The following is a 113530-nucleotide window of genomic DNA, read 5'->3' on the forward strand; positions in this document are numbered from 1 at the left end:
TCAGCAGGGCGTCCAGGTTGTTCGTCACACAACGATCTTGGACGCCCTGTCTGCGTTCCCAGACACACCGTCAGCATTCGGAATGACTCGTCTAGGGCTGTGGTGTGACGTGCTGGTCTACCGGGTTGGGGTGCTGTTGCTGGTAGACGCCTGTTTGCCTGTCGGCGGTGGGCGCCGGGTCGTGTCCGGCCATCTTGCCGGGCCCGGCGGGAAGTCCGCCGGGCCCGGGGCTCGCATGCGCGTCCGGCGCATGCTCCTCCCGGACCGGCGCGACGGAGGTGCGGGAGGCGTTCGGTTGTGCTCAGGCTCCCGTGGGCGGCTGGTTGGTGACGTCGTCGGGGCGCAGGTGTTGTTCGTCCTCGGCCGGCGGTGACTTCTTGCGGGCGTTCAACACCTTGTTGACATGCACTGTGTCCAAGGCCTTCTCCCAGCGGGCGACGACGAGCGTCGCGACACCGTTGCCGGCCAGGTTGGTCAGGGCACGGCATTCCGACATGAACTTGTCGATTCCGAAGATCAGCATGATGCCAGCGGCAGGGATGGTCCCGACGGTGGAGAGTGTGGCGGCCAGGGCGATGAATCCGGCTCCGGTGATGCCGCCCGAGCCCTTGGAGGTGAGGATCATGACGGCGAGCAAGCCGAGTTGCTGGCCGATGCTGAGGGGGGTGTCGGTGGCCTGCGCAATGTAGACGGCGGCCAGGGAGAGATAGATGGAACTGCCGTCGAGGTTGAAGGAGTACCCGGTGGGGACGGTCAGGCCGACGATGTCGCGGCGGATGCCGAGTCCTTCGAGCTTGGCCATCAGGCGCGGTAGTGCGCTCTCGGAGGACGAGGTGCCCAGCACCAGGACGAACTCTTCGCGCAGGTAGCGCAGCAGCCGGAAGATGTTGATCTTCAGGGCGGCGGTGACGGCGCCCAGGATGACGACGACGAAGAACGCTGACGTGCCGTAGAAGAGTCCGATGAGCCGGCCCAGGCTGGTGAGGGTGGAGATCCCGTACTCGCCGATGGTGTAGGCCATGGCGCCGAAGGCTCCCACGGGGGCGGCGAGCATGACGTAGTGCAGGATCTTGAAGACGACGGTGCTCAGGCGTTGGACGCCGTCGACGATCGGTTCGCCGACGGGGCCGACGGCTTTCAGGGCGATGCCGAAGAGGACCGAGAAGAAGATGACCTGGAGGATGTTGCCCTCGGCGAAGGCGCCGACCGCGCTGTTGGGAACGAGGTCGGTGAGGAAGTGCCACCACTCCTGGTTCTGCCCGTCCTTGACGTACTGGCTCGCGTCGCCTTCCAGGCGGAGGTCGCCAGGGTGGGCATGGACGCCGGCGCCGGGCTGGAAAATGTTGACGGCGAGGAGGCCGACCAGCAGGGCGGCCAGGGTGCCGGCCTGGAAGTAGACCAGGGACTTCAGGCCGACGCGGCCGACCCTGCCGAGACTGTCCACGCTGCCGATACCGGCCACGATGGTCAGGAAGACGATCGGCGTGATCAGCATCTTGATGGCGGCGACGAAGGTGGTGCCGACCGGTTCCAGGGCGGTGCCGGCCGAGGGCCACAGCCAGCCGGTGAGGACACCGGTGACGATGGCGGTCAGGACCCAGAAGTACAACTGCCGGTGCCAGGGCTTCTTCGGTTCGTCCAAGAGGGGCGGGGGTGCGAGGGTTGCGGGTGCTGCCATGTCGTTTCTCCTCATTGAGGAACGGTGCGCAGCCGGGACGCGGGTCGGCTCCCTGGGAGGGAGCAGCTGTGGGGGGACGCGCGGCTCGGAGAAGGGTGGGGGCGGGCGCCCGGTGGCCGCGGCGGCGTCGTCCGTGCCGCTGTGGCCACCGGTCCGCGGTGGCGGTCAGGCCCTGCCGTCGGGCCGACGCTCTAGAGCAGTTCGAGTAGTTTGTCGGTGAACTGCGCGGTGGTGGCGGTGCCGCCGAGGTCGCGGGTGCGTGCGTCGGTCTTGGCCAGCACGGCGGCGATGGCGTCGGTGATGTCCTTGGCCGCTTCCGGGTGGCCGAGGTGGTCGAGCATCATGGCCGCCGACCAGATGGCCCCCAGGGGGTTGGCGATGCCCTGGCCGGCGATGTCGGGTGCGGAGCCGTGCACCGGCTCGAACATGGAGGGGAACTCCCGCTCCGGGTTGAGGTTGGCGGCCGGGGCGATGCCGATGGATCCGGCGACGGCGGCGGCGAGGTCGCTGAGGATGTCGCCGAAGAGGTTGGAGCCGACGACGACGTCGAAGCGGGCGGGTTCCAGGACGAACTTGGCCGCGAGGGCGTCGATGTGCTCCTGGTCCCAGGTCACGTCGGGGTGGTGCGCGCCGCGGTCGGCGACGAGCTGGTCCCAGAACGGCATGGTGTGGACGATGCCGTTCGACTTGGTGGCGGAGGTCAGGCGGCCCCCGCGCCGGGCGGCCAGGTCGAAGGCGTAGTCCAGGACGCGGGTGACACCGGCCCGGGTGAAGACGGCCTCCTGGACGGCCATCTCGTCCTCGAAGCCCCGGTTGAGGCGGCCGCCGACCTCGCTGTACTCGCCCTCGACGTTCTCGCGGACCACGACGAAGTCGACGTCGCCGGCCGCCGCGCCGCGCACCGGGCTGTCGATGCCCTCGAATACGCGGATGGGCCGGAGGTTGACGTACTGGCGGAAGCTGCGGCGGATGGGGATGAGCAGGCCCCACAGCGAGACGTGGTCGGGCACGCCGGGGTAGCCGACCGCACCGAGCAGGATGGCGTCCTTGTCGCGGAGCTGGTCGATGCCGTCCTCGGGCATCATCGCGCCGTCGCGCAGGTACCGCTCGCAGGACCAGTCGTCGTAGTTGGTGTAGCTGAGGGTGAAGCCGTGGCGGCGGCCGAGGGCGTCGAGGATCTGTTGGGCGGGGGGCAGGACCTCGGCGCCGATGCCGTCGCCGGGGATCAGGGCGATGCGGTGGTTCGTCATGGCGTCGATTGCAGCAACGTGTGCTGTACCGCGTCCAAGACGCAGATCGGATCTCGCTTATAGGCCGCGCTTATCAGCGCCTGTCGGGGCTCCGCGTGCTGCGTGAAGGAAAGCCGCCGCGGCCGGGGACAGCGGGCCCCGTCGGCTGGCCAGGCCGACGTTGAGGGCGGTGGCCGGCTCGATGTCGAGGACATGGGTGCCCGCCTGCCGGGCCAGCCGGCGCCAGGACTCCGTGACCACAGCAAGGCCGACCCCGGCGAGCACCAGGGGCAGCAGGGCTACCCGGTGTTCGATCTCCGCCGCCACCTCGTAGGCGATGCCCTGCTCACGCAGCGAGTCCACGTAGGCGCGCATTCCCGTCCCGGGCTGGCCCACGATCAGCCGTCGTCCGGCCAGTTCCTCGCGCGCCACGCTCTGTCGACCCGCGAGCGGGTCGCCGGGCGGGACGAGGAGCACGAAGCGCTGCCGTCCGAGCGCGACGGTGGCGACCTCCTTCTCCGGCAGCCGCCCCGATGTGGCCAGCAGGCCCAGCTCCACGGCGCCGGTGCGCACCGCGTCGATGACGTCGCGCGTGGTGAAGACCGCCTTCACCGCGACGACCACACCGGGGTGACGGTCGCTGAAGGCGCTGATGAGCGTGGTGAGCGGCTCCACCGCCTGGGACGGCATGGACGCCACGTCCAAGCGGCCGGCGCGCAGTTCGTGGACGGAGGCGACGCTCGCCCGCGCGGTCTCCAGGCTGCGGACGGCCTCCCTGGCCGGTTCGATCAGCGCCCGGCCCGCCTCGGTGAGCTGGGCCCGCCGGCCGATCCGGTGGAAGAGATCGGAGCCCAGGTCGCGCTCCAGCGCCCGCACTGCCTGGGACAGGGACGGCTGCGAGACGTACAGAGCGGCAGCGGCCCGGTTGAAGCCGCCCGAGTCGACGATCGCGAGGAAGTACTCCAGCTGCCGGATGTCCATCGGCGCCTCAGCCCGAGCGGGCGCTTTCGCGATCCTCCAAGGCGCTGATGGCGGTGGAGGTGAGGCTGTGGGTGATGTGGTCGCGCATGAGCTGAGCGGCTTCGGCGGCCCGGCCGTCCTCGATGAGATCGACGAGCTGGTGGTGTTCCTGGAGATCGCGGGTGCGGGGTTCGTCCCCGGGCGGGAGTTCGAGGCCCAGGCGCCGGTAGCGGTCGGACTTGTCCCACAGGTCGTCCAGGAGACGGATGAGGACGTCGTTGTGCGAGGCGCGGTAGAGCGCCTGGTGGAAGGCGCGGTGGGCCGTGAGGGCCTCCTCGCCCCACTGGCGGGTGACGGGCAGCAGCCGCGCGACGGCGGACCGCATAACGGCGATGTCCTCATCGGTGCGGCGCCAGGCGGCGAGTTCCGCGGCCGTGGGATCCAGGGACAGGCGGACCTCGAACAGCTGCCGGGCTTCGTCCGAGCTCATGGTGGACACCCGGACGTCGCGGTGGGTCTCCACGGTGACCAGGCCCTCGCTGCTCAGGCGGCGGATCGCCTCGCGCAGCGGCGTGATGCTCATGTTCAGCGACCCCGCCAAGTCGTACTGCGCGAGCCGCGTCCCGGCGGGAAGCGCCCCCGACAGGATCTGTCCGCGCAGCTCCGCGTAGGCGTAGTCGCTCTTGCTGACGAAAAGGTTCGTGTCGGCCATCGCCCCCCGAAAATCCTTCCCGGGTGCGCGCACCCCTCTTGACAGTCGCCGTGATGTCACCTCAGCCTAACACCGCGCAACTTATAAGATATGAGAAAGGTGCCGGTCGTGAAGATCACCAACGTGTACGAGGGCGTCGTCCCGATCAGCTCCTCGATCCGCAACGCCTGGATCGACTTCAGCTCCATGGACTGCTCGATCGTGGCGATCGAGAGCGACGTCATCCGCGACGGCAAGCCGGTCGTGGGCTACGGCTTCAACTCCAACGGCCGCTACAGCGCCGGCGAGATCCTGCGCCGCCGCGTCCTGCCCCGCCTGACCGCCGCCGAGCCCGGCAGCCTCCTGGACGAACAGGGCCGCTTCGACCACGCCAAGGCGTGGGACGTGATGATGAACAACGAGAAGCCCGGCGGCCACGGCGAGCGCTCGGTCGCCGTCGGCGTCGTCGACATGGCCCTGTTCGACCTCGCCTCCAAGGTCGAGGGCAAGCCGCTGTACCGGTACCTGTCCGAGCGCTACGGCGACGGGCAGCCCGACGACTCCGTCTTCGTCTACGCCGCCGGCGGCTACTACGCCCCCGGCAAGACCCTCACCGACCTCCAGGACGAGATGCGCCGCTTCCTCGACCTGGGCTACGACGTCGTCAAGATGAAGATCGGCGGCGCCGACCTGGCCGAGGACCTGCGGCGCATCGAGGCCGTCATCGACGTCCTCGGCGGTGACGGCTCCCGCCTCGCCGTCGACGTCAACGGCCGCTTCGACCTCAACACGGCACTGGAGTACGGTCGGGCCATCGAGCCCTATGGCCTGTTCTGGTACGAGGAGATCGGCGACCCGCTCGATTACCACCTCAACGCCACCGTCGCCGAGCACTACGCCGGCTCCATCGCCACCGGCGAGAACCTCTTCTCCCTCCAGGACGCCCGCAACCTGATCCGCTACGGCGGCATGCGCCCGGACCGCGACACCCTCCAGTTCGACCCCGCCCTCTCCTACGGCCTGGTGGAGTACCTGCGCATCCAGGACATGCTGCGGCAGCACGGCTGGTCCTCGCGGCGCTGCATCCCGCACGGTGGCCACCAGTTCTCCCTGCACATCGCCGCCGCCCTCAAGCTCGGCGGCAACGAGTCCTACCCGGGCGAGTTCCAGCCCACCGGCGGCTTCGCCGACGACGCCGTCGTCGAGAAGAGCCGCGTCGGCCTCACCGACATCCCCGGCATCGGCTTCGAGGGCAAGGCCGCCTTCTACAAGGTCCTGCGCGGCCTGCACAGCTGACCGGCGGCACGGTTCGCGCCGGTAGCGAACCGCCGCCCGGGGCCGGATCCGAGCACAACGTACGACCCCGGGGGACGCGAGCCGCTTCGCGTCCCCCACGCACACCCCCCACGGGACAGGGCTAGACACGATCGTCGTGCAAGGGAGCACCATCGATGACATCCACTACTGCCACCGGCCGCCCGCAGCGGTCCCGGCTGAACCGTCTGATACGTGAGCTGTGGTTCCAGGTGGTGCTGGGCGCGGTCCTCGGCATCGCCGTCGGCATCCTCGCCCCCGACATCGGCAAGGAACTCAAGCCGCTCAACGACTGGTTCATCGACCTGGTCAAGATGATCGTCGTCCCGGTCGTCTTCTGCGTGGTCACCACCGGCATCGCCTCCATGGACAACCTGCGCAAGGCGGGCCGGATCGGCGTGAAGGCGATCGGCTACTTCCTGGTGCTGTCGCTGCTGTCCATGCTGATCGGGCTGGTCGTCGCCAACATCTTCCAGCCGGGCTCCGGCCTCCACGTCGACCCCGCCTCGCTGAACGCGGCCGACGTGCCCGAGACCGCCAACGAGCACGCCACCTTCACCGGCTTCGTCTCCTCCCTGATCCCCACCTCCCTGCTGGGAGCGATCACCGGTGACGCCATCCTGGCCGCGCTCATGGTCTCCATCGTCTTCGGCGTCGCCCTGAACATGGCCGGCGAGGACGGCGCACCCCTGACCCGCGGGATCAAAGCCCTCTCGGACGTCGTGTTCCGCATCGTGAGCTGGGTGATGTGGCTGGCACCCTGGGGCACCTTCGGCGCCCTGGCCACCGTGGTCGCCGCCTACGGCGCCGACAGCCTCAAACAGCTCGGCTACCTGATCATCCTGTTCACCGCGACCTGCATCGTGTACGTCCTGATCGTGCTCGGCGCCATCATGCGAGCCTGCCGCCTGAGCCTGTTCGGCCTGATGCGCTTCCTCAAGGCCGAACTCCTCGTCGCCCTGAGCACCTGCTCCAGCGAAGCCGTCCTACCGCAGCTCGTACGCAAGCTGGAGACCCTCGGCGTCGGCCGGCCGGTCGTCGGCATCGTCATCCCCTCCGGCTTCTCCTTCAACCTGGACGGCTCCGCGGTCTACCTCACCATGGCCTCCATGTTCCTCGCCCAGGCGATGGGTATCGACCTGTCCTGGCAGCAGCAGCTGATCATGGTCGGCGTCATGATGCTCACCAGCAAGGGCACCGCGGGCATCGCGGGCGGAGCGTTCATCGTCCTCGCCAGCACCGTCACCGCCGTCGGCCACGTTCCCCTGGCCGCCCTCTCCCTCATCGTCGGCATCGACCGCCTCCTCAACGAGGGCCGCGTCTTCATCAACGTCCTCGGCAACGCCGTCGCCACCATCGTGATCGGCAAATGGGAGAAGGACCTCGACATCGACAAGGCCCGCTCGATCCTGCAGTCCCGCACCTCCCAGACACCAACACCCGCCGACACCCAGGCCGATGACAAAGCCGGCACCGACACCAAGGTCGGCGCCGAAACCTGACCTCCCCGATCCGCCCGTATCCCCAGGCGGATCCCCCCTCCCTGCCGCTCCACAGAAGAAGAGGACAGTCCGCATGAGCGCGCCCAGCGTCTCCTACTCGATCACCATCCGGCTCGACGTACCCGCAGGCGGCAGCGCCGTCTCGCAGCTGACAGCCACCATGGAGGCGCTGGGCGGCTCGGTCACCGCCCTCGATGTCATCCACTCCGACGCCGACCGCCTGGGCATCGACGTCACCCTCTCCGCCTCCTCCACCTCGCACGCGGACGAGATCGTCGAGCAGCTGCGCGGCATCGAGGGCGTCGTGCTGGGCAAGGTCTCCGACCGTACGTTCCTCATGCACCTCGGCGGCAAGATCGAGATGGCGTCCAAGCACCCCATCCGCAACCGTGACGACCTCTCGATGATCTACACCCCCGGCGTCGCCCGCGTCTGCATGGCCATCGCCGAGAACCCCGAGGACGCGCGCCGCCTCACCATCAAGCGCAACTCCGTCGCAGTTGTGACGGACGGCTCCGCGGTGCTCGGCCTCGGCAACATCGGCCCGATGGCCTCGCTGCCCGTCATGGAGGGCAAGGCGGCCCTCTTCAAGCGCTTCGCCGGCATCGACGCCTGGCCGATCTGCCTGGACACCCAGGACACCGACGAGATCTTCGCGATCGTCAAGGCCATCGCCCCCGGCTTCGCGGGCATCAACCTGGAGGACATCTCCGCGCCGCGCTGCTTCGAGATCGAGGCCCGGCTGCGCGAGGCCCTCGACATCCCCGTCTTCCACGACGACCAGCACGGCACCGCGATCGTCGTGCTCGCCGCCCTCACCAACGCGTTGCGCGTGGTGGGCAAGGGCATCGGGGACGTACGGGTCGTCATGTCCGGTGCCGGAGCGGCCGGTACGGCCATCCTGAAGCTGCTCATCGCCGCGGGCGTCAAGCACGCCGTCGTCGCCGACATCCACGGCGTGGTGCAGGCCGGACGCGAGGACCTGGTCGCCGCCGACCCGGACTCGCCGCTGCGCTGGATCGCCGACAACACCAACCCCGAGGGCGTCACCGGCACCCTCAAGCAGGCCGTCGTCGGCGCCGACGTCTTCATCGGCGTCTCCGCCCCGAACGTCCTGAACGGCGACGACGTCGCCGCGATGGCCGACGGCGCGATCGTGTTCGCGCTCGCGAACCCGGACCCCGAGGTCGACCCCGCGATCGCCCGCCAGACGGCCGCGGTCGTCGCCACCGGCCGCTCCGACTTCCCCAACCAGATCAACAACGTGCTTGTCTTCCCGGGTGTCTTCCGCGGTCTGCTGGACGCTCAGTCCCGCACCGTCAACACGGAGATGATGCTCGCCGCGGCCGGCGCGCTGGCCGATGTGGTCGCCGAGGACGAGGTCAACGCGAACTACATCATCCCCTCGGTCTTCAACGACAAGGTCGCGGGCGCCGTCGCCGACGCCGTACGCAACGCCGCCCAGGCAGCCGGCGTCACGGCACACGCGAAAACCACCCCCCGCTCAACCCCCGCACTCTGAGCCGCGACCCACCGAGAGACCCCTCATGCACCTGATGCGCATCGGAGCGGCCGGCTCCGAGCGGCCCGTCGTCCGGATCGACCCGCACACCTACATCGACGTCTCCGACCTGGTCGAGGACTACGACGAGGCATTCTTCGCCGCTGGCGGCCCTCGTCTCCTCCACGATGCCGTCGCGGAACGCCGCGCCGCCAACACCGTGCACCGCTTCGCCGGGGAACGAATCGGCGCTCCCATCGCCCGGCCCCACCAGATTCTCGGCGTGGGCGCCAACTACCGCGCCCCCGGCACCACCGAAACGCCCGTCCCAACCGACCCGCTCGTCTTCTCCAAGGCACCCAACTCCCTCTGCGGGCCCTTCGACCCCATCCTCGTCCCGCAGGGTTCGGCACACACCGACTGGGAGGTGGAACTGGGAGTCGTCATCGGCACACGCAGCCACTACCTGGCCGACGACGACGACGCCACCGCCGCCATCGCCGGATACGTCCTCGTCAACGACCTCAGCGAGCGCGTCTTCCAGAAAGGGCGCGGCGGACAGTGGCTCATGGGAAAGTCCGCGCCCACCTTCAACCCGTGCGGCCCCTGGCTGGCCACCCCCGACACGGTCAGCGATCCCGCACGGCTGCGCCTGTGGCTGGACCACAACGGCGCACGCCGTCAGGACGGCACCACCGCCGACATGCTCTGCGACATCCCCCGCATCATCCGCCACCTCAGCCAATTCATGGTCCTGGAACCGGGTGACCTCATCAACACCGGCACCCCCTTCGGCGCCGGCAAGGACCTCGACCCGCCCCGCTACCTCTCTCCCGGAGACACGCTCACCTGCGGCGGCGACGGACTGGGCAGCCAGCACCAAAAGGTCATGGCTGCGCCCTGACTGCAACGCGCCTGCCCGCCGGGGGCAACACCCGAAGTTCCCCTGGGCCCAGCGGGGAGTGCCGGGCTCAAGGGGCCCGGTGATGGCGCAGAGTGTGTGCCGAACCTCTTGCTTGGTCTGCAGCGTGAGCGGCGCCGTGTCAGTTGAATTCTTTACGGGTGCTGCTCGCACCACTGGCGGAACGTGTGCCCCGGGGTGCCGGGGAGGTTCTGCACGTCGTCAGCGAGGAAACCGGAACGGCCGACACGCCACCATCGAGCGAACCTGACCAAGCCCTACTAGGGGCACCACGACCAGAGGGGCGTCCTGCATCGTCGGTGTCTGTTCGACACGGGTGGGAACGAACGGCCAGAACCGCGCACGGTCGGCGGCATCGGTGAGGGCGAGGAACGCCCAGCCCTGGGAGAAGCCGGCCGAAGGGGCGCGCAGAGCGGAGGCGAGGATCCGCTCGACCACCTCCGGTGTCAGCGGCCTGTCGGAGTAGTGCCGGACCATGCGCCGACGACGGACCACCTCGGAGAACTCCATGCCGACAGATCCTGCCACGGGCAGCCGTGTCCGGGGCGGGACGTCTCCCGACACGCTCGGTTCACCCGTACCGGTGAAGATCTCGGTTCGGTTCTGACGGGTGGGCATGTGGCTTGAGGGCCTTGGAAGTGGCGGGAAATCGGGGTCGAGTGGGGGGCGTGGGTGGGGTGGGGTGGCGCGCAGGTGGGTGGGCTGACGGGAACCTTATGTGGTGGGTTGACTACCGTTCGCGTTCATGACGGCAGGGTCGGGGTTCCGGGGCCGCCGCTCCCCGGTGGCTCGGCGGGCGGCGCTGCTGGCGTTGCTTCTCGTCGGCCTGATGCATCTCCTGGCCTGTGCCCACGGCGCCGCTGCCGCCGACACCAGCCGCGTCGACTGTCTGTGGACGGCCACCACGTCCTGCGCCCAGCCCGACGACGGGGCGCAGGACCCCGCTCGGCAGGACACCGCGCCGGAACCGGGCGACCCCTCGGGCTGCTGGGACGCCGACGAACCCACCGCGCAGCCCCCGCGCGGCCTCGCGCTCGCCGTGGACGCCGTGCAGTCCGGGACGGCCGTCGACCACTCCCCCGTCGCCCCGCGGCCCGCGCCGCGGGCGGGACCACCACCGACGCACGGCGGGCTCATGGCGGGTGACGCGGGGCAGGTCCGGGCGCGCCTCGGGATCTGGCGGACCTGACCGGCAGCGGCCCTTCGCGGTCGCCGGTCCTCCGCCCCCCCCTGTTCCCGTCGTACGGCCGGTGCGCTCAGCGCGCCCCGGTCGCAGGAGAAGCACGCCATGACACCACCCCCCATCGAACTTTCCCTCACCGAACCTCTCACCCCGGCCGACGCCAAGCGGCCGATCCGCACGCCCGCCGGACTCGTCGGCGACACCCCCGTCCTGTGGGTCGGGGAACCGTTCACTCCGACCGGGTCCGGGTTCTGGGCCAAGCTCGAAGGGCGCAATCCCGGCGGTATCAAGGACCGCACCGCGCTGTACATGGTCCGGGCGGCGCGTGAGCGCGGTCAGTTGCTGCCGGGTGCCCCCATCGTGGAGTCGACGTCCGGCACGCTCGGCCTCGGACTCGCCCTCGCCGGAGTCACCTTCGGGCACCCGGTCACCGTCGTCACCGACCCGGGGATGGAGCCTCTGATGACGGGGCTCCTCACTGCGTACGGAGCCGACGTGCACCTGGTCGACGCGCCGCACCCGGTCGGCGGCTGGCAGCAGGCGCGCCGCGAGCGCGTCGAGGAACTGCTGGCGCGCCACCCCGACGCATGGTGCCCGGACCAGTACCACAACCCCGACAACGTGACCGCGTACCGGCCGCTCGCGCAGGAACTCGCCGCCCAGCTCGATCACATCGACACACTGGTGGTGAGCGTCGGCACGGGCGGGCACTCCGCCGGTATCGGCACGGTCCTGCGGGACGCCTTCCCGAGGCTGCGTGTCATCGGCGTCGACACACCAGGCTCGACCATCTTCGGTCAGCCCGCGGGCGCCCGTCTGATGCGCGGGCTCGGCAGCAGCATCTACCCGGGCAATGTCGCGTACGACCTGTTCGACGAGGTGCACTGGGTCGCCGCGCCGGAGGCCGTGTGGGCGGCGCGTGCGCTGGCCCGCTGCCGGTACGCGACCGGTGGCTGGAGTGTGGGGGCGGTCGCCCTGGTCGCCCGCTGGCTGGCGGGGCGGGCTCCGGCCGACTCCCGTACCGTCGCCGTGTTCCCCGACGGACCCCAGCGGTACATCGGCACCGTCTTCGACGACGGCTACTGCCGTGCGCATGGCCTGCTCGGCCATGAACCGGCCGACGAACCCGAGGAGATCGGGCACCCCGGCGAGCGGGTCGTGGAGCGCTGGACGCGGTGTGCGACGGTCCTCGATCCGAAGGCCGGCGAGCGCGGACCCGGGAAGGTCCCCACCGCCGGGGCGGGGGTGTCCGCATGACCACCCTGTGGCATCAGACCCGCTCCTTCCCGCCCGCCGTCCAGCTCCTGATGGTCAATCAGTTCGCCATCAACCTCGCCTTCTACATGCTGATGCCCTACCTGGCCGCACACCTCTCGGGTGATCTCGCCCTCGCCGCCTGGGCCGTGGGGCTGGTGCTCGGCGTACGGAACCTGTCGCAGCAGGGCATGTTCCTGGTCGGCGGGACGCTCGCCGACCGGTTCGGGTACAAGGCGCCGATCATGGCGGGGTGTCTGCTGCGGACCGTCGGCTTCGGGCTGCTCGGCTGGGTGGACAACCTGCCCGCGCTGATCGCCGCGTCGGCCGCGACCGGGTTCGCCGGGGCACTGTTCAACCCCGCGGTCCGCGCGTATCTCGCCGCCGAGGCCGGTGAGCGGCGGGTCGACGCGTTCGCGACGTTCAATGTGTTCTACCAGGCGGGCATGCTGCTCGGTCCGCTGGTCGGACTTGCCCTGCTCGCCCTCGACTTCCGGGCGGTGTGCGGCACGGCGGCGGTGATCTTCGCGGTGCTCGGGGCCGTGCAGTGGCGGAGCCTGCCTGCGCGGCGCGGCGGCTCCGGCGGCCGGGCGCCGGGCGGGGTGCTCGCGCAGTGGCGCATTGTCGTGGCCAACCGGCCGTTCCTGCTGTTCTCGCTGGCGATGATCGGCTCGTACGTGCTGACGTTCCAGGTGTATCTCGCGCTGCCGCTGGCCGCCGGCGACGCTCTCGGGTCGCGCGGCACCCTGGTCACCAGTGGGCTGTTCGTGGTGTCGGCGGCGGTCGCGGTGGTCGGGCAACTGCGGCTCACCGCCTGGGCGAAGGGGCGGTGGAGTGCGGGGCAGGCGCTGGTCCGGGGGCTCACGGCGATGGGGCTCGCGTTCGTGCCGCTCGCCGTCGTCCCCGCACATACCCCGTGGCTGTCGGTGGTGGCGCTCGTCTCCACGGTGGCGGTGCTCGCGGCGGGGAGCGCGGTGGTCTATCCGTTCGAGATGGACACGGTGGTCGGCCTTTCGGGTGACCGTCTCGTGGCCACGCACTACGGCCTCTACCACACAGTGTCCGGGCTCGGTATCACGCTGGGCAATCTCGCGACCGGTGCGCTGTGGGACTTCGCGGCGCGGCAGCACATGCTGTGGCTGACGTGGCTCGCCCTCGCGGCGACGGGTCTGGCGTGCGCGGGTGCCGTGGCCCGGCTGTCCCGGCGGGGCCGACTCGCCGCACCGGAGGGGCAGTTGGCCCCGGCCTAGACGTGACGGGTAGCGGTGCGCTGCGAGGCCATGCGTCACGGCCTCGCAGCGCGACCTACAGAAAACCTACGGAATACCTACGGAGAAGGAAGCACCTACGGCGGTCAGGCGCGGAACGTGTGCTCCCCCGATCCGACGGCGTACACCGCGCACCCCGCCTCGGTCCTCAGCAGGCGGGCGCCGGAGTGCTGGACGGACCCGGCGTCCTTCGCGGGGATCCATACCTCGGCGGTCGTGTTGACGGGCACCGTGCAGTCCAGCTCGAACGTGCCGCGCCCGGCCTTCCACTCCACCGCGATCGGGCCGTACAGCGAGGTGAACCGGGAGCGGGCACGGCGCACTTCGCCGCCGGGGCGCGGCCGGATCACGATGTGCCGGTAGCCCGGCTCACCCGGTGCGATACCGGCGATGTGCGCGTACATCCACTCGCCGACCGACCCGTACGCGTAGTGGTTGAAGGAGTTCATCCCGGCGTCCTGGAAGGTGCCGTCGGGCCTGATGGAGTCCCAGCGCTCCCACATCGTGGTGGCGCCGCGCTCGATCGGGTAGCCCCAGCTGGGGAAGGTCTTCTGATGCAGCAGCCGGTAGGCGACGTCGTCGTGCCCGGTCTCCGTGAGCACCGGCAGCAGCCGTGGTGTGCCGAGGAACCCGGTCGACAGATGCCACTGACGTGCCTCGATGAGCGAGACGAGACGGTCGGCGGCGGGGGCGCGGAGCGCTTCGGGGAGGAGGTCCATGGAGAGGGAGAGGACATACGCGGTCTGCGTGTCGCCCTTGATCCGGCCGGTGTCGGAGACGTAGGCCGCGCGGAAGGCGTCCCGGACGACACCGAACAGGGCGGTGTAGGGGGCCGGGTCCTTGCCGAGCACCTTCGCGATACGTGCGGTGAGGTCCGCGCTGTGGGCGTAGTAGGCGGTGGCGATGACATCCTTCGGTGTCTCGTCGTCGATGTTGAGCCAGTCGCCGTAGCCGCTCGCGGGCCGCAGATGTCCGGTGCTGTTGTTCTTGAGGTAGTCCAGCCACTTCAGGATCGAGTCCCAGGAGTCCTCCAGGACACGTGTGTCGCCGTATGCCTGGTAGAGGGCCCAGGGCACGGTCACACCCGCGTCGCCCCAGCCCGCCGCGCCCTTGCCGACATAGCCGACGAAGGGCGCCACGTCGGTGATCCCGCCGTCGCTCGCCTGGGCGTCGCGCAGGTCCTGGAGCCACTTGGTGAGGAAGCGCGCGGACTCCATGGTGTACGCGGCGGTCGGTGCGAAGACGTTGATGTCGCCGGTCCAGCCGAGACGTTCGTCGCGGGCGGGTGTGTCGGTGGGGATGGAGAGGAAGTTGCCGCGCTGTCCCCAGGTGATGTTGCCGTGCAGCTGGTTGAGCATCGGCACATCGGTGCTGAAGTCGAAGGTGAAGGGCGCCGATGTGTGCATGACCCGCCCGGTGACCGCACTCGCGCGCGGTGTCCCCGGATGGCCCGTGACCTCCACGTACCGGAACCCGTGGAAGGTGAACCGCGGCTCGTACACCTCCTCGCCACCGCCCTTGAGGGTGTACGTGTCGGTGGCGCGGGCCGAGCGCAGGTTGGCGGTGTAGAGGGTGCCGTCCGGGTTGAGTACCTCGGCGTGGCGCAGCCGTATCGTGGTGCCGGCCTTGCCCGAGACCCGTAGGCGCACGGTGCCGACCATGTTCTGGCCGAGGTCGAACACATGGACGCCGGGCCGGGGTTGGGTCACCTTGCGGGTGGCCAGCTCCTGGGTGACGCGGACGGGTCCGTCGATCTCGGCGACCGGCTCGGCGGTGATCGTGCCCGCCGGTTCGACGGGCTGCCAGGCCGAAGCGTCGTAGCCCGCGCGGGTCCAGCCGGGTGTCTCACGGCGGGCGTCGTAGTCCTCGCCTGCCATCATGTCGGCGCTGGTGATCGGGCCGGCGGTGGCGTGCCAGCCCGTGTCGGACACGACCACGGTCCGGGTACCGTCCTGGTGGACCACTTCGAGCTGGGCGAGCAGGGCGGGGCGGTCGCCGTAGTGGTGCGGGCCGAAGGAGGCGATGTTGCCCGCGTACCAGCCGACGCCGAGATGGGCGCCGATGGCGTTGTCGCCGCCGCGCACCAGCTTGGTCACGTCGTAGGTCTGGTACTGGACGCGCCGGCGGTAGTCGGTCCAGCCGGGGGCCAGCTGGTCGCGGCCCACGCGCTGTCCGTTGAGGTGCGCCTCGTAGTGGCCGAGCGCGGTGACGTACAGGCGGGCCTGGGCGACCTTCTTGCCGGGCAGGCGGAAGGCGTGGCGCAGTTGGGTGGCGGGGAAGTACGACGGGGTGACCTTGCCCCAGGGGCCGGTGCCCCAGACGGGGCCCTTGCGGGCGGCCCGCCAGGCGCTGTCGTCGAAGCCCGTGCCCTGCCAACTCCCGGACGGTTCCTGGTCGGTGGTCTTCCACGTGTCGTCGGTGACGACGGTGGTGGTTCCGTCGGCGGTGGTGATCTCCAGGACCGCGAGGAGTCCGGCCGGGCTCTCCTTGCCATTGGTCGCCGTCGCCGCGAGGACGTTGGTGCCGGAGGTGAGCGCGGTGGTGACGTCGATGACGGCGGGCCTGCGCCAGTTCTCGGCGTCGCTGTCGGCGTCGGTGTGTCCGACCTGAGTGCCGTTGACGTACAGGGTGTACGCGTCGTCGGCGGTGACGGCGACGCGGGCGCGGGTGACACGGGCCGGGGCCTCCAGGGTGCGCCGGAACCACCGGGTGCCCGCGGGAAGGTTGCTCGCCGGGTCGCCCTCGGGGAACCAGATCCAGGAAGAGCCCTCCAGCGAGGGGGCGTTGGTGAGTGCGGCGGGCGCGCAGACCCACTTCGCGGACCATTCGGCGGGCCGCATGAGGCCCGTCTCCCACCACTCCGGCTCGCTCCACTCGGAGGCGGTGCCGTGGGTGTCCCAGACCCGGACGCTCCAGTGGTAGCGGGTGCGGGGCGCCAACTCGGGCCCGGCGTACGGGACGAGGACGGACTGCGCCGACGCGACCTTGCCGCTGTCCCAGACATCCGGCCGGTCCAGCCGTCCGGGACTGGTGGCGACCCGGATCTGGTACGCGCTCTGAGCGGCGTCGCCGTCCTTCTTGCCGTCGCTCTTCAGCGGCCAGCTCAGCCGGGGCCGGGGGACGTCCAGGCCCAGCGGCGAGCGCACGTACTCGGCGGTCGGCGTGACCACCCGCAGGGGCTTCGGCCTCACCCCCGCCCCCGCCCCCACTCCCCCGGCGGCGCCCGTCCGCCCCTCGGTCGCGGCGGCGGCCTCCGGAAGCGGCCCGGCCATGAGTCCGGCTCCCAACGCGACGGCCGTACCGGTCATGCGTCTTCTGCTGATCACGGGCCAACTCCTCAGCGATTCGGCGGCTCGGCTATGAATCGATTCACGAGGGGGAACGTAGGGGTGCTCGATACGTGCGTCAAGACATACGGCAGCCTCGACAGCGGTCTCGCGTGATGGGGATATTCGGCGTGAGGGTACGGGCGTTGAGCCCGATGACAGCCCCCGCCCCCGATTGAACCTTTTCAATACAGGGGGTCGGCGCGGCTCTGCCTACTCGGCGGTGATCACCGGGACGCCGCTCGTCCGGATCCGCGCGAGTTCCGCTTCGGGCGCGCTCGCGTCCGTGATCAGGTGATGGACCCGAGACAGCGGGCAGATCTTGGCGAAGGTGCTGCGGCCGATCTTCGAGTGGTCCGCGACGACGACGGTCCGGCTGCTGGCGTCGGCGAAGGCGCGGTCCGTGGCCGCTTCGAGCTGGTCGTGCGTCGTACAGCCGTGGTCCGCGCTGATGCCGTCGACGCCGAGGAAGGTGATGTCGATGTGGTGGTCGGCGAGGGTCTTCTCGGCGATGGGGCCGACGAGTTCGTAGCTGGTCGCGCGGGCGTGGCCACCGATGACGACCAGCGTGACGTCCTTGTGCAGCACCAGCTCCGCCGCGATGTTCACGGCGTTCGTCACGATGGTGACGGCTCCCCGGTCGGCGAGCAGCCGGGCCACCTCGGTCACCGTGCTGCCCCCGGTCATACCGACGACCGCACCCTCGGGCACCAGCGCGGCGGCGGCCTTGGCGATGGCGCGTTTCTCCGGGCGGCAGCGCTCGGTGCGGTGTTGCAGCGGCGCTTCCAGGCCGATGCTGCCCACCGCCGCGCCACCGTGTGTGCGGCGCAGCAGATGGCGTCGGCTCAGGTCCTGCAGATCGCGCCGGATGGTGGCTCCGGAGACGTCGAGCAGGCGCGCCAGTTCGTTGACGTCGACGCTGTTCTTCTCGGAGACCTGCTCAAGTATCCGCGCGTGACGCTCGGTTCTCAGCATGGAACGGAGCATAGCCCGCAGGTCACACCGTGCCGAGATGAGCGTATGGACACGGAGTGCGCAGGATCGGACGGTTGACACGCGGAATCGTGCGCGCTTTACTCCCGGCAGCGCCGGAGTCGAGCTGCCGGTGCCAGAGGTACGCCCAGCCGGTACGCGGCGGAAACGAAATGCCGCAAGCCCGGACAAAGTCGCCAGGATCGCTGTCAGCGTCCGAGGCGGGGACGTACCCTCCAACCTTCTGGAGCTCGCTGATGAGCCTCAACCGTGCCCGATCTCGTCGATCTCATCGATGGTCCGCCTCCCTCGCATCCGCAGCCGCGGCCACCACGGCCCTGCTGTTCGCGTCGGCACTCGCGGGAGCGACACCCGCCTCCTCCACCCCCACCCTCACCCCCACCACATCCGCCGCGGCCTCCGTGTCCCTCCCCCCGGTGCACGCCGGGTTCGACTACCAGATCGGCGGGGCCTACACCCCGCCCGCCGGAGTGAGTGTGGTCAGCCGCGACCACGAGGCGTCACCGGCGGCAGGTCTGTACAACATCTGTTACGTCAACGCCTTCCAGGCGCAGCCCGGCGCCGAGTCCTCCTGGGACGCCGACCTGCTGCTCCGGGACGCGAGCGGCAAGATCGTCTACGACGGCGACTGGGGCGAGGCCCTGCTCGACCTGCGTACCGCGGACAAGCGGCAGCGCGTCGCCGCCAAGGTGGGCGGCTGGATCGACTCCTGCGCGGCCAAGGGCTTCCAGGCAGTGGAGCCCGACAACTACGACAGCTACGACCGCTCCAAGGGGCTCCTCACCAAGGCCCAGGCCAAGTCGTACATCACGCTGCTCTCGGCGCGCGCCCACAGCAAGGGTCTGGCGATCGCCCAGAAGAATGCGGCTGAACTGACCGGTGCGCACGCGCAGACCGGGCTCGACTTCGCCGTCGCCGAGGAGTGCGGCACCTGGGACGAGTGCGACATGTACACGGCCGCGTACGGGGATCACGTCGTGGTGATCGAGTACACCAACAAGGGTCTGACCGCGGCCTGCTCCGGGTGGGGCTCCCGCCTGAGCATCGTGCAGCGGGATCTCGATGTGTCGCCGGCCGGCAGCTCCGGGTACGTGCGGCGGACCTGCTGACCGTCGCGGAATCCGTCCGGTGTGCCGGGTCGGAACGGGTCGGTACGGGGTCGGTACGGGGTCGGAACGGCTCCGACCGCCCGGCCCGGCTCGGCTCGGCTCGGCACACCGGGGGCACGCCCGCCCCCCTCTCTCTCTCAAGTCGCGCCCCTCGGGCCCTTCGTGTCCCGCCCTGTCTCGTCGTGTGTTCCCTCTGGAGGTTCCGATGGCTGTGGGTCGTCGTCGCATGTCCGGTGTTTCCTCGCGCCGTGCCGTACTGCGCCGGGGCGCGGGGCTGTTGTCCGGCGCGGCGGCGGCCTCGCTGCTGGCGGGGTGCGGCGGGGGCGCGAGTGACGGGGTCGGCGCCGACGGCCGGGTCACGGTCGAGCTGTGGCACGGCCAGACCGACACCGGGCGGGCCGCGATCCAGCGCCTGGTGACGGAGTTCAACCGCACCCATCCCGGTATCCGGGTCGATCCCGGCGGCGGTGTCCTCGCGGACGCGATGCTCCAGAAGGTGACCGCGGCGCTGGCCTCGGGCTCGTACCCGGACATCGCGTATGTCTTCGGTTCGGACCTCGCGAGTGTCGCCCGCAGCCCTCAGGTGGTCGACCTCACCGACTCCGTGCGCTCAGGTCCCACGCCGTGGAACGACTACTGGGCGCCGGCGCGGCAGGCCGTCACGATCAACGGGCGGGTGCGCGCCGCGCCCGCGCTGCTCGACTCGCTCGCCGTGGTCTGCGACAAGAAGCTGTTCCGCGCCGCCGGGGTGCCACTGCCGGAAGCGGGCTGGACCTGGCAGGACTTCACCGCGACGGCGAAACGGCTCACCGGCAGCGGCCGGGGTGTCTTCGGCACCGGGTGGCCGGGGGTCGGCGACGAGGACACCGTGTGGCGGCTGTGGCCGATGATCTGGGATCTCGGCGGCGAGGTCATCGCGGACGACGGCCGCGCCATCGGCTTCGAGGACACCGGCGTGCGTGCCTTGGAGACCGTCGCGCAGCTCGTGCGGGACAGGAGTGTGTACGTCGATCCGAAGCCCGGCAGCGAGCAGATGTACCAGGTCTTCCTGTCGGGCCGGATGGGCATGGTCGTCACCGGGCCGTGGCAGTTGCCCGACATCGCGCAGGCGAAGATCGACTACCACGTGGTGCCGCTGCCCAGCTACAGCGGCCGGCCGCTGACGATCTCCGGTCCCGACACGTGGACCGTGTTCGACAACGGCGAGGCCCGGGTCCGTGCCGCGCGCACGTTCCTGACCTGGCTGCGGCAGCCCGCGCAGGACGTCCGCTGGGACATCGAGGCGGGCAGTCTGCCGCTGAGCAGGCCGACGCAGCGGCTGCCCGAGTGGCGGGAGCAGAGCGCGCGTACGGAGGGTCTTTCGGTGTTCACCAAGGCCCTGGAGTCGGCGCGGGTACGGCCTGCGCATCCGGCCTATCCCCAGATCTCGCAGGCGCTCGGACAGGCCGTCACCGCGGTGCTGCTGGGCCGGAAGTCACCGGCCGACGCGCTGCGCGACTGCGCCGACGAGGCCAACGCCGCTCTGCTCATACCGCGTTGAGGAGCCGTCCCATGCCCCGTCTGCCCACCCCGCTCACCCTCCCCGACTCCGGTCCCCGACCACGCACCCGGCGCTCCCGCCGGCGCCGGGAATCCGCGACCGCCTGGGCGTTCCTCTCGCCCTCGGTCGTGATCATCCTCGGCCTGGGTGTGCTGCCCGTCGTCTGGTCGCTGCTCCTGTCGTTCCGCGCCGACGACCTGGTCACGCCCGGCCGCTGGGTCGGTGTCGACAACTACAGCGCGCTGGCGCAGGACCCGCATTTCAGCCAGGCGGTCCGCAACACCCTGCTGTACACGGCGTTGTACGTGCCGCTCAGCCTCGTTCTGGGTCTGGCCCTGGCGCTCGCGCTGAACCGGCGTATCCGGCTGGTCGGCCTGTACCGGACGCTGTTCTTCGTGCCGTTCGTGATCTCGGCGACCGCGCAGGGCGTGCTGTTCTCGTTCATCCTCGACCCGGAGTTCGGGGCCGCCAACTCGGTGCTGCACGCGCTCGGCCTCTCCCCGCAGGGCTTCCTCACCGATCCCGGGCAGGCGCTGTTCGTGCTGGTGGCGATCTCGCTGTGGAGCGGCACCGGGTTCTGTGTGGTGGTGTATCTCGCGGCGCTCCAGGACGTACCAGCGTCGCTGATCGAGGCGGCGCGGCTCGACGGCGCGGGGCGGTGGCATCTGCTGCGGCACGTCACGCTGCCGACGATCACGCCGGTCAGTGTGTTCCTGCTGCTGTGGCAGACCATCAACTCCCTCCAGGTCTTCGACCTCGTGTACGTCACCACCAAGGGCGGGCCGCTCGGCTCGACCACCGTGATCGTCTACTTCATCTGGGAGCAGGCGTTCAAGAACTTCACCGCGGGGTACGGCGCGGCGGCGGCGTACGCGCTCGCGGTGGCCCTCCTCGTGATCGCCGCGGTGGTACGGGGTGCGCGGCGCCTCGAACACCGCCGTCCGGAAGGAGCGGCACGATGACCGCGACATCCCCCCGGCCACGGTTGCCGTTCAGCGGGTGGCATCTGCTGCTGGCGCCGCTCGCGCTGCTGTTCGCGGTGCCGCTGCTGTGGCTCCTGGTGAGTTCGGTGATGAGCAACGCCGAGATCAACCGGTTCCCGCCCGCGCTGTGGCCCTCGCATCTCGACTTCGGTGGCTACCGGTATGTCCTGGGCAACGCGATGTTCCCGCGCTGGTTCGCCAACTCACTGATCGTGTCCCTGGTCGCCGTGGTGTCCAATCTGGTGTTCGGGGCGCTCGGTGGGTACGCGTTCGCGCGGATGCGGTTCGGCGGGTCCCGGGTGGTGCTCGGGCTGATGCTGGCGACGATGGCGATCCCGTTCCAGTTGACGATGATCCCGACGTTCCTGGTGATGAAGCGGCTCGGTCTCATCGACACGCTCGGTGCGCTGATCGTGCCGTCGCTGGTCACCCCCTTCGCGGTGTTCCTGCTGCGGCAGTTCTTCCTCTCGCTGCCACGGGAGTTGGAGGAGGCCGCCTGGATCGACGGGTGTTCGCGGCTGCGGGTGCTGTTCCTGGTCGTCCTGCCGCTGTCCCGGCCCGCGCTCGCCACCGTGGCCGTGCTGACATTCCTCACCACCTGGAACGATCTGACCTGGCCGCTCATCGCCATCAACCACGACACGCAGTACACACTCCAACTCGGGCTGACGACCTTTCAGGGGCAGCATCACACCAAGTGGTCGGCGGTGATGGCGGGCAATGTGCTCACCGTGCTTCCGGTGCTGCTCGCCTTCCTCGGCGCCCAGAAGTCGTTCATCCAGTCGATCACGTCCAGCGGACTCAAGGGCTGAAGGGCTGAAGGGCTGAAGGGCCGCCGCCCTCTCTCACCACGATCACAGGAAGCATGTCTGATGCCGTACTCCTCCTTCGACTCCTTCGACTCCTTCGACTTCGACCTGCTGGTCGTCGGCGACGCCAACCCCGATGTCGTCGTCGGCCCGCTGGACGCCCCGCTCGCCTTCGGGCAGCGCGAGCAGTTGGTCGCCACCGGGCTGCTCACGCTGGGCGGTTCGGCCGCGATCATGGCGTGCGGTGCCGCACGTCTCGGGCTGCGGGTGGCGTTCGCGGGGCGGGTCGGGGATGACGACGCGGGCCGTTTCGTCCGGGACGCCCTGTCCGCGCGCGGGGTGGACACGGGCGCCCTGCGCCTCGATCCGACGCTGCCGAGCCCGCTCACCGCGGTGGTCACGCGCGGTGCGGACCGGGCGATCCTCACCGCGCCCGGCACGCTCGCCGACACCGGGCCCGACGACGTGCCCGAGGTACTGCTGACCGGCAGCCGTCATGTGCACGCGGCCTCGTACTTCCTGATGCCGAAGCTGGCCGACGCACTGCCCGCGCTGTTCCGTACGGCCCGTGTCCATGGCGCGACCACATCGCTGGACACGAACGACGACCCGGCCGGGCGATGGCGCTCCGCCGGGCTCACCGATCTCCTCGCCGTCACCGACATCCTGCTGCCGAACGCCCGGGAAGCGCTGGCCCTGTCGGGTGTGGTCGACGCCGGGCACCGGGAGGGCGGCTCGGACGCCGATGTCGTGGCGGCGGCACGGGAGTTGGCCGCCGCCGGCCCTCTCGTCGTGGTCAAGACCGGCGCCGACGGTGCGCTCAGCCATGACGGGCGCACCCTGCGGCGGGCCGCGCCCGTTCCCGTGGAGCCACGGGACACCGTCGGCGCCGGCGACAGCTTCGACGCCGGTTTCGTCGCCGCGACCCTGTCCGGTCTCGGCGCGAGCGACGCCCTCGCCTTCGCCGCCGCGTGCGGCGCGCTGTCCACCAGGGCCCACGGCGGCACAGGCGCCCAGCCCACCTGGGACGAGGCCATGGCCGCCACCACCCGCAACGGAAAGAACCAGTGATGACCACCAAGATCGCGTTCATCGGCGCCGGAAGCGTCGTGTTCACCCAGGGCCTGCTCGCGGACCTCTTCGCCTTCGACGCACTCCGTGATGTGCACATCGCACTGCACGACATCGACGCGGACCGGCTCGCCACCGCCGAGGGCGCGGCGCGGCACATAGCGGACCATCTCGGGGCGGGTCCCCGGATCACCGCGCACGCCGAGCGGCGCGCGGCACTCGACGGCGCCGACTTCGTCGTCAACATCATCCAGGTGGGGATGCGGGACGCCACCCGGACCGACTTCGACGTGCCCGCGCGCTACGGCGTGCGGCAGACGATCGGCGACACCCTCGGCATCGGTGGCATCTTCCGCGCGCTGCGCACCTTCCCGGTGCTCAAGGCGCTCGGCGAGGACATCGGGGCGGTGTGCCCCGACGCGTGGCTGCTCAACTACACCAACCCGATGGCGATGAACGTCCAGTACCTCACGCAGGCGACCGGCCTGACCCGTGTGGTGGGTCTGTGCCACTCGGTGTACTGGACGATGCGTGACCTGTCCGCGCTGCTCAGCGTCCCGTACGAGGAGATCACCTACCGGGCCGCGGGGGTCAACCACCAGGCGTGGGTGCTGCGTTTCGAGCACGAGGGCCAGGACCTCTACCCACGCCTGGACGCCCTCATCGCCGAGGACCCGCAGCTACGGCGACGCGTCCGCGTCGACATGTACCGGCGACTCGGTTACTACCCCACCGAAACGAGCGAGCACTCCGCCGAATACGTCCCCTGGTATCTGCACCACACGGAGGAGATCGAGCGGCTGCGGCTGCCCGTCGGGGCGTACCTCGGCATCGTCGACGAGAACGTCGCCGCGTACGAGAAGACGCGCGCGGCCCTCGTCGACGGGGCGCCGCTGCCGGTCGAGGGGACCATGGAGTACGCGCCGCAGATCATCCACAGCATCACCACCGGCACACCCCGCACGGTCTACGGAAACGTCCCGAACCACGGTCTGATCACGAACCTCCCGGCGAGCGGCACCGTCGAAGTGCCGTGCCTGGTGGACGCGTCGGGGGTGCAGCCCACGCGCGCGGGTGAACTCCCCGCCCAGTTGGCGGCGCTCAACCGCACGTATCTGAGCATGAACGACCTGGTGGTCAGGGCCGCCCTGGAGGACGAGCCCCGGCACATCCGCCACGCCGCGATGACCGATCCCGCCACCGCCGCCGCCCTCCCGGTGGAACAGATCTGGAGCCTGTGCGACGACATGGTCCACGCGCACGGGGCCGCACTTCAGCCTTCGCTACGGGCGGTACTGGACACCTGACGTCGGGATCCGCCACTCTCCGGGCGCCGGGCGACGAAGACGAACTCCCGGCCGGGACGGTCGGGAGCGCCGCGCACGTCCTCGCCGGGTCTCGAAGACGAGGTGTCCGCCGGGGCGCAGGGCTTGGTAGGCGGCGCGCAGAGTGGTCTGCCATAGCTGCGGGTCGGCGATGGCCTGGGCGACGTTCGCCGTCATGGTGGCGAGGTCCACCCGCAGCGGTGGCAGGGCTGTCGCGTTCCCGTGGATCCAGCGCACCCGCTCGGCGCCCGGCTTGGCGCGGGCCACGTCGAGGGAGGCCCCGGCGGGATCGACACCGACGACTTCGATGCCGCGCCCGGCCAGCAGCAGCGCGAACACCCCTGTCCCGCACCCGATGTCCAGCACCCGCAGCGCCCCGAACTCCTTCGCCATCCCGAGATACGCGTCGAGATCGCCTCGGTCGGGGTCGAGCGGGTCGTAGACGGCGGCGAGCCGCGGGTCCTGGAAGCATTCGTCCGGCATGCGGTCAAAGGTAGGCGGCGCGGGACTGGATGGGCCGGCCGAGGAAGGTCTGGTTGCATAGGGCTGCATGAACGCCATACTCACGAGCGTCATCGCCGTTCTCGGCACGCTGTTGGGGTCGACGGTGACGCATGTGTTCCAGCAGCGGTCGGCGCGGCGCATGGAGCAGAGTGCTCGCGAGGAACGGCTGCGCCAGGAGCGGCTGGACGTCTTCGGCTCGTACGCCGGTCTTCTCGTCGACTTCCGCCAGGCCATGCTGCACCACTGGTTCTGCGTGCATGAGGGTCGCGACGCCGACGACGAAGTCACCCTGCGTGGACGGTCGTTCGAGCTGCGCTCCCGTACTCAGCACGCCTTGTTCCAACTCCAGCTGATCACCGTTCAGCCCGAACTGCTCGGTGTCGCCGTCGACGCGTTCACGGCGATCGGCACCCTCAATGACGCGGAGGACCGCGACGACATCGTCGCCCGCCGGAACGCCACCCGGGAGTTGATCGACACCTTCGTCAGGACGGCCCGCCGCCACCTCTAGGAAACCGCCCCCTGCTGGTCGTTGTGGGTGCGGACCGCGTCGAGGTAGGCGGCGACCGCGTCCCTGTTGCGGATCAGGCAGTCGATGCGGTCGGTCATGCGGTCGCGTTCCTGTTCCAGGGTGGCGAGCATGTCGGGTGTCGCGTCGGCGAAGACGATGGAGCGTGGCTTGTCGAGGCAGGGAAGGATCTGCTTGATGATGCGGGTCGGCAGCCCGGCGTCGAGCAGCCCCCTGATCTGGAGGACCCGGTCCACCAGCCGCTCGTCGTAGGCGCGGTAGCCGTTCGCGCAGCGCTGGGAGATGATCAGGCCCTGCTCCTCGTAGTACCGCAACAGTCGGCGGGACGTGGCTGTCCGCTCGGACAACTCCCCGATCCGCATGTGCTCCACCTCACATCTCACCGGTTTGACCTTCACATAGGTGTGAGGGTTTGAGCATACGTGCCATGCCAACGCAGAGCGTGAACCCCGCAGTTGACACCCCCGTACCGGCACAGAGCGACAAGCTCCCGATGGCGGCGCTCCTCGCGCTGGCCACGGCCGTCTTCGTCACCTGCCTGACCGAGACGCTTCCCGCGGGCGTCCTGCCCGCGATGAGTTCCGACCTCGGCGTCCCGGAGTCCGCGACCGGGCAGACGGTCACCGTCTACGCGATCGGGACCGCCCTGACGGCGATTCCGCTCGCCGCCGCGACAGCGGCATGGCGGCGCAAGCGGCTGCTGCTGACGGCCATGGGCGTGTTCGCCGTCGCCAATACGGTCACGGCGCTGTCGTCGCACTACCCCCTCACCCTGGCGGCCCGGTTCGTGGCCGGTGTGGCCGGGGGCCTCGCCTGGGCGCTCCTTGCCGGGTATGCCCGCCGCATGGCGCCGGTTCACCTCCAGGGCAAGGCCGTCGCCGTCGCCATGGCGGGCATCCCGGTCGCCCTGTCGCTGGGCGTGCCCGCCGGAACCTTCGTCGGCAGGACACTGGGCTGGCGGGTGGCCTTCCTGATCATGACCGGGCTCACCCTGGTCCTGCTCGCGTGGATCACCGGGGCGGTCCCGGACTTCCCGGGGCGGCGGCCCGAGGGCAGGCCCAAGGTGCTGCGGGCCCTGCGCGTGCCGGGGGTGCCGCCCGTCCTGTTCGTCACGCTGGTCTTCGTCCTGGGCCACACCGTCCTCTACTCGTACATCGCCGCCTTCCTCGACCACGTCGGCATGGCCCGGTCCACCGACCTGGTGCTGCTGGTCTTCGGCGCCGCGTCGCTGGTGGGCATCTGGTGCGTGGCCGCCCACATCGAGCGGCGGCTGCGTCTCCTCACCCTGGGCAGCACGCTCCTCGTCGGCACGGGCGCCGCGGCCCTGGCCGTACCGGCCGACAGCCCCGCGCTCGTGTACGTCGCGGTCCTGCTGTGGGGCCTCGGCTGGGGCGGTGTGCCGACCCTCCTGCAAACCGCCGTCGCCGATGCCGGAGGCGAATCGGCCGACGCCGCCCAGGCCGCGCTCGTGACGCTGTGGAACGCGGCCATGGCGGGCGGAGGAATCGCCGGCGGCATCCTCCTCGACACCCTCGGCGCCACCTCCTTCCCGTGGACCGTAGTGGCGCTCCTGGTGCCGGTACTGGCCGTCGTCATCGCTGCTCGCGCCCACGGCTTCCCCGCCGACAGGAGGTGAGGCCGGCATCGGGCGGGCGGGGCACGCGCCGTCAGGCTCTACGGTGTGTCTCCCGTCGCCCATCGGGGCCGATCCCGTCCTAGGAGAAGGAGCCGAAGCGCCCGTGAACGACCCGTCCGACACCCTTCCACCGCCGTCCGAGCCCTCGTTCCGGCTCCTGCCCGGGGATCCGCTGTCCCCTGTGATCCTTCATGTGCCGCACTCCTCGCGGGTGATCCCGGCCCCGGTGCGTGAGGGCATCGTGCTGGACGACGACACGCTCAGGCGCGAACTCGACCACATCACCGACGCGCACACCGCCGAACTGGCCGCGTCGGCGGCCCACTCGGCGCCGGTCACACCCTGGCGCTTCGTCAACACACTGTCCCGTCTGGTGGTCGACCCCGAACGCTTCCCCGACGAGCGTGAGGAGATGCTCGCCGCCGGCATGGGCGCCGTGTACACCCGCACCACGCACCGCGAGCCCCTGCGCCCGGACGGCATGGATCCGGCGCCGCTGATCGACCGGTACTTCACCCCGTACGCGCGGGCGATGACAGATGCGGTCGCCGACCGGCTGGCCACCACCGGGCGCGCCGTCGTCGTGGACGTGCACTCGTATCCGACACGGCCGCTCCCCTATGAACTGCACGGCGACGGACCGCGGCCCCCGGTCTGCCTGGGCACCGACGCCTTCCACACCCCGCCCGGTCTGCTCGCGGCGGCGCGCACCGCCTTCGAGGGCTTCGGGGGCACGGGGATCGACAGCCCGTTCGCCGGTACGTATGTCCCGCTGGAGTTCTACGGACGGGACGCCCGGGTGAGTGCGCTGATGATCGAGATCCGCCGGGACCGCTACATGACGGAGCCCGGCGGCCCGGCCGGACCCGGACTCGACCACCTGGCCGCCGCGCTGGCGGAACTGGTCGACACCGTGTCCGGCCCTGACGAGTGACCCCTCACTCATGGGGTGGGACCGGCAAGTTCGCGGTCGGCCCGCGGGGAGGCTCTACACTCGCCCGGTGCCCAAGGACATTCCCCCCGACCTCGTAGTGGCCGACTTCGACCCCGCGTGGACCGCGCAGGGTCAGGCCCTGACCGCCGACCTGTACGACCTGCTCAGTCCGCTCGCGCTGCACGTCGAACACATCGGCAGTACGGCGGTGCCCGGCATGGCGGCGAAGCCCGTCTTCGACCTCCAGGCCGGCGTCCGCGACCTCCAGGAGGCGCAGGACGCCTTCGTCCGACCGCTGGCCGACCGTGGTTTCGAGCTGACGCCGTACCGTCAGGACCATGTCCCGGCCGGCAGTGACGACGACCCGGCCCGCTGGACGAAGCGGCTGTGGGTCCGGCGCGGGCACCGGGAGCCGGACGTCAACCTCCATGTACGGGTGACCGGTTCCCCCAATGAACGGCTCGCCCTCCTCTTCCGCGACTGGCTGCGCGCCCACCCGGACGCGGTTCCGGCGTACGCCGCGTTCAAACAAGTACTGGCCGGGGCCGTGCCCGATCTCGCGACGTACGCCGATGTCAAGGACCCCGTGGTCGACCTCGTGGTCGCCGTCGCCGAACCCTGGGCGCGGGCCACGGGCTGGCGGGCGGCCGACACGATGACGCCACGGACCTCGTCACGGCCTGCCTGACACCGTAGGACACCCCTGTACGCGCTTGCCTGTACGCGCATGCCTACCGGGGCGCGTCCGTACGGGCGATCCAGGCGACCCACTGCGACACCGCATTGGTGGCGTAGCAGCCGGGAGGCAGGAAGAGCGCGATCTCGCAGGCGTACCGTCCCGGGGTGTCGCTGTCCTCGCTCGTGCGGTCCACCCGGACACGGGTCTGTACGACCGTCCGGCGCAGGCCCTGGGTGCGCCGGATCTGCCCGTCCGACCAGCGGTAGCGGTCGTAGGGCAGTGACGTCGCCTTCTGGAGGAGGGCCAGCACGTCGTCGCCGTGGGTCGTGAAGAGGTACGGAATGCCTTCCCGGAACGTCTCGTCGAGCGGGTGGCTGCTCACCTCCCCGAGGAGCGCGGCCAGTTGGCCGTTCCAGAGGTGCGAGGCGTGCGCGCACAGGTAGAAGGCGCGGACCCGGGGGTCGATCCGGTCGAAGAAGTCCTCGGCCCCTCCGGTGAAGAGACGGGCCTGTTCCGCTTCCGAGGACCGGGACTCCCGCACGAGGGCGAGGGCAGTCCCGTAGTCCTTTTCGAGAAGGGCGCCGCCGATCCGGTGGGTGGTCCTGGGGCCGCCGGCCACGCCGAATCGCTGGGTGTCGTAGTAGTTGACGAAGAACAGGTTCTCGGCGCTCTCGCCGAGCGCGTCAAGGGCGGTGGCGAAACCGCTGCTCAATCCGCGCACGGTGATCCTGAACGCGTTGCCCTCCAAGTGCCCGGCGCTCAGGCCCAGATGGCCGTACCCGTGGACGGTGAGGCTCATCGCGCGTTCGCCGGAGGCGTGACGGGCGTTGAACTCGGTGACGGCCTCGGGAGCCAGTGCGCCCCGGCACGCGATGTGCTGTTCGGTGACGGCGTCCTCGTCCTTGAGTCCCGCCGTCGACAGGTCGGAGGCGGGAACACCGCAGAGGGCGGCTATCCGTTCGACCGCCTCGAAGGTGGTGTAGCCGCGCTTGCGTAACCGTAAGTACTGGTACGGGGCCTCCTGGCCGTCCTTACCGTACTGGCCGGTCTGATGGTCCTGAGCGGGCAGGACCAGGCTTTCCTGCACGACGAAGTCGGTGTCGTGGGCCTTGAGGACAGGGTGTTCCACGGGGTGTTCCATGGCTACTCCGTTCCTTCCGTTCGGGCGGATTTCCCCGGTCCGGGCCGGTCCGGGGCCGGGGTGAGGGCCGGTGGGTGCGCGGAGCCCCGCAGGAGGGACGCCGCCATGGCCGCGAGGCACAGGCAGAGCAGGGCCACCAGCGCCGTGCGGTAGGGGCCGACGAACGTGTCCGTCACGGCGTTCACGTCGAGGTCGGGCGAGCGGGTGTCCGAGCGGGTGTCCTGGCCTTCGCCGGACAGTCCGTGTCCGGCGACCAGCGCGAGCGTCACGACCGTACTGATCAGATAGCCGATGTTCTGGAGCAGCGACCGGACGCCGTTGGCGATTCCGCGCCGGTGCTCCGGCACCAGGGACAGGAGTTCGTCGGTGTTCGGCACCCCGAACAGGCCGGCGCCCGCGCCGGTCAGGAACAGGCCGAGACCGATGAGTGCGGGTGGCGCGGGCGGGCCGAGCGCCAGGGCCAGCAGCGCGATGCCCACCGCGGAGGTCGCCGTGCCCGCGCTGGCCACCAGCCGCGCGGGGCGGCGGGTGGACAGGTACCCCGCCAGCGGCGAGGTGAGCATGGAACCGACGGCCATGAGCATCACCTGAAAACCTGCGGACAGGGCGTCCAGGTGCTCAACCGTCTGAAGGTAGAGGGACATCACCAGGACGACGGAGAAGTACGACGTCGCCGTCAGGAAGGCGGCGAGCAGCGCCATCGCGCGGCGCCGGTCCCGGAACAGCCAGGAGTCCAGGAGGGGGTAGCGGCGACGGCTCTGGACGACGGGGAAGACGACGAGGGCGCACAGGGCCACCGTCGCGCTCAGTACGACGGTGCCGCTCGTCCACCCTCGCGGGCCGCCCTCGGTCAGGGCCAGCGCTCCGCCGCCCAGGAACAGGACCGACAGCGCGGCGCCCGCCAGGTCGAACCTCTCCGACGAGCCGGAGCGGCAGCCGGGGCGCAGGATGCGGGCCGCCCAGCCGAGCGCGACAAGTCCCGTCGCTCCGCTGACCCAGAAGATCCCCGACCAGCCCCATACGTTCGTGAGGGCGCCGCCGAGCAGGGGCCCGGCCGCCTGGGTCGACGAGATGAGTGTCGCGTTGACACCGAGGGCCCTGGGCAGCCGCTCGGGCGGGAACGAGTCGGCGAGCAGCGCCGTGGTGTTGGCGACGATGGCCGACGACCCCACGCCCTGGAGGAGCCGGCCGAGGATCAGGAACCGGGCGTCCGGGGCGAGGGCGCAGACGAGGCTGGCCCCGGCGAACACGGCGACCCCGGTGAGATACAGGCGCCGCCGTCCGAACAGGTCCGCGAGCCGGCCCCAGACCAGCAACAGGACGGTGCCGGACAGCAGATAGCTGAGCACGATCCAGTTGGCCTGCCCGGCGGATGCCTCGAAGTGCCGGGTGATGCTGGGCAGCGCGACGTCGAGGCCGCTGGTGTTGAGGCCGGTGAGCAGGGCGGTGATGGATGTCGCCGAGATGACGAGGCGGCCGTAGCGGCGGCTCTGCGCCGAGTCCTCGGCCGGGGCCGGGAGGACGGTCTCGTAGGTCTGACTCAAGGAAAGGAGCCCCGATCGGTCGTGGGAGTGTCCGACCGCCCGGAAGGCAAGGAGTGACGGGGTGTCAGCCAGGTGCTGTGCGGCGTTCTTCGGTGCCTGCCGCACGCGGCTCTCCCGCGCCCTTGCGGAATCGTCGTACCTCTCCGCCCATCCGTCACCCGTCCGCGCCGGGCGCCGCACCGCCCGGAGCGGTGTCGGCCACAGGGTCGACGAAGTGCAGCAGCAGGGTACGCCTGTCCTCTGCCGCGTCGGAGGAGACAGGGGTGACGGAGTGCCAGGATTCATCCGAACGGACCAGGAGCACCGAGGAGCCCTGCCGGGGCGCGACTTCGGCCCGCACGTCGTCGGGATCGGGGGACCCCAGGATGCGCAGGGTCCCCCGCCAGTGGGCCGGCCACACGGAGTTGAAGTACCACAGTTGGGTGACCACCTTGTCGGCCCGGTCGGTGTGCGGCGCGATCCAGTAGCCGGGGCCGTAGCGGACCGCCCGTGCTTCGACGAGGCAGCCGTCGAGCGGGCGGCCCGTCGCCTCGGCGACCGCCTCGCGGTAGTCGGACGCGGCCAGTTCGTCGACGAGAAGCTGCCACAGAGGGGTGAGGGCGGAGCGGCTGTCGGCGACCGGACGCCCCTGCGCGATGAGGGGGAGGTTGCGGGTGCGGTAGGTCTTGCCCGCGCCGCCGTCGGTCCGTTCGGTCAGCTCGAAACCGCGCGTCGGGAACTCCGCCTCCAGCCTGTGTGCGGTCCGGCCCTCCGCTCCGCGCAGGGTGTCGGGGAGTTCCGCCCAGTGATAGGGCCGCGCGGCGAGGTCTGCCCGCCGTAGCGCGGCGAGGTCGAGCACCGTGCCGGAGGAGCCGGACGCGAGTGTGTCCGCGCGCGGCGCGCCGTCGGTCATCGTGGATCGCCTCCTTCTGCGGGGAACTTCTCCTGGAGGCCCGGTAAGTCCGGGGGCGCGGTGGTGGTTCCGGGTGTGATGCGCGCGCCGATGGTGCGCAGTTTGTCCGGGAGCCGGGCATAGCCGCGGGCGAGGTGTTCCACGCCGAACAGCCGGTGCGGGGTGCCGACGGACAGGGCCGCGAGCAGCAGCGTGGCGGCGGCGCGCAGGTCCGGCCCCCACAAGGGGCCGGGCGCCGGGTGCAACCTGCCGGGGTGGATGCGCAGTTCCTGCCCGTCCACCGTGAGCCGTGCGCCCATGGAGCGCAGCCCGTGGACGTAGCCGAACCGCCCCGACCACACGGTCTCGACCAGGGTCGAGGGCGCCGAGGCCGCCAACAGGAGCAGCGCGAAGAGCGGTTGGGCGTCGCTGTACACGAGATGGGACGCGGCGACGACCCGGTCCGGGGCGAGCGGGCCCGCCGCCGGCCGGACACGCAGCAGGTCGCCGTCCCAGCTGAGCGGGGTACCGATCTGCCGCAGGTGGCGCAGCTCCGGGGCGAGTCCGTTCCGTACCACGTCGGGGCGCGTCAGCCGCAGGGTCAGCGCCCGGTCCAGCAGGACGCTCGCCGTGACGAAGGTGACGACCTCCAGCAGATCCGACGGCAGGACGACGGAGGCGCCGCCGATGGGGCCGTCCGCGCCCTGGATCTCGATGGCGTCCGGCGTCACGTCCACCGCTACGCCGGCCTGCGCGATGACCCGGGCGAGTTCCTGGGCGTCGGGCTTGGGATAGGGGTGTCTCAGGACGGTGGTGCCGCGGGCGGTGGCCGCCGTCAGCAGCGCGGTCTTGGTGGCCCCGGAGTAGTGGGGGCCGGTGGGCAGTCCGCGGTGCGGGTCGGGGGTCGAGAAGTCGGCGAGGTCGATCACGGCGCCCCGCAGGCCGCGTGGAGCTGTCGCGGTCAGCCCGGCGCCGTCCGTGTCGCACACGGCTCCGAAGCGCTCCAGTACTTGGGCGATGTGGGCGACCGGCCGGCCTCCCCCGCGCCCGTCGCCGATACGGCAGCCGCCGTGCGCCCCCGACTCGACCCGCCCGTTCCGGGCCAGCAGGACGGGCAGCAGATACGCGCCGCCGTGCACTTGGGCCGACTGGTCGGACGGGACCCGGTGGCCGGTCAGAGGGGCCGCGTCGATCCGTATCCGCTCCTCGGTCCCGTCGACGTCGACGCGTGCGCCGAGCACCCGCAGCATGCCCGCCAGTGCCTGTCGGTCGGTCAGGTCCGGTGCGTTGTACAGCTCCCAGGGCTGCTCCGACAGCCCGGCCGCGGCCATGCAGACCACCATGAGGTGCTTGAACCCGGACATCCGCAGCTCGTCGGAGAGCGGCGGTCCGGCCTCGATGTCCCAGTAGGGGACGTGTCCGGTCGGGGTGCGTGGGGGTGAGAGGGGGGTGGCGGTGTCGGGCGCGCCAGGGCGCGTGGAGGAGGTGATGGGTGAGGTCAGTCGCGGTTCCACATCTCCACCTGACACGTCAGCCGGAACTGCGGGGCGTGGGCGGCCACCGGGGCGACCGCGTGCCAGGAGCGCTCGGACCGGGCGAAGAGCACCGAGCGCCCGCCGCCCGGTACGACCGTGGCATAGGGACTCACGGACAGGTCGGGGCCCGTCCGTACCTCGAACTGGCCGCCGTGCTCCCCCGCCCAGTCGTCGTTGAGGTAGATGACATGGGTCGCACGCTTGCCCGCCTTGTCGGTGTGCGCGGAGATGCGGTCGCCGCCCTGGAAGACGAAGAGACCGATGTCCATGCTGGTGTCGGTGACATCGATGCCGATGGTCCGCTGCACCCAGGCCCGGTACGCGTCCGACTGGAGGTGGGCGACCAGTTCGTGCCACGTCCCCCCAACCTTCGCCATGCCGGGTTCGTGTGCGCCGCGATGGATCAGCGGGAGGACCGCCATCCGGTACGTCTTGTCGCCGTCGCCGGTGCGTTCGGCGGGGTGGAGATCCCCCGGTGCCGGCATCTCGTCGCGCAGGACACGGGTGGTCGGCTCCGCGATGACGGAGTGGACCACGGCCCACCGATACGGTTCGTCGTGCCGTTCCACCGGCGCGTTCAGGTCCAGCAAGAGCTTGTCCTTCCCGTCAGTGGTGCGGGGCGTGAGGGGCGGCGGTCGGGGCGGGTTCCTCGGGGGGCTGGGGCGCGCGGGCCCCGTACGAGACTTCGGGGGTGCCCTCGGAACCGGGGGCGCGGCTGCGGAGGATCTGGACCTCGGTGAACGCCTGCCGCTGTGCGGTCGCGATGTCCCAGACGATCTCGGCCACCCGGCCGGGGTCCATCATGGCGCCGAAGTCCAGGGCGAGTCCGGTGTGGAAGTCGGGTACGGCCAGGCCGCCGGGGTTGACCAGCGTGACCCGGTTCTCGGGGTGCGCGGCGATCATCTCGGGTACCAGGTTGCGGACGAAGGTGGCTTGCGCGGCTTTCAGCCCGCAGTACAGGGACTCCTGTTCTCGCCGCTTCCAGGAGGACGAGGACGCGATCGTGATCAGGTGGACGGGCCCTTCGGCGCCGGCCAGCAGCCGCCGCAGGAAGAGCACGGGGCCGGTGAACAGCAGCCGTGTCAGCTGCTCCACCTCGTACTCGGTGGTCTCCACGAGCGGCTTCTTCAGGAACGCCCCCGCCACCCAGAGCACGTAGCAGGGTCTGGGGACGTCCACGGAGGCGGTCCGTACGCTGTGCGGATCGCACAGGTCGAGGAATCGGGGCAGCAGGTCCTCGGTGTCGTCCAGTGACGCGGCGGTGCGTCCGTAGGCGACGGTCAGCAGTCCGCGCTCACGCGCGCCGAGCGCCAGCGCGCGGCCCAGACCGTGGGTGCCGCCGATCACCACGGCGCCCCGGTAGGGACGGGCGGCGGGCGGGGTGGCGGGGGGCGGGGGGCTCATAAGGGCTCCTGTCGCCTGGAGTTGGGGAGACGGGGAATGGCGAGTACGGGGGCGGAGGCCGGCGGGGTCGGGCGGGAGCGGTGGGACCCGTGAGCTTCTCCGTCCCGGAGGAAGAGGCAAGGATCCGGCCGCAGCGGCAGGTGCCGCCCCGGGCACTCCGGTCGCGGCTTTCTGGGTGTCCCACGGCTGACCTGTTCCTTGCCTCCACCGCCGGGCGGAGCGACGGGCGTGGTGCTCAGGGCCGGGCTTCGCGCTCTTCCCGGGTCAATCGGGGCGGTCGGGGCGGTCGGGTCGGTCGCGGATCGGTGAGCGTGGTGGCGAGGGCCGTCAGGTCTCCGGGGTCGGCCCCGGCGCTGATCAGCGCGGACCGGACGCTGCCGTGCCGCTGTCGCAGCTCGGCGAGCCAGGTCCGCATGATCACGGCCGGTGTGTCGAGGTGGATCAGATAGTCCTCGCGGGTCCAGTCGTGCGCCCGCCACTTGTGCTCGAAGCGGTCGAGCATCGGACGCAGCGCCGTACCACTGGCCGCGTAGTCGGCGGCGATCACGCCGTCGGGCGCTCCGGCCAGGGAGAGCAGGGCGGCGACCACCACGGCGGTGCGGTCCTTGCCCAGATGGCAGCAGACCAGGAAGGGTTCGCCGGCCGCGTCGGCCAGGGCGCCGAACAGTCCGGGGATGCCGCCGGTGGCGCTGTTCATGAGAATGGCGTGGTAGTAGCGGACGTAGTGGTCGGGGGTCGGCCGGGGGACGTGCACGATGTCACGCGGGTAGCCGGTCAGCGGAGTTCGGGCCCAGCGCACTCGGTGCGCGAGGAGTGCGGCCGGGCTGCCCGAGCGTTCCGTCTCGCCCCGCGACCGGAGATCGATCACGGTCCGGAGGCCATGGAGCCCCGCCAGTTCGGCGGCGGTGCGTGCGTCCATGGACCCCCCGGCGCCCGCGCGCCAGATGCGGCCGGGCACCACACCCGGGGGCGACACGGCACGGAGGTTGACCGCCTCGGGGACGAGCCGTGGGGTTTCCATCTGGCTGTGCCTCTCCAGGAAAGGTGTGTCAGGGGTAGAGGAAGTCGCGGTTCGCGGGCCGGAAGGCGCGTCGGCGGGTGAAGGCGGGGCCGGTAGGCGCCGTGGGGGGTGCCGCGGTGGGGCGGCGCAGCAGTTGCCCGGACACGATGTGCGCCGCCAGTTTGTGCGCCCACGTCTCGTGCCCGTCCTCGGCCGGGTGCCGTCCTTTCCACCCGGTACCGGACGCCCGCAGTACATCGGCCATGGACCCGTCGGCGTCGCCGAACCGATAGAAGCGTGACCGGTCCACCATCCTCGTGCCGCCGCGCTCGGCGAGGCCGGCCCGCCCGAGGGTGTCGAAGGAGCTTTCGATGGCGTCGAAGAACAGGTAGGGAATCCGGTGCAGACTCAGGAACGACTGGAGGGACAGCAGTTGCGTGCTGAGCCGGGCTCCGCACTCCCGGTCGTTCCAGGCCACCTCACGGTAGACATCGGTCAGTTTCTGGACGTCCGGATGCTGCTGCGGCTGGTACGGAATGACCTGCCGGAACTCGCCGTCCACGTAGAACTCGCGGCGCATCGCCCCCGACCAGCCGATGACGACCAGCAGATGGCCGTTTTCCGCCGTCTCACCATGCTCGGCCAGCCAATCGATGGTGGTCCGTACGATCCGGTCGTTGGAGCCGGAGATCACCGCGTCATTGACCACACGATCGGCGTCCAGGAAGTCACCGAGCCTGGCCGGCCAGGAATGATCCTCCCTATACCGCTGGAGAGCGGGGTCCTGGTCAATATCATCCACCAACTCGGCACCGTACGTCATGGAGCAGCCGTTCGCGTACACAAGCATCAATTACCTCCAGCACCACACATGGAAGTAGCGCGACAACCTGCCGCCGGCTGACTCGGATTGAAGCACTGCGCTGTTCCGGACGGCAACCGCAGGCAAGTAAGGACCGCATCCGCTTCTCGATGCTTTCAGCCATACGTGGAGACATCAGGGCGGATCCCTCTCCCTGCGCCTGCCGCCTGACCTGAACTTTTCACCTCGCGCCATTCCGCTCGGCCACCGAGAATGAGTCGATCGGCCAGGGAGCACCATTGCGGAGGTGGCACGGCGGAGGTAGAACACATCCTGTGCTAGGTACATCCTCTCTGCCTCGCCAGGTCGATTTCCCGCGTCGGGAATTCCGATCTTGTGGATAGCCGCCATCGCACTGACCGCGCGATCTGCCTCCCCGTCGAGCGGCGCCCGTCGTGGGCGATACCGCCCGGCGGACCCGTGAACCGCAGGTCCGACCCGTCGACACCAGGGATCCCACATGACCGACGTGCTGTTGATCTGGCCGCCCCACGTACCGAGTTACTTCAACGCAGGTCACCACAGCCCGCTGTACATGGTGGCCGGACATCTGCGCCTCCAGCCCTCGACAGGGCGCGTCGAAAGCTGTGAGGCCGGCACCTTGAGCATGAACTGGAAGGGTGTCGGAGACCTGCTCTATCAGGGCCGATATGACGTCATCGCGGTGATGAACGATTTCGACGCGGTGGATGGCCTGGAGCGATTCACCGAGTACGCGCGCGGGCTTTCCCCGCACAGTCGGCTGATCACTTTCGGTCGGCTCTCCAGCCTCAATCCCGGGTTTTTCCGCCAGTTCGACCTGGATGCGGTCGTACAGTCCGGGGACTACGAGTGCGGAGTCGCCGCGTACGTGAACGCGCTCGCGCAATCCGGTCCTGAAAACGCCCTCCTGGCCGGATTACCCGGCGTCGCGGTACGGCACGGCGACGGTTGGATCGAGCCTGTCGGCCACGGCGCCCGGCTCGATCCCGAACAGTGGGTTCTCCCCGACATCGACGAGATTCCCTACCAGGACTACGATCGCTTCTACGCCAAGGACGAGCACAAATTCTGCGGGATTCCGTTCCGGCGTGAACTGGTCGTTCCAGCGGCCCGGGGATGCCCGGTGGGCTGCGAGTTCTGCGAAGTCCCGGAGATCTTCGGGCTGCGCGAGCGCCGTATGCCGGTGGACGCCGTCATCGACTACATCCGGGACAGTTACGACCGTCACCCCTTCGAATACGTGGCCTTCTACGCGCCCACCTTCACGCTCGACCGGCGCTGGGTCCGGGAGTTGTGCGAACGGTTCATCGAGGGCCCTGTCTCACCGCGGTGGAAGTGCGCGACCACCATCCACCACCTCGGCGAGGAATTGGTGGCGCTGATGGGCCGGGCCGGGTGTGTCCGTATCTCGGTGGGGCTGGAGACGCTGGAGGCGGAGGGCCAGGGCGGGCTGCCCCGGAGCAAACGCACCGAGGTGCGGAGGTTCCGTGCGCTGGCCGAGTGGTGCGACGCGGCCGGGATCGAGCTGAACGCCTTCATCATCGTCGGGCTGCCCGGCACCTCCACCGAGGGCACGGCACGCACCCTCGAACTGGCCCGTTCGGTCGGCGCCCGGGTCCGCCCGACCATGTACACCCCGTTCCACGAGATGACCGCCGACATGACGACTCATCAAGTAGCCCGCTTCAACCGCCAGTTGATCTCCGGCGAGCCAGAAGTAAAGCCGGAAGAGGGGCAGGAAGAGGGCCGGGCCTCCGACACAACCCCGCCGCGCCCGGAGGCAGACGCCCGCTACGCCTTCCTCTTCGGGCGGGAGGACCACCTCACCAGCGTCCACGAGCGCATCCCGCAGCGAACCGCCCGGTGACCGGCCCGGAGGACCAGGCGTCCGGTCCCGTCCGCACCGCCGACCTCGACGGCTTCCGCTTCCCGCTCGGCACCGAAACCCTCGGCCTGACCTGGCAGCCCCGCGAGCGCCGCCCCGGCGCCCTCAACCTCAAGAGCTGCGAACTCCAGCACCCCTGGAGCGACCAGTTGGTCGGGAACGAACTGGCCGCCCTCACCCTGGCGGACACCCTCGCGTACCCCTTCCAGGACCGGGCCCTTGACGCACTCCGCGTTTACCACGGCCTCGAAACCACCCGCATCCTGCTCACCGCCGGCTCCGACAACGGCATCGGCCTCGTCGTGGACGCGCTCGTCCGCCCGGTGGGTCGGCTGCTCCTCCAGGAACCCGCCTTCGAGGCATGGCGCCACTACGCGTCGCTGCGGCGGGTCCGGGTGACCGGAGTCCCCGGTGTCGTCGGCTCGCCGCCCGTGGCCGACCCGGAGCCGCTGCTCGACGCAATGCGGAGCGCGCCGGGCCCGTGCGTGGCGGCAGTCACCAATCCGGGCAGCCCCAGCGGGCTGCTGTTCGCGGCGTCGGCCATGCGGAGGTTCGCCGAGACCGCCGGGGCGCTGGGCCATCTGCTGGTGATCGACGAGGCGTACGGGGACTTCGTCCAGGTCTCCCACGCGGCGCTGGTCGCGGAGTTCCCCCATGTGGTCGTGGTGCACTCCTACTCGAAGGCGTTCGCGCTCGCCGGACTGCGTGTCGCCGCGCTGCTGCTCCACCCGGATCTCCGCGAGCACGTCGGCCGTTTCCGCGCCGAGAACGCGGTCGGTGCCCCCGGTGTCGCCCTGCTGGAGCGTCTGGCACCGCAGGGCGAGCGCTGGCGGGACATCTGGCGGGACGTCCGTGCCGTACGGGAGGAGTTCGTGGACCGGGTGCTGGCCACTCACCCGGAGTGGCGTGTGCTCCAGCCCGGCGCCAACTTCGCCACCTTCTGGTCGCCCGACCCCGCCACCGCGGACGCGGCACGGGACCACTTGGCCGCCCATCGCGTCCGTATCCGCTCCCTGTCCGACATGCCCGGCCTGCGCGGCTGTTTCCGGGTGTCCCTCGCGGACCGGCCGCGGATGGCGCGCGTCGCGCGGCTCCTCGACGCGGTGACCGACCGCCCGGCCGACCGCCGTGCCGGCGTCGCCGCAGCCCCGGCGACCGCGACGTCGCCCACCACTGGAGGTGGCGCCCCATGACGCACATCCTCGGCCTGTCCTGCCGTGGTCACGACGCGGCGGTCGCCGCGGTACGCGACGGCGAACTCGTCTTCGCGACGCACTGCGAGCGCTACAGCCGACGCAAGAACGACGCCGCGCTGTCCGCCGACGCGCTCACGGCGGCCCTCGCCCACCTTGACCGCGTCGACGAAGTCGTCCATTACGAACGCCCCCTCCTCAAGCGCACCCGGCAGCTCCGCTCCGGACAACTGGGTCTGGCGGCCGACCCGGTGGGGCTGCGCTCCTATCTGCGCCGCTTTCCCCAACTGCGTGGAGCGCGCATACGCAGCGTCGGCCACCACCACTCACACGCGGCCGGCGGCTACTACACCTCCGGGCTGCCCGAGGCCGCCGTTGTCGTCGTGGACGGCATCGGTGAGTGGAACACGGTCTCGCTGTGGCGTGGACGCGGTGACCGTCTCGACCGGGTGGCCACGGTCAACTACCCGCACAGCATCGGCCTGTTGTACTCCGCCTTCACGCAGCGCGCGGGCTTCAAGCCCAACGAGGAGGAGTACATCATGATGGGCCTGGCGGCCTACGGCACACCGGACTTGGCCGACGTCATCTGGAAGGACTTCGTCCGCCGGGCGGACTGGCCGCACTTCCGCCTCTCCCGCTCGGTGCACCGCGGCATCGCCGACTGGCGGCCCGAACTGACCGACCCGGCCACGCTCGCCGCGAGCGCCCAGGAGGTCACCGAACGGCTGCTGGACGGCTTGTTCGCCTGGGCGGCCAAGGAGACGGGCTCCCGCAATCTGGTCTTCTCCGGCGGGACCGCCCTCAACTGCGCCTACAACGCCCGCCTGGCCCGCTCCGGCCTCTTCGACACCATCTGGATCATGCCGAGCCCCGGGGACGCGGGCAGCTCGGTCGGCTCGGCCCTCGCCCACCTCGGGCGGCACATCCGGTGGCCGGGGCCGTATCTCGGCCACGACATCGAGGGGCAGCCCGATCCCGAGGACGCCCTCAAACGGCTCGTCCGTGGCGATGTCCTGGCCGTGGCGCACGGCCGGGCCGAGTTCGGCCCCCGGGCGCTGGGCAACCGGAGTCTGCTCGCCGATCCCCGTCCGGCCACGGCCAAGCGCCGGGTGAACGAGATCAAACGGCGTGAGCCGTTCCGGCCGTTCGCACCCATCGTCCTGGAGGAACACGCCCACACCTGGTTCGATCTGCCCGTACCGACCAGTCCCTACATGCAGTTCGTCGGGACGGCGCGGGATCCCGGGGCCCATCTGGCCGTCTGCCACGTCGACGGCACCAGCCGGGTGCAGACCGTCAACGAGCGGCAGAATCCGTTCCTCCACGCCTTGCTTCGGCGTTTCCACGAGGAGACGGGCTGTCCGATGCTGCTCAACACGAGCCTCAACATCAAGGGCGAGCCGCTGGTGAACACCGCGGAGGACGCGGCGCGGTTCGGGAAGCTCCATGGCATCCCCGTTCTGTGACCCGCCGCTCGGGCGGGCGCCCTGGCGGGTCGCCGTGCTCGGCAGCCCCGGCAGCGGCAAGACGTCCTTCTGCCATCTGCTGGCCTCGTCGACCGGCCTGCCGCTCTACCACCTCGACGACTTCTACTGGTCGGCCGGCTGGTCGCGCCCGGACGACGACGAGTGGAACCGCCACGTCCACGCGCTGTGCGCCCTGCCGCGATGGATAGCCGACGGCAACTACGCCGGCAGCGCCGAACCGCGCGTCCGCGCCGCCGACCTCGTCGTGCTCTTCGACCGCCACCCCCTGCTGTGCGCGGCGGCGCTGGCACGGCGGAGCCTGCGCCTTCGGCGCGCGGCCCGCGACCGTCCGGCGCCCCGGTGGGCATCGCCACCTGCCGGACGCGGGCGGCGACGGCCGGCCGGGGCCGGGCGGCCGGAGTACGTGCCACGGCGGCTCCGGGAGTCCGGCGATCCGCCGGTGCTCAGCGTGGCAGCGCTGCTCCGCAAGGCGCTGCTCTTCCGGCGCCGCGACCTGGTCGTCATCGACGCGGCCCTGCGCGGTGCCGACACCCCGGTACTCCGCTGCCGCACCCGGCGCCAGGCCGCCGCCCTGCTCGCCGTGCTGGCCGGGCCGCCCGGCGAGCGGCCGTCACCCGACGAGCGGCCGTCGTCCGGAGCCGACCGCGTCGCCGCGGCGGCGGCTCCACGGGCGACGGGCGCTCCGCCACCGGACCGCCCGTTCCCGGATCACCCCCCGCCGGGCGGAGCGACCCCGCCCGGTCCCGTCCGGCCCTGCACCTGCCCGGCCGTCGCCCCCGCGACGCCCCTCTGGAGGCACACATGACCCTCGCGTGGAGGACCACATGACCCTCGCGCCCACCTCGGCCACGGGTCGGCCCGACCGCCCGGAGCAGCCGCGCGGACTCGCCGAGATCGCCGACATCGTGACCCCCTTCGCGGTACGTGCGGCGGCCACCCTCCGCCTCGCCGACCACATCGCCGCCGGACACACCCGGCTCCCCGACCTGGCCGAGGCAGCAGGAGCCGACCCGCGTGCGCTCGTACGGCTGCTGCGCTTCCTCATCTGCCGGGACATCTTCGCCGAGCCGGAACCCGGCACCTTCGCACTCACCGAACTGGCCACGGAACTGCTCGCCGATCACCCGGCCAACCTGCGGCAGTGGCTGGACGCCGACGAGGTGGCAGGGCGGCTCGACACCACCTTTCCGCACCTGGTGGACGCGGTCCGCTCCGGAACCTCCGTCTACGAGAAGGTCCACGGAGCCCCGTTCTGGAAGGACCTCGCCGCGTCGCCCGCGCGAACCGAGTCGTTCGACCGGCTGATGTCCCAGGTGTCCCAGTCCACGAGGGGGATCGGGACCGCGTACGACTGGTCGGACGTGCGGCACGTGATGGATGTCGGCGGGGGCACCGGAGCCCTGCTCCAGGAGATCCTCACCGCGCACCCGCACCTGCGCGGCACTGTCGCCGACCAGGCCGCATCCGTGGCCGAGGCCCGCCGCTGCCTCGCCCACCAGGGGCTCCGCGAGCGGGCCGACGCGGTGGTCTGCGACATGTTCGACCGTCTCCCGCCCGGTGCGGACACCTGCCTCCTCTCCCGTGTGCTGGCCGACTGGGACGACGAGAGCGCCGTACGGATCCTGCGTACCTGCGCCGCCGCCGTCCCCGAGGGCGGCCGGGTGCTGATCGCCGAGCGCGTGTTCCGGGACGGACCGGCCGCCGCCGATGACCTCTCCGAGATCCGCCGGCTGACCTCCCACGATCTGCGCATGCTGGTCCTCCTGGGCGGCAGAAAACGTGCGGAGTCCGACTACGCGGGCCTCGCCGAACGGGCCGGACTCGCCTTCGCCACGTCCCAGCGCCTGCCCGGGGGCGCCACGGTGATGGAGTTCCGCCGCACGGCGGGCAGCCCCGAGCGGAGGGAGGCGCCGTAGCGGTGGCCTGCTGAACGTTGCCCTTCTCGCGGGCTCCCTCGCGGCTACGTATGCCGGTCATCACGTACGGTCGAGGCAGGAGGTGCCTTCGTTGATCGACGAGCTGGACCGCAGCATCATGCAGACCCTCACCCGTGACGGCCGTACGCCCTACACGGTGCTCGCCCGGGAGCTGGGGGTCTCGGAGGCGACCGTGCGCCAGCGGGTGTCGCGGCTCCAGGACAGCGGCGCGCTGCGGATCGTCGCCCTGTGCAACCCGCTCACGCTCGGCCATCAATCAGTGCGGCTGATGATCAGGGTCCGCGACCTCACCCCGCGCGCGGTCGCCAAGAGCCTCGCGGGCATGCCGATGATCAACCATGTGGCGCTCTGCGCGGGCAGTCAGGACATCTTCCTCGAAGGCACCTGCCGGGACCAGGGCCAGTTGGTGCAGCTCCTCGACGAGATCCGTATGCTGCCCGGGGTGTCCAGGGTGCAGGTGCTGCTCCTCCTGGAGCTGTTCAAGGACTACTCCTGGGACGGTCTCGACAATGCCGTGGGCCAGGCCGTGACCGACCGCTGAGCGGCCGTACTCCGCCCGTCACCGAGAACCCGTACGCCACCCGCCGCCCCCGTCACGGAGGCAGGATCCGCTCGTCCGGCCCGGCCGGGACCTCCCGGAACCCCGCCCACAGATAGCTGTCCTTCACCACGTCGAGGACGGTCAGCGCCTCGGCGTGGGCCACCCCGTTCACCCGCCGCACCCGCTCGGTGAGCAGTTCGGACAGGTGCTCAAGGTCGCGGCAGCGTACATCCGCGATCAGGTCGTAGGGGCCGACGCAGGACGCCACGTAACGGACCTCGGGCATCCGGGACAGCTCCCGGGCGACCAGGGCCACGGGGATGTGTTGCACGCGCACCGCGAGGTGCACCTCCATCTCGCCCAGCCGTACGGCGTCCGTCATGCCCACCACCTGGATCGCTCCCCGGCGCTGCAACCGCTGGAAGCGGGAGCGCACCGAAGCCTCGGACAGGCCGATGGAGCGCCCGATCTCGCCGAAGGACCTCCGTCCGTCGACGCGCAACTGGTCGATGATCTTCCGGTCCAGGTCGTCGATCACACCGGCACCTCCGTTCCGTACTTCGTTCCGTACTTCGTTCCGCTGTTCCGTACATCTTCATCCTGCGTTATTGCGGGCCCATTGCGAGATCCGTGGAATTCGGACCCCGTTTCCACTGGATTCGATGTGGACCGCCCTGTTCACCGGCGCGCTCCGCAGCGGAAGCTATGCCTCACGGCACGACCGGGCGATCATCCGGACGTGCGCGACCGTTTCCGGAGGAGGCTCAGCGCATGCAGGCAGCACCATCTTCCGCCGTCCGGGGGCCTGGGTGACCGTCACCGCCGTGCCGGCGACCTCCACCCCCGCGCCGCCGAAGCCCCCGGCGCGCGCAGGCCGGCTGCGGGAGCGGGCGGTCACCTTCGCCCTCCTGGCCCCGGCCGGTGTCACCGTCGTGGCGCTGGTGCTCGTGCCGCTCGTCCTGGTGGTGCGCAACAGCTTCGCGACACCGGACGCCTACGGCGGCATCCAGGGCGGTTTCACCCTCGCCAACTACGGCGACCTGTTCGACCCGGTGTATCTGAAGGTCTTCGGCTACAGCCTGGGCATGGCCGCGCTGAACACGGTGGTCTGTCTGGCGCTCGGCTATGTGGTCTCGTACTACCTGGCGGGCCGGCCGCCCCGCCGTCAGGGGCTGCTGCTCCTGCTGATCATCGTGCCGTTCTGGACCGACTTCCTGGTGCGCACCTTCGCCTGGATCAACCTGCTCAGTCCGGGCGGACCGGTCAACGCGCTCACGGACGCCGTGGGGCTGACCTCCGGGCCGACGCAGTGGATCCCCAGCCAGGGCGCTTCCTTCGTGGGTCTCGTCTACGCCTTCCTGCCGACCGCGATCTTCCCGATCTACGCGACGCTGCGCGGCGTCGACCCCGCGCTCGGGGAGGCGGCGCGGGACCTGGGGTGCGGCTGGTGGCGCGTGCACACCAAGGTGCTGCTGCCGATGGTGCGGCCCGGACTGCTCGCCGCCGCGCTGCTCACCTTCATCCCGACGCTGGGCGTGTTCGTGATCCCGGTGCTGCTCGGCGGCGGCAAGAACCAGCTCGTCGGCAACCTGATCGTCACGCTGTACACCGAGTTCCGCAATCAGCCCATGGGCGCGGCGGCGTCCGTCGTCCTGCTGGTGCTGATGATCGTGTCGGTGGCGGTCCTGGGCAGCGCGGCCCGCCGACTGAGGAGGAAGACGTCATGAGCGCCCGTACCCGGCTCCCCGGGCGACTGCCCGACACCGTCACCGCCTGGCTGGCGCGGGGCGTCATCGTCTTCCTCTACATCCCGATCGTGGTCGTCGTGGTCCTGTCGTTCAACGACTCCGACGTGACCTACAAGTGGGCCGGGTTCAGCACCCGCTGGTACGGGGTGCTCGCCCAGGACACCGATCTGCTGTCCGCGCTGTGGGTGAGTGCCAAGGCGGGGATCATCTCGGCGACGCTGGCCACCGCCGGCGGGCTGTTCGCGGCGATGGGGATGGCCCGGCTCGGCGCGCGCGGCCGGGCGGTGTTCTCCGGGAGTCTGTTCCTGCCGCTGGTGATCCCGGAGATCGTGCTCGGTGTCGCCCTGCTGTCGGTGTTCGGGACGCTCAAGGCGACGCTGGGCCTGACCACGCTGGTCCTCGGCCACCTGGTGGTGACCCTGCCGTACGCGGCGCTGATCGTCCTCGGCGCGCACCGCGCCCTGGATCCCGCGCTCGACGAGGCCGCCGCCGACCTCGGCTGCGGTGCGTGGCAGCGGTTCCGGCTGGTCACCGTGCCGTTGCTGAAGCAGGCCCTGCTCGCGTCCTGGCTGCTGTGCTTCACGATCTCCTTCGGCAACATCGTGATGTCCACCTTCACCAGCGGCGTCGGCACCACGACCCTGCCGCTGCGCGTGTACTCGCTGCTCAAGACGGGGCTCACCCCGGAGATCAACGCCCTGGGCACCCTGCTCGTGCTGTTCACCTTCGTGATCATCCTGGGCGCCGGGCTGCGGCAGATGCGCCGTGTCCTGATCGGCGACAACCCCGAATGACCGCCCGGCCGCCCCACGGCCGACGGCACCGTCCCACCCGCACCGCACCGTCCCACCCGCACCGTGGCGTCCCCACCCGCACCGTCGCGCCGTACGTCCGTCCCGCCCGCGCACCTTCACCGGTACGTCCCTGAAAGGCTCGCCATGCCCCGTATCACCGTTTCGAGAACACTCCGGGCCGCCTCGGTGCTCACCGTGACCGCCCTGGCCGCCACCGCCTGCGGTGGCTCCGGCTCCACCTCTGCGGGCTCCTCCGGCGGCGGCAAGGACCTGCATGTCTACGCCTGGGCCGGGGAGATCCCCGACTCGGTGATCAAGGGGTTCGAGAAGGAGACCGGCATAAAGGTGACGGTCGACACCTTCGACAGCAACGAGACGATGTCCGCCAAGCTGAACTCCGGTTCGTCCGGTTACGACCTGGTGGAGCCCAGCCAGTACACCGTGCAGCAGCTCATCGGGCAGCAGCTCATCGAGCCGCTGGACCACACGAAGATCGAGGGCCTGGACAACCTGGCCGCCAAGTTCCGCGACCCGTCGTACGACAAGGGCAACAAGTACAGCGTCCCGTGGATCTGGGGGACCACCGGCTTCGCGTACAACGACAAGTGCATCAAGTCGGCGACGAGCTGGAAGACCCTGTTCGACGGCCAGTACAAGGGCAAGCTGTACATGCTCGACAACATGCTGGCCGCCTACATCGCCGGCCTCCAGGTCAGCGGGCACCGGGCCACCAGCACCGACAAGGCCGAGATCGCCGAGGCCACTTCCGCTCTGCAGAAGCAGAAGAAGATCCTCGCGGGCTACAACTCGACCAACTACCCGCAACTGCTGTCCACCGGGCAGGCGTGTGCGGCGGAGGCGTGGAGCGGCACCGCGATGGCGAAGGTCGTGCAGTCCAACGAGCATGTGCACTACGTCATCCCGGAGGAGGGCGGCTCGATCTGGACCGATGGTTTCGCCATACCGAAGGGTGCGAAGAACCTGACGTCGGCGTACGAGTTCATCAACTACACGCTGCGTCCCGAGGTCGCCGCGCTGGCCACCGACGACGGCTCGTCGGCGAGCACCAACCAGGCAGCGCGTGAGCACATCAAGGACAAGAAGGCGCTGGAGAACCCGGCGATCTACGCCTCGGACAGCGCCATCGAGAAGGCCGACTTCCTGCTCGACCCCGGCCCGGCGATGCAGTACTTCCAGCAGGGCTGGACGAAGGTCAAGGCGTCCTGAGATGAGCACGAACCCCACGATCCCCACGAACCCCGCAGCTCCTGCCGTCCGGCTCTCCGGTGTCGGGAAGGTCTTCGGCTCCACCCACGCGGTGCGGGACGTGACCCTCGACATCCGGCAGAACGAGTTCTTCTCCATCCTGGGCCCGTCGGGCTGCGGGAAGACGACCCTGATGCGCATGATCACCGGCTTCGAGGCACCCTCCGAGGGCACCGTCGAACTCGGCGGTGTCCCGGCGACCGGCGTCCCGGCCCACAAGCGGGACCTGAACATGCTCTTCCAGAGCTACGCCCTCTTCCCGCACCTGAGCGTCGCCGCGAACGTCGCCTTCGAGCTGAAGGTCCGTAAGCTCCGGCCGAAGGCGGAGATCGCGGGCGCGGTGCGCGAGGCGCTGGCGCTCGTCCGGCTCGACGGGTACGGCGACCGGTCCGTCTCGCAGCTCTCGGGCGGCCAGCGGCAACGCGTGGCGATCGCCCGCGCGTTGATCGCCCGGCCCTCGCTGCTGCTCCTTGACGAGCCGCTGGGCGCCCTGGACAAGCAGTTGCGCGCCGAGATGCAACTGGAGCTGAAGAAGATCCAGCGCGAGGTCGGGGTCACCTTCGTGACGGTCACCCACGACCAGGAGGAGGCGCTGACCATGTCCGACCGGATCGCCGTGATGAACGGCGGCCGGGTCGTACAGGTCGACACCCCCGAAGGTGTCTACGAGCGGCCCGCCAGCCGCTTCGTCGCCTCCTTCATCGGTACGTCCAACTTCCTCACCGGAACGTCGGACGGCCACGCGCTCTCCGTCGAAGGGCTCGGGGTGCTGCCGTTGCCGAAGACGGATGTCGTCGGCGAGGCGCATCTCGCGGTCCGGCCCGAGAACGTCGGGGTGTGCGGCAAGGAGCCCGCGGTGCCGCCCGGTAGCGCCGCTCTGCGGGGCACGCTCCAGCAGTCGGTGTACCTCGGCGGAACCGTCCGCCACCACCTCGCCCTCGCCGACGGCAGCACGTTCGTCGCCCAGACGCATGCCTCCGGCGCGGCCGGTCTCACCCCCGGCGGTCCGGCCTGGGCGCACTGGCGGCCGGACGCCGCCCGATTGCTCGCCGAATGACCGCCCGATTGGTCGCCGGATGACCATCCGTTCCGTGCGGCGGGCGCCCCTCGTGGCGCCCGCCCCGCACCCGCACACCGCCCAGCCCCACCCCAGCAAGGAGATCCGACCGTGAAGGTCGCCGCCGCCCAGTACGCCCCCACCGCCGACATCGGCGACAACCTAGCGGTCGTGGAGTCCATGGCCGCCGAGGCCGCCGTCGCGGGCGCCGAACTCGTCATCTTTCCCGAGGAGGCGATGATCCCGGCGGAGGCCGCCGGCAAACCGCTGCACGCGACGGCCGAGGCCCACTGGCCGGGCTTCCTCGCCGGGCTGTCCCGGATCGCCACCGAGCAGAACATCGCCGTCATCGCGGGCGGTTACGAGCCGAGCGGGGGCTCCCTTCCGTACAACACGATCGCGGCCGTCTCCGCGAAGGGTGAACTCCTGGGCCGCTACCGCAAGATGCACCTGTACGACGCCTTCGACTACCGCGAGTCCCGTGAGGTGCAGCGCGGCGACGAGGGGCCGGTGGTGGTGCGGATCGGCGAGTTCAACGTCGGCCTGGTCAACTGCTACGACGTGCGCTTCCCCGAGTTCACCCGGGCCCTGGTGGAGATGGGCGCCGATCTGCTCTCGGTGTCCGCGGCCTGGGTGCGCGGTCCGCTCAAGGAGGACCACTGGACGACGCTGCTGCGGACGCGGGCGATCGAGAACACCTGCTGGCTGGTGGCGTCGTCGCTGACCACGCCCGACTGCATCGGCATGAGCATGGCCGTCGACCCGCTGGGCGTGGTGCGTGCCGCGCTCGGCGAGGAGGAGCGCGCGCTGTTCGTCGTGGACGCGGACAAGCACCGCATCGACCGTGCCCGCACCGTGCTGCCCGTGCTGCGCAACCGCCGCATCATCATCGGACCGAGGTGACCGCCATGCCCCTGGACATCCGCGAACTGGCCGACGTGCCGGTACTCGACGAAGAGTTGGCCGCCCGGCTGGCCCGGGTGGACTTCCCCACCCTCGGCCACTACCTGGAGGAAGGCTTCTGCGACCCGGCGCTGCGGCGCGTGGCCGGTGCGGGTACCAGTGCGGGGGCCGGTGCTGGTGCCGGTGCCGGTGCCGGTGCCGGTGCCGGAAAGCTGGTCGGGCGGGCCGTCACCGTGCGGATCACGCCCACCGATTCGACCATGCTGCACCATGCGGCGGGGCTCGTCGGGCCCGGTGACGTGGTGGTGGTCGACTGCGGCGGCGACCGGCGGCACGCGCCGCTGGGCGAGGTCGTCGTCCATGCCCTGGCGGCCCGCGGAGCGGCGGGCGCCGTCGTGGACGGCGTGTGCACCGACATCCGCGCCCTGCGCGAGGTCGGTCTGCCGGTCTACGCGTACGGCACCAGCCTGCTCACCACGAAGCTGCACGGCATCGCCGACGGCGCACTGAATGCGCCTGTGGTGATCGGCGGGGTGTCCGTCTCGGCGGGTGACCTGGTGCTCGGTGACGAGAACGGGCTGCTGATCGCGCCCGCCGCGCGGCTCGCCGCCGTGGTGGACGAGGCCCTGACCGACGACGCGGAGGAACCCGACCTGATCGCCGAACTGCACCGGGGCCGCCCCCTGGGCACCCTCACCGGAGCGTCCCGCACCCTCGCGGATCTCCTGCACCACTCCCCCACCACCGCGTGACCTCGGCCCGCCAGGGCCCGCGCACCGAAACCCGCAAGGAAGCACCCATGTTCATCAAGGCAGCCATCAACGGCGGCCGAAGCCGCGCCGACCACGCCGCGGTTCCCGTCACCCCGGAGCAGATCGCCGCCGACACGGCGGCCGTGCTCGCCGCCGGCGCCGACGTCGTCCATCTGCACGTCCGTACTCCTGACGGCGGCCAGACGATCGCACCCGACGCCCTCGCCGACGTGCTGCGCGCGGTGCGCTCGGTGGCGCCCGGCGCGGTGGTCGGCACCACGACCGGGCTGTGGACCTGCTCGGGCCCGGAGGAGCGGTACGCGCTGGTCAAGTCCTGGGAGGTGCTGCCGGACTTCGCGTCCGTCGCCTTCTGCGAGGAAGGCGCCGCGGAGACCGCCGAGTTGGTGGTGGCGCGGGGCATGGTGCTGGAGAGCGCGGTGTGGAGCGTGGACGACGTGCCCGTGCTGCTGGCGTCGCCGACGCTCGGGGACAATGTGCGGGTGCTCATCGAGCCGATGGACGAGGACCCCGACACCGCGGTGGCCCACGCCCGGGAGATGGCGGCGCACCTCCGCGCCGCCGGAGTGACCTGCCCCCTGCTCTACCACGGCGAGGCGGCCACGACCTGGCCGGTGCTGCGCGCGGCCCTGGCGGACGGTCACCAGATCCGCATCGGCTTCGAGGACGGTGTGGACCTGCCGGACGGAAGCATCGCCGCCGACAACACGGCACTGGTCGCCGCGGCCCGCGCCCTGGCCTCGTAGCATCACCGGCCCTGGACCACCGGGGCCCGGACGCGCGAGGGGCGGTCCCCGGTCTCCGCCCCTCGCGCGCGATCACTCGGTGACCCGGTCACGCCCGCTGGGCGTCACCGGGTCACCGCTGTCATTCGCCGAGTTGCCCCATCAGCGGGCTCCAGTCGATCCCGTCACCGGGCTCCGGCTCCTCGGGGTAGTGCGGGCTGATGATCCGGGGCAGCTCGCTCAGGGCGCGGTCGCGGACCTCGTCCTCGATGCCGAGGATGCGGCACGCCATGTCGATGAGCAGGTCGAACATGCTCTCCTCGCCGAATGAGTCCCCCGCCATCAGGACATGCACGGCGGCCCCGTCGGCGAGCGACATCAGGATGAGGCTGAGCCGGTCGGCGGGCAGCCCTGCGCGGAAGTCGCCGGTCTTCACGCCCGCCTCGATGGCGATACGGAAGGGCCCTTCCCACCGCTGGTAGACGTCCTGCGCGTAGGTGTGCAGCGTCGCGTCGCGGTTGGCGGCCGACCAGAACTCGATCCAGAACGACCAGCGCTTGCTGAAGGGCGCCCACCCGGCCACCTGGAACCGCAGCAGCGCGAAGAGCCGGCGGACCGGGTCGGGCTCACGCTCGGACACCGACCGCCAGGTCGCGAGGGTCAGCTCCAGCATCGAGCTGATCGTCTCGCTGATCAGTTCCTCGCGGCGCCGGAAGTAGTGCTGCACCATCCCCAGCGAGACGCCCGCCTCCTGGGCGATGTCCTTCAGACGGGCCCCGTCCACTCCGTTACGGCAGATCACTTCGCTTGCCGCGCCGATGAGTTGGAGCCGTCGCCAGGCCGTCAGGTCGACGTCGGCGGCGGCGGGACCGGCCCGTAGGGAGCCTTCCTGTCCGTCGGCGTGCGCGCTCTGTGGAGCCATCTTCTATGCCCTCCCGGGTGTCACGAGTTGGCAGGAGGGTATTGCCAACCGGAACTCCATGGCAATAATAAGCGCTTATTGCCACTTCGAGGGAGGATCAGCCGTGCACTTCCCATCGCGCCGCCTGGGCGTGACAGCAGTCGCCGTCGCGCTCACCATGATCACCGCAGGATGTTCCACCGGCTCCGACAGCGCCGGTGGCGGAGGCAAAAAGCTCACCTTCACCTCGTACGGAAGCGGGTACCAGGAGGCTCAGGCCAAGGCGTGGCTGACGCCCTGGGCCAAGGCGGAGGGCGTCACGGCGGTCCAGGACCAGCCGACCGACTACGCCAAGATCAAGACCATGGTCGAGGCCAAGCGCGTCACCTGGGACGTCGTGGACACCGAGCCGTTCTTCCCGGTCGGCACCTGTGACAAGTACGCCGAGAAGCTCGACTTCGACAAGATCGACAAGTCGAAGTTCCCGGACGGCACGGTGAGCGACTGCGCGGTGCCGGACGCGATGTACTCGCTGGTCCTGGTCTACAACCCGGCGAAGTACCCGGACGCGAAGCCGACCTCGGTCGCCGACTTCTTCGACACCCGGAAGTTCCCCGGCAAGCGCCTGGCCCCGGGCTTCGCCACCGGTGGCGCCATCGAGGCGGCCCTGGTCGGCGACGGCGTCAGCGCCGACAAGCTCTACCCCCTCGACTACGACCGGGCCTTCAAGAAGCTCGACACGCTCGGCAAGAACCTCAGCTTCTGGGACACATCGGCGCAGAGCCAGCAGGCCCTGGAGTCGAAGCAGGCCGACATGGCCCTGGTCTGGTCGGGCCGCGCCTACATGGCCGCGAAGAACGGCTCCGTCTATGAGCCGGTGTGGCAGGACAACATGCTGGCCTACGCGGTCCTCATGGTCCCCAAGGGCGCCCCGAACAAGGACCGGGCCATGGACTTCATCGCCTACGCGACGGGCGCCAAGGCGCAGGCGGCGTTCGCCGAGGACCAGCCCTACGCGGCCGTGAACTCCGACGCGAAGCCGAAGCTGGACAGCCTCGCCGAGTCGTGGAACACGGCCCGTACCGACATCCAGGACAAGGGCTTCTACCAGAACGTCGACTGGTGGGCGAAGAACCAGGACGACGCCACCAAGCGCTGGACCGACTGGGCCACGGGCTGAGCCGCCGCACCCTGATCCAGAGGACGAGGTAACCACCATGACCGACCTCATGACCGGTGAGGGGACGCCCCGCGCCCCCGGCCCGGCTCCGGGTCCGGGCGGCAGGCGCGCCCCGGCCCGCGCCCCGCGCCGCGGGAGACCGGGAGGCAAAGCGCTGAGCGGCCGTAGCCGGTCGCTGCTCCTCCTGGCCCCCGCCGTCCTGATGCTGCTGGTGTTCTTCGCCTATCCGCTGGCGGACATCATCTGGCAGGCGTTCACGGACCCGAAGCCGGGGTTCGGCAACTTCAGCGATCTGCTGTCCGACCCGACGACGACCCGGGTCGTGGTGCGCACCCTGCTCACCTCGCTCGTCGTCGCCGTGACGACCCTGGTGCTCGCGTACCCGTACGCGTATCTGATGACGGTGTCCGGGCCGCGCACCCGCGCGGTGCTCATGGCCCTCGTACTGCTGCCGTTCTGGACCAGCCTGATGGCGCGCAACTTCGCGTGGATCGTGCTGCTCCAGGACGGTGGTCCGCTGGGCATGCTGGGGTCGCTGTTCGGCCGGGACGGCGGGCTGCTCGGCACCGCGCCCGGCGTGGCGATCGGCATGATCCAGGTGCTGCTTCCGTACATGGTCCTGCCGCTCTACAGCGTGATGAGCGGGATCGACCGGCGGCTGCTGAGCGCGGCCTCCGGGCTCGGCGCGGGACGGTTCACCAGCTTCCGGCGGGTCTATCTGCCGCTGTCCATGCCGGGGGTGATCTCCGGGACGACCCTGGTGTTCGTCCTCGCCCTCGGCTTCTACGTCACGCCGAAGCTGTTGGGCTCGCCGAAGGAGTCGATGGTCGCGCAGGTCATCGGTACCAAGGTCGAGAAGCTGCTCGACTTCGGCGGGGCCGGGGCGTTCTCCGTGATCCTGCTGGCGATCACCGCGCTGCTGCTGCTCGTGGTGGCCCGGGTGAGCCGGGCGGGCGCGGCACTCGGTCTGTCCGGAAAGGAGCGCTGACCCGTGGCGCGTACCGAGAACACCCTCTTCCGCGGCGGGATCGGGCTCAGGCTCTGGGCGGCCCTGGTGGGCGCGATCCTGGTGGCACCGACCCTCGTCGTCATCCCGCTCTCCTTCACCGGCAAGCGCAGCTTCGCGTTCCCGCCGGAGAACTGGTCGCTCCAGTGGTACCGGAACTTCTTCACCAACCCGACCTGGCGTGACTCGCTCGTCACCTCGCTCCAGATCGCGGTGGCCGTCGCGGTCCTCGCGACAGTGCTCGGCACCCTGGCCGCGCTGGCGCTGGACCGGGGGCGGCTGCCGGGCAAGAGCCTGATCAACGGGCTGCTGATGGCGCCGATGGTGGTGCCGCAGATCGTCGCCGCCATCGCGGTGTACGCGGCCTTCCTCAGCTGGGGCCTGTCCGGGACCGCGCTCGGGTTCGTGGTGGCGCACACCGCGCTGGCCGTGCCGTTCGTGGTGGTCGCCGTCTCCACCAGTCTGCGGGGCTACGACCGCCGGCTCGACCGGGCCGCCGCGATGCTCGGCGCGCACCCGTTCACCACGTTCCGGCGGGTCACGGCCCCGCTCATCGCGCCGGGCGTGCTCTCCGGAGCGGTGTTCGCGTTCGTCACCTCGCTCGACGAGGTCGTGATCGCGTTCTACCTCCAGAGCCCGACCCTGCACACCCTTCCGGTGACCATGTTCAGCAGCGTCACCGTGGAGACCGATCCGACGATCGCCGCCGCGTCGAGCATCGTGCTCGTCGCCACGACCGCGCTGATCCTGCTGCCGCAACTGCTGCGGCGCACCGGGCGCGAGGGGAAACGCTGACATGGCCGACACGACCGCCGCCGCGACCGACACACCAACCACCGCTGCGACCAGCACACCGACCGCCGCATCCGTACGTGCCAATGGTGCCGCGGTCCGGCTGCGGCAGCTCACGAAGCGCTACGGGGGCCGGGCCGCCGTGGACCGGGTCTCGCTGGACATCGAGGTCGGGGAGTTCATGACCTTCCTCGGCCCGTCGGGGTCAGGCAAGACGACGACCCTCGACATGATCGCCGGGTTCAGCGGCACCACCGAGGGCAGCATCACCGTCGACGGTGTGGATGTCGCCGCGCTGCCGCCGCACCGCCGTGACCTGGGCATGGTGTTCCAGCACTACGCCCTCTTCCCGCACATGACGGTCGCGAAGAACATCGCCTTCCCGCTCCAGCAGCGCAAGGTGGCGAAGGCGGAGATCGCGGAGCGGGTCGCGGGGGCGCTGCGGATGGTCCAGTTGGAGGGGATGGCCGACCGGCTGCCCAGCCAGCTGTCCGGCGGTCAGCAGCAGCGGGTCGCGCTGGCGCGGGCCGTCGTGTTCAACCCGCGGGTCCTGCTGATGGACGAACCCCTGGGCGCCCTCGACAAGAAGCTGCGCGAACAGCTCCAGGGCGAGATCTCCCGGATGCACCGCGAGCTGGGCATCACCTTCGTGTTCGTCACCCACGACCAGGAGGAGGCGCTCGCCCTCTCCGACCGTATCGCCGTCTTCAACGAGGGCCGCATCGAACAGGTCGGCACCCCCGAGGAGTTGTACGAGCGTCCCGCGACCCTGTTCGTCGCCCGCTTCCTCGGCGAGTCCAACGTGTTCACCGGACGGTGCACGGCACCGGGCGTCCTGACCGGTGACGGGTACGAACTGGCGGTGCCGCCCGGTTCCGATACCAGTGCGGACGAGGTCGCGTTGGTGGTGCGGCCGGAGCGGATGCGGCTGCTCGTGCCCGACGAGGCCGCGCCGAAGGGGCACAACGTCCTCGACGGCACGGTCACCGAGATCGTCTACTTCGGCGCGCACCGACGGGTCGCCGTCGATCTGGCCTGCGGGGAACGCGTGCAGCTCCGGGAGGCGGCCGGGCAGGAACAGCCGCTGCGGCCCGGCTCCCCCGCGCGGGTCGCGTGGCCGGTCGAGCGGGCGGCACTGGTGCCGGTCGCCGCCGACCGGGGAGACGCCGTGGCGGACACCGCCGCCTGACCACCCGTCTCCTTCCGGAGCACCCAGTCCAAGACACCCGAGGAGTGAGTCATGACCCACGACACAAGCGCCGTCCCCGGCCGGGTCCCGCCCAGTGTCGTCGCTCTCGCCGATGTGCCGGTCACGCCGGCCGCCGAGGCGGTGACCAAGGTGCGCATCGCCCGCGTCATCACCAAGCAGCGCAGCGGCTCGAACCTGATGCTCGGCGCCGCCTGGATGGATCCGGGTGAGCGCACCAACGTCTGGTCCTCGCGCGGGGACGACGACGTCGCCGACGGCGACCACTGGTACGGCCCCGTCGAGGAGACGTACTTCATCATCCGCGGCCGACTCCGGCTCACCTGGGACGAGGGCCACTTCGACCTGGGCCCCGACGACTGCGTGTATCTCGCGCCGGGCTGGACCTACCACCTGGAGAACACCGGCGACGAGCCCGCGTTCTTCACCTACTCGATGACCCCCTCGCAGGAGTAGCAGGAGGAGAACGTGAGCGACACCGTCCATGTGTTCTGGGACGAACGGGTCCTGGACCACGACACCGGGTCCGGCTTCTGGGAGGCCGCACCCTCCGATCTCCTCGCCGAACAGGAACTCCACCCCGAGAGCGCCCCCCGGGTCCGCAACATGAAGGCGGTCCTGGAGCGCGGACCGGTCGCCGACCACGTCGTCTGGCACCCGGGACGCCTCGCGACGGAGGCCGAACTGACCACCGTCCACACCGAGTCGTACGTCGAAGAGGTACGCGCCCTGTGCGAGAAGGGCGGTACCGCCCGGCACTGGCTCACCTCCACGACGACGATCACGCCCGGTTCGTGGGAGCCGCTGCTCGCCGCCGCCGGGACCTCCCTCGCCGCCGTCGACGCCGTACTCGACGGCTCGTGCGACATGGCATACGCGCTGGTCAGACCGCCCGGCCACCACGCACAGCCCCAACAGGCCGACGGCTACTGCGTGTTCGGGCATGCCGCGCTCGCCGCGCAGCGGGCACGGGACCGGGGTGTCGAGCGGGTCGCCGTCGTGGACTGGGACGTCCACCACGGCAACGGCACGCAGGAGATCTTCTACGACCGGCCCGACGTCCTGACCGTGTCGCTGCACATGGCGCACGGCGCGTGGGGCAGGACCCATCCGCAGACCGGCTCCCCCGATGAACTCGGGCGCGGCGCGGGTATCGGGCACAACATCAACATCGAGCTGCCGGTCGGCTCCGGCGACCGGGCGTACGCCGACGCGATCGAGCGGATCGTGTGGCCCGTGCTGCGGCAGTACCGGCCCGGACTGATCGTCGCCGCGTCGGGACAGGACGCGGCCACCTTCGACGCCAACGGTCAGCACAACGTGACCATGGCGGGCTTCCACCGCATCGGCACCCTGCTCGGCGAGATGAGCCGGGAGCTGACGGACGGCCGGCTCGTCCTCACCCAGGAGGGCGGCTACGCGCGCAGTTACGCCGCCTACTGCCTGCACGCCACCGTCGAGGGGCTGCTCGGCCGGGAGCCCTCACTCGCCGACCCGATCGCGTACGTACCCGACGACACCACCCGGGGCGACGCGGCGCTCAACCGCGTACGGGAAGCGCTCGCACCCCACTGGGCCCTCTGAGCCGCACGGCCCGCACCACCGCCACCCGCACACCCGCACACCCCACACACCGGAGATCACCATGGAACTCCCCTTCACGCTGCCCACCTACGACGACCGGCTGCGCCGGGTCCGGGCCCGGATGACCGCCCAGGGCCTCGACGGGCTCGTCGTCACCATGCCCGACGTCGTGAACTGGCTGACCGGTGTCAGTTCCGTGGGCTACCTCTGGCCGCAGGCGCTCGTCATCGACTCCGGTGACGGCGAGCCCGAGTACGTCACCCGCACCACCGAGGAGCCGGGGGTGCACATGCTGTCGTGGCTGCGCTCCCCGCGCGTCTACGACATCGCGACACAGGATCCGATCGAGGTCATCGCCGACAGCGTCCGCAAGCACGGCCTCGACCAGGCGACGGTGGGTATCGAGCTGGAGGCGTTCACGCTGCTGCCCGGCAACTGGGACCGGCTGCGCACGCTGCTCCCCGGTGTCCGCTGGGTCGACGCGAGCCACCTCGTACCGGAGGAGCGGCTGATCAAGTCGGCCGCCGAGATCGCGTATCAGCGGCAGGCCGCCGAGATGGCCGACTACGCCATGGAGCAGGTCTTCGCGGCGGTACGGCCCGGTGTCTCGGAGACCGAACTCGCGGGGATAGCGAGCAAGGCGCTGGGGGAGGCGGGCAGCGAGTTCGCCGCGATCCCGCCGATGGTCGTCTCCGGTGAACGCAGCGCCCTGGTGCACGCGATGGCGTCGCGGCGCACCCTGTCGCGCGGTGACGTGGTCTGCATCGAGTTCGCCGGAGTCGTGCACCGCTATCACGCGGTCCTGATGCGTACCGCCGTGGTCGGGCAGCCGTCGCCCCGGGTGCGGGAGGTCGCGGACTGCGTGGAGCGGGCGACCGAGGCGGCCATCGCCGCTTCGGGACCCGGCGCCCCGGCACCCGCCCCGGACGGTGCCTGCAACGCGGTGCTCGGCGAGCTGGATCTCGTACGCCGCCGCTGCCACCGCATCGGCTACAGCCTCGGTGTCGCCTACCCGCCCGGATGGCTGGAGCCGATGACGCTGGTCGAGGGCGACGAGCATGTGCTCGCGCCGGGGATGTCGTTCACCATCGAGCCGAATCTGCATCTGCCCGACGAGGGCTTCGGGATCAAGATGGGCGACACCGTGCTGTGCACCCCGGAGGGTGCCCGCAGCCTCTCGCGGCTGCCGCACACGCTGCACATCGCCGACTGACGGACGCCCCCTGAGCCGGGGCGGGGCGGCGGCGCACCCGAAGCCCGCCGCCCCGCCCCTCCCCGACCCTCCCGTACGAGCAACCTCCCGTTCCTCTCCCCTGTGAAGGAGGCACCACCGTGAGCGTCCCGTACGCCGACGCCCTCGCCGAGGCCAAGCCCCTGAGCCACTGGCTCGACAGCCGGGACGCGCCGGCGCCGCGTCCCGCACTCACCCGGAACACCACGTGCGATCTCGCCGTCGTGGGCGGTGGATTCAGCGGGCTGTGGACCGCGCTGCTCGCCAAGGAACGCGATCCCTCGCTGGACGTCGTCCTGGTCGAGGCCCGTACGGCGGGCTGGGCAGCGTCGGGGCGCAACGGCGGCTTCGTCTCCGCCAGCCTCACCCACGGCCTCGGCAACGGCGCCGACCGCTGGCCCGGCGAGCTGGCCGACCTGGAGCGCATGGGCCTGGAGAACCTCGCCGAGATCGAGGAGACCCTGCACCGGTACGGCATCGACTGCGGGTTCCGGCGCGACGGCAAGCTGTGGGCGGCCACCGCGCCGCACCAGGTCGACGAGGTCCGCGCGATGTGCGACCTCGCGGCGGCGCACGGCCGCTCGATCGACTTCCTCACCCGGGACGAGATCCGCGCGGAGGTCGACTCACCGACGTACCTCGCGGGCGCGTTCGACGCCGAGGGCTACGCGCTCACCGACCCCGCCCGGATGGTGTGGGGCCTGCGCGAGGCATGTCTGCGGCTGGGCGTGCGGATGTACGAGAACACTCCGGTACGGCGGATGCGCGAGGGAAACCAGGGTGTCGTCCTCGACACCGCGTACGGCAGGGTCGGCGCCCGGCAGGTGGCTCTCGCGACCAATGTCTTCCCCGCACTGCTGCGCCGGCTGCGCCTGTACACGGTGCCGGTGTACGACTACGTGCTGACCACCGAGCCGCTGACCGGCGGCCAGCTCGCGTCGGTGGGCTGGAAGGGCCGCCAGGGGATGTCCGACATGGGCAACCAGTTCCACTACTACCGGCTCACCGACGACAACCGGATCCTGTGGGGCGGCTACGACGCGATCTACCACTACGGGAACGGGCTGCGGGACGAACTCGACCAGCGGCCCGAGACGTTCGCGAAGCTGGCCGACCACTTCTTCACCACCTTCCCGCAGTTGGCGGGGGTGCGGTTCGGCCACGCGTGGGGCGGCGCGATCGACACCTGCACCCGCTTCACCGCCTTCTACGGTCAGGCGATGAGCGGGCGGGTGGCGTACGCGCTCGGGTACACGGGGCTCGGTGTGGCGGCCAGCCGGTTCGGTGCGAACGTCATGCTCGACCTGCTGTCCGGGCGGGAGACCCCGCGTACCCGTCTGGAGATGGTGCGCACCAAGCCGCTGCCGTTCCCGCCGGAGCCGGTGCGGTACGTGGGTGTCGAGCTGACCCGGCGCTCCCTGGACCGCGCCGACCACAACGGCGGGCGCCGCGATGTGTGGCTGCGCACGCTGGACCGGTTCGGCCTGGGCTTCGACTCCTGAGCGGCTCCTAAGCCTGTTCGGCCTGCGTGCGGTTGATCTCCTTGATCTTCAGCATGCGCGTGATCACCTTGTCGAGTTCCCCGTCCTCGAAGACCTTCTTCCAGTCGTCGCGGACGATCGACTCGCGGCCGTAGTCCATGGCGATCAGGCAGGCGTCGGAGAACGGGTTCGAGCCCTTGAGGGTGTTGGCGAGGGCGACCTGCGTATGGCCGAGCAGCATCGCGCGGGCCGCCTTCTCCGGAACGCCGACGGTGTGCACGGTCTCGTGCAGGGCCTCGGTGAGCAGGGCGCCGACCATGCAGGCGATGGTCTCCACCAACGTCGGTTCCAGCACGGCGAGTTGCTTGACGGTGACCCAGTGCACGTCCACGACCGGCGCGTACATCACGCGGATCACGGACTCGGCGAGCGACTGCCGCTCCGCGTCGCCGCCCTCGTACGCGGCGACGACCTCCTGCGGCGCCGCGATCCCGCCGAAGGTGTCCGCCCACTCCTCGGGCGTGGTGCGCTCCAGGAACACGGACGGGTGGCAGGGGTGGGCGCACACGTAGTGCACATCGGCGCGGGCGTGCAGCAGTCCGGCGTACGCGGCGGCGGGGTCGAGGGTGAGGACGACCGTGCCGGTCCGCATCAGCGGGACGAGGTCGGCGGAGACCGCGCCGAGCACCACGTCGGGCACGGCGAGGATCACCACGTCGGCCTGGGCGACCGCGTCGGCCGACTCGGTGATCTCACGGCCGAGTTCACGGATGAGTTCCTGGCCCTTGGGGGACGCCTCGCTGAACAGGACCCGGAAGTCGCTCTTCACCAGGTTGTTGGAGACGCGCTGGCCCATCTTGCCGGCGGCCCCGATCACGGCCACGGTCCGCACGTCGGCCTCGGTGTTGTTCTCGGTGGCCATCACTTGCTCCTCGTCAGGGTGTTGATGCTGTGCTTCGTCCACTGGTGTTCGAGCCGGGCGGTGGCGTCGAAGCCGCCGTCCTGCCACGGGAGCCAGTGCTCCACGATCTGGTGGATGCCGCGCTCGTCCGGGCGGACCGTGTCGACCATGCCCCGGTGGTCGAGCAGGCCCTCGCCGAGCGGGCAGCCCGCGTAGGTGAAGCCGACCCAGCCGTCGCGGCGGGTGAACGCGAAGTCCTTCACATGGATGTTCACGACGTACGGCGCGGTCGCCTCGACGACGTCGGCGGGCCGCTCCAGACGGGCGACGCTGTTGCCGGGGTCGAGGACGACACCGAAGTGCGGGTCGTCCACCGCGCGGACGACCGTCAACAGGTCGTCGGTGGAGACCTGTTCATAGGTCTCCAGGCCGAGCGTGACACCGGCGGCGGCGTACGCGGGCACGGAGTCGGCGAGCAGGGCGATCGCCTCGTGGGTGCCGGGGCGATGGTCGGCAGTGTTCATCATGGAGCGGACGAGGGTCACACCGAGCCGGTCCGCGAGGTCGAGGTAGCGCAGGAGATGCGCGGGACGCACGCCCCGGGTGCCGAGTTCGAGGGTGAGGCCCAGGTCGTCGGCGGCGGCCCGTATGTCGGCGAGGCGCGCGTCGTCGTAGGTCTCGATGTCCGGGTAGTCGCAGATCTGGAAGACCTCGCCGCCCAGGTCCCGGGTGTCCTGCAACATGTCGAGCAGCGTCAGAGGGCGCGGTGCGCGGGCGGAGATGCGCCAGAAGTACGCGTAGGTGCTGATGCCGTACGCCATCAGGCCACCGCCCCGGTGAGCGCGGCGGCCTCGTCGAGGATGCGTTCGACGGCGGCGGTGTCATGGGCGAAGCGGCCCAGGAAGAGTCCGCCGACGGCCGGGCCGAGGCGGGTGAGCAGGCCGGGGCCCGCGCTGCCGCCGTAGATGACCGTGGAGCCGCTGTGCGCGGGGCGCTCGGTGAGCCAGGCGGTGAGGGCCGCGCAGACGGTGGTGATGTGGTCGGCGGACGCCGGTTCGGGGGCGCCGATGGCCCACTGGGGTTCGTAGGCGAGGACGACGGGTCCGGTCAGGCCGTGCAGCAGCCGCTGCGCCTCGGCGACGGTACGGCGTGCGGCCTCGTCGGCCGGTGTGCGGTCGAGTTCGCCGACGCACAGGACCGGGGTGAGGCCGTTGCGGAGGGCGGCGGCGGTCTTCGCCGCGACGACGGTGTCGCCCTCGCCGTAGAGGCGGCGGCGTTCGGCGTGGCCGACCTCGGCGTAGGCGCAGCCGATCTCCTTGAGGGAGGGGCCCGAGACCTCTCCGGTGTAGGGGCCCGCGTCCTCGGTGGCGATGTCCTGGGAGCCGACGGCGACGCCGGATCCGGCGAGCACTCCGGCCACCGGCACGATCGCGGGGAACGCGGGGAGCACGAACAGCCGGACCGCGCCGCCGGTGGTGGCGGGGTGGCGGTCGGCGAGTACGGCGATGCGCCGCGCCCAGTTCAGGGTCTCGTGGTGCCCGAAGTACATCTTGAGACTCACTCCGAGGGTGACCGGCGCAGCCGCTGCGGGGTCGGGCATCAGGCCGCCGCTCCGTCGTCCCCGTAGCTGTCGCCTTCGTAGCTGTCGCAGCCCTCGTAGTCGGTCATGAGCTGGACCTTCGCGGCCGACGGCGAGGTGGCGTCGAAGCGGTAGGTCAGCCACTCGGCGGCCAGGCGGCGGGCGAGTTCGAGGCCGACGACGCGCTGGCCGAAGGTGAGGACCTGGGCGTTGTTGGAGAGTATCGCCCGCTCGACCGAGAACGAGTCGTGGGCGGTGACGGCCCGCACGCCCCTGACCTTGTTCGCGGCGATGGCGACGCCGAGCCCCGTGCCGCAGACGAGGAGCGCCCGGTCGGCCTCGCCGCGTGCGACGAGTTCGGCGGCGGCGATGGCGACCTTCGGGTAGGCGGTGTGGCCGTCGGCGTCCACGCCGACGTCGGTGACGGAGGCGACGAGGTCGCTGGCCTCCAGGTCCTTCTTCAGGGCCTCCTTGTACTGGTAGCCGGCGTCGTCGCAGCCGACGACGATCCGCAGCTTGGTGCCGGGCATCCGATGCTCCATCCGGGGTGGTGCGGTGAGGGGGGAAGGGGTGGTCGAGGGGGTGCCGCTGCCGGTGTCAGCGGCAGGTGCCGAGTACGGGGTGGACGGCGCGGACGATCAGGGCCAGGGAGTGGGCGCCCGCGTCCGGTGTGCCGAGGGACTTCTCGGCGTGCGGCCGGGCGCGTCCCATGCGCGGGAGCAGCCGGGCGGTGGCCTCGGCCGCACGGTCGGCCTCGGTGGCCGCCGCGTCCCACGCCGTCGTCAAGCCGGCGCCGGTGGCGACGTGTTGGGCAAGGGTCTCGGCGAACGGGACGAGGACGTCGACCATGGTCTTGTCGCCGGGCCGGGCGCCGCCGAGCTTGCGTACGTGGGTGGACGCTTCGAGTACGCCGTGCGCGACGGCGGACGCGGTGGGCCGTTCCTGGTTGCCGAGCGCGGTGGCGACGGACCGCAGGATCACACCCCACAGCGCGCCCGAAGTGCCGCCCGCCCTGTCCGCCCAGGCGTCGGCGGCCAGGGTCAGCAGCGACTCGGCGCCCGCGCCCGACGCGTGGGCCAGGACAGCGGCTTCGTACGCGGCGGTGGAGCCGCGCCGCATGCCGATGCCGTGGTCACCGTCGCCGGCGACCGCGTCGATCCGGCCCAGTTCGTCGGCGTGGGCGTCGACGACGTCCTTGACGGCGGCGAGCGCGGCGAGCGCGGTCGTACCGGCGGCGCGTGAGGCGTCGGTGGCCTCGGGGAGCGGGGGTTCGGCGGCGGCGGTGTCGGCCGGGGTGTCGGTGGCCGGGGTGTCGGTCTCGGGGGTGGGCCGGGCGGTGACCGTGCCCTTGCGGTAGGCGGGGGTGTCGGCGGGTGCGGTCCACAGGGCTTCGAGGTCCGCGTCGAGCCAGGTCAGGGTGAGCGAGACGCCCGCCATGTCGAAGCTGGTCACGCGTTCGCCGACCTCGGGGTCGACCGGTTCGACGCCCTCGTCGGTGAGGAGCTGGGCGACCTTGCGGTAGACGACGAACAGCTCCTCGTACTTGACGGAGCCGAGACCGTTGAGGATCACGGCCGCGCGCTGCCCGTTCAACTCCGTCACGCCGTCCGGGAGTTCCTTGAGGAGGGTGGTCACCAGGAGTTCGGCCGCCTCGTCGGCGGTGGGCAGGCCCTGTTCGCCGATGCCGGGTTCGCCGTGGATGCCGAGCCCGACGGCCATCCGGCCCTCCGGGACGGTGAACAGTGGATGGTCGGCGCCGGGCAGGGTGCAGCCGGAGAAGGCGATGCCGAAGGAGCGCGTACGGGCGTTCGCGTGGGCGGCGACCTCGGCCACCGCGTCCAGTGACAGGCCCTGTTCGGCCGCCGCGGCGGCGGCCTTGAAGACGGGCAGGTCACCGGCGACCCCGCGCCGCTTGTCGGCCTCGGCGGGTCCGGCGCTGGACACGTCGTCGGTGACGGCGAAGGTACGGGTGGGGATGCCCTCGGCGTTCAGCCGCTCGGCGGCCTGCCCGAAGTGCAGTACGTCACCGGCGTAGTTGCCGTACATCAGGAGCACTCCGCCGCCCCGGTGCGCGGCCCGTGCGACGGTGCGTATCTGCTGGGCGGACGGCGAGGCGAAGACGTTGCCGACGGCAGCACCGTGGGCGAGGCCCTGTCCGACCAGTCCGGAGAAGGCCGGGTAGTGGCCCGAGCCACCGCCGACGACGACGGCGACCTGGCCGGCCGGGGCGGGGACGGCGCGGACGACTCCGCCGGTGACGGTGCGCACCCAGCGGCGGTGTGCGGCGGCGAATCCCTCCAGTGCCTCGTCGGCGAAGGCGGCGGGCTCGTTGTACAGGCGGGTCATCGCAGGGCCTTTGCGGGTGCGGGCCGCGTCTCGTCCGTGGCCGGGCGGATACGGGAGGAGAGCCAGACCATCAGGACGGCCGAGAGCAGCATGAACGCGCCGACGAGATAGAGCGGTACGTAGTAGGCGCCGGTCCAGTCCTTGAGCCAGCCGGTGATGTAGCTGGAGGCGAATCCGGCGACATTGCCCGCGGTGTTGATGAGCGCGATACCGGCAGCGGCGGCGGCGCCGGTCAGGAACCGGGACGGCACCGACCAGAACACCGGCAGGGCGGCGAAGATGGCGCACGCGGTGACCGTGATCACGGCGACGGTGGCGGCGGGTGAGCCCATGTAGAGGGCGAGCGGGATCGAGAGTCCGCCGACGACGGCGGGGCCCGCGACATGCCAGGTGCGGGTGCCGTGCTTGGTGGCGTGCCGGGTCCAGAAGAAGAGGACGACGGCGGCCGGGAGGTACGGGATGGCGGTGATCCACGCCTTGTCCATCACGCTGAACGTGGTGTCGTACTGGTCCTGGAAGCCGTTGATGATCGTCGGCAGGAAGAACGCCAGGGCGTACAGGCCGTAGACGAAGCCGAAGTAGACGGCGGCGAGCGTCCACACGCGGCCGTTGGTGAAGGCGGCCTTCAGATCGCCCTTGGCGTGCTTGCTCTCGTGGCCCGTCTTGCCGGCGTTCTCGGACGAGAGCGCGCCATTGAGCCAGGTCTTCTCCTCGGCCGTCAGCCACTTGGCGTCGGCGGGGCGGTCGATCAGGTAGAACCAGGCGACGACGCCGAGCACGATGGCCGGGATCGACACGAACAGGAACATGACCCGCCAGCCCTCCAGGCCGAACAGGCCGTGCCGGCCGATCAGCCAGCCCGCGAGCGGGGCGCCGAAGACGGTGGTCAGGGGCTGGGCCAGATAGAACAGGCCCAGGATCTTGGTGCGGTGGCGGCTCGGCACCCACTGGCTGAGGAAGAGGATCGCGCCCGGGAAGAAGCCGGCCTCGGCGACCCCGAGGAGGAAGCGGAGCGCGTAGAGCTGCTCGCTGTTCTGCACCCAGGTGAACAGGAGCGAGACGATGCCCCAGGTCACCATGATCCTGGCCAGCCAGCGGCGGGCGCCGAACCGGTGCAGCGCCATGTTGCTGGGCACTTCGAGCACGATGTAACCGAGGAAGAAGATCCCGGAGGCGAAACCGAACTGGGCGGCGGTGAGAGCCAGGTCCTGGCCCATGCCGTTCGGCTCCGCGAACGAGACGGCCGTGCGGTCGAGATAGTTCACGAAGAACATCAGGGCCACGAACGGCACAAGACGCATCGAGACCTTCTTGATCGCTGATCTCTCCACGGCGGTGGATGGTGCGTCAGCACCCATGGCGACTCCTCGGCTCGCCGGACAGCTCCGTCCGGACTGGGTCACTCCCGGCCGGGGCTCGTACAGCGGAAGCTGTCACGGCGACATCGGCCGAACTGGCTTCACGCTAAACCTCATCCTGAAATTGGTCACCAATTTACCAGTGTGGCTAACATCACTCATCTCCATGTCACCACCGTCTTGACAAAACAGCCCATAGCCCGCAATAAGGGCGGCTGAAACAAGTGTGATCGCGATCTGGTGTACTGGTGACCGTGACCAGTCAGCCCGATCAGCAGCCCGCGCCCGCACCCGACCTCGCCCAGTTGCTGCGCCCCGTGGTGCGCGAGTCGTCGGTGAGCGAGGTGGCGAAGCGGCTTCTCGATCATCTCTCCGCGGGTGACATCAGGCCAGGCACCCGGCTCCCCGCCGAACGGCAGCTCGCCGAGGCGCTCGGCGTGGCCCGCTCCAGTGTGCGGGGCGCCCTGTCCGCCCTGGACGTGCTCGGCATCATCGAGATCAGGCCCGGCTCGGGCTCGTACGTCCGCGAGGGCACGTCGGAGTTCCTGCCGCGCGCCATCAACTGGGGACTGATGCTCGGGCAGCGCCGCACGCAGGACCTGGTCGAGGTGCGTACGTACATGGAAGGCGTGTCGGCGCGGCTGGCCGCCGAGCGGGCCTCGGACGAGGACGTGGCCCGCCTGGAGGGGCACCTTCAGCACATGCGGGACGCGGGCCAGGACGTCAAGGCGTTCATCGACGCCGACATCGCCTTCCACCTGGAGACGGCACGCATCGCGCAGAACTCGGTACTGAGCGACATCCTGCACAGCATCCGCGCGCTGCTCCAGGTCTGGATGGAACGGGTCAGCGACATCGAGGGCACGGTCAGCGGCACCCTGTGCGAGCACGACGCCGTGCTCCAGGGCATCCGCGACCGCGACCCGGAGGCCGCGGACCGGGCGATGGCGGAACACATGCGCATGGCGAGCGAGCGTCTGCGCGCCTCGATGGAGCCGAGGAGCTGAGGGACCCCCGCCGAGGGGGTGGGGCACCTCCGGCCGACCCGCGCCTACCCGGCCTGCCCCTCCCCCGCTGCCCCGGCGCCCAGCGCCTGGAGGAACCACTCGATCTCCGGGGCCAGGCTCTCCGGGGGCTGCCAGCCGTTGATCACCGCGAGCAGGTGGAGGTAGCGCTCCCTGCGGGGATCGTTCGCGTTCTCCAGACGGCCGGCCAGTCGGCGCCGGAGGGTGGCGCCGTCAGGGCGGCCCACCAGATCCGCGTACCGGGCCATGACCTCCGTGACGACCGGCGCGGCCTGAGGTGAGCCAGGGGCGACGCCTGCCACCAGCGCCGGACCGGCATGGTCACGGACGATCGCGACGGCGTCGCGGCGGGGACCGACGGCGGCGCCCTGGGCGCGGTCGGCCAGGTGCTGCTCGACCATGCGCCGCAGCCGCGCCCGGAACTCCGGGTCCTGCGACAACTCGGCCAGCTCCACCCATGCCGCGACTTGTTCGGCCTCGGGGTCGTCGGGCAGTACGGGAGTCAGCGACCGGCTGACACCCGCGACACCGGGGGTGGCGTCCGGGCGGTCGAAGACGGCATCGAGAAAGTCGGCCGTCAGACGGTGGCGTTCGTCCTCGGAGAGCTTGGCCAGGTGATGCATGAGTTCCAACTCCTCAGGTGTGGAGCCCCGCTCGGCCACCGCCGTGAGCACAGCGCGCCGCAGCCGCAGCGTGCGGATCTGTACTGCCAGCGCTTCGGCGTGCGCGGCGGCGACCTCGGGCAGCGCGATCTCACGGTCCACGACCCGCCGGATCGTGGCGAGGTCGAGGCCCAGGTCACGCAGCGTCCGCACGAGATCGAGCCGGGCCACCGCGTCGCTGCCGTAGCGCCGGTGACCTGCCGGGCTGCGGTCGGTCGGCGGCACGATCCCGTGGTCGGAGTAGAACCGGATGGCCTTGACCGTCAGACCGGTCCGCCGGGCCAGGTCACCGATCGAGCAGAGCGTGTCACCGTCCATGCCCCCACTCTTCCGTCTCCCCCCAGGGGAGATTCAAGCCCGGACCGCCGCGATCACGCCCGTACACCGGATACCGCGCGGATACCGCACGGACTCCGTACCGTCGCCCTGGACGGTACGGAGTCCGGTCCGGTCCTCCGAGAGGGTCAGCGGTCCTTGCTGAGGGCGAGGAGTTCCGCGAACAGGCCGTCCGCGTGCACCAGGTCCTCGTAGGTGCCGTGCTCGATGATCCGGCCGCGCCGCATCACGACGATCCGGTCCGCGATTCTCGTGTTCTCCAGTTGGTGGGTCACGACCAGCGTGATGCGTCCGGCGGCGATCTTCTTGATCTCCTCGAAGATGTGGTGCTCACCGCGCGGGTCCATCTGCGAGGTCGGCTCGTCGAGGATGAGCAGGGCCGGGCGCCGGTAGAGGGCGCGTGAGCAGGCGAGGCGCTGCCACTGACCGCCGGAGAGTTCCGCGCCGCCGAACACTTCCCGGGCCAGCAGGGTGTCCAGACCCCGGGGCAGCTCCTCGATCGCGGTACGCATCCCCACCGCGTCGACGGCCTCCCATACGAGCAGATCGTCGGTGGTACGCGGCTGGCCGAGCGTCACGTTCTCGCGGGCCCGGAGCGGCCATTGGGCGAAGATCTGCGGTACCAGTCCGGTGTGCGCCCACACGGTGGCCGGGTCGGCGCGGGCGAGATCGGTGCCGTTCCAGGTCACGGTGCCCTTGTCGGCGAGGAGCACGCCCGTGATCAGCCGGGTGAGCGTGGACTTGCCGGAGCCGTTCTCACCGACGATCGCCACGATCTCGCCGCGCCGGAAGGAGAGGGACAGGTGGTCGACCGCCGGCTTCTCCTTGCCGGGGTAGCGGTACACGACCTCGTCCAGGCGGATCTCGTCGACCGGCGAGGTCACGGCCGCCGGACCGCGCTTCGGGGCCCGTGCGGCGGCCAGGTCCACGAACGCCCGCATGTCGGCGAGGTAGAGGCTGGTGTGGAACATCGCGGCGCCGTTGAGTACCAGTTGGGACAGGGCGGCGAGGGTGGTCTGGACGGCGACGACGGCGGTCGCCGCGACCGCCAGCTCCACCCGTCCGCTCAGCGCGAGCCAGCCGAGCGCGGACCAGGTGACCAGCAGGAAGAACCCGCCGAGCGACGAGGTCGCCAGCTCGATCCGCAGCAGCCGGGGCGCGACGGCCAGGGTGCGCCGGTCGATCCGCGTCGACAGGCTGCGGTACCAGAACAGCAGATAGCCGGTCATGCCGTTCGCGCGGACCTCGTCCCCGTACTTCGGCGTCGTCGACCACCAGCGCATCATGCCGCGGACATTGCGGTCGCCGACGTTGGCGTAGTGGGTGTCGTAGTCGACCCGCGCGGAGAGCACCGCGCCGGCGCCCGCGGGCAGCACCGCCAGGAACAACAGCGGCAGCAACAGTGGGTGCAGCGCGGCGAGTACACCGCCCGCGGCGATCATGCGGACGGCGGCGGCCAGGAAGCGCTGGCTGTCCCGCACCATGTGCGTGGTGCGGACCACGCCGATCTCGGCGGCCTCCTGCCGGTCGGCGAACCCGTCCTCGCCGTACGCGGACGCCTCGACCCGGCACACCGCCTCGACCAAGGCCGAGTCCGCGGCGGTCGTCAGGACCGGTGTGATGCGGCCGTCCGCGTACGAGGCGAGCGCGCTCGCGATCCGTACGCCGGCGGCGGCCACGGCGACGACGAGCAGCGCGGGGAGCATCGCGTGCAGCCGGTCGGCGACGGATCCGTCACTGACGAGTGGCCGCATGGCCCGCGCGGTGAAGGTCAGCAGCACGGCCGCCGCGACGCCGGTCAGGAGCTGGCACCCGATCAACAGGAGCACGGCCGGGCGGTCGATGCGCCAGGCCATCCGGGCGGTCTGCGAGAGCACGGACGGCAGCCGGGCGCACAGGGCCTGGAACCCGACGTCGCCGAGGGGGTTGCGGGAGTGCGGGCCGCCGAAGGTGAGGTCGGCCGGGGGTGGAGGTGGAGGAGCGGAGGTGGGGGTGGCGGGTTTCGGGGTGGGCGAATCGGGCGCCTCGGGAGCGGGGTTCGCGGGCTCGGGTCCGGTGGGGCGGGGGATCTTCATGCGTCCACCCCCTGAGTACGCCGATCGGACGCCGCAACACCCGGCACGCGGCCTGACACACCGTCAACAAGGCGCACCCCAAGCGGCACACCGCCTCCAGGCAAGTCGAACGCAGGATGAAGCCCGTCAAGGGTGGGAACAGGGTGCATGAGTCCTCCTGAAGTCACGACCACGGACACGACGGCGGGACAACGCACCTGATCAAGGACGCGTCACGGCCACCGAGGGGCGAATTCTCGGGCGTAAGTTCGAATGCTGGAGCGGGCTGCCCTCAGTTCCGGGCAGCGCCCTCGTAACGGGGCGTTCGATTCACTCGCGAGGGTCGCCTCACCCGTTCGAGGGATTGCCCGCCCGAAGGCCAAGGGGCGCCTGGGCCGACCGCCGACGACGTCCGGCGCGCCGGATCCGACACGTCTGCGCGAGTGCGAAGCGGTCTGGCCGACGGGGACGCCACGGTGATATCCATGCGGCGTGAAAAGGCCCCCGCACACCCCGGACGCTCCCTCCTCGGCCCTGTCGACCCCGGGCCCGCCGATCGCGCACCCTTCGGCTGCGGTCGCGCCCCCTTTCGACGCGGTCCTGTGCGACATCGACGGAGTGATCCGCTTCTACGACACGGCCGAGGTGGCGCGCCTTGAGCGCGCCGCCGGCCTGCCCGACGGCACCACGGAGGCGATCGGATTCGCGCCCGAGAACGACCTGCCGTTGCTGCTCGGGCGCATCACCCGTGAGCAGTGGGCGGACTCGATCGCCCGCGACCTCGCCCCCAGGGTGACGCCCGATCAGGCTCGGTCCCTGGCGAGGGCGTTCACCGAGGCGGACTCCCACATCGACGCCGAGGTGGTCGCACTTCTCCGTCGGGTACGCGGCCGATGCACGCTCGTTCTCGTCAGCAACGCGACGGCCTGGCTGGACGACGACCTCGCACAACTCGGCCTGACCGACCTCGCGGACCACGTCGTCAACAGCTCCCGCGAAGGCGTCGCCAAACCGGACCGCCGCATCTACGAGATCGCCGCCGAACGGGTCGGGGTCCCACCGGAACGGTGCCTGTTCGTGGACGACCGGCAGGAGAACGTGGACGCCGCCACCGCGCTCGGCATGACCGGCGTACTCCACCGGGACGCGGAGGGTCTGCGGGCGGCACTCGCGCCGCTGCTCGGGGCGGACGAGGCACGATCCGGCTTGACCGAAGTGGACTTCGCCCGATGAGCGGGCGGTGGGCGATGAGGGGGTGGCAGGCGATGAAGGGGTGCCGGGCGATCAGCCGGAGAGTCCGGGTTGCGGCCACCGCGCTGGCCGTCGCCTCCGTGGTGGTGCTGTCGGGCGCGTGCGACGCGCGGGGCGCCGGGGACGACAGGCCCACGGCGCGCGACAGCGGCACCTCACCGGCACCATCGCCGACCGCACCACCGGCGACCGCACCTGCCACGACCACGTCCACGTCCACGTCCACGTCCACGTCCACGTCCACGTCCCCGGTGCGGGACCCCACCCCGCAGGTCCGACTCCTCGTCAATTTCATGATCAGCGGCGGCTACGCGGGCCGGGACGACCAACTCCTCCTCTACACCGACGGCACATACACCGTCTCCACCCGCAACAAGCCGAGCAGCACCCACCAACTCGACGCCAAGCCGCTCGGAGAATTGCGCGCCGACCTCAAGGACGCGGACCTCGGCAGCCTGCCAGGACGGATCATCGACGAACGCGGCCGGGACATGTTCCACTACCGCATCGCCCACGACGACCACGTGGTCGTCACCGACCTGACCCGCTCCTACCCCCGCCTGGACAGACTGGTCCACCGCTTGGAGCGCCTGGTCGACGCCGCCTAGCACTCCAGCACGATCCGGCTGTCCGACCCTCATCCCCGTGGGGCAGAGTAGAGCCCATGTCCACGTACAAGACGATGTCGTTCCACCTGGAGACCGAGCGGCTGATACTGCGGCCGTGGGCCGATTCGGACGCCGCCGAGTTCAGCGCCCTCCTCTCCGAACGCGGCGACGGAACGCCCACGGTCGAACACACCCGGACGTCCATCGCAAAGCTGCTCGACGCGACAGCGACAACGGGGATCGCCCTGCTGCCCATCCAGCGCCGTGACGAAGGCGACTTCATCGGCTACTGCGGGCTGATCATCGGCCGCTCCACCCTGGAGGAGCCCGAAATCGCGTATGAGCTGTTCCAGCGCGCGCATGGGCGCGGCTACGCCACCGAGGCGGCCCGCGCGGTGCTCGACGCCGCCATCGCGACCGGGCGGAAACGGCTCTGGTCGACCGTCGGCGCGTGGAACACACCGTCCCTCCGTGTCCTGGAGAAACTCGGGTTCGAGCGGGATCACGTTTCCATGGAGGACAACGGCGAAGTGGTATGGCTCACGCGCTCGTTGCCGTGAAGCGGGTGAACCGCAGAATCGTGCCTGCGAGGCGATCTTGCGTATCCTCTTGGTCCGGAGTGCGTCGACACTCACCGCCTTCGACGAGACAGCCACCCGAGCTTGTGGTTCTGGAGCGGAAGTGACTGGAGTTCCTGTCATCGCGGCGGACGGCGCGACGGTCACGCTGGGCGACACCACGCTGCTCGCGCCCACGACGTTCGCGGTGATGCCGGGCGAACTCTGGTGTGTCACCGGCAGCAACGGCTCGGGGAAGACCACTCTCCTCCGTGCCTTCCTGGGCGGTCGGAGTCTGACGGCGGGTTCGTGTTCGGTGAGGGGGGAACCCGCCACCATGGCGAAGCCTCTGCATCGACGCCTCGTGGCCTCGCTCGTGGAACCGATCCCCGTCGCACGTGACATGACGCTGCGCGAGCAGGTGACCCTGGTCGCCGCCTCCTGGTACGGCAATACCACCCACACCACCGAACGCGCCGATCAAGTCATCGAGCGGTTGGGGCTCGCCTCGCTGGGTGAACGGTTTCCCCATCAGGTCTCGTCCGGACAACTGCAACTCTTCAGCCTCGCGCTGACGCTGGTCCGCCCGGCCGACGTCGTCCTGCTGGACGAGCCCGAGCGGCATCTCGACCGTCACCGCGTCGAGCTGGTGGCCGCACTGCTCACCGAGCGGGCGAGGAACGGCACGGCGTTCCTCGTCGCCACCCATGAGGCCGCTCTGGTGGAAGCGGCCGACGGTCGCGTGGAGTTGGGATGACGGCGTACGGCATCGCGTCGCACGAAGCCGAGGCCGGTACGCGCGTCCACGCCGTACGGCAGCTCTACGCCCGCCGCGGCGACCGTGCCACGGTGCGTGGCCGCGCGTACCTCGCCTATCTCGTCGCGCTGTTCTCCGTCTTCTACCTCGTGCCGGTCGTGCACGCGGCGAGCACGTCACCGGCGCTCCTCTCCGTGGGGTCTCTCGCCGGGGCGACGCCCCTCGCCTGCGCGTTCGCGGTGGCGGTGTGCTGGGGCGCCCAACTCGCGGGCCGGTTCTGGGGACCGCTGGTGATCCCGCCCTTCCTGCTGCACGTGTTCATGACCACGGACCTGTCCCCGACGGCCTACCTCGGCACGATCGCCCGGCGCCGACTGGCGTACGCGGGCACGGCCACGCTGCTGTCGGCGTGCGCGGCGGCGTACCTCGCGACGGACCTGTTCGCTGACCTCGACACCGCGCTCCAGGGTCTCGCCGTGGCGGTGGGACTCACCGCTGTCGCCGCGGTGGCGTGGCTGTGGGGCCAGGTCAGAGCGGTGCCCGACAATCTCGTACTCGCCTCCGGCGCCGGCGCCTCGGCGCTCATCGCGACAGTGGTGAGCCGGACGGCTCCGGGCGGCGGGGGCGGGTTGTGGCCCGTCGCCTGCGTGCTGGGACTCGCCGCCGCGGCCCTCGGGCGTGCGGCCTTCCGGTCGATTCGGACGGTCGACCTCGCCAGGCTCGCCCGCGAGTCGGCGCGCGCGTCGCAGGCCCGAACGTATGCGTGGACGGGCACGCTCCACCACGCGCTGGACCTGTACCGGCCGGAGCCGCGCGGGCTCACCTCGGCCCTGTTCCGTGCGGACGGGCGCCTTCGCGGGTATCTCGCCCAGGGCGCGACACGAGCGCTGCGCACGCCCGGTCGCGTGATCGCGGCCGTGCTGCTCCTGGTGATCGGCGGTGCCGCGCTGACGCTCGGGGCGGCCGGGCCGGAGAGCGGCCCGGCGTTGTCGTCGTGGGTGGCCGGGTCGGTCTGTGTGTATCTGGGATCCGGGTGGGTGAGCGAGAACTGGCGTGGTCTGCGGGACGAGTTGACCCTGGCCCCGCTGTTCGGGGAGCGGTGGGGCGGGACGCTCGCCCGCACACTGGCGTGGCCCGTCGTGGCGGTCACGGTCGGAGCATGCCTGGGAGGTGGCGTCGCCGTCCTGGCCCCGTGGCCGCGCGACAGCGCACACCCCGTGGACACGGTTCTGCTCGTCGCCGGGTCGGTGGTGCTGGTGATCGGCGCCAGATTTCTGCGCGAGATGAAGCTGCAGCTGCCGCTCGAACTGCTTCTCCCCGTCATCACGCCACTCGGCGACCTGTCCGGGCTGCTGATCGTGGCGTGGCAGTTCGACGGATTCGTCGCCGTGGTGATCGGCATCGCCGCCATGAGCACCGTCCCGTCCGCGCCCGGCGCGGCCACACTGGCGATCGGCATGGCCGCCTGCTGCGTGTGGGCGGGTCTGCGCCGGACGGGTTGGGCCCACCGGGGACTGCGTGCCCGCCTCAGCCGGGCGTGACTCACTCGGCCGAGCCCGGTCCGCCGGGGCTCGGCCTCGGTCTACGCCGGCTCGGTGGACTGGTGGGCGGCCTCGCCCGTGCCCGCGCTCACCAGCCCTGTCTCGTAGGCCACGATGACGGCCTGGACGCGGTCACGGACTCCGAGCTTGCCGAGGATGCGGGCGACGTGCGTCTTGACGGTCGCCTCGGCCAGGTGGAGGCGGTGGGCGAGTTCGGCGTTGCTCAGTCCTCGGGCCAGCAGGGCCAGGACCTCCAGCTCGCGCGGGGTGAGCGGGGCGAGGTCGCGGTGGAGGGCGGCGGTGTCGCCGCCATGCGGGGCGCCGAGTCGATGGTCGCCTCGGGCGAAACCCTCCACGAGGCGGCGGGTGATGGCGGGCGCGAGGAGAGCGTCGCCGGTACGGACCGTGCGGACGGCCGAGGCCAGGTGCTCGGGGGTGACGTCCTTGAGGAGGAAGCCGCTGGCCCCGGCGGACAGTGCCGCGTAGACGTATCGGTCCAGGTCGAAGGTGGTCAGGATGATGACGCGGGGTTCGCCGGAGGCGCCGGTGAGGATGCGGCGTGTGGCCTCCAAGCCGTCCATCTCGGGCATCCGGACGTCCATCAGGACCACGTCGGGACGTGTGCGGCGGGCCGCTTCGACCGCTTCGGCTCCGTTGGTCGCCTCTGCGACGACGTCGATGCCGTCGGCGCCGAGGATCATCCGGAACCCGGTGCGCACCAGGGTCTGGTCGTCGGCGAGGAGCACACGCAGCGGCTCGGTCACGGTCCCTCCAAGGGGATCAGGGCCTCCACACGGTAGCCGCCGGTCAGACGTCGGCCGGTGTGCAGAGTTCCGTCGTAGACGGCGAGACGCTCACGCAGGCCGATCAGGCCCCGGCCGTTCCCGGCGTCGGCGTCCGCGCCCGGACGTCCACCGGTGTCGGTGACTTCCACCCTGAGCCTGTCCCGGCCGTAGACGACGGTCACGGCGGCAGTGGCGCCGGACGCGTGCTTCACGGTGTTGGTCAGGGCTTCCTGGACCACGCGGTAGGCGGCGAGTTCGATGCCGGGCGGGATCGCGCGAGGTGGGCCGGTCACGGTCCGGTCGACCGGCAGTCCGGCGTCCCGTACCCGTCCGACGAGTGTGTCCAGCTGGTTCAGGCCGGGCTGCGGGGCCAACTCCGCGCCCGTGTCGGCCAGGTGCTCCGCGCCCGTCGGCTCACCCTCCCCGGCCGGGGTGAGCAGGCCCATGACGTGCCGCAGTTCCGTCATGGCCGCCCGGCCGCCCGCCTCGACGGCGAGCAGGGCCTCGGCGGCCTGCTCGGGGGCTGTCTTCATGATCTTGCGGGCGGCGCCCGCCTGGATGACCATCACGCTGACGTTGTGCGTGACGACGTCGTGCAGTTCGCGGGCTATCCTCGCGCGCTCGTGCTCGACCGCCCGGCGCAGCGCCGCGGCCTGTTCGCGTTCCAGATCGGAGAGCCGGGCGCGGCCTTCGTCGGTCCGGAGCTTCCAGGTACGCAGCCCGAGGGACGCCACCGCCATCGGAACCAGGATCAGCAGGGCGATGTACTCGTTGGGAACGATCGGCGTCACCGAGTTCCCCGAGGTACCGACCAAGAGAACCGACACCGGCAGCGCCGCCAGGGTCGCCACCCGGTAGGGGCTGTAGACGGCGGCGCTGTAGACGGCGATCACGAATGCGTAGAAGGTCAGGCGCAGCACGCTCTGCGGTGTCGTCAGTACCGCGGCTGTCACGACGCACAGCACGGCGAGCGGGAAGCGGCGGCGCAGCGCCAGGGCGCCCGAGGCCACAACCGCGAGGGTCACCATGAAGGCCATGCCGCTGGGGCCGGACGGGCGCGGGATCACCCGCTCCACGCCGGGTGCGATCTCACGCACCACGACATTGTTCGCGTTGCCGATGCCGTAGTACACGGTCGCGACGCCGAGCGCCAGCGCCACCAGCACGTCGAACTGCCAGGCTCGACGGCTGAGCCGCGGCGCCGGGCCGCTCGCGAGCCGGGCGTCGCGGAGCGCCTCGCGGCCCGCGGCCCGCAGCCGCTCCAGCGTCGTACGGATCGTACGGACCTTCCTCACCGGTTCATTGTCGCCGCCGCCCGAACCCCCGGAGTCCGCCTCAGCGGTCGGTTCCCGGCGCCTCGCGTACATCGGGCGCCTACCTCGCAAGGATGACGTTCCGGCAGATCATCCCGGTGCGGTAGGACGAAGGGTCCGGACGGGCGACGCGCGACGGCCGGGCGGCCTTCTAGCGTCCGTGGCTCCGACGCCCGTATCGAAGGAGCCTTTCATGACCACGCCGGTGATCGAACTACGCGAGGTGGGCCGCCGGTACGACGACGGCCCGCCCGCCCTGCACGACGTGACGCTGACCGTGCGCCCCGGCGAGGCCGTCGCGATCCTGGGCCCGTCCGGCAGCGGCAAGTCCACGCTGCTCAACCTGATCGCGGGGCTCGACCGGCCCGACGCGGGGACCGTCACCGTGGACGGGGTGCGGGTGGACCGCCTCGGCGAGGCCGGGTCGGCGCTCTACCGGCGGTCGAAGGTCGGCATGGTCTTCCAGTTCTTCAACCTGCTCGACGATCTGACCGTCACCGACAATGTCGTCCTGCCCGCGCGGCTCGCGGGCATGGGACGCGGCCAGGCCGATCGCCGGGCGAGGGAACTCCTGGAAACCCTCGGCATCGACCGGCACGCCCGCACCTACCCGGGCCGGCTGTCGGGCGGCGAGCGGCAGCGCGTCGCGGTGGCCCGCGCGTTGATGAACCGGCCGCCGCTGCTCCTTGCCGACGAGCCGACCGGGGCCCTGGACACGGCCGCCGGACAGGACGTCGGAAGACTGCTCGCCGACCTCAACGCCGATGGCCAGACCGTCGTCGTGGTCACCCACGACCTGCGTCTGGCCGAGTCCTGCACGAGCCGTACGGTCCGGATCGCCGACGGTGGGATCACCGAGGACGTCAGGTCGCACGCCGTCGCCCCGGAGGCCCTGCGATGAGCGCGCTCGGCAAGGTGGTGCGCTCGGGGGTGGGACGGCGCCGGGTGCAGACGCTGGTGATCGGGCTCGCCACGCTGATGGCGGTGGCCGCCTCCGTCCTCGGCGGATCGCTGCTCGTGGTCTCCGGAGCGCCCTTCGACGACGCCTTCGCCCAGCAGCACGGCGCGCATCTGTCCGTCGAGTTCGACGCGGGCAGGGTGAGTGCCGGGCAGCTGTCGAAGACCGAGGACGCGGAGGGGGTGAGCGGCGCGGCCGGGCCGTTCCGTACGGCGACGGTCACCCCGCGGATGGACGGGGCGGGCCCCGGGTGGCCGATGACCGTGGTGGGCCGGGGCGATCCCGGCCGGGGTGTGGACGAGGTGACGCTGCTCGACGGGCAGTGGGCCGAGCGCCCCGGCGAGATCGTGCTGTCCGCCGACTCCTCGCTCAGGCCGGCCATGGGCATGAAGCTCGCCTTCCCCGACGGGCCCGGCAGTCCGACGCTGACGGTGGTCGGCGTGGCCCGCTCGGTCACGCGGACCGCCGACGCCTGGGTGGTCCCGTCCCAGATGCCGGCGCTCACCGAGCCCGGCAGCGGTGGCTACCAGATGCTCTACCGGTTCACCGACGCGGGCACCGACGCGCGGATCACCTCGGGCGTCAAGGCCGTGACGGCGAGCCTGCCTCGTGGAGCGGCCGTCGGCGAACAGTCCTGGCTCCCCGTCAAGAAGGCCGCAGAGCGCGACACCGCCCTCTACGTCCCGTTCCTCATCGCGTTCGGCGCCCTGGGCCTTGTCATGTCGGTGCTCGTCGTCGGCAATGTCGTCGCGTCGGCCGTCGGCATGGGAACGCGGCGCATCGGCATCCTGAAGGCCGTCGGCTTCACCCCGGCCCAGGTCGTACGGGCCTACGTGGGCCAGGCGCTGATCCCGGCCGCCGTCGGCACGGCGCTCGGTGTCCTCGCCGGGCACCTGCTGGCCGTCCCCGTACTGGCCGAGACCGAGGAGGTCTACGGCACCTCTTCCCTCGCCGTCGCCCCCTGGGTCGACGTGACGGTGATCGCCGGGGTGCTCGGCCTGGTGGCGGCGACCGCGTGGGCGAGCGCCTTGCGGGCCGGCCGGCTGCGTACGGTCGACGCGCTCGCCGTCGGGCGCAACGCGTCGACGGGGCGCGGCCGGCGGGCGGCCCGCCTGGCCGGCCTGCTGCCGCTGCCGCGGCCGGTCGCGCTGGGCCTGGCCCTGCCCTTCGCGCGGCCCGCCCGCGCGCTGGCCATGGGCACGGCAGTCCTGTTCGGCACCGTCGCCGTCACGTTCACCGTGGGGATGGTCGCCTCGCTCGGCGAGGTGATGAAGGCCAAGGCGCACGACGCCGCAGACGTCACCGTTGCCGCGCCCATGCCGGAGTTCGGCGCCCATGGCCCTGCCTCCGAGAAAGAGACCCCGGTCGATTCCGCCGCCGTCGCCGCAGCCGTCGAGGCCGCCTCCGGCACCGGGAAGTACTACAGCGCATCGACGGTACGGGCGACCGTGTCCGGAGTGACCGGCATCGTCGACGTGATCGCCTTCACCGGCGACGCCTCCTGGGGCGGCTACGCGATGGTCTCGGGCCGCTGGATCGACAAGCCGGGCGAGGCCGTCGTACCGACCCAGTTCCTGGCATCCACCGGCACCCGCATCGGTGACACGGTCACTGTGAACGGCCTGGCCGAGCCGGTCGGTGTCCGGATCGTCGGCGAGATCCTCGACCCCCGCAACGACGGCATGCAGGTCTTCACCGACATCGCGACCCTCACGGCCGCACATCCCGACCTGACGGGGACGAGCCATCACATCGCGGTCACCTCGGGCACCGACGTGACCGGCTACGTCGACGCACTCGACAAGAACCTGGCACCGCTGGGGGTCAGTGCCCAGGCCGGCGGGCTCGACGCCGGCAGCGACATGGTCGTGACGCTCAACGCGCTGTCCGCGATCCTCACGCTGATGCTCGTCGCCGTCGCCGCGCTCGGCGTGCTCAACGGCGTGCTGCTCGACACCCGCGAACGCGTCCGGGAGATCGGTGTCCACAAGGCGCTCGGCATGACGCCCCGCCAGACCATCGCGATGATCCTCACCTCGGTCGTCGTCACCGGACTCGTCGCCGGCACGCTGGGCGTACCGCTCGGCGTCACCGTGCACGGCTGGGTCATGCCCGCGATGGGCGACAGCGCGGGCCTCCGCCTCCCCGACTCCGTCATCGCCGTCTACCACACGGCCCAACTCCTCCCCCTCGCACTCGGCGGCCTGCTCATCGCCGCCCTGGGCGCGCTCCTGCCCGCCGGCTGGGCCGCGAGGACCCGAACCGCCACGGCCCTGCGCACGGAGTAGGAGGTCAGGTGCAGAGCTGGTGCCGGCGGCCCCACCGCGGGAAGCGGTGGGGCCGCCGGCGGGACACACCCCTGGACACGGAGCGGTTCCAGCCTTCCAAGGACTTGCCACGGCCAGTGTGTTTACGTAAACATACAGAGCGCATGAGGTACGGCTCCCCTGTCCCCCCGGCACTCCCCTTGAGCACAACTCCCTTGAGCACAGGAGCAGCAGCACATGCCCGTTCTTGAGATCGACGACGGCGGTTTCCGCCTCGACGGCGAACCCTTCCGGCTCCTGTCCGGCGGGCTGCACTACTTCCGCGTCCATCCGGCGCAGTGGGCCGACCGGCTCCGCAAGGCCCGCCTCATGGGCCTCAACACCGTGGACACGTATGTCCCGTGGAACCTTCACCAGCCCCGGCCCGGCGAGTTCCGCATGGACGGCGCGCTCGATCTGCCGGCCTTCCTCGACCTCGCCGCCGCCGAGGGACTTCACGTCCTGCTCCGCCCCGGCCCGTACATCTGCGCCGAATGGGAAGGCGGCGGTCTGCCCTCCTGGCTGCTCGCCGAACCCGACATGCGGCTGCGCAGCCGCGACCCCCGCTTCCTCGCGGCGGTCGACGACTACTTCGCGCGGCTCCTCACCCCCCTGCGGCCCTACCTCGCCACCCGTGGCGGCCCGGTGCTCGCCGTGCAGGTCGAGAACGAGTACGGGGCCTACGGCGACGACACCGCCTACCTCGCCCACCTCGCCGACTCGCTGCGCGGGTGCGGGGTCGATGTCCCGCTGTTCACCTGCGACCAGCCCGCCGACCTGGCACGCGGCGCGCTGCCGGGGGTTCTCGCGACGGCCAACTTCGGCAGCCGCTCGGCCCAGAACCTCGCCGCTCTGCGCGCCCACCAGCCCCAAGGCCCGCTGCTGTCGGCGGAGTTCTGGATCGGCTGGTTCGACCGCTGGGGCGGCCACCATGTGGTCCGCGATCCCGATCAGGCCGGGCGGGAGCTGGACGAGCTGCTGGCGACCGGGGCCTCGGTCAACTTCTACATGTTCCACGGCGGCACGAACTTCGGCTTCACCAACGGCGCCAACGACAAGCACACCTATCGGCCCACCGTCACGTCCTACGACTACGACGCGCCCCTCGACGAGGCCGGCGACCCCACGGAAAAGTTCACCGCGTTCCGCGAGGTCATCGCCAAGTACGCGCCCGTCCCCACCGAACCCGCGCCCGCACCGTCGCCCAAACTCGCCCTGCCCGCCGTCCCGTTGACCGAGAGCGCCGCCCTTCTCGACTGCGCGGCGGCCCTGGGAGCCGCCGTCGAGTCCGAGCGCCCCCTGACCATGGAGCAGCTCGGGCAGGACTTCGGGTTCGTCCTGTACGAGACGGTCCTTACGGCCCCCGGGCCCGTACTCCTGGAAATCGACCAGGTGCGCGACCGCGCCCAGGTCTTCCTCGACGGGCAGCCCGTCGGGGTCCTTGAGCGGGAGAGCCACGAGCACGCCCTCGCCTTCGGCGTCCCGCGTGCGGGCAGCGTGCTGAGTCTGCTCGTGGAGAACCAGGGCCGCGTCAACTACGGCCCCGGCATCCACGACCGCAAGGGGCTGCCCGGCACGGTCCTGCTGGACGGCGCCCCGCTCACCGGCTGGACCAGTCGGCCGCTGCCTCTCACCTCGCCGGCCGGGTTGCCGTTCGCCACCACGGTGACCGCGCCGACCGGTCCGGCGTTCCACCGGGGCGCTTTCCCCCTTGCCGCGGCAGCCGACACGTTCCTCCATCTGGACGGCTGGACGAAGGGCGCCGCCTGGATCAACGGTTTCGCGCTCGGCCGCTACTGGTCCCGTGGTCCGCAACGCTCCCTGTACGTCCCGGCCCCCGTCCTGCGCGCGGGCACCAACAAGATCGTCGTCCTCGAACTCCACGCCGCGCACCGCGCCCGTACCGTCGACTTCCGTGCGACCCCGGATCTGGGTCCGACCGGGGAGTAGGACCGCACATCAGGACCGCACATTAGGACTGCACATGGTGAGGGCAAGGCACCGGTCTCGCGAGGTCGGTGCCCTGCCGTCTCCCTTGGTCAGCCCTCCCTTCGTCAGCCGAGTGTCCAGGACTGGTTGGGCCCGGTCGTGGGCCGGTAGACCCCGACGGGGGCTCCGTCACCGGTGGCCTCCCCTGTGACGTCCAGGAGGTTTCCGGAGGCCCGGTTGATCAGCGTCGCGTGGCCGTCGCCCGTGGTCGAGCGGATCCATTGCTGCTGGGTGGACGATCCGGGCGCCGCGAATGTCAGGGTGCCGCCCGACACCGAGAGCGCCTTGCCGGTTCTTACGTTGGTGATCCGGTAGGTCGCAGTGGTGCCCCAGTCGGTCGGCGACAGCTTGGTGAAGGTCCACTGCTGTGCGGTGTCCGTCGTGTTCGAGGTGCGCTGAACCACTGTCTCCTGGCCGCCACCACCGGTCGTCGTGGTCGCGAGCGCCAGCTTGCTGTGGTCGCTGATGATGTGGCGGGGTGCTCCGGTGGGGGCGGTCGTGGCCGCGGTGTTCACGCCGGAGACGCCCGGCAGGACGAAGGTCGTGACCGAGCCGGCGCCCACCGTCACCTTCAGGGTCTTGCCCTTCGTGGTCGCATCGCTCCCGCGCACCAGATTCTTGGTGGCGTCCGTGGTGTAGCGCTCGACGGGCGCGGCGCCGACCGTCCGGAAGCCGCTGAGGTCGAGGGTGATCTCACGGTCCTGGCCGGTGGGGTTGGTGTGGACGACCACGGCGCCGCGTCCACCCGGGCGCAGCGCGGCCAGGGTCTGGGTGCTGTCGGTGTTGATGACGCGGGCGCCGGGCCGGACGAAGCGGCTGTAGTTGGCCATCGCCCAGTACTTCTTGTTCTTGCGCAGCGGCTCGGTCGCCGCGTTCTCCGGGGTGAAGTCGGTCTGGATCAGACCCCAGTTGGAGTTCTCGTGGGCCGGCGTCATGTTCTCGTAGTCCTCGACGGCCTGCCACAGCACCCAGGCCCGGGGCTCCAGCTCCCGGATGTCGTCGGCGATACGTCCTGCCAGGTCCAGCGCGGGACTCATGTCCGTGAAGCTCTGCGGAACGCTCCCGCCCACGTCCACCTCGGACATCCACAGCGGGGTCGCCTCACCCTTGGCGATGTCCCGGACGCCGGTGCGGCCGTTCGTCCCGTACGTATGGGTGTTGAGACGGCCGACGGCGTCACGGACGGCGGGTGGGTACGTCTCCCAATTGGCCCGGAACTTCGCGGGGTTGGTCTCGTCCATGGCCGCGATCGGGGTCCGCAGGCCGTTCGCGTCGAGGGCGGCGCGGAGGGTGGAGACCATGCGGGCCTGCGACGCGGGGTCCCAGTGGGAGCCCTCCTGGCGGCCTCCGGCCCGCCAGTAGTCGGTGTTCGGCTCGTTGACCGGGGAGAGCGAGTCGAAGGTGACGCCCGTGGAGTCCTGGGCGCGTTGGACCGCGCCCGAAAAATAGGCGGCGAAGCGTTCGTACTGGTCGGAGCGGAGGTTGTCCTGCCCCGCGTTCCAGGCGCCGGAGACGAGTCCGCTGGTAGTCATGAAGTAGGGGGCGGAGTTGGAGAACGCCTCGAAGGTGTCGGCGCCGCGCGCCTTGGCGGCGCCGAGCCACCAGCGCTGGTTGGCGTCGGCGTCCGGCTTCCAGTGGGTGGGATCGGCCGGGTTCCACCAGTCCGGGGATTCCGGTCCCGGGCGGTTCCAGTAGCCGGGGACGGCCGCGCCGGCCCGCATGTACGGGGTGGTGTCGGGGCTGTCGCCGCCGCCGATGTTGTAGCGGGCGATGGTGAAGCCGAGCCCGTCCGCGCCGTAGAGGTCGTCGGCGAGCCTGCCCCGCTGGGCCTCGGGCCAGCCGCCGGTGACATTCGCGAACCAGGCCAGGGCGGTGCCCCAGCCCTCGAAAGCGGGCTGCTGGTAGCTCGGGTCGAGACGGATGGTGACCGCGTCGGCCGCGGTCGGCAGGGCGGCGGCCGGGGGCGCGGTGAGACCGACGGCGACGAGGGCGGTCGCGGCGGAGGCGGAGGCGAGGGCGGCGAGGGGGCGTGGGGGGCGGAACGTGTGGCGGGGGTGGGTGGGGATCACTTACGTACTCCCTGACGAGTAGGGCCGGGGGCTCCGGAAGGTGTCTCTCCGAGGTGTGCGCCGGTCAGGCGGCCGAGCGCCGCCACTTCTGGTTGTCGCCGCTGTTGCAGGTCCACTGGACGAGCGCGGTGCCGTCGGCGGTGGACTGGTTGGTGACGTCGAGGCACTTACCGCTCGGCCGGGCGACGAGCTGTACGGCCGAGCCGGTCGTCCGTACGGTCCACTGCTGCCCCGCGCTCCCGTCGCAGGGGTACTGGACCACGGCCGCACCGTCACTCGTGGACGCGTCGCGGGCCGCGAGGCACTTGCCGCTGTGGCGCAGCACGATCTGCACGCTGCCGGCGCCCGAACTCTTCAACCAGAAATGCTGGTTGGCGGCGTTGGTGTCGCCGCAGGTCCACTGGATGAGGGCGGCCCCGTCCGCGGTGGACCGGTCGGCGGCGTCGGCACACTTGCCGCTGTGCACGGCCGTCAGCTTCTCCCAGGTGCCGATCCCCTTCACCGTCCCGGCGGCGGCGTCGACTCCGATCTGCGGGAAGTAGTCCATGCGCAGGGTGGTCCTGGTGGGGAAGGTCAGCGGCAGCCAGACGTACTGGGAATCATTGACCACGCCACCCATGGAGTTGCCCCAGCGGTCACCCATGTAGAGGTACGAGGTGCCCGAAGTGCCCTGCACCGGCAGGACATACGCGGTCTGCGAGCCGTACGCCCTGTCGTCGCCGACGTCCTTCAGACCGCTCCAGGCACCGGTGACGCTGGTGGCCGTGCCGTACTTCTGCTGGTTGGGCGCCCAGCCGGTGGCGCCCGACGTCAGCAGGAAGTAGACGCCGTCCCGCACGAACATGGCGGGGGCCTCGCGCCACTGGCCCGCCCACAACTTCTGCACCTGCGACTCCACGGCGGTGTAGTCGGAGGTCAGCCGGTACACGTGCAGATCGGCGTTCTCGTTGGCGGCGGAGATCATGTATCCGGTGCCGTCGGTGTCCACGAAGGTGGTGATGTCCCGGGACATGTGGCCCAGGGGGCGGAAGCTGCCGCGCCAGGTGTAGTCGCCGTCGACCGTCGAGGAGACGGCGACCGCGGCGCGCGCCTCGCCGTAGTCGGTGGCGTTCTCCTTGTGCATCCACATCACGAACTGGCCGGTCGCGCTGTTGTACACGACCTTGGGCCGCTCGATGTTGGCGGACCGGAGTTCAGGGTCGGTGGCCTGCGTCAGGACGTGGCGGCGGAACTCCCACGACTTGAGGTCGGTGGAGCGGTAGGCGGAGACGTAACGGAAGGTGTTGTCGGCGTTCCGGTTCTCGCCGAACCAGTAGTAGTACGCGCCGACTTTGACGACGCCGCCACCATGGGCGTGCACGGGATCGCCGTTCGGATCGGTGAACTGGGTGGCGTTGGTGACAGTCGAAGGCGCCGCCTGGGCGTTGCCCACGGCACCGAGGAGGGGCAGGAAAAGGGCGGCCAGAACGGCGAATGCCATCGCCATCCCTGGGGGTTCGCGTCGCATGATCGCGTACCTCTTACTGGTCGGTGGACAGGACGGAACCGCGCCTCGGCGCAGCGCGGGAGAAAGACCCGCGGGCCGACAGGCTGGTACCACCGCTGTGTTACATGCGAGGGATCTCCCCTCCATGTTCGCGTTAACACGAGCGGTTCGGGGAGAGTTTGGGAGTGACATCGGGGGCTGTCAAGGGCTTGGGCGAGAACGCGCACGGAGGCCGCCGGGTGGATTGACCAACCATGATGTTTACGTCAACATGCTCTCGCGCAGCCCCACCCGGCGGCCGATGATCGATCTAGCTCTGCAAGACGTCCTTCACATACACGAGTCCGTCGATTCCGGGCAGGTGGGACGGGTCGAGTGAGGCGTAGCCGAACCAGGGGGAGACGCGGGGGGCGGGCCGTGAGTCGGCGAGGGTGGTGGCCAGTTGGCGCGCGTCGATGAGGTTGCGGTCCTCGGGGAGGGCGTACAGGAGCCCTTCGAGGGTGTCCGGGGGCGGGGTGTCCACTCCCTGGTGGCGGATCGTGCCGAGGGCCATGGCCAGGAAGGCGTACTGCTCGCCCAGGTGGGCGCTCATGAGGGCGCCGGCGCTCCACCACTCCACCAGGGGCAGGTCCCACATGCGCATCGTGCTCTTCTCGCGCTGGAGATGGGAGTTGTGGGCGTAGACCAGCGCCGGGCCCCGCTGGGCGACGGCGAAGAGGTTGTGGGCCATCATCTGGTCCCGCGCGCCCAGCAGCCGTGTCATGCGGGCCGCCGAGGTGTCGGCCATCCAGAAGTGGTAGCGCAGCAGGCCGGTGGCGGTGCGCCCGTACAGGCGTGCCCGGTCCCAGTCCTCCCGTGAGGTCGCCGTGATCAGGTGGGGCGTCTGCTCGTCGAGCAGGGCCACCAAGTCGTGGGCGTGCAGCCGCAGTTCCTTCGCGTCGGCCGACTGCCCGACCGACTGGGTCGCGTCCATCATCACGGCGGGGTTGGTCCACCGGGCGTCGTCGCCGATCAGGCGGTCGACCGTTGCGGCGGTGCAGGGGAGCAGGTCCGCGTCCACGTGGGCGGCGAGGTAGGCGTGCAGTGCGGTGAGGGCCTGGCGGGGGCTCGCGGCGTGGGTGATCTCCAGCGGGCCGTCGAAACCGACGAAGCGGACGTGTTCGGACGCGGGCCGACCCTCGTTGTGGGCACGCATCCAGCGCACGAGATCGCGGTTGGCCGCGGAGGTGCCCCAGTCGTGGCTGATTCCGTGCGCCATGGCCTCGTCCAGCGTGCCGGTGCCCGAGGTGACGTAGTCGTCCACGAGCAGACCCATCAGGCAGTCGCTTTCGAGCGCGATCGTCCGGTAGCCCTCCTCCTCGACGAGCTGCCGGAACAGGTCGTTGCGCAGGTCGAGCAGCATGTCCTCGCCGTGCGTGGGCTCGCCCAGGGCGAGTACGCGGGGCCGGACCGGAAGCAGCTTCATGACGGCGGCGGCGTCGACGGCGTGGGTGGTGTCCTGGATGTCAGTAGCCATGCCCTCAACGGTATCGTTGAACACTCGATGGAGACTTGGACGCGATATCGTCGGCCCCGTGGTACGAAACCTTCAAAACGGTGGCAAGCTCAGGCCGATCGATCTGGCGCGCGGGCACGGGTTGTCCACGCAGGCCATCAGGAACTACGAGGAGGCCGGCATCCTCCCGCCCGCCGCTCGCACACCCTCCGGCTACCGCACCTATACACCGCTGCACGCAGGGGCGCTGGCCGCGTTCCTCGCCCTCGTCCCCGGCCACGGCCACCAGACGGCGACCGCGATCATGGTGGCGGTGAACGGGGGCGCGGTCGATGACGCGTTCCGTCTCATCGACGAGAGCCACGCCCAGCTCCTCGACGACCGGCGCACGCTCCGGGCCGTGGAGAACGCCCTCCGCGATCTCGCGCCGACCGCCGCCGCGCCCGGAGCCGACACGGCGGAGACGGTGCCGGTGCCCACGCCCGTACCCATCGGCACCTTCATCGGTCCGCTGGCGGGTGAGCTGGGCATCCGGCCCGCGACGCTGCGCAAATGGGAGCGCGCCGGGCTGGTGCGCCCGCGCCGCGACCCGCTGACCGGGTACCGCGTCTACGACGAGGCCGCGGTACGGGACGCCCGACTGGCGCACCAACTGCGGCGCGGCGGTTACCTGTTGGACCAGATCGCCCCATTGATCGCCCAGGTGCGGGCGGCCGGCGGACTGGAGCCGCTGGAGGCCGCACTCGGCGACTGGCACGCCCGACTGTCCGCCCGGGGGCGGGCGATGCTGACCGGGGCCGCCGAGCTGGAGGGGTACCTCCGCGGGCGCGGCTGAACACCACCCGCGCACGCCAGCTCGCCTGCCTACCGGACGTCAAGAACGGTTGATCAGCCTCTTGACCTCGGGAGGAAGCTCCCCGCGTGAGTCGACGGCAACGAAGAGGATGTCGTCGGATGCTTGGTCCACCGTGATGGCGATGTCGGGATGCAGCCCCTTGATCGCGTAGGCGACCGTCGAGTCCGGCGGCCCCGGATCGTCCCCGTCATTCGGTGTGTCGTCGCATCGCGGAATGACGGCCTCCCCCAGCCGCTCTCCGACTTCGAAATCGACGGCCGCGCGCGGCTTCATGAGTACTGACGGAGCGGACCCCGTAAACGTTCGGCCACCGCGGGACGGGTGAGTCTCGGCTGACGGCAGGGGTCGTCGTGGTGTGGTCGACTGTGGCCTGTTTCGGCCGTTCTCGCGGTTCCGGGACGTGGGTACTGTCATAGCCCCGACGGCGCGAGGAGGACCGGCCATGGCATGGATCAGGAGAAGACTCCGGGCACTCAGCGGTGAAATGCGCGCACGGCGAAACCAGTACGGCGACAGGTATGGGCGGAAGGACTAATTCCACCGGCCCGTATGTGGTGCCCGCACAGGGTGGGGTGCGTAGGTGAACTCCCGTTCCCGCGTGCGTCTCCGCACCCCGCTCCCCGCACCCCGCCCTCCGTCCGATGGGTATCACCACTCGTGTTCCTGGACAGGCAGAGCCTCTGGCGCCACCTGAGGCGTTGGGAAAGGCTGGCGGCGGAGGCCGAAGGCCCCTTCAGGCTCCGGCACGGGACGCTGTTCGTCGCCGACGCGGATGCGGCCCGGGACATCCTGGTCGACTCGGCCGAGCATTACGTACCGCAGTCCGGATTCCTCCGCATCGGCCCCGAACCTCTCCCCCAGGCGCTTCGCATCGCGGCGACACGTGAACTCCTCGCGGCCTTGACCCATCACGATCTCAAGTCGTCGTTCGATCTCGAATCCGCGCTTCATGGGGTGAGTGACCGTCGTGGTCGTCTGCGGCATCAGCGGTGGGGAGTCAGGCTGGTCCGGCGGTATTTCGCGCCCGTCATCGCACACGGGCGCCCTCCCGAATTCGACGCGCTTGTCGACACGTACATGGAGTCGAGCATCATCGCGGATGACATCGTCGGCCACGTCGCGAGGCGTTCACATCGTTCGGTGAGCGGCGTCCGGGACGGATTCGCCGAGCAGTTGGGGCGGATTCCCGCACCGGGACCCGAAGCCTGCGTAAAGGACTTGGTCGACGTCGTTCTACGGCTACCGGGAGAACTGTCCCCAGCCGATCGCGCGCAGTTGTTGCAGCGGCTCGTCCTTTCCACGCTCGGCTTCACCGGAATCACCCTGGAATGGGTCGTGATCCTCGGAATTCGGCACGGGTACAACACCTCGGACGTACAGCCGGAGCAGGTCCGTTCTCTGGTCAGAGAAGCGTTACGTCTCTACCCGACCGCTTGGCGTCTGGGACGGGAGGCAGCCACTGATCACGAAATAGGCGGCGTCCCGGTCGAGAAGGGCGAGCACATCCTGATCGGCACGCACGCGATCCACCGGTCGGGAGCCATATGGGACAGGCCACTCGCATTCTGTCCCGCACGCTGGGAATCACCGACCGACGACCAGCGGCGCGCCTTTCTCCCCTTCGGAAAGGGTGAGGAGATGTGCCCTGCAAACGGTTTCGCCCTCAAGGCACTTGAGCATCTCGGACACCTCATCCTGCAAGGCTACGAAGGCACCGTACGCATCCGGAGGGCGAAGCCCCACGCCCGCACCCTCCTCGCCCCACCGGCGGGCCGCACCCACCTCACCCGACACAGCCGAGCCACCCAGAGGTGACGCGGTCACTCAGCCGTCGTACCCCACGGCCCCGCCGCACTCCGCCGCACCACCAACCGTGTCGGCACCAGCGTCCTGCCCCCCTCCACGGTCTCCCCGCGCAGTTCCCGCAGGATGGCCTCGACGCACAGTTCGCCGACCTTGGCGAAGTCCTGGTGGACGGTCGTCAGGGGCGGGATGAACGACGCGGACTCCGCGATGTCGTCGAAGCCGACGACGCTGATGTCCTCCGGCACGCGCCGGCCGCGCTCGTGCAGCGCCCGCAGCACACCTAGGGCCATCTGGTCGTTCGCCACGAAGACGGCCGTGCAGTCGGGGTCCTGCGCCAGTTGGAGGCCCGCCTCGTAGCCGGATTCGGGGGTCCAGTCGCCCCGTAGCAGCGGCGGCACCTCGCGCCCCTCCGCGCGCAGCGCCGCCTCCCACGCGGCCTGGCGGCGGCCGGCGGCGAAGGACTCCTCGGGTCCGGCGAGGTGGCGGACCGTACGGTGGCCGAGGTCCAGCAGATGCCGCACGGCCATCCGCGTGCCCTGGTGCTGATCGGTGTCCACGACGTGGAAGCGGTCACCGGCGTCGGAGTCCACGACGACGACCTTGACATGGGGCGGCAGCGTCAGCGACTTGGTGTCGAGCAGGTGCACCTCCATGATCAGGACGACCGCGTCCACGGCCAGTTCGTCGAGGCGTGTGAAGGCTCCCCGGACGTTGTCCTGCGTGGGGGCGTCGAGCGGGATGAGCGTGACCGCGTACCCCGCGCGGGACGCACAGTTCGCGATGGCCTCCAGGGTCCGCACATTGCCCGTACTGGACAGGCTCATCGTGATGACGCCGATGGTGCGGAAGTCACCGCTCTTCAGGGCGCGGGCCGCGCTGTTGGGCCGGTAGCCCAGCTCCTTCATGGCGTCCAGGACGCGCTGCCGGGTGCTCTCGATGACGGCCGAGTCGCCGTTGGAGACGCGGGAGACCGTCTGCGACGAGACCCCGGCGACCCGTGCGACGTCCGCCATCGAGACGCGGCGCTGCCGCCCTTTCGCGGCACGCCGGCCCTCGCTGTCGCCCGTCCGCGCGAGATCGGCCGTGTCCTTCTCCGCCACCGAAATCCCTTCCGTTCACTACCGCTTCGTGCTTGACGCCCCCCAGTGGGAGTGTCACCATCACGCTACCAATGATTACGTAAACATTTCCCCTGGGGACCAGCTTTCACCCCACCGTCCCATGCCCTGGGACACTCCTCACCCCCTTGTTCCCGCTCTGTTCCTCCTCCCTCTCCCGACCGGTCGGTCACCGACGCAAGGAACCCGTCATGACGCTGTTGTCGACGCCCGCGAAGGCCGTGCCACCACCCCGCCCGCGCGCACGATTCCGCCTCCGCAGGGAGGCCGTCGTCGGCTGGGGGTTCGCGGGACCGTTCGTCGCCGTCTTCGCCCTCGTCTTCCTCGCGCCGATCGGATACGCCGTCTACCTCAGCCTATTCCGGGACCGGCTGATCGGCGGCAACTCCTTCGTGGGCCTCGACAACTACCAGGAGGCGCTGACCGATCCGCGGTTCTGGGACGGGCTGGCCAGGGTCGGGCTGTTCCTGGCCGTGCAGGTCCCGGTCATGCTGGGCATCGCGCTCCTCGTCGCGCTCGCGATCGACAGCGGACGGCTGTACGGCAAGGCGTTCTTCCGGGTCTCGGTCTTCCTCCCGTACGCCGTTCCCGCCGTGGTCGCCACCCTCATGTGGGGCTTCATCTACGGCACCCGGTTCGGCCTGGTGGGCAACATCAACGACGCGTTCGGTGTCTCACTGCCCGACCCCCTCTCCCCCTCACTCGTCCTGGCCTCCATCGGCAACATCGTGACCTGGGAGTTCGTGGGCTACAACATGCTGATCTTCTACTCGGCGCTCAAGGTCGTCCCCCGGTCCCTGTACGAGGCCGCCTCCATCGACGGCGCCGGGGAGTGGCGCATGATCGCCTCGGTCAAACTGCCGGCCATCCGGGGCGCCCTGGTGATCGCGACGATCTTCTCGATCATCGGCAGTTTCCAGCTCTTCAACGAGCCGAGCATCCTCCAGAAGCTCGCGCCGAACGCGATCACCAGCGACTTCACACCCAACGTGTACACCTACTCGCTGTCCTTCTCGGGACAGCAGCACAACTACGCGGCGACCGTGGCGATCGTGATGGGTGTCATCACCGCGATCATCGCCTACACCGTCCAGCTGCGTGGCATGCGGAAGGCTGAGCGATGAGCGCGGACATAGCGAGCACCCCCTCGCACTCCACCGAAGCCGAAGCCCAAGCCGAAGCCGCCTCCGGGACGGCGAGCGCCCCTGCCGCCCCGGCCCGGCGCCGCCGGCGCCGCCCCCACACCCCGCTCAACCCGCGCCCCAGCATCCCGCTGACCCTGGTGACCGGGCTGGTCCTCGTCTACACCCTGCTGCCGCTGGCCTGGCTGTTCATCAACGCGACCAAGGACCAGAAGGGTCTCCTCGACTCGTTCGGCCTGTGGTTCGGTGACGACTTCACCCTCTGGGACAACATCTCCCGGACCCTGACGTACGACGACGGTGTGTTCGTCCGCTGGCTGCTGAACACCCTGCTCTATGTCGCCGCGGGCGCGGGCGGCGCCACCGTTCTCGCCGTGCTCGGCGGATACGCGCTGGCCACGTACCAGTTCCCGGGCCGCCGGGCCGTGTTCGCGGTCGTCATCGGAGCGGTGGCCGTGCCGGGTACCGCGCTGGCCGTGCCGACGTTCCTGATGTTCAGCAGCATGGGGCTGACCAACACACCGTGGGCCGTGATCATCCCGTCACTCATCTCCCCGTTCGGGCTCTATCTGATGTGGGTGTTCGCCTCCGAGGCCGTCCCCACCGAACTCCTCGAAGCGGCCCGCATCGACGGCTCCGGCGAGCTGCGCACGTTCTTCCGTATCGCCCTGCCGCTGCTGATGCCGGGCACGGTGACCGTGCTGCTGTTCTCGATGGTCGCGACCTGGAACAACTACTTCCTGCCGCTGATCATGATCAAGGATCCGGACTGGTACCCGCTCACGCTCGGCCTGGGCGCCTGGAACGCCCAGGCGCAGACCGCGGGCGGCGAGGCCGTCTTCGATCTCATCATCACCGGCTCGCTGCTCACGATCGTGCCGATCGTCGTCATCTTCCTGCTGCTTCAGCGCTACTGGCAGTCCGGCCTCGCCGCAGGCAGCGTCAAGGCGTGACCGCGGCGCCACGCCGTGACTCGTTCCGTGACCCGTCCGCCCTCCGTTCCCTCGTCCGCCCGCACACCGAACCAGGAGCACCACTCATGAGTACGAAGAGCACCCGCCGGCTTCTCGGTGCCATCGCCACGGCCTGTGTGATGGCGCTGTCCGCCACCGCCTGCGGCTCGTCGGATCCGGCCACCGACAGCGGCGGCGGCCCCAAGGACATCAAGGCCGCGCTGGAGAAGGGCGGCAAGGTGACCGTGTGGGCGTGGGAACCCACGTTGAAGAAGGCGGCGGCCGACTTCGAGAAGAAGTACCCCAAGGTGGATGTGCAGTTGGTGAACGCGGGTACGGGTGACAAGCAGTACACCGCGCTCCAGAACGCCATCGCGGCCGGTTCGGGCGCACCCGACGTGGCACAGATCGAGTATTACGCGCTCGGCCAGTTCGCCATCGCCAAGTCCGTGGAGGATCTGACCGGTTACGGCGCGTCCGAGTTCGACAAGACCTTCACCACCGGCCCGTGGACCGCGGTGACGTACGACAAGGCGGTGTACGCGCTGCCGATGGACTCGGGCCCGATGGCGCTGTTCTACAACAAGAGGGTCTTCGACAAGCACGGCATCAAGACCCCGACCACCTGGGACGAGTACCTGGACGCGGCGCGCGCCCTGCACAAGGCGGACCCCAAGGCGTACATCACCAGCGACATGGGCGACGCGGGCACCACCACCAGCCTCATCTGGCAGGCGGGGGGCCGTCCTTACCAGTCCAAGGGCTCCGACGTCACGATCGACTTCGGGGACGCCGGCACCAAGACCTACACGGACACCTGGCAGAAGCTGATCGACGAGAAGCTCGTCGCCCCGATCAACGGCTGGAGCGACGAGTGGTACAAGGGCCTGGCCGACGGCACCATCGCCACGCTGGCCACGGGCGCCTGGATGCCGGCCAACTTCACGTCGGGCGTCGCGTCGGCGTCCGGTGACTGGCGGGTGGCGCCGCTGCCGCAGTGGACCAAGGGCGCCACGGCCACCGCGGAGAACGGCGGCAGTTCGCTGGCCGTGCCGACTGCCGCCAAGAACAAGGACCTGGCCTACGCCTTCATCGAGTACGCGACCACGGGCGCCGGTGCGTCGGGCCGCGTCGCCGGTGGCGCCTTCCCCGCGACCAGGGCCGACCTGGAGTCGCAGGCGTACCTGGACAGCAAGTTCCCGTACTTCGGCGGCCAGCAGGCCAACAAGATCTTCGCGGAGTCGGCGAAGAACGTCGGCACCGGCTGGACGTACCTGCCGTACCAGGTGTACGCGAACTCCGTGTTCAACGACACCGTGGGCAAGGCGTACGTCTCCTCGACACCGCTGAGCAAGGGGCTGGCGGACTGGCAGCAGGTGACCGCCAAGTACGGCAAGGACCAGGGGTTCAACGTCTCCGAGTGACCCCGCACAAGGAACAGCGGCGGCGCGCGCCGGTCGAGTCCGCCTGCGCGCTCCGCCGCACAGAGTAACCGTCGCTGGGCCCGCCTCACCATGATCAATAACCTGTCGGGCGGCGCGTGACCTCGCGTCTGTCGGACAGAGAAGGCGAGCGGCCCCAGTGAAACTCCCGATGGTGCGGCGTATGGCATGGCTTGGCGCGGCGACCGCGCTGCTGACGATGCTCGGCACCGCCCCGGCCGGTGCGGACAGCGCGTGGCAGAAGGTCGGCGGCGACGCCCGGAGCGGTGTCAGCGGCCTCGCGTACGAGGGCCGTACCGGGGCCGGGACCGACGTACTGGTCGTGCACGACAACAAGCGGACGGGGCAGCAGCGGCTGTCCCGGATCACCCACCGGGAGGGCGCCGACGCCGTGTCCCCGCTGATCTGGGCCGGGGCGGAACCGTCCGATCTGGAAGCCATCGAAGCCATCCCCGGGATGCCGGGTGAGTATGTGGCGCTCGCCAGCCGCGGCATCGTCTACCGCCTGAAGGTCACCGGCTCCACGGCGACGGTCGTCGACTACGCGCCACTGCCCGCGATCGGTGCGGGCGACGACTTCGAGAGCTTCGCCCTCGTCGCACGGAACGGGAAGCTCGCCGCGCTGTGGGCGGACCGCGGAGCGGGACCGGACCGGCCCGCGACGCTCTACGCGGCGCCCCTGACGTTCGCCGACTGGGGGCAGCCGCTGTTCGGCGCCGTGACGCGCCGCGCCTACCGGGCGCCGTATCCGGTGGACGGCGGTACGCGGCACATCTCCGACATCTCGGTGACCGGCTCCGGCCGGGTCCTCGTGAGTTCGGCGGCGGACGCCGGGGACGACGGCCCGTTCGACTCCGCGGTGAGCGACGCGGGCCGGGTGTCCGTGTCGGCGGCCGGCCAGGTACGCGTCACGCTCGCGGCGCGGCCGACCGTGCTCGGGACGTTCCCGGGATACAAGATCGAGGCGGTGGAGTGCCTGCCCGGTTCCGCCGAAGCCGTCCTGGGCACGGACGACGAGAACCTCGGCGGATTCATCCGGACCTTGTCGCTCTGCGGGGCCTGACCCTCGGGTCGCTGACGTCTGTGGCGTCGGTGGAGTTGGTGGCGTCGTGTTCGCGGCCGGTCATGTGCGCGTGCCGCTTTTCCGACGCCACCCCTTCGCGCGCCGGGAGCCGCCCCCTCCCTATTCGCCTACGGCGGCGAGGTCTTCGGAATACGTGGGGAAGTGCGCGGTGAATCCGCCGTCCACGGTAATGGTGGTGCCGGTGATGTATCCGGCCTCGTCGGAGACGAGAAAGGCGACGAGAAAGGCGATGTCGTCCGGGTTGCCCATGCGCGGGGTGAGAGTGTGCCGGGTCATGGCCCGCTGCTGCTCGGGCGTGAGGTTGTTGCTGAGCGCCGGGGTGAGGATGGTGCCGGGCGCGATGCCGACGGCTCTGATCCCCTGCTTGCCGTACTGCGTGGCGATGGTCCGGGTGAGCCCGAGGATGGCGGCCTTGGACGTGCCGTACATGGGCCGGACGATTTCGGCCTGGAGTCCGGCGACGGAGCTGGTGTTGACGACGACGCCGCCGCCCCGGGCGAGCATGTGCGGGATGGCGTGCTTAGCGGCGAGGGTGTAGCCGAGGACGTTGACGCGCAGGACGCGGGCGAAGAGGTCGCCGTCGATGTCGATGATGCGCTGGTCGCGGCCGAGGACGTCGGGGGCGAGGAGGGCCGCGTTGTTGTGCAGGATGTCCAGGCCGCCGAAGGTGTCCACGGCGGTGTCGGTCATGTGCCGGATCTGCTGCTCGTCGCTCACGTCCGCGGTCACCGCGACCGCCCGCAGGCCGTCCCCTTTCAGCGCCGCGGCGGTCTTCTCGGCCGCCTCCTCGTTGATGTCGGCGACCACGACCGCGGCGCCGCGCTCCGCGAGTACCCGCGCGGTGGCGTGGCCGATACCCGACCCCGCTCCGGTGACGACGGCGACCTTGTGGTGAAGGTTCGACATGAGAATTCCTGCTCTGTGCGGTGTGGACGCTGGGTGAAAGAACAACAACTGCTGCGATTTTCTTGTGCGTCGACGGCGGGATCGACGGAACACGCAAGGATGGCTTGCATTGGCCACGGCTAGCCGGTGCGTAGCCGCCCGGACGGCGTAGCAGCCGTGTTCCCCGCCCGCCTTTGCACACATTGCCGCGCCGCCCGCCTACGGGATTGTTGCCCGGTTGTTGCAGCCTCGTGGACAGTCCGGCGGGGCTCTTCCACGGTCGAAATCCGCGCCGTTACGTTTCGCGGAACGCATCCCTCCCGCAAAGGACAGCCCATGAGCCAGCCCCTCGATTCGGTGACGGCGGGTCACACGCCCGACGATGTGCCCCCGGCGACCTCCGGGTGGTCCTTCGAGACCCAGCAGATCCACGCGGGCGCGGTACCCGACCCGACGACGGGCGCCCGTGCGGTGCCGATCTACCAGACGAGTTCGTTCGTCTTCCGCGACACCCAGCACGCCGCCGACCTCTTCTCACTGGCGGAGCCCGGCAACATCTACACGCGGATCCACAATCCGACGCAGGACGTCTTCGAACAGCGGGTCGCGGCCCTGGAGGGCGGTGTAGCGGCCGTGGCGCTCGCGTCCGGGCAGGCCGCCGAGACCCTGGCGATCCTGACGCTGGCGAGCGCGGGCGACCACCTCGTGTCCAGTACCTCGCTGTACGGCGGCACGTACAACCTCTTCCGGCACACCCTCCCGAAGTTCGGCATCGAGGTGTCCTTCGTGGACGACCCCGACGACCTCGACGCGTGGCGCGCGGCGATCCGGCCGAACACCAAGGCGCTGTTCGCCGAGACGCTGGGCAATCCGCGGGGCAACGTCCTCGACGTACGCGGGGTCGCGGACGCGGCCCACGCGGCCGGGGTGCCGCTGATCGTCGACAACACCGTGCCGACGCCGTATCTGCTGCGTCCGATCGAGCACGGCGCGGACATCGTGGTCCATTCGGCGACGAAGTTCCTCGGCGGGCACGGCACGACCATCGCCGGTGTCGTCGTGGACGGCGGCACCTTCGACTTCGGCGCGCACGCGGACCGCTTCCCGGACTTCAACGAGCCGGACCCGAGCTATCACGGACTGCGGTACTGGCCGGATCTCGGCCCCAGCGCGTTCGCGATCAAGCTGCGCGTGCAGCTACTGCGGGACATCGGCCCCGCGATCTCGCCGCACTCGGCGTTCCTGCTGCTCCAGGGCGTGGAGACGCTGAGCCTGCGGATCGAGCGGCACTCGGCCAACGCGCAGGCACTCGCCGAGTGGCTGGAACAGCGTGACGAGGTCGCGGCCGTCCACTATCCGGGCCTGGAGTCCAACCGCTGGTACGAGGCCGGGCAGCGGTATCTGCCCCGGGGCGCGGGCGCCGTGCTCGCGTTCGAGCTGCGGGACGGAGTGGAGGCGGGCAAGCGGTTCGTGGACGCCGTCGAGCTGTTCAGCCATCTCGCGAACATCGGTGACGTACGGAGCCTGATCATCCATCCGGCGTCCACCACGCACAGCCAGCTCGGCCCGGCGGAACTCGCGGCGACGGGTACGGCGCCGGGTCTGGTGCGGCTGTCGGTGGGCATCGAGAACATCGCCGATCTGAAGGCGGATCTGGAGGCAGGCTTCCGCGCGGCGAAGGAAGCCTCCTGAGCGCCGGACCGGCCGGCACTCCCTCCCCAGAGGTACCGTCCCCTCCTGTCACCGGCGCGTGGCAGGAGGGGGACCCCCGTGGCGACCGCAGGTGGGTGGCGCTGGACAAGCCGCTGGGCCTGGAGGCGGGCGGTGAACTGCCCGGGGTGCGGCTGGCGTACGAGACCTGGGGGCGGCTCGCGCCCGACGCGTCGAACGCCGTCCTGGTCCTGCACGCGCTGACCGGTGACAGCCATGTCGTCGGCCCGGCGGGTCCCGGCCATCCCACGCCCGGCTGGTGGAACGGGCTGATCGGTCCCGGCCTGCCGCTCGACACGGACCGCTGGTTCGTCGTCGCACCGAATGTGCTGGGCGGCTGCCAGGGCAGCACGGGTCCGTCGTCGGTACGGGACGGGGGTGCCCGGTGGGGCGGGGCGTTCCCGTTCCTCACGCAGCGCGATCAGGTGGCCGCCGAGGCCCAGTTCGCCGACGCGCTCGGGATCGAGCGGTGGGCGCTGGTGATCGGCGGCTCGATGGGTGGGATGCGGGCGCTGGAGTGGGCGGTGACGTATCCCGGGCGCACCGGGTCGCTGCTGCTCCTGGCGTGCCCGGCGGCGGCGAGCGCGGAACAGATCGCCTGGGCCGCCGTCCAGCTCCACGCCATCCGCACCGATCCGCACTGGCGGGGCGGCGACTATCACGGTGCCAGGGCGGGCGGGGGTCCGCACGCGGGGCTCGGCCTGGCGCGCCGGCTGGCCCATGTGACGTATCGCAGCGAGCCCGAACTCCGGGCGCGGTTCGGCCGGTTGACGCAGGGAGTCGAGGATCCGTGGCGGGGCGGCCGGTACCGGGTGGAGTCGTATCTCGACCATCACGCGGCGAAGCTGGTGCGCCGCTTCGACGCCGGCAGCTATGTCGTCCTGACCGAGGCGATGAACAGCCATGACATCGGCCGCGACCGGGGCGGAACCGCGGCGGCCCTGCGCCGGGTGCGGGCCCGCACCCTGGTCGCCGGGGTGGATTCGGACCGGCTCTACCCCCTGGCCCAACAGGAGGAGTTGGCGGCGGGCATCCCCGGCGCCGACCGAGCCCGGATCATCGAGTCACCGTACGGACATGACGGCTTCCTGATCGAAACGGAGCAAGTCGCCGTGCTGGTACGGGAGTTGCTGGGGAGTTCGTAGGGAAGTACCAGGTGGACCGGGTTCGGTCACGGCGAATGTGGTTCCGCCGGGCCCGCGACCGGGTGCGGGCGGTATCCGGACTCCAGGCGCTTGCCCTGTTCCTTCGTCAGCGTGACCTCCAGAGCCGCGAGGGCGTCCTGAAGATGTGTCAGCTTCGTCGCGCCGACGATGGGCGCGCCGACGCCGGGTCTACCGAGAAGCCAGGCGAGCGCCACCCGGGCCGGAGGCAGGCCGAGTTCGGTGGCGACGGTCCGGAGAGTGTCGACGATGTCGAAGTCGTCCTCGGTGTAGAGCGCGTCGGCGAGCGGGTCCGTGCCGCCGCGTGCGGTCGTGCGTGCCCCGCCGCGCTCGCGTCCCCCGGCGAGCAGCCCACGGGCGAGCGGGCTGTACGGCAGGACACCGACGCCCTGGTCCAGGCAGAGCGGGATCATCTCGCGCTCCTCCTCGCGGTAGACGAGGTTGTAGTGGTTCTGCATCGAGACGAACCGGGTGGTTCCGGCGAGCGCCGCGGTGTACTGGGCCTTGGCGAACTGCCAGGCGTACATGCTGGACGCGCCGATGTAGCGCACCTTCCCTGCCCGGACGACGCTGTCGAGCGCCGCCATCGTCTCCTCGATCGGTGTGTGGTGGTCCCAGCGGTGGATCTGGTACAGGTCGATGTGGTCGGTGCCGAGCCGTCGCAGGGACGCGTCGACCGAGGCCAGGATGTGCTTGCGGGACAGGCCGCGGTCGCCGGGCCGATCGCTCATCGGGTAGTAGACCTTGGTGGCCAGGACGTAGTCGTCGCGGTCGCCGAAGCACTCGGAGAGCAGCCGTCCCGTGACCTCTTCGGAGGCGCCCCGGTCGTACATGTCGGCCGTGTCGAAGAGCGTGACCCCCGCGTCCACGGCGTGCCGCACGATTGGCCGTGCCTCGTCGGCGGTGAGGTGCCAGGCGCGGCGCGAACGGTCGCCGTAGCTCATCATGCCGAGGCCGATACGGGAGACGGTCAGCCCGGACGTGCCCAGGCGGGTGTAGCGCATGACGGGTCTCCGTTCAGGTCCGGGGGGCGGTGGTGAGGAACAGGGGTGTGACGGAGAGGTCCAGGTGTACGGCGGCTCCGTCGTGGGGCGCCGTCACGTGGCTGCCGAAGGTGTCGGTGACGTGGGCGGTGGGGTGGGGCCAGGGCCAGTCGACGGGGGTCGGGGGTGCGTCCTCGCCGGTGAAGGTGTCGCCGTCGGACCAGAGGATGTGCAGTGGGGGACGGCTGTCGCGTACCACCTCGAAGGCGAACACTTCCTGGTCCGCCCTCTGCCCCCGCCCGCCGTGGTCGAGGCGGCACACGGATGTGGCGCCCTCCAGGTGGTCCGCGAGCAGCGCGAAGGTCTCGGCGGACGGGCGGCGCGCGGTAAGGGCCCGGCCCTCGTAGTCCATGAGCGCGAGTTTGCCGAACAGGAAGCCCATCAGGTTGAGCGGGTCGGCGTAGCCCGGGACCTCAGGGGCGAGATTCCAGCAGACCGTCCGCGTGACGCCCGACGCCAGGGCGAGGACATTGCGGGTGACGAGCTGGCGGCGGTTGATACGGTCCCGCTTCGCGGCCAGGTCCGGCGGGCAGTCGTCCAGGAACATCCGCAGCTCGGGCGGGAGTTCGGCGGCGCGGGCGTACAGGGCTCGCATCGTCAGGCGGTCCGGCGACTCGGGCGCTGCGGATACTTCGGGGTCCGCGCCGAGACCGGAATCGGTGCCGGAATCAGTGCCGGAATCAGCAATCGTGCCCCCGAACGCCGCCGTCATCGTCGCCTCGAACACGCCCTGCGCCGCCGGGAATTCGAAGAGGATCGGACCGTTGTACTCCCCCGCCACCACCGGCCGTTCGTAGCCGTGGCGGCGCATCATCGCGCGGACGGACTCCACCTGGTCCGGGACGGCGCGGGGGTCTCCGTACAGGTTGACGGCGAACAGGTCGAAGGAGTCCCGTCCGTCGGCGACGACCTGGTCGAAGAACTGCCGGGCCGGGCTGCCGTCGGGGCTCGCGAGTACGTCGTAGCCGCAGCCGCCGAGCACGAGCGCCGCGTCCGGGTCGGCGGCGCGCACGACGGCGGCGAATGCGGTGAGCTGCTCGACGTACTCGGGGGCGGTGCCCGCCCAGAGCATCCCGGTGTTGCTGGGCTCGTTGTTGCACTGCCAGTACTCCACGCGCCCCCGGCAGCGCGTGACCAACTCCCTTATGAAACGGGCGTAACGCTCCCTGTCCTTCGCCGGTGACGACGGGAGGAAGTCCGTGGGGTGCCGGGTGGCCCACGGGGAGCTGGAGCAGACGGTCACCCAGGTCTCGGCCGCCGGGTCGAGCTGCCCGAGAAGCGCGTCGACCACCGTCCAGTCGTAGCGGCCCTCCTCCGGCTCGACCTGGCTCCAGTACACATAGACGCGGACCAGTGAACCGCCCAGCTCGCGGATCTCGGGGACGAAGCTGTCCGGCGGTCCGAAGAGTCCGTAGCTGACGCTGCGGACGATGCCCAGACGGATCCCGGGCGGGGTGGCGGACGGACTCATGCGCGCTCTCTCCACTTACGTATACGCCATATACTTCCGCTTGAGTCTATATACTCTTCCCGTGAAGGAGAACCCGGAGGGCCCGGAGAGTGCGCCGCCGCCCTTGATCTGGACCCGGCCCCCGCCCCGGCGGCGGCAGAGCCCCCTGGAGCGGGACGACATCGTGAAGGCCGCGGTCGCCGTCGCCGACGAAGGGGGTGCCGGCGCGCTCACCATGGCGGCGGTCGCCCGGCGTCTCGGCCCGTACACACCGATGGCGCTCTACCGCTACGTCCTCAGCAAGGACGGCCTGGTCGACCTGATGCTCGATCACGTCACGGGCGAGATCCCGCTGCCGGACGAACCGGGCGGCGACTGGCGCGCCGACCTCCGCCGGGTCGCCACCGACAGCTGGGCCATGGTCAAGCGCCACCTCTGGTACGCCCAACTCGTGCCGACCCGGCCGCCGTTGGGCCCGCACATGATGCGCCGCACCGAGTACCTGCTGCAGATCCTCGTCCGGCAGGGGGTGACGGTCGGCGACGCGATGACATACGTCGCGCTCCTCGACCGGCACATCTTCGGCAGCGCCCAGCAGGAGGCCGAGGAACGCGCCATGCGGCGCCGCCACGGTCTGCACACCCCGCTCCAGCTCGCGGAGGCGATCACGGCGGCGCGGGAGCTGGCGGCGGCCGACGGGCGCCATCCGGCGCTGACCGCATGGATGACGTCACCGTCCGGACCGGACATGGACGAACAGTTCGCGCTCAGCCTGTCCTTCCTGATCGACGGCATCGCGACCCGACTGCCCCGCCCGGACGGCCCGTCTCACACCGCGTCGCAGTAGGCGACCAGACGATTTGGCCGTCAGCAGGTTTCCGGTGTGTGGGTCCGAGTGCCGTAGCGAAGGCCGTCGACGAGGAGGGCGATCATGCGTCGGGTGTGGCCGTTCTCGTCCTCGTGGGCGGGCAGGGTGAGATTGCGGGTGGCCACCAGGATGTCGTCGGGGTCGACGTCGGCACGGATCTCACCGGCTCGCGCCGCGCTGTCCAGGAGCGTGGTGAGGACGGGTATGAGGCGCTGCTCGAAGTAGGCGGGCAGGCTGTCGTAGGTCGGGTCGCCCGAGTGCAGGGCGGCGCTGAGTCCGCGTTTCGTGGCGATGAAGACCGCGAAGCGCTGGAGCCATTCGGCGAGCGCTTCGGCCGGGCCGCACTGGGCCACGAGGGTGGGTGCGGCGTCGGCGCAGGCGTCGACCTCGTGGCGGAAGACCGCCGCGATGAGGTCGGCCCGCTGCGGGAAGTGGCGGTACAGGGTGCCCGCCCCCACCCCCGCCTTCGCGGTGATCTGGCGGACGGGGGCGTCGACGCCCGAGGTGGCGAAGACGTCCGCCGCCGCCGAGAGCAGGGCGTCGGTGCTGCGTTGCGCGTCCGCGCGCACCCGCTTGACGGGCTGCCCTTCCGACGTCGCCTCGGTTCCGGTCACCCGAGTCGTGCCCTGGTCCTGAGTCATGTCCTCACGCACGGCGCTTCCCTTGCTAAACGGAACAGTGTTCCGTATTGTTCTAGGTGGAACGTTGTTCCGGTATGCAGCCTAGCCGCTGCGCCGCACGCGGGCCATGAGCAATCGGCCATGAACAATCGGCTTCGGGCAAGGAGAACCATGAAGTACCGCACTCTGGGGCGGACCGGTATCAAGGTCAGTCCCTACTGTCTGGGCGCGATGATGTTCGGCGCCGTGGGAAACCGCGATCACGACGACTCCGTCCGGATCATCCACAAGGCGCTGGACGCGGGCATCAACTTCGTCGACACCGCCGACGCCTACTCGCGCGGCGAGTCCGAGGAGATCGTCGGACAGGCGCTCAAGGGCCGCCGGGACGAGGTCGTCCTGGCCACCAAGGCCCACCTCCCGATGGGCGACGACCCCAACCAGCAGGGCAACTCCCGGCGCTGGCTGACCCGTGCGCTGGAGGACTCGCTGCGCCGCCTGGGGACCGACCACGTCGACCTGTTCCAGGTCCACCGGCCCGCGCCCGACACCGACGTGGAGGAGACTCTCTCGACGCTCACGGATCTGATGCGCGCGGGAAAGGTCCGCGCCATCGGCTCCTCCACCTTTCCCGCGTCGGACATCGTCGAGGCGCAGTGGGTCGCCGAACGGCGGGGCTTGCAGCGGTTCCGCACCGAGCAGCCGCCGTACTCGATCCTCAACCGCGGCATCGAGCGCGAGGTCCTGCCCGTCTGTGAGCGCTACGGCATGGGCGCCCTGGTCTGGAGCCCGCTCGCGCAGGGCCTGCTCACCGGCCGGTTCCGCAAGGGCCACGAGACCGACAGCCACCGCGCGAGCCGCGGCTACCGGCACCTGACCGACGAGCGCCGGCTCGACACCGTCGAACAGCTCATCGCCCTCGCGCGGGACGCCGGGATGCCCCTGACCCACCTGGCGATGGCCTTCGCCATCGCCCACCCCGGCGTCACATCCGCCATCATCGGGCCGCGCACCATGACCCATCTCGACGACCTCCTCGCGGGTGCGGAGACCACACTCAGCGACGAGATCCTCGACCGGATCGACGCGATCGTGCCCCCGGGCACCGACGTCGGGGCGCTCGACATGGCGTACGACCCGCCCGCCGTCCAGCGGGCCGGGCTGCGGCGCCGGGTGCCGGACGAGCGCTCCGCCGCCTGACCCGCGACCGGTCGGCGCCCTGCCCGAAGACGGTTACGCGGACGTCCCGTACACGCTCAGGCCGGAGAGCTGGCCCGCCGGCCACCCGGTGTTGGCGGTGAAGTGGATGCGGACGTAACGGGCGGTCGCGGCCGGGAAGGTCACCGTGGCCGTGTTGCCGGTGGCCGGGTCGAAGGTGCGGCCCGCGGACCCGGCGAGCGTGGTGAAGTCCGTGCCGTTGAGGCCGCCTTGGACGGAGAGGGTCTGGACGCGGGTGGCCCAGGCCGGATTCGGCGGCAGGGTGAGCACCACCCGCTGCACCGAACGGGCGGCGCCGAGATCGACCTGGATCCACTGCGGGAAGGCGTTGTTGACGCTCTCCCAGTACGTGCCGGGGTCACCGTCCACCGCGTTGCCCGGCCCGTATGCCTGCGTCTGGCCGCTCGCCGCGGCCGGGCGGCGCAGCGCCAGGTCACCGGTGGGCTCCGGGACGCCGCCCGGGTACGGGACGGTGGGGCGGACCGGCGTCAGGGCGATCTGCCCCTTCAGCATCCGGCCGCCGTCGGCGGTGAGGCGCAGGTAGTAGTCGGACGAGCAGGCCGTGCCGTCCTCGTCGAGCGCGCGGATCCCGGAGCCCGCCGGGACGGACGCGGCGGTCTCGGCGGTCTTGGCGATCTGGTTGCCCTCGTTGAACTCGTCGAACATCGAGATGTAGAAGCCCTGCACCCCGATGCCGACGAGGTTGTAGAACTGGCGCCACATCAGATCGCCGTGCGCCCGGTGCCCTGACTGAAGGTCGCCGGGGATCACGCACGGCTGGTAGTCGATGCCCCGGGCCGCGCAGTCCGCGAGGTCGGGGGTGTTCACGTCCCGCAGGTACCCGTCGGCGCCCGGGACATTGGTGACCCGGCCGACCATCCAGGGCGAGATCATGTCGCACGAGTGGTACACGTCCAGGAATCCGGGGCGGGAGTCCCCCGTGCCGGTGCGCCAGTGGGTCGGCACTCCCCCGATGACGTAACAGCCCTGCGCCTTGAACCAGTCGACGACCTCCTTGCAGGGTCCGGGCGTGAAGGGCCGGCTGGGCTCGGAGAAGCCGAACCCCCAGATGCAGACGACGGGTTTGCCGTTCTGGCGGGCGTACGCGGTCGAGGCCGTGTGCGCCTTCATCTTCGTCGTCCAGTCGTCCTTGATCTGGGTCTGCATGGACAGCCAGTCGGTGACGTCGTACATGATGTAGAACTTGCGGCCGTACGCCTCCGCCGACTGGCGCACCTTCTGCGCCATGCCGTCCCGGGTCGGGCCCTCGGCGCCGTACGGGTTGAAACGCTGGAGGGCGGCCGTGTCGCAGCCGTTGTCCCGCATCCAGCGGAAGTGTGTGTCGACCGTCTGCTGGTCCCAGGACGAGAACAGGGTGGCGGGGGCACCGTTGCCGAGGTTCGGATAGGCCGTCCGGTAGCCGCGGGTGAAGTCACCCATGTCCGGCCAGGAGACCAGGGTGGTGTTGGTCGGGGACGGCGGCTGCGACGCGTTGCTGCTGTAGTGCCACCAACTGTTGATGGGGGCACCGTCGCCGATGCACGCGAACCAGCCCTGGTAGCCGACCGTGATCTTGCCGACCACGTCGCCGGGGGGTGAGGCGGCGGGGGCCTGGGCGGCTGCCGTCGCCGTCGCGGTCGCCGCCGTGCTGAGGCCCGCCGTGGCCGTACCGGCGAGCGCGGAGAGGATCACGGACCGTCGGGAGATGCTCACGATTCCTCGCAGGGGGGTCGAGGGGGTGCGCGGAGGGTGCGGTGCGTGAGCGCCAACCTATGAACATGTCGGTGCACAGACAAGATGAGTGCACGCAAATTCTCGACATGCGGCCACAAAGACGCGACAGTCAGCTTCCGTCGGGCCCTGAGGCACGGTTCGGGTCCGGCCAGGCGCCTCGCGCGGCGACGTCCAGAATCAGCGCCGCGATGTTCCAGGCATCGTCCTCGCCGCTGTGATGGCGCCCCTCCAGCGGCAGCCCCGCGACCGTCAGCGCCTGGGCCATCCCGGGGCGCTTGACCAGCCCGTACGCCTCGGTGAAGACCCGCTTGGCGTTGGCGTGGCGGTGACCGAAGGGGTACGGCACCCCCGTCACACGGCACTGACGGGTGAACTGGTTCCGGTCGTAGTCCCCCCAACTGGCCCACGGGCGCACACCGGACAGGTGCGTCACGGCCAACTCGCGGCAGGCGGCGGCGAAGTCGACACCGGTGTCCACCTCGGCCTGCGTCAGACCGGTGAGTTCGGTGCAGAACGCGCTCACCTCCGAGCGCGCGGGGCGCACCAGGACGCGGTGTCGGGCGAGACGTTTCCGCGCGGCGATGTCGACCACGGTCAGGCCGATCTCGATGATCTCGCTCACCTGACCGGGCGGCGGCTGCCCGTCCCAGCAGGTGGCCTCGATGTCGACGACGTTCAGGAGGTCCGCGCCGCCTCCGGTGTACGGGGTGTCCATGGCGGCGAGCGTAGGGACCCGGTGCCGCTCCGGTCATCCGGGTTTCCCTACGCCACACACCTCCACCCGGACGGCCGGGCCTCAACTGCCTTGCTCCTGGGCCGACTTCAGCGGTCCGCCCCACTCGGCTACTGCTCGCGCAGGCCCCAAGGCGAGCCGTATTCGGTGAGCAGGTCCAGGAACGGGCGGGCCGGGAAGGCCTCCGGGCCGAGGATTCCGGCGCCGGACCAGGCGCCCGACGCGAGCAGTTCGAGGGCGACGACCGGGTTGACGGCGGTCTGCCAGACGACGGCCTGACTGCCGTACTCACGCATGGACCACTGGTTGTCGACCACGTGGTAGAGGTACACCTCGCGCGGGCGGCCGTCCTTGGTGCCCTTGACCCAGGTGCCCGCGCAGGTCTTGCCGTGCATACGGTCGCCGAGGGTCGCCGGGTCCGGCAGACAGGCCGCGACCACGTCACGCGGTGAGACCCGGACCGGGCCCGAGCCGTCCGCCGCCGCGACGGACACCGGTTCCGTGCGGTCCAGGCCCACCAGGTTCAGGGACCGCAGCGTGCGGATGAAGTCATCGCCGAGGCCGTACTTGAAGGTGACCCGGCGGGCATCCACCCAGCGGGGTACGAGGAGCACTTCCTCGTGTTCGACGTTGACGCACTCGACGGGGCCGATGCCCTCGGGGAAGTCGAAGACCTCCGGCTCGCTGAACGGCTCGGTGGTGTACCAGCCGCGCTCCGCCTCGTAGACGACGGGCGGGTTGAGGCACTCCTCGATGGTGGTCCAGATACTGAAGGAGGGTGCGAAGTCGTAGCCGTCGACCGTGAGGTTCGCGCCGTCACGAATGCCGATCTCCTCGATCTCGTCGAAGAGTTCGTCGGCGGCGTACCGGGCGAACACGTCCGACAGGCCCGGCTCCACACCCATGCCGACGAGGGCGGTCTTCCCGGACTTCTCCCAGTCGGCGGCGCGCTCGAACTGGGCGTCGCCCAGCTTGACCCCGCACTCCTCGTACGGGCGGTCCGGGTGCGGGCGGGACAGGGACATCGCCATGTCGAGGTAGTGCGCGCCCGCCGCCAGGGCCGCCTGGAACAGCGGCATCACGAAGCGCGGGTCGGTCGCGTTGACCAGGACGTCGCAGCGCTCCAGGCGCAGCAGGTCGGTGACCGCCGACTCGTCGCTCGCGTCGATGCGTTCGGCGCGGAAGCGGGCACCCTTGCCGTCGGCCACGAGGGCCGCGACGGCCGCCTCGGCCCGGGAGAGGTCGTAGTCGGCGATGACCATGTGGTCGAAGAAGGGGCGGCGGGCGGCGATACGGGTGAGGGCGGTGCCGACACCTCCGGCGCCCACGAGCAGAACACGCATGGCGGAAACTCCGTTCTCCGGGTTCGGGACCTCTCGGTTGTCCCGTTCCGCGCATCCAACGGGGGCGTGCCTGTTCACGTCAATGGTGTTGGCATAAGCTCACTGGCCCGGCGGGCCCACCGGCTCGCCGGGGGCGGAGGGAGTGTGCGGTCATGGCCAAACCGGTGGTGCCGGAGGAGGGGCGGCGGCGACGGCGCCCGACGAAGAGGGGCGCGGTCCTGTCCGAGCGGCTGATCGTGGACACCGCGCTGCGGATGCTGCGGGAACACGGCGGCGCGGGCCTGACGGTACGACGGCTCGGCACCGCCCTGGGCGCGGATCCGAGCACGCTGTACCGGTACTTCCGGGGTATCGACGATCTGACCCTGGCGATCGGGGACGTGCTGGTCGGCCGGGCCGTGGATGGCTGGGAGAGCACCGGGGACTGGCGCGCCGACCTGCGGGCACTGGGGCTGCGGATCCACGCCGCGTATCTGGGGCACCCGCAGGCAGCGGTGCTCACGGCGAGCCGGGTGAGCGGCAGGGCGCACGAGGTGGCGGCCGACGAGACGATCCTCGGGGTACTGCGCACGGCCGGGTTCCCGGTCGCCGACGCCGTGCGGATCTACCACGCGTTCATCGATCAGAGCCTGGCCTTCGCGGCCCTCGACGCGGCGTCGCTCGCGCTGCCGGCCGCGGCGCGCGATGCGGATCAGGAGGTGTGGCAGGCGACCTACGCGCGGCTGCCCGCCGCGACACATCCGCACATCGCGGCGACGGCGCCGCTGCTGGTGGCCCGGATGAACGACAGCGCGTATCCGACGGCGCTGGACATGCTGCTCGACAGCGCGGGGGCGCAGTTGGCCGGCCTCCGTCACCTCGCGTAGTCGAAAATGCACGCAGAGGAAGACCGTGCAAGGCTGATCCCGTCCACCCCCCACAGTGCTGAGGAGCCGTCATGGGTATCAAGGACCAGTTCAACGAGAAGGCCGAGCAGATCAAGGACAAGGCGCAGCGGGCCGCCGGCGACGCCAAGGAGCGGGGCCAGCAGGAAGCCCACCAGCACGGCCGTCCGCCGCAGGACCGCGACCAGGACCGTGACCAGGCCCGCGACCAGGCCCAGCACGGCCGGGAGCAGGGTCAGGACATGAGGGACGACAGGGACGAGCGCTCGGAGCGCTGACCCCGTCGCCACGCCCAAGGGGCGCGCCCGAACGGGTGCGCCCCTTGGCGTGCGCCGGACCGCACCGCCACGCACCGCGCTGCACCGCACCCCACCGCGCTGCGTGGCGTGGCGTACGTCGGCGGGCCGTTCGGCGTATACCGGGTGGCTCAGTGCCGGACCAGGCAGAACGGGTGGCCCGCCGGGTCCGCGTAGATACGCCAACTCCCTTCACCCGAACCGCCGTCCAGCACGGTCGCCCCGAGAGTCAGGATCTCGTCGTGGGCGGCGTCCAGGTCGGGGACGGCGAAGTCGAAGTGGAACTGCTGGGGGCGCTCCGGGTCCGGCCACATCGGCGGCCGGTAGTCCGCCACCCGCTGGAACGCGAGCACGAGCCCGGACGCCGTGTGCAGTGTCGACCAGTCCTCACCCAGCGCCCAGCGCCGGTCCGGGCGGTCGACGTACCCGCCGAGGAGGGACCGGTAGAACCCGGCGAGCACACCGGGTTCGGGACAGTCGAGGACGACGCACTGCAAGTCGGCGATCATGGGCTGAGCATAAGGTGCTACACCTTGCGGGCCACCCCGCCGAACATGGCCACTTCCTCCGGCTCGGTGGTCCCGGTCACCGCCGGGCGCCAGCGTGAGCAGGAGACCAGGCCGGGGTCGAGGAGGTCGAGTCCGTCGAAGAAACGGCCGACGGCTTCCGGGGTGCGCTGCCGCAGCTTGGGTGTGCCGTGCTCGTTCCAGAACGCCACCGCCGCGTCCACGTCGGGCATGGCCGGGCTGGTGATGGTGTGCGAGAGCACAAGGTGGCTGCCGGACGGCAGCCGTTCCATGAGGTCGCGGACGATGCCGTACGCCTCGTCGTCGTCGCCGATGAAGATGACGACGCCGAGCAGCATGAGGGCGACCGGCTCGCTCAGGTCCAGCGTCTTGGCGGCGTGTTCGAGGATCGCGTCGGTGTCGCGCAGGTCGGCGTCGAGGTAGTCGGTCCGGCCTTCGCGGCTGCTGGTGAGCAGGGCGCGGGCGTGCGCGAGGACCAGCGGGTCGTTGTCGACGTAGACGACGCGGGACTCGGGGGCGATGCGCTGGGCGACCTCGTGGGTGTTGTCGGCGGTCGGGAGTCCGGTGCCGATGTCGAGGAACTGCCGGATGCCGGCGTCGGCGACGAGATGACTGACGGCGCGTCCGAGGAAGAGGCGGTCCTCGCGCGCGTAGTCGCCGATGCCCGGGTGCAGTTGACGGATCTGGTCGCCCGCCGCACGGTCGACGTCGTAGTTGTCCTTGCCGCCCAGCCAGTAGTTCCAGATACGGGCCGTGTGCGGCAGGCTCGTGTTGATACGGGCGCGCATCGGGTCGGACAGGGGGTCCGCGCCTGCCGGGTTCTCGGTCACGGGTCGGTCTCCTCGGCCAGGGGGCTTCTGCGGTCACCCCGCAGTTGCGGTCAACCCGCAATGTAGCCAACCGACTTGAGCCCGTGCACCCGTGGGGCGGATGAATGGCCGGAGCACGGCGGCGGGGCGGTGGTGGAGCGACGCGTGCCGCTTCACCACCGCCCCGCCGGGGACGGTGTCCGCCCGGTCAGTCGATGCCCCGGTCCGACATCAGGACGGGGTTGCCGTACCGGGGCCTGCCCGTGTCCTTGTTCCGGTCGAACACTCCGGCCAGTACCAACAGGACGGCGATCCCGGCGACGACGGCGGCCAGGGCCGCTCCCGCCGCCACGCCGCCGGGCGCGAGGGTGTGTTCCAGCGCGTCCCCGACCGCGCGCGTCCGGCCGGCGGGCACCAGCCGGGCTCCGGCGAAGGCAACGCTCACCAGGACCGCGACGCCTGCCGCCACCGCGGCACCGCGCCGCAGCAGCGGTACGACGACTGCCGCGACGAGACACAGGACGGCGCCGGCCAGCAGGGCGCCGTACACGGACGCGGACGCTCCATGGCCGTACAGCGGGAGGTTGGTGAGCCCGGACGCGAGGAACGCGAGGGCGGCGAGCCACCGGAGCCACAGCCGGGGACCGACGGTGCGGCCCGCTGCCCGATGGGCCGAGACGGGCCGGATCGGTGTCACCAGGGGTGCGACCTTGACGGCCGGCTGCCGTGCGGGCCGCATCTTGGCGTCGTCCTTGGCGTCGTCCTCCACCGGGGGCGGGGCGTCGGGCGACGGTTCGTCCGGGGGTGGCTCGGCGGGGGCCGCCTTCTCGTGCCCCAACCGGCCGATGAGTTCCGCGAGTTCCTCGACGGTGCGGCTGGCGGCGGCGGAGCGGACGGCTTCGTCGGCGGCGCGCGGAGCGTGGGGCGGCCGGTGCAGCAGCACCATCAGACGGCTCACGTCGTCCAGGGTGCGCTGCTCGGTCGCCGTGCGGATCGCCGCGTCGGCGGTGTCGGGGGAGTGCGGGGGGCGGCTCAGCGAGTCCACCATCCGGGTCACGTCGTCCACGGGGCGTTCCACGGCGGCGGCCCTGACGGCCTCCGCGACGATCCGCGCGTGGTCCGGCGACTCCTCCAGAAGGGTGATGAGTTGGAGAACCTCGTCGAGCGATCTGGCGACGACGACAGTACGGGTCAGCCGGTCCGCGGGGTCGGGACCGGGGCCGGATATGTCCTCGTCGGGCCGGCCGGCGTCGTAGGGCGCCTCGGGCTCGGTGGGGGGTGGGTTCCCGGTGTGCGCGGGAAATGAGTCGGTCGCCATGAGCCTCATACTCCAGAGTCATTGATCTGTGGGATGCAGATCAACCGGCGCAAATGCATCGTTACCTGGAGCATTCGTAACCGCTGCTCGCACACCCCGCCACCGGGGCCGGACGCGCACCGGCCGGACGTCACCATCTGGACGTCACTATCTGAACGTCACCGGCTGGGGCTCGCGATCAG

Annotated in this window: 103 protein-coding genes and 1 pseudogene (1 of these 104 cut by a window edge); 59 read left to right on the forward strand and 45 right to left on the reverse strand. The window is 70.7% G+C overall.

The window, feature by feature from the left end:
• Positions 1–301 precede the first annotated feature (301 nt).
• The 4 genes from dctA to ACIQNU_RS18440 form a co-directional block, all read right to left on the reverse strand.
• Entirely contained in the window at positions 302–1678 is a 1377-nt protein-coding gene (gene dctA, locus ACIQNU_RS18425) for a C4-dicarboxylate transporter DctA (protein ID WP_401367138.1), read from the reverse strand.
• A 191-nt stretch (positions 1679–1869) separates the two neighbouring features.
• Entirely contained in the window at positions 1870–2928 is a 1059-nt protein-coding gene (locus ACIQNU_RS18430) for a tartrate dehydrogenase (protein WP_401367141.1), read from the reverse strand.
• Positions 2929–2985: 57 nt separating this feature from the next.
• A complete protein-coding gene (locus tag ACIQNU_RS18435) occupies positions 2986–3888 on the reverse strand; it encodes a LysR family transcriptional regulator (RefSeq protein ID WP_401367143.1) in 903 nt (300 codons plus the stop codon).
• Between the two features lie 7 nt (positions 3889–3895).
• Positions 3896–4579, reverse strand: a complete 684-nt coding sequence (locus ACIQNU_RS18440; RefSeq protein ID WP_401367146.1) for a GntR family transcriptional regulator — start codon at positions 4577–4579, stop codon at positions 3896–3898.
• Positions 4580–4687: 108 nt separating this feature from the next.
• Between ACIQNU_RS18440 and ACIQNU_RS18445 the strand changes: the two genes are divergently transcribed.
• From ACIQNU_RS18445 to ACIQNU_RS18460, 4 genes are all read left to right on the forward strand, one after another.
• Complete coding sequence (locus ACIQNU_RS18445; protein ID WP_401367148.1) at positions 4688–5854, forward strand: mandelate racemase/muconate lactonizing enzyme family protein; 1167 nt, start codon at positions 4688–4690, stop codon at positions 5852–5854.
• Positions 5855–6009: 155 nt separating this feature from the next.
• On the forward strand, positions 6010–7374 hold the full coding sequence (locus ACIQNU_RS18450; protein ID WP_401367151.1) for a cation:dicarboxylate symporter family transporter: 1365 nt from the start codon (positions 6010–6012) through the stop codon (positions 7372–7374).
• A gap of 73 nt (positions 7375–7447) precedes the next feature.
• A complete protein-coding gene (locus tag ACIQNU_RS18455; RefSeq protein ID WP_401367153.1) occupies positions 7448–8896 on the forward strand; it encodes an NAD-dependent malic enzyme in 1449 nt (482 codons plus the stop codon).
• A gap of 34 nt (positions 8897–8930) precedes the next feature.
• A complete protein-coding gene (locus ACIQNU_RS18460; RefSeq protein WP_401367156.1) occupies positions 8931–9779 on the forward strand; it encodes a fumarylacetoacetate hydrolase family protein in 849 nt (282 codons plus the stop codon).
• Positions 9780–9998: 219 nt separating this feature from the next.
• Here the strand turns inward: ACIQNU_RS18460 and ACIQNU_RS18465 are convergent, their stop codons facing one another.
• Positions 9999–10307 carry a nitroreductase family protein gene (locus ACIQNU_RS18465; RefSeq protein WP_401367159.1) on the reverse strand — a complete coding sequence of 103 codons (309 nt, stop codon included), beginning with the start codon at positions 10305–10307 and terminating at the stop codon, positions 9999–10001.
• A 235-nt stretch (positions 10308–10542) separates the two neighbouring features.
• Between ACIQNU_RS18465 and ACIQNU_RS18470 the strand changes: the two genes are divergently transcribed.
• The 3 genes from ACIQNU_RS18470 (at position 10543) to ACIQNU_RS18480 (ending at position 13484) form a co-directional block, all read left to right on the forward strand.
• Complete coding sequence (locus tag ACIQNU_RS18470; protein ID WP_401367161.1) at positions 10543–10986, forward strand: hypothetical protein; 444 nt, start codon at positions 10543–10545, stop codon at positions 10984–10986.
• A gap of 99 nt (positions 10987–11085) precedes the next feature.
• Entirely contained in the window at positions 11086–12237 is a 1152-nt protein-coding gene (locus tag ACIQNU_RS18475) for a PLP-dependent cysteine synthase family protein (RefSeq protein WP_401367162.1), read from the forward strand.
• Positions 12234–13484 (forward strand): MFS transporter, encoded by a 1251-nt coding sequence (locus tag ACIQNU_RS18480; RefSeq protein ID WP_401367165.1) that lies wholly within the window; start codon positions 12234–12236, stop codon positions 13482–13484. Before ACIQNU_RS18475 ends, ACIQNU_RS18480 begins: the two co-directional genes overlap by 4 nt.
• Positions 13485–13588: 104 nt before the next feature.
• Here ACIQNU_RS18480 and ACIQNU_RS18485 read toward each other — a convergent pair whose 3' ends face one another.
• Both ACIQNU_RS18485 and ACIQNU_RS18490 read right to left on the reverse strand, forming a co-directional pair.
• Positions 13589–16828, reverse strand: coding sequence for an alpha-L-rhamnosidase (locus ACIQNU_RS18485; RefSeq protein ID WP_401367167.1), 3240 nt, complete (start codon positions 16826–16828; stop codon positions 13589–13591).
• Between the two features lie 213 nt (positions 16829–17041).
• The gene (locus ACIQNU_RS18490) at positions 17042–17803 is read right to left on the reverse strand and encodes a DeoR/GlpR family DNA-binding transcription regulator (RefSeq protein WP_401367170.1); all 762 of its coding nucleotides are present in this window, start codon (positions 17801–17803) and stop codon (positions 17042–17044) included.
• Between the two features lie 254 nt (positions 17804–18057).
• On the opposite strand from ACIQNU_RS18490, the gene ACIQNU_RS18495 reads away from it, so the two are divergent.
• From ACIQNU_RS18495 to ACIQNU_RS18520, 6 genes are all read left to right on the forward strand, one after another.
• On the forward strand, positions 18058–18930 hold the full coding sequence (locus ACIQNU_RS18495) for an endo alpha-1,4 polygalactosaminidase (protein ID WP_401367173.1): 873 nt from the start codon (positions 18058–18060) through the stop codon (positions 18928–18930).
• A gap of 226 nt (positions 18931–19156) precedes the next feature.
• Positions 19157–20470 carry an ABC transporter substrate-binding protein gene (locus ACIQNU_RS18500; protein ID WP_401367175.1) on the forward strand — a complete coding sequence of 438 codons (1314 nt, stop codon included), beginning with the start codon at positions 19157–19159 and terminating at the stop codon, positions 20468–20470.
• A gap of 11 nt (positions 20471–20481) precedes the next feature.
• Complete coding sequence (locus tag ACIQNU_RS18505; protein WP_401367178.1) at positions 20482–21432, forward strand: carbohydrate ABC transporter permease; 951 nt, start codon at positions 20482–20484, stop codon at positions 21430–21432.
• On the forward strand, positions 21429–22265 hold the full coding sequence (locus ACIQNU_RS18510) for a carbohydrate ABC transporter permease (RefSeq protein ID WP_401367181.1): 837 nt from the start codon (positions 21429–21431) through the stop codon (positions 22263–22265). Before ACIQNU_RS18505 ends, ACIQNU_RS18510 begins: the two co-directional genes overlap by 4 nt.
• Positions 22266–22325: 60 nt before the next feature.
• Entirely contained in the window at positions 22326–23333 is a 1008-nt protein-coding gene (locus ACIQNU_RS18515) for a carbohydrate kinase family protein (RefSeq protein WP_401367184.1), read from the forward strand.
• The gene (locus ACIQNU_RS18520; RefSeq protein WP_401367186.1) at positions 23333–24640 is read left to right on the forward strand and encodes an alpha-glucosidase/alpha-galactosidase; all 1308 of its coding nucleotides are present in this window, start codon (positions 23333–23335) and stop codon (positions 24638–24640) included. The genes ACIQNU_RS18515 and ACIQNU_RS18520 overlap by 1 nt, the downstream gene beginning before the upstream one ends.
• A gap of 84 nt (positions 24641–24724) precedes the next feature.
• Here the strand turns inward: ACIQNU_RS18520 and ACIQNU_RS18525 are convergent.
• Positions 24725–25141: pseudogene (locus ACIQNU_RS18525) on the reverse strand (class I SAM-dependent methyltransferase); the annotation flags it as partial.
• Between the two features lie 67 nt (positions 25142–25208).
• On the opposite strand from ACIQNU_RS18525, the gene ACIQNU_RS18530 reads away from it, so the two are divergent.
• The gene (locus tag ACIQNU_RS18530) at positions 25209–25673 is read left to right on the forward strand and encodes a hypothetical protein (RefSeq protein WP_401367188.1); all 465 of its coding nucleotides are present in this window, start codon (positions 25209–25211) and stop codon (positions 25671–25673) included.
• Here ACIQNU_RS18530 and ACIQNU_RS18535 read toward each other — a convergent pair.
• The gene (locus tag ACIQNU_RS18535) at positions 25670–26053 is read right to left on the reverse strand and encodes a MerR family transcriptional regulator (RefSeq protein ID WP_401367191.1); all 384 of its coding nucleotides are present in this window, start codon (positions 26051–26053) and stop codon (positions 25670–25672) included. The two genes, ACIQNU_RS18530 and ACIQNU_RS18535, sit on opposite strands and share 4 nt — an antisense overlap.
• 65 nt (positions 26054–26118) lie before the next feature.
• Between ACIQNU_RS18535 and ACIQNU_RS18540 the strand changes: the two genes are divergently transcribed.
• The 3 genes from ACIQNU_RS18540 (at position 26119) to ACIQNU_RS18550 (ending at position 28949) form a co-directional block, all read left to right on the forward strand.
• The gene (locus ACIQNU_RS18540; RefSeq protein ID WP_401367193.1) at positions 26119–27327 is read left to right on the forward strand and encodes an MFS transporter; all 1209 of its coding nucleotides are present in this window, start codon (positions 26119–26121) and stop codon (positions 27325–27327) included.
• A gap of 103 nt (positions 27328–27430) precedes the next feature.
• Positions 27431–28261 (forward strand): N-formylglutamate amidohydrolase, encoded by an 831-nt coding sequence (locus ACIQNU_RS18545; protein WP_401367196.1) that lies wholly within the window; start codon positions 27431–27433, stop codon positions 28259–28261.
• 67 nt (positions 28262–28328) lie between these two features.
• A complete protein-coding gene (locus tag ACIQNU_RS18550) occupies positions 28329–28949 on the forward strand; it encodes a GrpB family protein (RefSeq protein WP_401367198.1) in 621 nt (206 codons plus the stop codon).
• Between the two features lie 43 nt (positions 28950–28992).
• Here the strand turns inward: ACIQNU_RS18550 and truD are convergent, their stop codons facing one another.
• From truD to ACIQNU_RS18590, 8 genes are all read right to left on the reverse strand, one after another.
• Complete coding sequence (truD, locus tag ACIQNU_RS18555) at positions 28993–30081, reverse strand: tRNA pseudouridine(13) synthase TruD (RefSeq protein WP_401367201.1); 1089 nt, start codon at positions 30079–30081, stop codon at positions 28993–28995.
• 2 nt (positions 30082–30083) lie between these two features.
• On the reverse strand, positions 30084–31625 hold the full coding sequence (locus ACIQNU_RS18560) for an MFS transporter (protein ID WP_401367204.1): 1542 nt from the start codon (positions 31623–31625) through the stop codon (positions 30084–30086).
• 154 nt (positions 31626–31779) lie between these two features.
• Positions 31780–32517, reverse strand: a complete 738-nt coding sequence (locus ACIQNU_RS18565; protein WP_401367206.1) for a 2OG-Fe(II) oxygenase — start codon at positions 32515–32517, stop codon at positions 31780–31782.
• A complete protein-coding gene (locus ACIQNU_RS18570) occupies positions 32514–34010 on the reverse strand; it encodes a hypothetical protein (RefSeq protein ID WP_401367209.1) in 1497 nt (498 codons plus the stop codon). The genes ACIQNU_RS18565 and ACIQNU_RS18570 overlap by 4 nt, the downstream gene beginning before the upstream one ends.
• Entirely contained in the window at positions 33995–34621 is a 627-nt protein-coding gene (locus ACIQNU_RS18575) for a 2OG-Fe(II) oxygenase (protein WP_401367212.1), read from the reverse strand. Before ACIQNU_RS18575 ends, ACIQNU_RS18570 begins: the two co-directional genes overlap by 16 nt.
• Positions 34622–34637: 16 nt before the next feature.
• The gene (locus ACIQNU_RS18580; protein WP_401367214.1) at positions 34638–35435 is read right to left on the reverse strand and encodes an SDR family NAD(P)-dependent oxidoreductase; all 798 of its coding nucleotides are present in this window, start codon (positions 35433–35435) and stop codon (positions 34638–34640) included.
• 235 nt (positions 35436–35670) lie between these two features.
• On the reverse strand, positions 35671–36456 hold the full coding sequence (locus ACIQNU_RS18585) for a tyrosine-protein phosphatase (RefSeq protein WP_401367216.1): 786 nt from the start codon (positions 36454–36456) through the stop codon (positions 35671–35673).
• Between the two features lie 28 nt (positions 36457–36484).
• Positions 36485–37285, reverse strand: a complete 801-nt coding sequence (locus tag ACIQNU_RS18590; RefSeq protein ID WP_401367219.1) for a DUF6071 family protein — start codon at positions 37283–37285, stop codon at positions 36485–36487.
• 472 nt (positions 37286–37757) lie between these two features.
• Here ACIQNU_RS18590 and ACIQNU_RS18595 point away from each other — a divergent pair, with 472 nt between their 5' ends.
• The 6 genes from ACIQNU_RS18595 to ACIQNU_RS18620 all read left to right on the forward strand — a co-directional run bounded on the left by ACIQNU_RS18595 (position 37758) and on the right by ACIQNU_RS18620 (position 44325).
• On the forward strand, positions 37758–39146 hold the full coding sequence (locus ACIQNU_RS18595) for a B12-binding domain-containing radical SAM protein (RefSeq protein ID WP_401367222.1): 1389 nt from the start codon (positions 37758–37760) through the stop codon (positions 39144–39146).
• Positions 39143–40357, forward strand: a complete 1215-nt coding sequence (locus ACIQNU_RS18600) for an aminotransferase class I/II-fold pyridoxal phosphate-dependent enzyme (RefSeq protein WP_401367224.1) — start codon at positions 39143–39145, stop codon at positions 40355–40357. The genes ACIQNU_RS18595 and ACIQNU_RS18600 overlap by 4 nt, the downstream gene beginning before the upstream one ends.
• Positions 40354–41826 (forward strand): carbamoyltransferase, encoded by a 1473-nt coding sequence (locus ACIQNU_RS18605; protein ID WP_401367227.1) that lies wholly within the window; start codon positions 40354–40356, stop codon positions 41824–41826. Before ACIQNU_RS18600 ends, ACIQNU_RS18605 begins: the two co-directional genes overlap by 4 nt.
• Positions 41807–42652 carry a hypothetical protein gene (locus ACIQNU_RS18610; RefSeq protein ID WP_401367229.1) on the forward strand — a complete coding sequence of 282 codons (846 nt, stop codon included), beginning with the start codon at positions 41807–41809 and terminating at the stop codon, positions 42650–42652. Before ACIQNU_RS18605 ends, ACIQNU_RS18610 begins: the two co-directional genes overlap by 20 nt.
• 19 nt (positions 42653–42671) lie before the next feature.
• Positions 42672–43763, forward strand: a complete 1092-nt coding sequence (locus ACIQNU_RS18615; protein ID WP_401367232.1) for a methyltransferase — start codon at positions 42672–42674, stop codon at positions 43761–43763.
• Positions 43764–43854: 91 nt separating this feature from the next.
• Positions 43855–44325 (forward strand): Lrp/AsnC family transcriptional regulator, encoded by a 471-nt coding sequence (locus ACIQNU_RS18620; RefSeq protein ID WP_401367235.1) that lies wholly within the window; start codon positions 43855–43857, stop codon positions 44323–44325.
• A 52-nt stretch (positions 44326–44377) separates the two neighbouring features.
• On the opposite strand, the gene ACIQNU_RS18625 is transcribed toward ACIQNU_RS18620, so the two are convergent.
• A complete protein-coding gene (locus tag ACIQNU_RS18625; protein ID WP_401367237.1) occupies positions 44378–44863 on the reverse strand; it encodes an Lrp/AsnC family transcriptional regulator in 486 nt (161 codons plus the stop codon).
• A 271-nt stretch (positions 44864–45134) separates the two neighbouring features.
• Here ACIQNU_RS18625 and ACIQNU_RS18630 point away from each other — a divergent pair, with 271 nt between their 5' ends.
• The 7 genes from ACIQNU_RS18630 (at position 45135) to ACIQNU_RS18660 (ending at position 51609) form a co-directional block, all read left to right on the forward strand.
• Positions 45135–46052 (forward strand): ABC transporter permease, encoded by a 918-nt coding sequence (locus ACIQNU_RS18630; RefSeq protein WP_401367240.1) that lies wholly within the window; start codon positions 45135–45137, stop codon positions 46050–46052.
• On the forward strand, positions 46049–46867 hold the full coding sequence (locus tag ACIQNU_RS18635; RefSeq protein WP_401367243.1) for an ABC transporter permease: 819 nt from the start codon (positions 46049–46051) through the stop codon (positions 46865–46867). The genes ACIQNU_RS18630 and ACIQNU_RS18635 overlap by 4 nt, the downstream gene beginning before the upstream one ends.
• Positions 46868–47062: 195 nt before the next feature.
• Complete coding sequence (locus ACIQNU_RS18640; RefSeq protein ID WP_401367246.1) at positions 47063–48094, forward strand: PotD/PotF family extracellular solute-binding protein; 1032 nt, start codon at positions 47063–47065, stop codon at positions 48092–48094.
• Position 48095: 1 nt separating this feature from the next.
• Positions 48096–49190: an ABC transporter ATP-binding protein gene (locus tag ACIQNU_RS18645; RefSeq protein WP_401367248.1), complete on the forward strand. Its 1095-nt coding sequence runs from the start codon at positions 48096–48098 to the stop codon at positions 49188–49190.
• Positions 49191–49301: 111 nt separating this feature from the next.
• Positions 49302–50093 carry a carbon-nitrogen hydrolase family protein gene (locus ACIQNU_RS18650; protein ID WP_401367251.1) on the forward strand — a complete coding sequence of 264 codons (792 nt, stop codon included), beginning with the start codon at positions 49302–49304 and terminating at the stop codon, positions 50091–50093.
• 5 nt (positions 50094–50098) lie between these two features.
• Positions 50099–50845 (forward strand): RraA family protein, encoded by a 747-nt coding sequence (locus ACIQNU_RS18655; RefSeq protein ID WP_401367254.1) that lies wholly within the window; start codon positions 50099–50101, stop codon positions 50843–50845.
• Between the two features lie 47 nt (positions 50846–50892).
• A complete protein-coding gene (locus ACIQNU_RS18660) occupies positions 50893–51609 on the forward strand; it encodes a 3-keto-5-aminohexanoate cleavage protein (protein ID WP_401367257.1) in 717 nt (238 codons plus the stop codon).
• 121 nt (positions 51610–51730) lie between these two features.
• Here ACIQNU_RS18660 and ACIQNU_RS18665 read toward each other — a convergent pair whose 3' ends face one another.
• A complete protein-coding gene (locus tag ACIQNU_RS18665; RefSeq protein WP_401367259.1) occupies positions 51731–52510 on the reverse strand; it encodes a TetR/AcrR family transcriptional regulator in 780 nt (259 codons plus the stop codon).
• Positions 52511–52613: 103 nt separating this feature from the next.
• On the opposite strand from ACIQNU_RS18665, the gene ACIQNU_RS18670 reads away from it, so the two are divergent.
• From ACIQNU_RS18670 to ACIQNU_RS18705, 8 genes are all read left to right on the forward strand, one after another.
• The gene (locus tag ACIQNU_RS18670) at positions 52614–53669 is read left to right on the forward strand and encodes an ABC transporter substrate-binding protein (RefSeq protein ID WP_401367262.1); all 1056 of its coding nucleotides are present in this window, start codon (positions 52614–52616) and stop codon (positions 53667–53669) included.
• Positions 53670–53706: 37 nt separating this feature from the next.
• Positions 53707–54657 (forward strand): ABC transporter permease, encoded by a 951-nt coding sequence (locus ACIQNU_RS18675; protein ID WP_401367265.1) that lies wholly within the window; start codon positions 53707–53709, stop codon positions 54655–54657.
• Positions 54658–54660: 3 nt separating this feature from the next.
• Positions 54661–55470 (forward strand): ABC transporter permease, encoded by an 810-nt coding sequence (locus ACIQNU_RS18680; RefSeq protein ID WP_401367267.1) that lies wholly within the window; start codon positions 54661–54663, stop codon positions 55468–55470.
• 1 nt (position 55471) lies between these two features.
• Entirely contained in the window at positions 55472–56656 is a 1185-nt protein-coding gene (locus tag ACIQNU_RS18685) for an ABC transporter ATP-binding protein (RefSeq protein WP_401367270.1), read from the forward strand.
• A 51-nt stretch (positions 56657–56707) separates the two neighbouring features.
• On the forward strand, positions 56708–57130 hold the full coding sequence (locus ACIQNU_RS18690) for a cupin domain-containing protein (protein ID WP_401367273.1): 423 nt from the start codon (positions 56708–56710) through the stop codon (positions 57128–57130).
• 12 nt (positions 57131–57142) lie between these two features.
• Positions 57143–58258, forward strand: coding sequence for a hypothetical protein (locus ACIQNU_RS18695; protein ID WP_401367274.1), 1116 nt, complete (start codon positions 57143–57145; stop codon positions 58256–58258).
• Between the two features lie 61 nt (positions 58259–58319).
• On the forward strand, positions 58320–59471 hold the full coding sequence (locus ACIQNU_RS18700; protein WP_401367276.1) for a M24 family metallopeptidase: 1152 nt from the start codon (positions 58320–58322) through the stop codon (positions 59469–59471).
• A 119-nt stretch (positions 59472–59590) separates the two neighbouring features.
• Positions 59591–60991: an NAD(P)/FAD-dependent oxidoreductase gene (locus ACIQNU_RS18705; RefSeq protein WP_401367277.1), complete on the forward strand. Its 1401-nt coding sequence runs from the start codon at positions 59591–59593 to the stop codon at positions 60989–60991.
• Positions 60992–60998: 7 nt separating this feature from the next.
• Here ACIQNU_RS18705 and ACIQNU_RS18710 read toward each other — a convergent pair whose 3' ends face one another.
• The 6 genes from ACIQNU_RS18710 to ACIQNU_RS18735 all read right to left on the reverse strand — a co-directional run bounded on the left by ACIQNU_RS18710 (position 60999) and on the right by ACIQNU_RS18735 (position 67154).
• Complete coding sequence (locus ACIQNU_RS18710; RefSeq protein WP_401367279.1) at positions 60999–61892, reverse strand: phosphogluconate dehydrogenase C-terminal domain-containing protein; 894 nt, start codon at positions 61890–61892, stop codon at positions 60999–61001.
• Positions 61892–62692 carry a sugar phosphate isomerase/epimerase family protein gene (locus ACIQNU_RS18715; protein ID WP_401367281.1) on the reverse strand — a complete coding sequence of 267 codons (801 nt, stop codon included), beginning with the start codon at positions 62690–62692 and terminating at the stop codon, positions 61892–61894. Before ACIQNU_RS18715 ends, ACIQNU_RS18710 begins: the two co-directional genes overlap by 1 nt.
• The gene (locus ACIQNU_RS18720) at positions 62692–63471 is read right to left on the reverse strand and encodes a triose-phosphate isomerase family protein (RefSeq protein ID WP_401367283.1); all 780 of its coding nucleotides are present in this window, start codon (positions 63469–63471) and stop codon (positions 62692–62694) included. Before ACIQNU_RS18720 ends, ACIQNU_RS18715 begins: the two co-directional genes overlap by 1 nt.
• The gene (locus ACIQNU_RS18725) at positions 63471–63980 is read right to left on the reverse strand and encodes a ribose-5-phosphate isomerase (RefSeq protein WP_401367286.1); all 510 of its coding nucleotides are present in this window, start codon (positions 63978–63980) and stop codon (positions 63471–63473) included. The genes ACIQNU_RS18720 and ACIQNU_RS18725 overlap by 1 nt, the downstream gene beginning before the upstream one ends.
• A 67-nt stretch (positions 63981–64047) precedes the next feature.
• Complete coding sequence (locus ACIQNU_RS18730) at positions 64048–65796, reverse strand: dihydroxyacetone kinase family protein (protein WP_401367288.1); 1749 nt, start codon at positions 65794–65796, stop codon at positions 64048–64050.
• Positions 65793–67154: an MFS transporter gene (locus ACIQNU_RS18735; RefSeq protein ID WP_401367291.1), complete on the reverse strand. Its 1362-nt coding sequence runs from the start codon at positions 67152–67154 to the stop codon at positions 65793–65795. Before ACIQNU_RS18735 ends, ACIQNU_RS18730 begins: the two co-directional genes overlap by 4 nt.
• Before the next feature lie 248 nt (positions 67155–67402).
• On the opposite strand from ACIQNU_RS18735, the gene ACIQNU_RS18740 reads away from it, so the two are divergent.
• Complete coding sequence (locus ACIQNU_RS18740) at positions 67403–68161, forward strand: FadR/GntR family transcriptional regulator (protein ID WP_401367293.1); 759 nt, start codon at positions 67403–67405, stop codon at positions 68159–68161.
• Positions 68162–68205: 44 nt separating this feature from the next.
• Here the strand turns inward: ACIQNU_RS18740 and ACIQNU_RS18745 are convergent, their stop codons facing one another.
• Positions 68206–69159 (reverse strand): MerR family transcriptional regulator, encoded by a 954-nt coding sequence (locus ACIQNU_RS18745; protein WP_401367295.1) that lies wholly within the window; start codon positions 69157–69159, stop codon positions 68206–68208.
• Between the two features lie 146 nt (positions 69160–69305).
• Positions 69306–71252 (reverse strand): ATP-binding cassette domain-containing protein, encoded by a 1947-nt coding sequence (locus ACIQNU_RS18750; RefSeq protein ID WP_401367298.1) that lies wholly within the window; start codon positions 71250–71252, stop codon positions 69306–69308.
• A 471-nt stretch (positions 71253–71723) separates the two neighbouring features.
• On the opposite strand from ACIQNU_RS18750, the gene ACIQNU_RS18755 reads away from it, so the two are divergent.
• The 5 genes from ACIQNU_RS18755 (at position 71724) to ACIQNU_RS18775 (ending at position 75945) form a co-directional block, all read left to right on the forward strand.
• A complete protein-coding gene (locus ACIQNU_RS18755) occupies positions 71724–72464 on the forward strand; it encodes an HAD family hydrolase (RefSeq protein ID WP_401367300.1) in 741 nt (246 codons plus the stop codon).
• Complete coding sequence (locus ACIQNU_RS18760) at positions 72461–73090, forward strand: hypothetical protein (protein WP_401367303.1); 630 nt, start codon at positions 72461–72463, stop codon at positions 73088–73090. The genes ACIQNU_RS18755 and ACIQNU_RS18760 overlap by 4 nt, the downstream gene beginning before the upstream one ends.
• A gap of 56 nt (positions 73091–73146) precedes the next feature.
• Positions 73147–73650, forward strand: coding sequence for a GNAT family N-acetyltransferase (locus ACIQNU_RS18765; protein ID WP_401367305.1), 504 nt, complete (start codon positions 73147–73149; stop codon positions 73648–73650).
• A 121-nt stretch (positions 73651–73771) separates the two neighbouring features.
• Complete coding sequence (locus ACIQNU_RS18770) at positions 73772–74404, forward strand: ATP-binding cassette domain-containing protein (RefSeq protein WP_401367308.1); 633 nt, start codon at positions 73772–73774, stop codon at positions 74402–74404.
• Positions 74401–75945 carry a hypothetical protein gene (locus ACIQNU_RS18775; RefSeq protein WP_401367310.1) on the forward strand — a complete coding sequence of 515 codons (1545 nt, stop codon included), beginning with the start codon at positions 74401–74403 and terminating at the stop codon, positions 75943–75945. The genes ACIQNU_RS18770 and ACIQNU_RS18775 overlap by 4 nt, the downstream gene beginning before the upstream one ends.
• A 41-nt stretch (positions 75946–75986) precedes the next feature.
• On the opposite strand, the gene ACIQNU_RS18780 is transcribed toward ACIQNU_RS18775, so the two are convergent.
• Both ACIQNU_RS18780 and ACIQNU_RS18785 read right to left on the reverse strand, forming a co-directional pair.
• A complete protein-coding gene (locus ACIQNU_RS18780) occupies positions 75987–76709 on the reverse strand; it encodes a response regulator (RefSeq protein ID WP_401367313.1) in 723 nt (240 codons plus the stop codon).
• Positions 76706–78097, reverse strand: coding sequence for a sensor histidine kinase (locus tag ACIQNU_RS18785; protein WP_401367314.1), 1392 nt, complete (start codon positions 78095–78097; stop codon positions 76706–76708). Before ACIQNU_RS18785 ends, ACIQNU_RS18780 begins: the two co-directional genes overlap by 4 nt.
• A 139-nt stretch (positions 78098–78236) precedes the next feature.
• Here ACIQNU_RS18785 and ACIQNU_RS18790 point away from each other — a divergent pair, with 139 nt between their 5' ends.
• The 3 genes from ACIQNU_RS18790 to ACIQNU_RS18800 all read left to right on the forward strand — a co-directional run bounded on the left by ACIQNU_RS18790 (position 78237) and on the right by ACIQNU_RS18800 (position 83257).
• Positions 78237–78944 carry an ABC transporter ATP-binding protein gene (locus ACIQNU_RS18790; RefSeq protein ID WP_401367317.1) on the forward strand — a complete coding sequence of 236 codons (708 nt, stop codon included), beginning with the start codon at positions 78237–78239 and terminating at the stop codon, positions 78942–78944.
• The gene (locus ACIQNU_RS18795; protein ID WP_401367320.1) at positions 78941–81289 is read left to right on the forward strand and encodes an ABC transporter permease; all 2349 of its coding nucleotides are present in this window, start codon (positions 78941–78943) and stop codon (positions 81287–81289) included. Before ACIQNU_RS18790 ends, ACIQNU_RS18795 begins: the two co-directional genes overlap by 4 nt.
• A gap of 216 nt (positions 81290–81505) precedes the next feature.
• Positions 81506–83257, forward strand: a complete 1752-nt coding sequence (locus ACIQNU_RS18800) for a beta-galactosidase family protein (RefSeq protein WP_401367323.1) — start codon at positions 81506–81508, stop codon at positions 83255–83257.
• 104 nt (positions 83258–83361) lie between these two features.
• Here the strand turns inward: ACIQNU_RS18800 and ACIQNU_RS18805 are convergent, their stop codons facing one another.
• The 3 genes from ACIQNU_RS18805 to ACIQNU_RS18815 form a co-directional block, all read right to left on the reverse strand.
• A complete protein-coding gene (locus tag ACIQNU_RS18805; protein ID WP_401367325.1) occupies positions 83362–85365 on the reverse strand; it encodes a glycoside hydrolase in 2004 nt (667 codons plus the stop codon).
• 64 nt (positions 85366–85429) lie between these two features.
• Complete coding sequence (locus tag ACIQNU_RS18810; RefSeq protein ID WP_401367328.1) at positions 85430–86872, reverse strand: RICIN domain-containing protein; 1443 nt, start codon at positions 86870–86872, stop codon at positions 85430–85432.
• A 289-nt stretch (positions 86873–87161) separates the two neighbouring features.
• Entirely contained in the window at positions 87162–88367 is a 1206-nt protein-coding gene (locus ACIQNU_RS18815; RefSeq protein WP_401367331.1) for an erythromycin esterase family protein, read from the reverse strand.
• Between the two features lie 58 nt (positions 88368–88425).
• On the opposite strand from ACIQNU_RS18815, the gene ACIQNU_RS18820 reads away from it, so the two are divergent.
• Positions 88426–89181: a TioE family transcriptional regulator gene (locus tag ACIQNU_RS18820; protein ID WP_401367334.1), complete on the forward strand. Its 756-nt coding sequence runs from the start codon at positions 88426–88428 to the stop codon at positions 89179–89181.
• A gap of 39 nt (positions 89182–89220) precedes the next feature.
• On the opposite strand, the gene ACIQNU_RS18825 is transcribed toward ACIQNU_RS18820, so the two are convergent.
• Positions 89221–89475, reverse strand: coding sequence for a DUF6281 family protein (locus ACIQNU_RS18825; protein ID WP_401367337.1), 255 nt, complete (start codon positions 89473–89475; stop codon positions 89221–89223).
• A gap of 384 nt (positions 89476–89859) precedes the next feature.
• Here ACIQNU_RS18825 and ACIQNU_RS18830 point away from each other — a divergent pair, with 384 nt between their 5' ends.
• The gene (locus ACIQNU_RS18830; RefSeq protein WP_401367340.1) at positions 89860–91017 is read left to right on the forward strand and encodes a cytochrome P450; all 1158 of its coding nucleotides are present in this window, start codon (positions 89860–89862) and stop codon (positions 91015–91017) included.
• 5 nt (positions 91018–91022) lie between these two features.
• Here ACIQNU_RS18830 and ACIQNU_RS18835 read toward each other — a convergent pair whose 3' ends face one another.
• Positions 91023–92021, reverse strand: a complete 999-nt coding sequence (locus tag ACIQNU_RS18835; protein WP_401368054.1) for a LacI family DNA-binding transcriptional regulator — start codon at positions 92019–92021, stop codon at positions 91023–91025.
• Positions 92022–92317: 296 nt separating this feature from the next.
• Here ACIQNU_RS18835 and ACIQNU_RS18840 point away from each other — a divergent pair, with 296 nt between their 5' ends.
• The 4 genes from ACIQNU_RS18840 (at position 92318) to ACIQNU_RS18855 (ending at position 96726) form a co-directional block, all read left to right on the forward strand.
• Positions 92318–93250 carry a carbohydrate ABC transporter permease gene (locus ACIQNU_RS18840; protein ID WP_401367343.1) on the forward strand — a complete coding sequence of 311 codons (933 nt, stop codon included), beginning with the start codon at positions 92318–92320 and terminating at the stop codon, positions 93248–93250.
• Complete coding sequence (locus tag ACIQNU_RS18845) at positions 93247–94221, forward strand: carbohydrate ABC transporter permease (RefSeq protein WP_401367346.1); 975 nt, start codon at positions 93247–93249, stop codon at positions 94219–94221. Before ACIQNU_RS18840 ends, ACIQNU_RS18845 begins: the two co-directional genes overlap by 4 nt.
• A gap of 86 nt (positions 94222–94307) precedes the next feature.
• The gene (locus ACIQNU_RS18850; RefSeq protein WP_401367349.1) at positions 94308–95645 is read left to right on the forward strand and encodes an ABC transporter substrate-binding protein; all 1338 of its coding nucleotides are present in this window, start codon (positions 94308–94310) and stop codon (positions 95643–95645) included.
• 181 nt (positions 95646–95826) lie between these two features.
• Positions 95827–96726, forward strand: a complete 900-nt coding sequence (locus ACIQNU_RS18855; protein ID WP_401367352.1) for a hypothetical protein — start codon at positions 95827–95829, stop codon at positions 96724–96726.
• Between the two features lie 120 nt (positions 96727–96846).
• Here the strand turns inward: ACIQNU_RS18855 and ACIQNU_RS18860 are convergent, their stop codons facing one another.
• Positions 96847–97653 (reverse strand): SDR family NAD(P)-dependent oxidoreductase, encoded by an 807-nt coding sequence (locus ACIQNU_RS18860; RefSeq protein ID WP_401367355.1) that lies wholly within the window; start codon positions 97651–97653, stop codon positions 96847–96849.
• Positions 97654–97968: 315 nt separating this feature from the next.
• On the opposite strand from ACIQNU_RS18860, the gene ACIQNU_RS18865 reads away from it, so the two are divergent.
• The gene (locus tag ACIQNU_RS18865; RefSeq protein WP_401367357.1) at positions 97969–99324 is read left to right on the forward strand and encodes a bifunctional o-acetylhomoserine/o-acetylserine sulfhydrylase; all 1356 of its coding nucleotides are present in this window, start codon (positions 97969–97971) and stop codon (positions 99322–99324) included.
• Positions 99321–100487 (forward strand): homoserine O-acetyltransferase, encoded by a 1167-nt coding sequence (locus ACIQNU_RS18870; protein ID WP_401368057.1) that lies wholly within the window; start codon positions 99321–99323, stop codon positions 100485–100487. The genes ACIQNU_RS18865 and ACIQNU_RS18870 overlap by 4 nt, the downstream gene beginning before the upstream one ends.
• A gap of 26 nt (positions 100488–100513) precedes the next feature.
• Here ACIQNU_RS18870 and ACIQNU_RS18875 read toward each other — a convergent pair whose 3' ends face one another.
• Both ACIQNU_RS18875 and ACIQNU_RS18880 read right to left on the reverse strand, forming a co-directional pair.
• A complete protein-coding gene (locus ACIQNU_RS18875; RefSeq protein WP_401367360.1) occupies positions 100514–101509 on the reverse strand; it encodes an aldo/keto reductase in 996 nt (331 codons plus the stop codon).
• A gap of 13 nt (positions 101510–101522) precedes the next feature.
• Entirely contained in the window at positions 101523–103019 is a 1497-nt protein-coding gene (locus tag ACIQNU_RS18880; RefSeq protein ID WP_401367363.1) for a hypothetical protein, read from the reverse strand.
• 61 nt (positions 103020–103080) lie between these two features.
• Here ACIQNU_RS18880 and ACIQNU_RS18885 point away from each other — a divergent pair, with 61 nt between their 5' ends.
• A complete protein-coding gene (locus ACIQNU_RS18885) occupies positions 103081–103845 on the forward strand; it encodes a TetR/AcrR family transcriptional regulator (RefSeq protein WP_401367365.1) in 765 nt (254 codons plus the stop codon).
• Between the two features lie 20 nt (positions 103846–103865).
• Here the strand turns inward: ACIQNU_RS18885 and ACIQNU_RS18890 are convergent, their stop codons facing one another.
• The gene (locus ACIQNU_RS18890; protein WP_401368060.1) at positions 103866–104507 is read right to left on the reverse strand and encodes a TetR/AcrR family transcriptional regulator; all 642 of its coding nucleotides are present in this window, start codon (positions 104505–104507) and stop codon (positions 103866–103868) included.
• 150 nt (positions 104508–104657) lie between these two features.
• Here ACIQNU_RS18890 and ACIQNU_RS18895 point away from each other — a divergent pair, with 150 nt between their 5' ends.
• Entirely contained in the window at positions 104658–105686 is a 1029-nt protein-coding gene (locus ACIQNU_RS18895) for an aldo/keto reductase (RefSeq protein ID WP_401367366.1), read from the forward strand.
• 33 nt (positions 105687–105719) lie between these two features.
• On the opposite strand, the gene ACIQNU_RS18900 is transcribed toward ACIQNU_RS18895, so the two are convergent.
• From ACIQNU_RS18900 to ACIQNU_RS18910, 3 genes are all read right to left on the reverse strand, one after another.
• Positions 105720–107417, reverse strand: coding sequence for a discoidin domain-containing protein (locus ACIQNU_RS18900; RefSeq protein WP_401367369.1), 1698 nt, complete (start codon positions 107415–107417; stop codon positions 105720–105722).
• 130 nt (positions 107418–107547) lie between these two features.
• Entirely contained in the window at positions 107548–108153 is a 606-nt protein-coding gene (locus tag ACIQNU_RS18905) for an exonuclease domain-containing protein (RefSeq protein WP_401367371.1), read from the reverse strand.
• 128 nt (positions 108154–108281) lie between these two features.
• Positions 108282–109514 (reverse strand): saccharopine dehydrogenase family protein, encoded by a 1233-nt coding sequence (locus tag ACIQNU_RS18910; protein ID WP_401367374.1) that lies wholly within the window; start codon positions 109512–109514, stop codon positions 108282–108284.
• Positions 109515–109666: 152 nt separating this feature from the next.
• Here ACIQNU_RS18910 and ACIQNU_RS18915 point away from each other — a divergent pair, with 152 nt between their 5' ends.
• Both ACIQNU_RS18915 and ACIQNU_RS18920 read left to right on the forward strand, forming a co-directional pair.
• Entirely contained in the window at positions 109667–110380 is a 714-nt protein-coding gene (locus ACIQNU_RS18915) for a TetR/AcrR family transcriptional regulator (protein WP_401367376.1), read from the forward strand.
• A 71-nt stretch (positions 110381–110451) separates the two neighbouring features.
• Positions 110452–110676, forward strand: coding sequence for a hypothetical protein (locus tag ACIQNU_RS18920; RefSeq protein WP_401367379.1), 225 nt, complete (start codon positions 110452–110454; stop codon positions 110674–110676).
• Positions 110677–110825: 149 nt separating this feature from the next.
• Here the strand turns inward: ACIQNU_RS18920 and ACIQNU_RS18925 are convergent, their stop codons facing one another.
• The 4 genes from ACIQNU_RS18925 to ACIQNU_RS18940 form a co-directional block, all read right to left on the reverse strand.
• On the reverse strand, positions 110826–111203 hold the full coding sequence (locus ACIQNU_RS18925; protein WP_401367382.1) for a VOC family protein: 378 nt from the start codon (positions 111201–111203) through the stop codon (positions 110826–110828).
• Between the two features lie 17 nt (positions 111204–111220).
• Positions 111221–112051, reverse strand: coding sequence for an SAM-dependent methyltransferase (locus tag ACIQNU_RS18930; RefSeq protein WP_401367384.1), 831 nt, complete (start codon positions 112049–112051; stop codon positions 111221–111223).
• A gap of 187 nt (positions 112052–112238) precedes the next feature.
• Positions 112239–113348, reverse strand: coding sequence for a hypothetical protein (locus ACIQNU_RS18935; protein ID WP_401367385.1), 1110 nt, complete (start codon positions 113346–113348; stop codon positions 112239–112241).
• A gap of 158 nt (positions 113349–113506) precedes the next feature.
• On the reverse strand, positions 113507–113530 hold the end of the coding sequence (locus ACIQNU_RS18940; protein ID WP_401367388.1) for a SpoIIE family protein phosphatase. Its footprint extends 2088 nt past the window's final position; only the last 24 of its 2112 coding nucleotides appear in the window; its start codon lies off the right edge, out of view; the stop codon is at positions 113507–113509.

The organism is Streptomyces sp. NPDC091292 (assembly GCF_044757265.1).
GTDB lineage: Bacteria > Actinomycetota > Actinomycetes > Streptomycetales > Streptomycetaceae > Streptomyces.

Bases quoted from the DNA above. Each gene is read 5' to 3' on its own strand.
- ACIQNU_RS18835 (WP_401368054.1), bottom strand. From the start codon at position 92,021: ATGGCGGACGTCGCACGGGTCGCCGGGGTCTCGTCGCAGACGGTCTCC.
- ACIQNU_RS18880 (WP_401367363.1), bottom strand. From the start codon at position 103,019: ATGAGTCCGTCCGCCACCCCGCCCGGGATCCGTCTGGGCATCGTCCGC.
- ACIQNU_RS18480 (WP_401367165.1), top strand. From the start codon at position 12,234: ATGACCACCCTGTGGCATCAGACCCGCTCCTTCCCGCCCGCCGTCCAG.
- ACIQNU_RS18865 (WP_401367357.1), top strand. From the start codon at position 97,969: ATGAGCCAGCCCCTCGATTCGGTGACGGCGGGTCACACGCCCGACGAT.
- ACIQNU_RS18530 (WP_401367188.1), top strand. From the start codon at position 25,209: ATGAACGCCATACTCACGAGCGTCATCGCCGTTCTCGGCACGCTGTTG.
- ACIQNU_RS18450 (WP_401367151.1), top strand. From the start codon at position 6,010: ATGACATCCACTACTGCCACCGGCCGCCCGCAGCGGTCCCGGCTGAAC.
- ACIQNU_RS18505 (WP_401367178.1), top strand. From the start codon at position 20,482: ATGCCCCGTCTGCCCACCCCGCTCACCCTCCCCGACTCCGGTCCCCGA.
- ACIQNU_RS18855 (WP_401367352.1), top strand. From the start codon at position 95,827: ATGGCATGGCTTGGCGCGGCGACCGCGCTGCTGACGATGCTCGGCACC.
- ACIQNU_RS18655 (WP_401367254.1), top strand. From the start codon at position 50,099: ATGCCCCTGGACATCCGCGAACTGGCCGACGTGCCGGTACTCGACGAA.
- ACIQNU_RS18700 (WP_401367276.1), top strand. From the start codon at position 58,320: ATGGAACTCCCCTTCACGCTGCCCACCTACGACGACCGGCTGCGCCGG.
- ACIQNU_RS18775 (WP_401367310.1), top strand. From the start codon at position 74,401: ATGACGGCGTACGGCATCGCGTCGCACGAAGCCGAGGCCGGTACGCGC.
- truD (WP_401367201.1), bottom strand. From the start codon at position 30,081: ATGGAACACCCCGTGGAACACCCTGTCCTCAAGGCCCACGACACCGAC.
- ACIQNU_RS18850 (WP_401367349.1), top strand. From the start codon at position 94,308: ATGAGTACGAAGAGCACCCGCCGGCTTCTCGGTGCCATCGCCACGGCC.
- ACIQNU_RS18760 (WP_401367303.1), top strand. From the start codon at position 72,461: ATGAGCGGGCGGTGGGCGATGAGGGGGTGGCAGGCGATGAAGGGGTGC.
- ACIQNU_RS18825 (WP_401367337.1), bottom strand. From the start codon at position 89,475: ATGAAGCCGCGCGCGGCCGTCGATTTCGAAGTCGGAGAGCGGCTGGGG.
- ACIQNU_RS18810 (WP_401367328.1), bottom strand. From the start codon at position 86,872: ATGCGACGCGAACCCCCAGGGATGGCGATGGCATTCGCCGTTCTGGCC.
- ACIQNU_RS18895 (WP_401367366.1), top strand. From the start codon at position 104,658: ATGAAGTACCGCACTCTGGGGCGGACCGGTATCAAGGTCAGTCCCTAC.
- ACIQNU_RS18615 (WP_401367232.1), top strand. From the start codon at position 42,672: ATGACCCTCGCGCCCACCTCGGCCACGGGTCGGCCCGACCGCCCGGAG.
- ACIQNU_RS18580 (WP_401367214.1), bottom strand. From the start codon at position 35,435: ATGAGCCCCCCGCCCCCCGCCACCCCGCCCGCCGCCCGTCCCTACCGG.
- ACIQNU_RS18750 (WP_401367298.1), bottom strand. From the start codon at position 71,252: ATGAAGATCCCCCGCCCCACCGGACCCGAGCCCGCGAACCCCGCTCCC.
- ACIQNU_RS18660 (WP_401367257.1), top strand. From the start codon at position 50,893: ATGTTCATCAAGGCAGCCATCAACGGCGGCCGAAGCCGCGCCGACCAC.
- ACIQNU_RS18635 (WP_401367243.1), top strand. From the start codon at position 46,049: ATGAGCGCCCGTACCCGGCTCCCCGGGCGACTGCCCGACACCGTCACC.
- ACIQNU_RS18430 (WP_401367141.1), bottom strand. From the start codon at position 2,928: ATGACGAACCACCGCATCGCCCTGATCCCCGGCGACGGCATCGGCGCC.
- ACIQNU_RS18795 (WP_401367320.1), top strand. From the start codon at position 78,941: ATGAGCGCGCTCGGCAAGGTGGTGCGCTCGGGGGTGGGACGGCGCCGG.
- ACIQNU_RS18470 (WP_401367161.1), top strand. From the start codon at position 10,543: ATGACGGCAGGGTCGGGGTTCCGGGGCCGCCGCTCCCCGGTGGCTCGG.
- ACIQNU_RS18710 (WP_401367279.1), bottom strand. From the start codon at position 61,892: ATGGCCACCGAGAACAACACCGAGGCCGACGTGCGGACCGTGGCCGTG.
- ACIQNU_RS18605 (WP_401367227.1), top strand. From the start codon at position 40,354: ATGACGCACATCCTCGGCCTGTCCTGCCGTGGTCACGACGCGGCGGTC.
- ACIQNU_RS18875 (WP_401367360.1), bottom strand. From the start codon at position 101,509: ATGCGCTACACCCGCCTGGGCACGTCCGGGCTGACCGTCTCCCGTATC.
- ACIQNU_RS18520 (WP_401367186.1), top strand. From the start codon at position 23,333: ATGACCACCAAGATCGCGTTCATCGGCGCCGGAAGCGTCGTGTTCACC.
- ACIQNU_RS18665 (WP_401367259.1), bottom strand. From the start codon at position 52,510: ATGGCTCCACAGAGCGCGCACGCCGACGGACAGGAAGGCTCCCTACGG.
- ACIQNU_RS18435 (WP_401367143.1), bottom strand. From the start codon at position 3,888: ATGGACATCCGGCAGCTGGAGTACTTCCTCGCGATCGTCGACTCGGGC.
- ACIQNU_RS18540 (WP_401367193.1), top strand. From the start codon at position 26,119: ATGCCAACGCAGAGCGTGAACCCCGCAGTTGACACCCCCGTACCGGCA.
- ACIQNU_RS18685 (WP_401367270.1), top strand. From the start codon at position 55,472: ATGGCCGACACGACCGCCGCCGCGACCGACACACCAACCACCGCTGCG.
- ACIQNU_RS18800 (WP_401367323.1), top strand. From the start codon at position 81,506: ATGCCCGTTCTTGAGATCGACGACGGCGGTTTCCGCCTCGACGGCGAA.
- ACIQNU_RS18815 (WP_401367331.1), bottom strand. From the start codon at position 88,367: ATGGCTACTGACATCCAGGACACCACCCACGCCGTCGACGCCGCCGCC.
- ACIQNU_RS18720 (WP_401367283.1), bottom strand. From the start codon at position 63,471: ATGCCCGACCCCGCAGCGGCTGCGCCGGTCACCCTCGGAGTGAGTCTC.
- ACIQNU_RS18460 (WP_401367156.1), top strand. From the start codon at position 8,931: ATGCGCATCGGAGCGGCCGGCTCCGAGCGGCCCGTCGTCCGGATCGAC.
- ACIQNU_RS18465 (WP_401367159.1), bottom strand. From the start codon at position 10,307: ATGGAGTTCTCCGAGGTGGTCCGTCGTCGGCGCATGGTCCGGCACTAC.
- ACIQNU_RS18675 (WP_401367265.1), top strand. From the start codon at position 53,707: ATGACCGACCTCATGACCGGTGAGGGGACGCCCCGCGCCCCCGGCCCG.
- dctA (WP_401367138.1), bottom strand. From the start codon at position 1,678: ATGGCAGCACCCGCAACCCTCGCACCCCCGCCCCTCTTGGACGAACCG.
- ACIQNU_RS18735 (WP_401367291.1), bottom strand. From the start codon at position 67,154: ATGGGTGCTGACGCACCATCCACCGCCGTGGAGAGATCAGCGATCAAG.
- ACIQNU_RS18490 (WP_401367170.1), bottom strand. From the start codon at position 17,803: ATGCTGAGAACCGAGCGTCACGCGCGGATACTTGAGCAGGTCTCCGAG.
- ACIQNU_RS18565 (WP_401367206.1), bottom strand. From the start codon at position 32,517: ATGACCGACGGCGCGCCGCGCGCGGACACACTCGCGTCCGGCTCCTCC.
- ACIQNU_RS18455 (WP_401367153.1), top strand. From the start codon at position 7,448: ATGAGCGCGCCCAGCGTCTCCTACTCGATCACCATCCGGCTCGACGTA.
- ACIQNU_RS18920 (WP_401367379.1), top strand. From the start codon at position 110,452: ATGGGTATCAAGGACCAGTTCAACGAGAAGGCCGAGCAGATCAAGGAC.
- ACIQNU_RS18860 (WP_401367355.1), bottom strand. From the start codon at position 97,653: ATGTCGAACCTTCACCACAAGGTCGCCGTCGTCACCGGAGCGGGGTCG.
- ACIQNU_RS18690 (WP_401367273.1), top strand. From the start codon at position 56,708: ATGACCCACGACACAAGCGCCGTCCCCGGCCGGGTCCCGCCCAGTGTC.
- ACIQNU_RS18495 (WP_401367173.1), top strand. From the start codon at position 18,058: ATGAGCCTCAACCGTGCCCGATCTCGTCGATCTCATCGATGGTCCGCC.
- ACIQNU_RS18840 (WP_401367343.1), top strand. From the start codon at position 92,318: ATGACGCTGTTGTCGACGCCCGCGAAGGCCGTGCCACCACCCCGCCCG.
- ACIQNU_RS18785 (WP_401367314.1), bottom strand. From the start codon at position 78,097: ATGTACGCGAGGCGCCGGGAACCGACCGCTGAGGCGGACTCCGGGGGT.
- ACIQNU_RS18475 (WP_401367162.1), top strand. From the start codon at position 11,086: ATGACACCACCCCCCATCGAACTTTCCCTCACCGAACCTCTCACCCCG.
- ACIQNU_RS18915 (WP_401367376.1), top strand. From the start codon at position 109,667: ATGGCCAAACCGGTGGTGCCGGAGGAGGGGCGGCGGCGACGGCGCCCG.
- ACIQNU_RS18905 (WP_401367371.1), bottom strand. From the start codon at position 108,153: ATGGACACCCCGTACACCGGAGGCGGCGCGGACCTCCTGAACGTCGTC.
- ACIQNU_RS18845 (WP_401367346.1), top strand. From the start codon at position 93,247: ATGAGCGCGGACATAGCGAGCACCCCCTCGCACTCCACCGAAGCCGAA.
- ACIQNU_RS18935 (WP_401367385.1), bottom strand. From the start codon at position 113,348: ATGGCGACCGACTCATTTCCCGCGCACACCGGGAACCCACCCCCCACC.
- ACIQNU_RS18590 (WP_401367219.1), bottom strand. From the start codon at position 37,285: ATGCTTGTGTACGCGAACGGCTGCTCCATGACGTACGGTGCCGAGTTG.
- ACIQNU_RS18715 (WP_401367281.1), bottom strand. From the start codon at position 62,692: ATGGCGTACGGCATCAGCACCTACGCGTACTTCTGGCGCATCTCCGCC.
- ACIQNU_RS18765 (WP_401367305.1), top strand. From the start codon at position 73,147: ATGTCCACGTACAAGACGATGTCGTTCCACCTGGAGACCGAGCGGCTG.
- ACIQNU_RS18510 (WP_401367181.1), top strand. From the start codon at position 21,429: ATGACCGCGACATCCCCCCGGCCACGGTTGCCGTTCAGCGGGTGGCAT.
- ACIQNU_RS18515 (WP_401367184.1), top strand. From the start codon at position 22,326: ATGCCGTACTCCTCCTTCGACTCCTTCGACTCCTTCGACTTCGACCTG.
- ACIQNU_RS18910 (WP_401367374.1), bottom strand. From the start codon at position 109,514: ATGCGTGTTCTGCTCGTGGGCGCCGGAGGTGTCGGCACCGCCCTCACC.
- ACIQNU_RS18925 (WP_401367382.1), bottom strand. From the start codon at position 111,203: ATGATCGCCGACTTGCAGTGCGTCGTCCTCGACTGTCCCGAACCCGGT.
- ACIQNU_RS18730 (WP_401367288.1), bottom strand. From the start codon at position 65,796: ATGACCCGCCTGTACAACGAGCCCGCCGCCTTCGCCGACGAGGCACTG.
- ACIQNU_RS18595 (WP_401367222.1), top strand. From the start codon at position 37,758: ATGACCGACGTGCTGTTGATCTGGCCGCCCCACGTACCGAGTTACTTC.
- ACIQNU_RS18890 (WP_401368060.1), bottom strand. From the start codon at position 104,507: ATGACTCAGGACCAGGGCACGACTCGGGTGACCGGAACCGAGGCGACG.
- ACIQNU_RS18585 (WP_401367216.1), bottom strand. From the start codon at position 36,456: ATGGAAACCCCACGGCTCGTCCCCGAGGCGGTCAACCTCCGTGCCGTG.
- ACIQNU_RS18535 (WP_401367191.1), bottom strand. From the start codon at position 26,053: ATGCGGATCGGGGAGTTGTCCGAGCGGACAGCCACGTCCCGCCGACTG.
- ACIQNU_RS18745 (WP_401367295.1), bottom strand. From the start codon at position 69,159: ATGGACGGTGACACGCTCTGCTCGATCGGTGACCTGGCCCGGCGGACC.
- ACIQNU_RS18725 (WP_401367286.1), bottom strand. From the start codon at position 63,980: ATGCCCGGCACCAAGCTGCGGATCGTCGTCGGCTGCGACGACGCCGGC.
- ACIQNU_RS18645 (WP_401367248.1), top strand. From the start codon at position 48,096: ATGAGCACGAACCCCACGATCCCCACGAACCCCGCAGCTCCTGCCGTC.
- ACIQNU_RS18790 (WP_401367317.1), top strand. From the start codon at position 78,237: ATGACCACGCCGGTGATCGAACTACGCGAGGTGGGCCGCCGGTACGAC.
- ACIQNU_RS18440 (WP_401367146.1), bottom strand. From the start codon at position 4,579: ATGGCCGACACGAACCTTTTCGTCAGCAAGAGCGACTACGCCTACGCG.
- ACIQNU_RS18610 (WP_401367229.1), top strand. From the start codon at position 41,807: ATGGCATCCCCGTTCTGTGACCCGCCGCTCGGGCGGGCGCCCTGGCGG.
- ACIQNU_RS18500 (WP_401367175.1), top strand. From the start codon at position 19,157: ATGTCCGGTGTTTCCTCGCGCCGTGCCGTACTGCGCCGGGGCGCGGGG.